General features: G+C 37.9%; 103 protein-coding genes, 1 tRNA gene, 2 rRNA genes and 2 pseudogenes (2 of these 108 running past the window's edge). 10 read left to right on the top strand and 98 right to left on the bottom strand.

Translation table 11 applies throughout. The annotated features are described in order from the left end of the window. The 15 genes from smc to B1A77_RS06665 form a co-directional block, all read right to left on the bottom strand. A protein-coding gene (smc, locus tag B1A77_RS06735) for a chromosome segregation protein SMC (RefSeq protein ID WP_077708323.1) crosses the window boundary here: on the bottom strand, positions 1-141 show its start. It extends 3,414 nt beyond the left edge of the window; the window shows 141 of its 3,555 coding nt (coding positions 1-141); it begins with the start codon at positions 139-141; its stop codon lies beyond the left edge, outside the window. A gap of 45 nt (positions 142-186) precedes the next feature. Beyond that, a complete protein-coding gene (locus B1A77_RS06730; protein WP_038125330.1) occupies positions 187-1,386 on the bottom strand; it encodes an elongator complex protein 3 in 1,200 nt (399 codons plus the stop codon). Between the two features lie 170 nt (positions 1,387-1,556). Beyond that, positions 1,557-2,297, bottom strand: coding sequence for a ribonuclease III (gene rnc / locus B1A77_RS06725; protein WP_004693448.1), 741 nt, complete (start codon positions 2,295-2,297; stop codon positions 1,557-1,559). Further along, positions 2,297-3,541, bottom strand: coding sequence for a beta-ketoacyl-ACP synthase II (gene fabF, locus B1A77_RS06720; RefSeq protein ID WP_004693446.1), 1,245 nt, complete (start codon positions 3,539-3,541; stop codon positions 2,297-2,299). Before fabF ends, rnc begins: the two co-directional genes overlap by 1 nt. 35 nt (positions 3,542-3,576) lie before the next feature. After that, entirely contained in the window at positions 3,577-4,533 is a 957-nt protein-coding gene (locus B1A77_RS06715) for an NAD(P)H-dependent flavin oxidoreductase (protein WP_004693443.1), read from the bottom strand. Between the two features lie 77 nt (positions 4,534-4,610). Continuing rightward, on the bottom strand, positions 4,611-4,841 hold the full coding sequence (locus B1A77_RS06710; RefSeq protein ID WP_004693441.1) for an acyl carrier protein: 231 nt from the start codon (positions 4,839-4,841) through the stop codon (positions 4,611-4,613). Positions 4,842-4,892: 51 nt separating this feature from the next. Then, entirely contained in the window at positions 4,893-5,636 is a 744-nt protein-coding gene (gene fabG, locus B1A77_RS06705) for a 3-oxoacyl-[acyl-carrier-protein] reductase (protein WP_008713711.1), read from the bottom strand. A 1-nt stretch (position 5,637) separates the two neighbouring features. Continuing rightward, positions 5,638-6,579, bottom strand: a complete 942-nt coding sequence (gene fabD, locus B1A77_RS06700; protein WP_008713710.1) for an ACP S-malonyltransferase — start codon at positions 6,577-6,579, stop codon at positions 5,638-5,640. Positions 6,580-6,590: 11 nt separating this feature from the next. After that, the gene (gene fabK / locus B1A77_RS06695; RefSeq protein WP_008600662.1) at positions 6,591-7,535 is read right to left on the bottom strand and encodes an enoyl-[acyl-carrier-protein] reductase FabK; all 945 of its coding nucleotides are present in this window, start codon (positions 7,533-7,535) and stop codon (positions 6,591-6,593) included. A 15-nt stretch (positions 7,536-7,550) separates the two neighbouring features. Next, positions 7,551-8,546 carry a beta-ketoacyl-ACP synthase III gene (locus B1A77_RS06690; protein ID WP_008713708.1) on the bottom strand — a complete coding sequence of 332 codons (996 nt, stop codon included), beginning with the start codon at positions 8,544-8,546 and terminating at the stop codon, positions 7,551-7,553. Further along, positions 8,530-9,558 carry a phosphate acyltransferase PlsX gene (plsX, locus tag B1A77_RS06685; RefSeq protein WP_004693432.1) on the bottom strand — a complete coding sequence of 343 codons (1,029 nt, stop codon included), beginning with the start codon at positions 9,556-9,558 and terminating at the stop codon, positions 8,530-8,532. The genes B1A77_RS06690 and plsX overlap by 17 nt, the downstream gene beginning before the upstream one ends. A gap of 3 nt (positions 9,559-9,561) precedes the next feature. Then, positions 9,562-10,122 (bottom strand): transcription factor FapR, encoded by a 561-nt coding sequence (gene fapR, locus B1A77_RS06680; RefSeq protein WP_004693429.1) that lies wholly within the window; start codon positions 10,120-10,122, stop codon positions 9,562-9,564. Positions 10,123-10,427: 305 nt separating this feature from the next. Then, positions 10,428-10,604, bottom strand: coding sequence for a 50S ribosomal protein L32 (gene rpmF / locus B1A77_RS06675; RefSeq protein WP_004693428.1), 177 nt, complete (start codon positions 10,602-10,604; stop codon positions 10,428-10,430). Between the two features lie 25 nt (positions 10,605-10,629). Continuing rightward, positions 10,630-11,142 carry a YceD family protein gene (locus B1A77_RS06670; protein WP_004697400.1) on the bottom strand — a complete coding sequence of 171 codons (513 nt, stop codon included), beginning with the start codon at positions 11,140-11,142 and terminating at the stop codon, positions 10,630-10,632. Between the two features lie 100 nt (positions 11,143-11,242). Next, the gene (locus B1A77_RS06665) at positions 11,243-11,377 is read right to left on the bottom strand and encodes a rubredoxin (RefSeq protein ID WP_004693422.1); all 135 of its coding nucleotides are present in this window, start codon (positions 11,375-11,377) and stop codon (positions 11,243-11,245) included. Positions 11,378-11,925: 548 nt separating this feature from the next. Here B1A77_RS06665 and B1A77_RS06655 point away from each other — a divergent pair. Then, positions 11,926-12,879 carry a nitronate monooxygenase gene (locus B1A77_RS06655; protein ID WP_012864188.1) on the top strand — a complete coding sequence of 318 codons (954 nt, stop codon included), beginning with the start codon at positions 11,926-11,928 and terminating at the stop codon, positions 12,877-12,879. 21 nt (positions 12,880-12,900) lie between these two features. After that, complete coding sequence (locus tag B1A77_RS06650) at positions 12,901-13,449, top strand: gamma carbonic anhydrase family protein (RefSeq protein WP_004693416.1); 549 nt, start codon at positions 12,901-12,903, stop codon at positions 13,447-13,449. A 93-nt stretch (positions 13,450-13,542) separates the two neighbouring features. Here the strand turns inward: B1A77_RS06650 and B1A77_RS06645 are convergent, their stop codons facing one another. The 58 genes and pseudogenes from B1A77_RS06645 to B1A77_RS06360 form a co-directional block, all read right to left on the bottom strand. Next, positions 13,543-14,781, bottom strand: coding sequence for a chloride channel protein (locus B1A77_RS06645; RefSeq protein WP_077708321.1), 1,239 nt, complete (start codon positions 14,779-14,781; stop codon positions 13,543-13,545). A gap of 2 nt (positions 14,782-14,783) precedes the next feature. Next, positions 14,784-15,281, bottom strand: coding sequence for an anaerobic ribonucleoside-triphosphate reductase activating protein (gene nrdG, locus B1A77_RS06640; RefSeq protein ID WP_004697282.1), 498 nt, complete (start codon positions 15,279-15,281; stop codon positions 14,784-14,786). Between the two features lie 244 nt (positions 15,282-15,525). Further along, positions 15,526-17,676 (bottom strand): anaerobic ribonucleoside-triphosphate reductase, encoded by a 2,151-nt coding sequence (nrdD, locus tag B1A77_RS06635; RefSeq protein ID WP_004693410.1) that lies wholly within the window; start codon positions 17,674-17,676, stop codon positions 15,526-15,528. 244 nt (positions 17,677-17,920) lie between these two features. Continuing rightward, positions 17,921-18,724, bottom strand: coding sequence for a tyrosine-protein phosphatase (locus tag B1A77_RS06630; RefSeq protein WP_008600644.1), 804 nt, complete (start codon positions 18,722-18,724; stop codon positions 17,921-17,923). Between the two features lie 288 nt (positions 18,725-19,012). Then, complete coding sequence (locus tag B1A77_RS06625; protein ID WP_008600642.1) at positions 19,013-19,447, bottom strand: VanZ family protein; 435 nt, start codon at positions 19,445-19,447, stop codon at positions 19,013-19,015. A gap of 36 nt (positions 19,448-19,483) precedes the next feature. Beyond that, positions 19,484-20,650 carry a nucleotide sugar dehydrogenase gene (locus B1A77_RS06620; RefSeq protein ID WP_004696963.1) on the bottom strand — a complete coding sequence of 389 codons (1,167 nt, stop codon included), beginning with the start codon at positions 20,648-20,650 and terminating at the stop codon, positions 19,484-19,486. Next, on the bottom strand, positions 20,651-21,748 hold the full coding sequence (locus B1A77_RS06615; protein ID WP_077708320.1) for an NAD-dependent epimerase/dehydratase family protein: 1,098 nt from the start codon (positions 21,746-21,748) through the stop codon (positions 20,651-20,653). A 22-nt stretch (positions 21,749-21,770) separates the two neighbouring features. Next, positions 21,771-23,225, bottom strand: a complete 1,455-nt coding sequence (locus B1A77_RS06610) for a lipopolysaccharide biosynthesis protein (protein ID WP_077708319.1) — start codon at positions 23,223-23,225, stop codon at positions 21,771-21,773. Next, positions 23,225-24,358, bottom strand: coding sequence for a CapA family protein (locus tag B1A77_RS06605; protein WP_232192000.1), 1,134 nt, complete (start codon positions 24,356-24,358; stop codon positions 23,225-23,227). Before B1A77_RS06605 ends, B1A77_RS06610 begins: the two co-directional genes overlap by 1 nt. Continuing rightward, on the bottom strand, positions 24,342-25,274 hold the full coding sequence (locus B1A77_RS06600) for an ATP-grasp fold amidoligase family protein (RefSeq protein WP_077708318.1): 933 nt from the start codon (positions 25,272-25,274) through the stop codon (positions 24,342-24,344). The genes B1A77_RS06605 and B1A77_RS06600 overlap by 17 nt, the downstream gene beginning before the upstream one ends. Then, positions 25,252-26,492 (bottom strand): annotated as a pseudogene (locus B1A77_RS06595) (O-antigen ligase family protein). The gene B1A77_RS06600 and the pseudogene B1A77_RS06595 overlap by 23 nt, the downstream one beginning before the upstream one ends. A 19-nt stretch (positions 26,493-26,511) precedes the next feature. After that, on the bottom strand, positions 26,512-27,579 hold the full coding sequence (locus tag B1A77_RS06590; protein ID WP_077708317.1) for a glycosyltransferase: 1,068 nt from the start codon (positions 27,577-27,579) through the stop codon (positions 26,512-26,514). Beyond that, positions 27,576-28,625 (bottom strand): NAD-dependent epimerase/dehydratase family protein, encoded by a 1,050-nt coding sequence (locus tag B1A77_RS06585; protein ID WP_077708316.1) that lies wholly within the window; start codon positions 28,623-28,625, stop codon positions 27,576-27,578. Before B1A77_RS06585 ends, B1A77_RS06590 begins: the two co-directional genes overlap by 4 nt. Beyond that, positions 28,618-29,340, bottom strand: coding sequence for an IspD/TarI family cytidylyltransferase (locus tag B1A77_RS06580; protein ID WP_004693390.1), 723 nt, complete (start codon positions 29,338-29,340; stop codon positions 28,618-28,620). The genes B1A77_RS06585 and B1A77_RS06580 overlap by 8 nt, the downstream gene beginning before the upstream one ends. Positions 29,341-29,349: 9 nt before the next feature. Continuing rightward, a complete protein-coding gene (locus tag B1A77_RS06575) occupies positions 29,350-30,216 on the bottom strand; it encodes a LicD family protein (protein ID WP_077708315.1) in 867 nt (288 codons plus the stop codon). 11 nt (positions 30,217-30,227) lie between these two features. After that, entirely contained in the window at positions 30,228-30,914 is a 687-nt protein-coding gene (locus B1A77_RS06570; RefSeq protein ID WP_077708314.1) for a sugar transferase, read from the bottom strand. Next, positions 30,908-32,107, bottom strand: coding sequence for a DegT/DnrJ/EryC1/StrS family aminotransferase (locus B1A77_RS06565; protein ID WP_077708313.1), 1,200 nt, complete (start codon positions 32,105-32,107; stop codon positions 30,908-30,910). The genes B1A77_RS06570 and B1A77_RS06565 overlap by 7 nt, the downstream gene beginning before the upstream one ends. Positions 32,108-32,184: 77 nt before the next feature. Further along, positions 32,185-32,796 (bottom strand): CpsD/CapB family tyrosine-protein kinase, encoded by a 612-nt coding sequence (locus B1A77_RS06560; RefSeq protein WP_077708312.1) that lies wholly within the window; start codon positions 32,794-32,796, stop codon positions 32,185-32,187. A gap of 1 nt (position 32,797) precedes the next feature. Continuing rightward, entirely contained in the window at positions 32,798-34,243 is a 1,446-nt protein-coding gene (locus B1A77_RS06555; RefSeq protein ID WP_077708311.1) for a GumC family protein, read from the bottom strand. 149 nt (positions 34,244-34,392) lie between these two features. Beyond that, a complete protein-coding gene (locus B1A77_RS06550) occupies positions 34,393-36,219 on the bottom strand; it encodes a polysaccharide biosynthesis protein (RefSeq protein ID WP_077708310.1) in 1,827 nt (608 codons plus the stop codon). Between the two features lie 37 nt (positions 36,220-36,256). After that, positions 36,257-37,000: a polysaccharide biosynthesis/export family protein gene (locus B1A77_RS06545; protein ID WP_004697402.1), complete on the bottom strand. Its 744-nt coding sequence runs from the start codon at positions 36,998-37,000 to the stop codon at positions 36,257-36,259. Between the two features lie 408 nt (positions 37,001-37,408). After that, positions 37,409-38,119: an ABC transporter ATP-binding protein gene (locus B1A77_RS06540; protein ID WP_004697319.1), complete on the bottom strand. Its 711-nt coding sequence runs from the start codon at positions 38,117-38,119 to the stop codon at positions 37,409-37,411. Between the two features lies 1 nt (position 38,120). Then, positions 38,121-38,882, bottom strand: coding sequence for an ABC transporter ATP-binding protein (locus tag B1A77_RS06535; protein WP_008713656.1), 762 nt, complete (start codon positions 38,880-38,882; stop codon positions 38,121-38,123). Positions 38,883-38,893: 11 nt separating this feature from the next. Next, the gene (locus B1A77_RS06530) at positions 38,894-39,904 is read right to left on the bottom strand and encodes a branched-chain amino acid ABC transporter permease (protein ID WP_077708309.1); all 1,011 of its coding nucleotides are present in this window, start codon (positions 39,902-39,904) and stop codon (positions 38,894-38,896) included. Further along, entirely contained in the window at positions 39,904-40,785 is an 882-nt protein-coding gene (locus tag B1A77_RS06525) for a branched-chain amino acid ABC transporter permease (protein WP_004697158.1), read from the bottom strand. The genes B1A77_RS06530 and B1A77_RS06525 overlap by 1 nt, the downstream gene beginning before the upstream one ends. 16 nt (positions 40,786-40,801) lie before the next feature. After that, the gene (locus tag B1A77_RS06520; protein ID WP_008713654.1) at positions 40,802-41,950 is read right to left on the bottom strand and encodes an ABC transporter substrate-binding protein; all 1,149 of its coding nucleotides are present in this window, start codon (positions 41,948-41,950) and stop codon (positions 40,802-40,804) included. Between the two features lie 120 nt (positions 41,951-42,070). Continuing rightward, positions 42,071-43,990, bottom strand: coding sequence for an ABC-F family ATP-binding cassette domain-containing protein (locus tag B1A77_RS06515; protein ID WP_077708308.1), 1,920 nt, complete (start codon positions 43,988-43,990; stop codon positions 42,071-42,073). 28 nt (positions 43,991-44,018) lie between these two features. Next, complete coding sequence (locus B1A77_RS06510) at positions 44,019-45,341, bottom strand: type II secretion system protein GspD (RefSeq protein WP_038125307.1); 1,323 nt, start codon at positions 45,339-45,341, stop codon at positions 44,019-44,021. Beyond that, positions 45,323-46,171, bottom strand: a complete 849-nt coding sequence (locus B1A77_RS06505) for a hypothetical protein (protein WP_077708307.1) — start codon at positions 46,169-46,171, stop codon at positions 45,323-45,325. The genes B1A77_RS06510 and B1A77_RS06505 overlap by 19 nt, the downstream gene beginning before the upstream one ends. Positions 46,172-46,296: 125 nt before the next feature. After that, positions 46,297-47,286, bottom strand: a complete 990-nt coding sequence (gene galE / locus B1A77_RS06500) for a UDP-glucose 4-epimerase GalE (RefSeq protein ID WP_077708306.1) — start codon at positions 47,284-47,286, stop codon at positions 46,297-46,299. 9 nt (positions 47,287-47,295) lie between these two features. Next, positions 47,296-48,732 (bottom strand): glucose-6-phosphate isomerase, encoded by a 1,437-nt coding sequence (locus B1A77_RS06495; RefSeq protein WP_024061211.1) that lies wholly within the window; start codon positions 48,730-48,732, stop codon positions 47,296-47,298. 83 nt (positions 48,733-48,815) lie between these two features. Next, positions 48,816-49,094 carry a DUF1294 domain-containing protein gene (locus tag B1A77_RS06490; RefSeq protein ID WP_077708305.1) on the bottom strand — a complete coding sequence of 93 codons (279 nt, stop codon included), beginning with the start codon at positions 49,092-49,094 and terminating at the stop codon, positions 48,816-48,818. A 20-nt stretch (positions 49,095-49,114) separates the two neighbouring features. After that, entirely contained in the window at positions 49,115-50,038 is a 924-nt protein-coding gene (locus B1A77_RS06485) for an NAD-dependent epimerase/dehydratase family protein (RefSeq protein ID WP_077708304.1), read from the bottom strand. Between the two features lie 22 nt (positions 50,039-50,060). Then, positions 50,061-50,786: a ribonuclease H1 domain-containing protein gene (locus tag B1A77_RS06480; RefSeq protein ID WP_004697169.1), complete on the bottom strand. Its 726-nt coding sequence runs from the start codon at positions 50,784-50,786 to the stop codon at positions 50,061-50,063. Between the two features lie 9 nt (positions 50,787-50,795). Next, a complete protein-coding gene (gene ybaK, locus B1A77_RS06475) occupies positions 50,796-51,287 on the bottom strand; it encodes a Cys-tRNA(Pro) deacylase (RefSeq protein WP_004697210.1) in 492 nt (163 codons plus the stop codon). 81 nt (positions 51,288-51,368) lie between these two features. Next, the gene (locus B1A77_RS06470) at positions 51,369-52,367 is read right to left on the bottom strand and encodes a nucleoid-associated protein (RefSeq protein WP_004696999.1); all 999 of its coding nucleotides are present in this window, start codon (positions 52,365-52,367) and stop codon (positions 51,369-51,371) included. A gap of 27 nt (positions 52,368-52,394) precedes the next feature. Next, positions 52,395-53,690, bottom strand: a complete 1,296-nt coding sequence (locus B1A77_RS06465) for an AMP-binding protein (RefSeq protein WP_004697325.1) — start codon at positions 53,688-53,690, stop codon at positions 52,395-52,397. Position 53,691: 1 nt separating this feature from the next. After that, a complete protein-coding gene (locus B1A77_RS06460) occupies positions 53,692-54,798 on the bottom strand; it encodes an acetyl-CoA C-acyltransferase (protein WP_077708303.1) in 1,107 nt (368 codons plus the stop codon). A 62-nt stretch (positions 54,799-54,860) separates the two neighbouring features. Next, positions 54,861-55,373, bottom strand: a complete 513-nt coding sequence (locus tag B1A77_RS06455; RefSeq protein ID WP_004693338.1) for a biotin transporter BioY — start codon at positions 55,371-55,373, stop codon at positions 54,861-54,863. A gap of 8 nt (positions 55,374-55,381) precedes the next feature. Then, positions 55,382-55,948 (bottom strand): hypothetical protein, encoded by a 567-nt coding sequence (locus B1A77_RS06450; protein WP_008600605.1) that lies wholly within the window; start codon positions 55,946-55,948, stop codon positions 55,382-55,384. Positions 55,949-56,125: 177 nt separating this feature from the next. After that, on the bottom strand, positions 56,126-56,989 hold the full coding sequence (gene galU / locus B1A77_RS06445) for a UTP--glucose-1-phosphate uridylyltransferase GalU (RefSeq protein WP_004693334.1): 864 nt from the start codon (positions 56,987-56,989) through the stop codon (positions 56,126-56,128). Positions 56,990-57,002: 13 nt separating this feature from the next. Beyond that, complete coding sequence (locus B1A77_RS06440; protein WP_077708301.1) at positions 57,003-58,556, bottom strand: LPS-assembly protein LptD; 1,554 nt, start codon at positions 58,554-58,556, stop codon at positions 57,003-57,005. Between the two features lie 37 nt (positions 58,557-58,593). After that, positions 58,594-59,706 (bottom strand): hypothetical protein, encoded by a 1,113-nt coding sequence (locus tag B1A77_RS06435; protein WP_004693331.1) that lies wholly within the window; start codon positions 59,704-59,706, stop codon positions 58,594-58,596. Between the two features lie 108 nt (positions 59,707-59,814). Beyond that, the gene (locus B1A77_RS06430) at positions 59,815-60,261 is read right to left on the bottom strand and encodes a hypothetical protein (RefSeq protein WP_004693328.1); all 447 of its coding nucleotides are present in this window, start codon (positions 60,259-60,261) and stop codon (positions 59,815-59,817) included. A 261-nt stretch (positions 60,262-60,522) separates the two neighbouring features. After that, positions 60,523-61,530: a hydrogenase expression/formation protein HypE gene (gene hypE / locus B1A77_RS06425; protein WP_077708299.1), complete on the bottom strand. Its 1,008-nt coding sequence runs from the start codon at positions 61,528-61,530 to the stop codon at positions 60,523-60,525. Position 61,531: 1 nt separating this feature from the next. Then, positions 61,532-62,650 (bottom strand): hydrogenase formation protein HypD, encoded by a 1,119-nt coding sequence (gene hypD, locus B1A77_RS06420; protein WP_077708297.1) that lies wholly within the window; start codon positions 62,648-62,650, stop codon positions 61,532-61,534. Continuing rightward, complete coding sequence (locus B1A77_RS06415) at positions 62,610-62,861, bottom strand: HypC/HybG/HupF family hydrogenase formation chaperone (RefSeq protein ID WP_004693324.1); 252 nt, start codon at positions 62,859-62,861, stop codon at positions 62,610-62,612. Before B1A77_RS06415 ends, hypD begins: the two co-directional genes overlap by 41 nt. A gap of 233 nt (positions 62,862-63,094) precedes the next feature. Further along, a pseudogene (gene hypF, locus B1A77_RS06410) lies at positions 63,095-65,373 on the bottom strand (carbamoyltransferase HypF). A gap of 35 nt (positions 65,374-65,408) precedes the next feature. Beyond that, positions 65,409-66,818 (bottom strand): thioether cross-link-forming SCIFF peptide maturase, encoded by a 1,410-nt coding sequence (gene scfB / locus B1A77_RS06405; protein ID WP_004693319.1) that lies wholly within the window; start codon positions 66,816-66,818, stop codon positions 65,409-65,411. 166 nt (positions 66,819-66,984) lie between these two features. After that, positions 66,985-67,128, bottom strand: coding sequence for a six-cysteine ranthipeptide SCIFF (gene scfA / locus B1A77_RS06400; protein ID WP_004693318.1), 144 nt, complete (start codon positions 67,126-67,128; stop codon positions 66,985-66,987). 100 nt (positions 67,129-67,228) lie between these two features. Next, complete coding sequence (locus tag B1A77_RS06395; protein WP_004697341.1) at positions 67,229-67,990, bottom strand: ECF transporter S component; 762 nt, start codon at positions 67,988-67,990, stop codon at positions 67,229-67,231. Between the two features lie 49 nt (positions 67,991-68,039). Then, positions 68,040-68,882 (bottom strand): hypothetical protein, encoded by an 843-nt coding sequence (locus B1A77_RS06390; protein WP_004697021.1) that lies wholly within the window; start codon positions 68,880-68,882, stop codon positions 68,040-68,042. Then, entirely contained in the window at positions 68,875-69,279 is a 405-nt protein-coding gene (locus B1A77_RS06385) for a hypothetical protein (protein WP_004697236.1), read from the bottom strand. The genes B1A77_RS06390 and B1A77_RS06385 overlap by 8 nt, the downstream gene beginning before the upstream one ends. A 115-nt stretch (positions 69,280-69,394) precedes the next feature. Beyond that, on the bottom strand, positions 69,395-71,533 hold the full coding sequence (locus B1A77_RS06380) for a heavy metal translocating P-type ATPase (protein WP_004697375.1): 2,139 nt from the start codon (positions 71,531-71,533) through the stop codon (positions 69,395-69,397). Between the two features lie 16 nt (positions 71,534-71,549). Next, positions 71,550-71,810 carry a DUF6110 family protein gene (locus tag B1A77_RS06375; protein WP_004697111.1) on the bottom strand — a complete coding sequence of 87 codons (261 nt, stop codon included), beginning with the start codon at positions 71,808-71,810 and terminating at the stop codon, positions 71,550-71,552. 104 nt (positions 71,811-71,914) lie between these two features. Next, positions 71,915-72,121: a FeoB-associated Cys-rich membrane protein gene (locus B1A77_RS06370; RefSeq protein WP_004697259.1), complete on the bottom strand. Its 207-nt coding sequence runs from the start codon at positions 72,119-72,121 to the stop codon at positions 71,915-71,917. A gap of 231 nt (positions 72,122-72,352) precedes the next feature. Then, positions 72,353-74,725 (bottom strand): ferrous iron transport protein B, encoded by a 2,373-nt coding sequence (gene feoB, locus B1A77_RS06365; RefSeq protein WP_004696974.1) that lies wholly within the window; start codon positions 74,723-74,725, stop codon positions 72,353-72,355. Positions 74,726-74,734: 9 nt separating this feature from the next. After that, positions 74,735-74,968 carry a FeoA family protein gene (locus tag B1A77_RS06360; protein WP_004697076.1) on the bottom strand — a complete coding sequence of 78 codons (234 nt, stop codon included), beginning with the start codon at positions 74,966-74,968 and terminating at the stop codon, positions 74,735-74,737. Positions 74,969-75,505: 537 nt separating this feature from the next. Here B1A77_RS06360 and B1A77_RS06355 point away from each other — a divergent pair. Next, on the top strand, positions 75,506-76,804 hold the full coding sequence (locus B1A77_RS06355; RefSeq protein ID WP_004697119.1) for a DEAD/DEAH box helicase: 1,299 nt from the start codon (positions 75,506-75,508) through the stop codon (positions 76,802-76,804). 212 nt (positions 76,805-77,016) lie between these two features. Here B1A77_RS06355 and B1A77_RS06350 read toward each other — a convergent pair whose 3' ends face one another. Then, on the bottom strand, positions 77,017-79,326 hold the full coding sequence (locus tag B1A77_RS06350; RefSeq protein WP_004697350.1) for a DNA topoisomerase 3: 2,310 nt from the start codon (positions 79,324-79,326) through the stop codon (positions 77,017-77,019). A gap of 178 nt (positions 79,327-79,504) precedes the next feature. Between B1A77_RS06350 and B1A77_RS06345 the strand changes: the two genes are divergently transcribed. Together B1A77_RS06345 and B1A77_RS06340 are read left to right on the top strand one after the other, a co-directional pair. Beyond that, on the top strand, positions 79,505-81,100 hold the full coding sequence (locus B1A77_RS06345; RefSeq protein WP_004697298.1) for a peptide chain release factor 3: 1,596 nt from the start codon (positions 79,505-79,507) through the stop codon (positions 81,098-81,100). 446 nt (positions 81,101-81,546) lie between these two features. Beyond that, complete coding sequence (locus tag B1A77_RS06340; RefSeq protein WP_004697267.1) at positions 81,547-82,794, top strand: sodium/glutamate symporter; 1,248 nt, start codon at positions 81,547-81,549, stop codon at positions 82,792-82,794. Positions 82,795-82,884: 90 nt separating this feature from the next. Here B1A77_RS06340 and rsmA read toward each other — a convergent pair whose 3' ends face one another. Further along, the gene (rsmA, locus tag B1A77_RS06335; protein WP_004697159.1) at positions 82,885-83,739 is read right to left on the bottom strand and encodes a 16S rRNA (adenine(1518)-N(6)/adenine(1519)-N(6))-dimethyltransferase RsmA; all 855 of its coding nucleotides are present in this window, start codon (positions 83,737-83,739) and stop codon (positions 82,885-82,887) included. Between the two features lie 13 nt (positions 83,740-83,752). After that, positions 83,753-84,280 (bottom strand): ribonuclease M5, encoded by a 528-nt coding sequence (rnmV, locus tag B1A77_RS06330; protein ID WP_004697202.1) that lies wholly within the window; start codon positions 84,278-84,280, stop codon positions 83,753-83,755. A gap of 106 nt (positions 84,281-84,386) precedes the next feature. On the opposite strand from rnmV, the gene B1A77_RS06325 reads away from it, so the two are divergent. The 3 genes from B1A77_RS06325 (at position 84,387) to msrB (ending at position 87,639) form a co-directional block, all read left to right on the top strand. After that, entirely contained in the window at positions 84,387-85,325 is a 939-nt protein-coding gene (locus tag B1A77_RS06325; protein ID WP_004697127.1) for a LysR family transcriptional regulator, read from the top strand. 253 nt (positions 85,326-85,578) lie between these two features. Beyond that, the gene (locus B1A77_RS06320) at positions 85,579-86,700 is read left to right on the top strand and encodes a 5-methyltetrahydropteroyltriglutamate--homocysteine S-methyltransferase (RefSeq protein ID WP_004693284.1); all 1,122 of its coding nucleotides are present in this window, start codon (positions 85,579-85,581) and stop codon (positions 86,698-86,700) included. Then, positions 86,701-87,639 carry a peptide-methionine (R)-S-oxide reductase MsrB gene (msrB, locus tag B1A77_RS06315; protein WP_004697196.1) on the top strand — a complete coding sequence of 313 codons (939 nt, stop codon included), beginning with the start codon at positions 86,701-86,703 and terminating at the stop codon, positions 87,637-87,639. It abuts the gene before it with no gap. A 122-nt stretch (positions 87,640-87,761) separates the two neighbouring features. Here the strand turns inward: msrB and B1A77_RS06310 are convergent, their stop codons facing one another. The 20 genes from B1A77_RS06310 to B1A77_RS06215 form a co-directional block, all read right to left on the bottom strand. After that, positions 87,762-88,739, bottom strand: coding sequence for a 3D domain-containing protein (locus B1A77_RS06310; protein ID WP_004693280.1), 978 nt, complete (start codon positions 88,737-88,739; stop codon positions 87,762-87,764). 425 nt (positions 88,740-89,164) lie between these two features. Further along, positions 89,165-91,282, bottom strand: coding sequence for a polyphosphate kinase 1 (gene ppk1, locus B1A77_RS06305; protein WP_004697370.1), 2,118 nt, complete (start codon positions 91,280-91,282; stop codon positions 89,165-89,167). Then, a complete protein-coding gene (locus tag B1A77_RS06300) occupies positions 91,272-92,837 on the bottom strand; it encodes a Ppx/GppA phosphatase family protein (protein WP_004697172.1) in 1,566 nt (521 codons plus the stop codon). The genes ppk1 and B1A77_RS06300 overlap by 11 nt, the downstream gene beginning before the upstream one ends. Next, on the bottom strand, positions 92,837-94,384 hold the full coding sequence (gene ppx / locus B1A77_RS06295) for an exopolyphosphatase (RefSeq protein WP_004696994.1): 1,548 nt from the start codon (positions 94,382-94,384) through the stop codon (positions 92,837-92,839). The genes B1A77_RS06300 and ppx overlap by 1 nt, the downstream gene beginning before the upstream one ends. 214 nt (positions 94,385-94,598) lie before the next feature. After that, positions 94,599-95,369: a TatD family hydrolase gene (locus B1A77_RS06290; protein WP_004697131.1), complete on the bottom strand. Its 771-nt coding sequence runs from the start codon at positions 95,367-95,369 to the stop codon at positions 94,599-94,601. Beyond that, entirely contained in the window at positions 95,369-97,315 is a 1,947-nt protein-coding gene (metG, locus tag B1A77_RS06285) for a methionine--tRNA ligase (RefSeq protein ID WP_004697381.1), read from the bottom strand. The genes B1A77_RS06290 and metG overlap by 1 nt, the downstream gene beginning before the upstream one ends. Before the next feature lie 34 nt (positions 97,316-97,349). Next, positions 97,350-98,198, bottom strand: a complete 849-nt coding sequence (gene rsmI / locus B1A77_RS06280) for a 16S rRNA (cytidine(1402)-2'-O)-methyltransferase (protein WP_077708295.1) — start codon at positions 98,196-98,198, stop codon at positions 97,350-97,352. Further along, complete coding sequence (locus B1A77_RS06275) at positions 98,188-98,913, bottom strand: tRNA1(Val) (adenine(37)-N6)-methyltransferase (protein ID WP_008713596.1); 726 nt, start codon at positions 98,911-98,913, stop codon at positions 98,188-98,190. Before B1A77_RS06275 ends, rsmI begins: the two co-directional genes overlap by 11 nt. Next, positions 98,906-99,751 (bottom strand): PSP1 domain-containing protein, encoded by an 846-nt coding sequence (locus tag B1A77_RS06270; RefSeq protein ID WP_077708292.1) that lies wholly within the window; start codon positions 99,749-99,751, stop codon positions 98,906-98,908. Before B1A77_RS06270 ends, B1A77_RS06275 begins: the two co-directional genes overlap by 8 nt. After that, positions 99,752-100,792 (bottom strand): DNA polymerase III subunit, encoded by a 1,041-nt coding sequence (locus B1A77_RS06265; RefSeq protein ID WP_077708290.1) that lies wholly within the window; start codon positions 100,790-100,792, stop codon positions 99,752-99,754. A gap of 75 nt (positions 100,793-100,867) precedes the next feature. Next, complete coding sequence (locus tag B1A77_RS06260) at positions 100,868-101,554, bottom strand: dTMP kinase (protein ID WP_004693261.1); 687 nt, start codon at positions 101,552-101,554, stop codon at positions 100,868-100,870. Between the two features lie 2 nt (positions 101,555-101,556). Continuing rightward, positions 101,557-103,038: an aminotransferase class I/II-fold pyridoxal phosphate-dependent enzyme gene (locus B1A77_RS06255; protein WP_077708288.1), complete on the bottom strand. Its 1,482-nt coding sequence runs from the start codon at positions 103,036-103,038 to the stop codon at positions 101,557-101,559. Positions 103,039-103,095: 57 nt separating this feature from the next. Next, positions 103,096-103,674 (bottom strand): aminoacyl-tRNA hydrolase, encoded by a 579-nt coding sequence (pth, locus tag B1A77_RS06250; RefSeq protein WP_077708286.1) that lies wholly within the window; start codon positions 103,672-103,674, stop codon positions 103,096-103,098. Positions 103,675-103,684: 10 nt separating this feature from the next. Then, positions 103,685-104,638 carry a ribose-phosphate diphosphokinase gene (locus B1A77_RS06245; RefSeq protein ID WP_004693255.1) on the bottom strand — a complete coding sequence of 318 codons (954 nt, stop codon included), beginning with the start codon at positions 104,636-104,638 and terminating at the stop codon, positions 103,685-103,687. 127 nt (positions 104,639-104,765) lie between these two features. After that, positions 104,766-106,139, bottom strand: coding sequence for a bifunctional UDP-N-acetylglucosamine diphosphorylase/glucosamine-1-phosphate N-acetyltransferase GlmU (gene glmU / locus B1A77_RS06240; protein ID WP_077708284.1), 1,374 nt, complete (start codon positions 106,137-106,139; stop codon positions 104,766-104,768). A gap of 131 nt (positions 106,140-106,270) precedes the next feature. Then, on the bottom strand, positions 106,271-107,089 hold the full coding sequence (purR, locus tag B1A77_RS06235; RefSeq protein WP_004697116.1) for a pur operon repressor: 819 nt from the start codon (positions 107,087-107,089) through the stop codon (positions 106,271-106,273). 226 nt (positions 107,090-107,315) lie between these two features. Next, entirely contained in the window at positions 107,316-107,924 is a 609-nt protein-coding gene (locus B1A77_RS06230) for a peptidoglycan-binding protein (protein WP_077708282.1), read from the bottom strand. A 262-nt stretch (positions 107,925-108,186) separates the two neighbouring features. Then, positions 108,187-109,359 (bottom strand): Na+/H+ antiporter NhaA, encoded by a 1,173-nt coding sequence (gene nhaA, locus B1A77_RS06225; protein WP_024060197.1) that lies wholly within the window; start codon positions 109,357-109,359, stop codon positions 108,187-108,189. 35 nt (positions 109,360-109,394) lie between these two features. Further along, entirely contained in the window at positions 109,395-110,552 is a 1,158-nt protein-coding gene (gene nhaA, locus B1A77_RS06220; protein WP_004693243.1) for a Na+/H+ antiporter NhaA, read from the bottom strand. A gap of 97 nt (positions 110,553-110,649) precedes the next feature. Further along, positions 110,650-111,981: a PepSY-associated TM helix domain-containing protein gene (locus tag B1A77_RS06215; RefSeq protein ID WP_004693241.1), complete on the bottom strand. Its 1,332-nt coding sequence runs from the start codon at positions 111,979-111,981 to the stop codon at positions 110,650-110,652. A 138-nt stretch (positions 111,982-112,119) separates the two neighbouring features. On the opposite strand from B1A77_RS06215, the gene B1A77_RS06210 reads away from it, so the two are divergent. Next, a tRNA-Gly gene (locus B1A77_RS06210) sits at positions 112,120-112,193 on the top strand. 88 nt (positions 112,194-112,281) lie between these two features. After that, the gene (locus B1A77_RS06205; protein WP_004693239.1) at positions 112,282-112,491 is read left to right on the top strand and encodes a TOBE domain-containing protein; all 210 of its coding nucleotides are present in this window, start codon (positions 112,282-112,284) and stop codon (positions 112,489-112,491) included. A gap of 800 nt (positions 112,492-113,291) precedes the next feature. Here the strand turns inward: B1A77_RS06205 and rrf are convergent. Both rrf and B1A77_RS06195 read right to left on the bottom strand, forming a co-directional pair. Next, a 5S ribosomal RNA gene (gene rrf / locus B1A77_RS06200) occupies positions 113,292-113,408 on the bottom strand. Between the two features lie 219 nt (positions 113,409-113,627). Then, a 23S ribosomal RNA gene (locus B1A77_RS06195) occupies positions 113,628-115,343 on the bottom strand; it runs 1,219 nt beyond the window's last position.

Here is a 115,343-nt window from a genome sequence, read left to right as displayed (position 1 = left end):
TACCCATTTCATAGCATCCGTAATATTACTTTTACCACTTCCGTTAGGACCAATAACGGCAGTCATTCCTGGTGAGAATTTTACAATCGTTTTATCCGCAAACGATTTAAAGCCCTTTAATTCCAACCGAAGTAATTGCATGACTGCCTCCTTTCTACCAACAACCCTAAATAATCATATCTTTTATTATAACACATATTGCAGGCCATCAATACAGCAACGAACGGTATTTCTCGTGCGTTCTTCACACCATTCAAATGCATACTGCGGATACTGAATCTGAAAGTATTTAACGTTTCGATTATTAAGGCCTCGCACCTTAGATGTTAAGCATCTCGGATAAGAAATAACAATATTATGCTGTACTGCAATACCATTATTCCTAATATAATTTGTTCTATCATTATTAGTGTTATCTATATATCCACTATTATCAGCATTATAAGCACTAACTCCACTAAATCCTAGCTTTTCATAAGTAGCGTAGTCAGTTAGATTAAAACAATCGTTACTTAGTGCGTACGTATACTGAGATGCATGCTCATCAATACAACGTTCAATTCGCTGCTTATACTGTTCGTTCACAACCAGCTCCCCCATAGCGGGCTCATATGGCCCCGCTACTAAGCTATTCCTAGAATCTAATTCTTCTGTACTTTGTAAACCCGTGCGAATGACTTCAATGCCATGCTGTTCAAACCAATCTTTTAAAAATGAACAATACTGTATAGCTAGCTCAGTACTTAGTGGTTTATATTCTCCAGCTCTATACTGTTCGGCTAGCTCTGTATTTTCTATAACTAGTACGGGATAGATACGTACAAAATCAGGTCGTAATGCGGCTACTGCAATGGCCGTTTCTATTATGGTTTGCCATGTCTCTCCTTTTAGTCCCGGTAAAAGTTGAACCCCAACGGTCATATCACGATGTTTTAATCGTGTAACAGCCTCTACTACCTCTTGTGCCGTGTGCCCCCTCTTAGCATCGACTAAAATACCATCATTCATAGACTGCACACCAAGTTCCACAGTTTTTACTCCATAAGACTGTAATAATGTAATCGCTTCATCTCCTACAGCATCGGGCCTTGTAGAACAGCGTATGCCATCAATGAGGCCCTGTTGAAGCATTTCATAGGCAGGCATTAATAATTTATGTTGTAAATCTTTAATAATAGCCGTAAATGATCCACCATAAAAGGCAACCTCCCAAAACTTTTCATTCCGCTTTGTTCCTACATAGTCTTTGATTGTTTGTTGTATATATTCTGGAGTTAGGTGACTAATACCAGATTGGCCTGTAATACGAGATTGATTACAAAATGTACACACATAGGGACAACCTACGTGAGGTATAAAAAAGGGAATCATACCAAATGGTTTCATAGACACCTCCTCTTCTTATGTAAAAATTATTATTCATCTATTATTATATAGATTATTGTTCATCTATCATTATATAGATCATTATTCATCTACCATTATATAGATTATTACTCACATACTATATATTACTCACATACTATTATACAAAAAAAGCGCCATTCGGCGCTTTTCTATTTATCAGCCATCAACTTTTCTAAAGTCAATTGAGCCGCATGTTGTTCTGCAATTTTTTTACTTTTACCAGAGCCGGCCTCGTAAGTAACACCATTAATTTCAACCTCCATATGGAAGGTTTTAGCATGATCGGGACCACTTTCACTGAGCAAATGATAGACAATATGTTTATCCCCATCACGTTGCACATATTCTTGTAATAATGTCTTATAATCTTTGCCCCGCTTACCTTCTAAGGCTTGCATGATATAGGTAGTTAAATGCTTTAAAACAAAGGCCATAGCCGTTTGATAATCTGTAGAAATATAAATGGCACCGATGAGAGACTCAAAGGTATCCGCTAATATAGAGTTTCTATCGTTACCACCGGAAGCGCGTTCTCCATGACCGAGCAATAAATATTGTCCTAGTTGCAAAGAACGACTCACAGATGCTAAAGAATCCTCACACACTGTAGCGGCCTTAATTTTCGTTAAATTACCTTCAGCCATATCTGGATATGTCTTAAATAGGTATTCCCCAATAATAAGATCCAAAACAGCATCGCCTAAAAACTCTAATCGCTGATTGTGATGAATATGCTTTGATTTATGTTCATTCGCATAAGAAGTATGTGTAAAAGCACAATCTATAATGGATATATCTGACACAGGTATGTCTAAACGAGCAACAAGCTCATGAAGAGATTCTTCACGAGCTTGTGTTATCTTACTCTTATGCGTTTCGATAGTAACCATTAAGCTTCATAACGGCGAATGCAAAGTGTACCGTTATGACCACCAAAACCGAAAGAGTTAGAAAGTGCACATTTTACTTGAAGTTCACGTGCGCCTTCACGAACATAGTCCAGATCCAAACCTTCATCAGGATTGTCACAGTTAATTGTAGGGTGAACTTTACCAGTTTCAATCGCCATTGCCATTACGATAGTTTCAATAGCACCAGCAGCCCCCAATAAGTGACCTGTCATGGATTTAGTAGAGTTAACAGCGATATTTTTAGCGTGATCGCCGAACAATTCTTTAATAGCCAATGTTTCATTTTGGTCATTAAGGCCAGTAGATGTACCATGAGCATTGATGTAGTTAACGTCTTTAGGATCAATACCTGCATCTTTAATTGCTAATTCCATACATTTACGAGCTTGAACACCACCTGGAGCTGGTGCAGTGATATGGTAAGCATCACCATTGCTACCATAGCCCACAACTTCAGCATAGATATGCGCACCGCGTGCTTTTGCGTGTTCTAATTCTTCAAGAACTACGATACCAGCACCTTCACCCATTACGAAACCATCACGGTCACGGTCAAATGGACGGGACGCCTTTGTTGGCTCATCATTGCGTGTAGACATAGCTTTCATAGCCGCAAAACCAGCTACAGCAGCCGGAGATACCGCAGCCTCAGTACCACCAGCAAACATCACATCAGCATCTCCACGTTGGATGATACGGAATGCATCGCCAATCGCATTTGTACCAGAAGTACAAGCAGTTACGTCTGTAATAACTGGACCTTTAAGACCAAGGCGAATAGATACGCGTGCAGATGTCATATTTGCAATCATCATAGGTACTGCAAATGGACTTACACGGCCAGGACCTTTTTCGAATAATGTTTCATACACCTCATGGATAGAGTCAATGCCGCCTATACCTGTACCAACTACAGTACCACAGCGATCTAAATCTGCTTTATCTAAATCAAGATCAGCATCTTCACAAGCAAGAACAGCTGCACCGATAGCAAATTCTACAGAACGGTCCATACGACGAGCTTCTTTCTTGTCTACCCCATAGTTTGTAATATCAAAGTCTTTTACTTCACCCGCAATGCGTGTTGCATAGTCAGATGCGTCAAAGCGTGTAATCGGCCCAATACCAGATTGACCTGCCAATAACGCATTGTAGAAGTTCTCTTTACCGATACCTACAGGAGTCACTGCCCCTAAGCCAGTAATTACTACACGTTTTTCCAATTATTCCACCTCTTATAGCTATACAGCCCTTTAAATTAATCAATCTCTGCTACTTGCTGTTTTAATTGAGCAAAGATATCTTTAACTGGCATAATCCTATCGACTTTTCTCATATTATTGCCAGAGAACACCAACCCCGTTTCCACATCACCTTGTTGTGCGCGAGAAAGAGCACGGATAATGCAGAATTTATGGGAACAATGTTTTAAACAGTTATCACACACCGTTGGAGGCGCTACAGTACCATCTAAAACAGATTCAGCAAATTTGTTTTTTATTGCTTGACCAGGCAAACCAACAGGACTTTGAATCAATACTATATCCTCAGGGTTTGTAGCTCGTACATACATTTTTTTCAATTCATCAGATGCATTACATTCATCAGAAGCAGCAAAACGGCTACCCATTTGAACACCACTAGCGCCGATTTTTAACATTTCAACGATATCATGGCCATCTAGAACACCACCAGCAGCAATTACTGGAATGTTTTTTACCGCTGCTACAACTTCGGGAACGATTTCTCGAGCGGAACGATCCGTCCCCAAGTGTCCACCAGCTTCACAGCCTTCTACGATTACAGCTGCAGCACCTAAACCTTCAGAAATGCGAGCTAATTTTGCGGACGAAACAATTGGTACAATAGGAGTACCAGACTCTTTGCCCATTGCGAACATATCTCTTGAAAAACCAGCACCTGCTACTACAAGATCAATGCCTTCTTCGATGGCAGTCTTTACTAAGCCAGCAAATTGAGTTGCTGCTACCATCGCATTTATACCAATAATACCCGTAGGTGATAATTTTCTAGCTAATTGTATTTCGTATCGTAATTCATCGAAAGGCAAGCCCGATGCCGCAATAAGGCCGATACCACCTTCATTTGCAACGGCTGCTGCCAAGCGAGCTGTAGACAATCTAATCGCCATACCACCTTGAATAATAGGTACTTTGGCCACTAGATTCCCAATGCGAAGTTCAGGGAGCTTCACTATCAAATCCTCCTGTAAATAAAACCGGTTGGGAGGCCACTCGGCCTCCCGTTCGGTTGAATTGTTAGCTTTACAGCTTATTTAGCAGAATCAATATATTCTACTGTATCCTTAACGGTTTTAATTTTTTCTGCAACGTCGTCAGGGATTTCAACATTGAATTCTTCTTCAAATGCCATGATCAATTCAACGATATCTAAGGAGTCAGCGCCTAAGTCGTCGATGAATGTAGAATCAATGGTAACTTCAGCTTCATCAACGCCTAATTGTTCCACAACGATTGCTTTAACTTTATCGAAAGTGTTCATTAGTGGTTCACCTCCTTTCAAAGTGTATTTATATATAGTCTAATTTTACAACTACATTACCATGCCACCATCAACATTGATGACTTGACCCGTAATATAATTAGCAAAATCGCTAGCAAGGAATGTTGCTACTGTTGCTACTTCTTCGGCATCAGCCATACGGCCCAACGGAATTTGAGTAACCATAGCTTCTTTAACTTTTTCTGGTAATACATCAGTCATATCTGTATTGATAAAGCCTGGTGCAATAGCATTAACTGTAATACCACGGCTAGCCAATTCTTTAGCACAGGACTTAGTAAAACCAATTACGCCCGCTTTAGAAGCAGCGTAGTTAGTTTGACCAGCATTACCAATAACACCTACAACAGATGTCATGTTGATAATATGACCAGAACGTTGTTTCATCATGATTTTAGATACTGCTTTAGTTACCAAGTATACACCTTTAAGGTTGATATCAATTACAGCATCAAAATCTTCGTCTTTCATTCTCATCAACAAACCGTCGCGCGTAATACCCGCATTATTTACGAGAATGTCAATGTGACCAAATTCTTTATGAGCTTCTTCCACCATGGAAGCAACTTCATCAGCATTTGCTACATTAGCTTTAAATTTAATGGCTTTTCGGCCTAACGCTTGTACAGCTTCAACCGTTTCTTGTGCTGCACCTTCGCTACCGCTATAGTTTACTACAATATCAGCACCAGATTGTGCTAGATTGATAGCTACAGCGCGACCAATGCCACGGGATGCGCCAGTTACAATGGCTACTTTACCCTCTAAATGCATTTTATCGAACCCCCTTCAAAAATTCAAGCGTTTTCTCTAAGGATGCAATGTCTTCAACATTAGCTAATTCCATATCTTTGTTAATCTTTTTAGTAAAACCTGTGAGTACTTTCCCAGGCCCCACTTCAACAAAGCGAGTAACACCAAAGTTTACCATTTCAGTTACACAATCTTCCCACAAGACAGGGTTAGCGGCTTGAGTAACTAAGGACTCTTTAATATCATTTGCATTAGTCAAAATCTTGCCAGTAACATTTGCAACTACAGGAATTTGTGCATCACACACTTGGATCTTATCCAACTCTTCCTTTAACCGAAGAGCTGCGGGTTCCATCAAACGGCTATGGAATGGAGCACTTACCGGAAGCATTACTGCGCGTTTTGCTCCTGCTTCTTTCATTTTTTCAGCTGCTGTTTCCACCGCTGCAGTTTCACCGGCAATAACGATTTGTCCAGGGCAATTGAAGTTAACTGCTTGTACAGAACCTACAGAAGCATTTACTTCTTCACAGATTTCTACAACTTGCTCACGAGGTAATGCCAAAATTGCTGCCATAGCGCCTTTACCCAATGGCACAGCTTCTTGCATATATTCACCGCGTTTATGAACTACATATACTGCGTCTTTAAAGTTCAATACACCGGCTGCTACTAGAGCACTATACTCACCAAGACTATGCCCGCCTACGATGTCAGGCGTAAAGCCTTGTTCTTTTAGAATTTCATAACAAGCTACGGATGCAGTCAAAATAGCTGGTTGTGTATTTGCTGTTTTAACGAGCTCTGTATCAGGACCTTCGAAGCATAATTTACTGATAGAATAACCAAGTGCCTCGTCAGCTTCTTCAAAACGTTGTTTCACAATAGGGTACGCATTATACAAATCTTGTAACATGCCTACTTTTTGAGAACCTTGACCAGGAAAAACAAATGCCGTTTTCATTAGGGGCCTCCTTATTTACTAAGACCTTGAAGATTCTTAATCACAGTTTCAGCTTCAGTCATAATATCTTTAATGATAGTTTCACATGGTTTAACATCTGTTAACATACCAGAAATTTGACCGATCATTACAGAACCTTCTTTTACATTACCCTCAATAGCAGCTAAACGAAGTGTACCAGCACCTAATGCTTCCAATTCCTCTTTAGATCCACCACTGAATTCAAGGGATTTATATTTATGAGCTAACGCATTATCTATAATACGTACAGGATGACCTGTTGTTAAACCAGTCATAACTGTAGCACGATCTTTTGCTTTCAATACAGCATTTTTATAATTTTCATGGGCAATACATTCTTCGGATAATACGAATCGTGTCCCCATTTGTACCGCTTTAGCACCTAATGCAAATGCCGCGGCCATACCACGACCATCTGCGATACCTCCGGCAGCAATAACTGGTACATCTACAGCATCAACTACTTGAGGAATTAATGCCATAGTTGTAATATCACCTACGTGACCACCAGACTCTGTACCTTCAGCAATAATTGCATCAATACCACCACGTAATAAGCGCTTTGCTAGTAATACTGATGCAACTACAGGAATAACTTTTGTACCAATTTCTTTCAAAGCGGGAACATAAACACCAGGATTACCTGCACCTGTAGTGATAACAGGAACACGTTCTTCCACGACTACTTCCATAACCTCTTTTACAAATGGAGACATGAGCATGATATTACAGCCAAAAGGCTTACTAGTGCGCTCTTTTAATTTATGGATTTCATTACGGAAAATATCAGGAGGCATATGACCAGCACCAATAATCCCAAGTCCACCAGCTTCAGAAACGGCTGCCGCTAATTCTGCAGTACCGAGCCAAGCCATGCCACCTTGAAAGATTGGATACTCAATCTGCAATAAATCACAAATGTCAGTCTTAATCATCTTGATGTGTCCTCCTTAATACCATTTCAAGACCAGGCTTGCCCATGTTAGGCCTGCACCAAATCCTGCAAACGCAACATTATCACCGCGTTTGAAACGTCCCTCGCGATTAGCTTCATCAAGTGCAATCGCTACAGACGCGGCAGATGTATTACCATACTTATGTAAATTAACAAAAACTTTTTCCATCGGCAGATGTAAACGTTTGGCTGCCGAATCAATAATACGAATATTCGCTTGATGAGGAATGAAGTAATCTAATTCATTTAACTCCATATCAGCACGTTCTAAGGATTTTAAAACCGTACGTCCCATCGTTTTAACGGCAAATTTATATACTTCAGGGCCATCCATATGAATAAATGTTAAGCCCTCTTCTACGCGTTGATCATTTGCTACTACAGCAGTGCCACCTGCAGGAATGCAAAGCGCTGATCCTCCAGTGCCATCGGCGCCCATATCAATACCTTTAATGCCATAGCCTTCAGGTACTTCAGATACTACTGCAGCCCCAGCACCATCACCAAAGAGGATACATGTACCACGATCATTCCAGTTTACTCGACGAGAAAGAATTTCTGCCCCCACAACGAGTACTTTTTTATAAATACCAGAGCTAATATAACTAGCGGCAGTAATCAATCCATATACAAACCCAGAGCATGCCGCTTGTAAATCATAGGCTGCAGCGTTTTTAGCTCCTAAGTTTGCTTGCAATACACAAGCTGCCGAAGGAATAATCATATCTGGTGTTAGAGTAGCAAAGATAATCATGTCGATATCCTCTGCAGAGACATTAGCCATTTGCATAGCTTTTTTTGCTGCCTCGGTCGCCATATAGGATGTATTCATACCTTCCGGTGCAATGCGTCGTTCTTCTATACCCGTACGCTCTCTAATCCATTGATCATTGGTATCAACCATTTTTTCAAGATCAAAGTTTGTTACTACATTGTCAGGAAGGAAGCTCCCAGTACCAATGATTCCTACAGGTTTATTCATCATAGTCATACTTTAAGGCTCCTTCAATATCCATCGTTTCTCTTATGTGTTGAATAATTTTACGCTCTACTAAATCACTAGCAATTTCAATAGCAGTTTTTATTTCTTTTGCTTTAGAACTACCATGAGCAATCATGAATACCCCATTAACTCCCAAGAGCGGAGCACCACCATTTTCTGTGTGATCCAAACGTTTTGCCATCTTTTTCAAAGCTGGCTTTACAAGCATAGCTCCTATCTTGGCGAAAATACTTCCTGCCATGATACTATCCTTTACTAATTGCGTAAGACCTGTTACTAAACCTTCCGCAAATTTAAGTACCACATTGCCTACGAAGCCATCACATACGACAACATCAACGGCACCTTTAGGAATATCACGACCTTCAATATTTCCTTTAAAATTGATAGTCTTCATACCCTCCAAAATCGGATATGTCGCCAATACGACATCGTTCCCCTTTGTGGCCTCTTCACCAATATTTAACAATCCTACAGTAGGATTTTCTTTTCCTAATAAAAGCTTAGCGTATTCAGACCCCATTAAAGCACCTTGTACAAGATGTTTAGGTTTACTATTAGAATTTGCACCAGAGTCTAACATAACTGTTATACCACTTACCGTTGGCATTGGAGTTGCAATGACAGGGCGATCAATGCCCTTAATGCGACCGAGACCAAACAAAGCCGCTGCAACAGCAGCTCCCGTACTCCCCGGAGCAATTACAGCATCACAACGATTATCGCGAACCAACGAAGTAGCGACCACAACAGATGCATCTTTTTTCTTGCGCAATGCTTGACCTGGATGTTCATCCATGCCGATTACCTGGCTAGCATGATGTACAGAAATACGTGGATTCTTAGCTTCATTATTAGCTTCTAATATATCAAAAATTTGCTGCTCATCGCCGACGAGCACCACTTCAATGTGTTGATTTGCTCGTACGGCTTCAATGGATCCAAGTACAGTCTCCATTGGAGCAAAGTCGCCACCCATGGCGTCTATTGCAATTTTCATAATTTACACCCTATTCTCTACGGATTCCATAATAAATTTTGCGCGAAACACTTCTTTTATTTTATCTCTTATTATAACCCAAATAAAGAACTTATTACCTCGGCGACGAACAATTTCTGCTTTCGCTACCAAATTAGTACCAGATCCTACCGGGTTCTTATATTTTATATTTCCAACTTCCGCAGAGCAAACAGTCGTCCCCATAACCACTTTTGCAAGGGAATTTGCTTGAGCATATAAATACTGCGGTTCTACATATCCAAATTGATCTTCCATATCAGCCGTAGTACGCAACATAGATAATGCTTGGTGCCCCTCGGTGACATCAATCAATTCGCCAACCACTTCATATGATACATGTTCTGCCATTTCATGTGATTGACCTGTAGCCATAACACGAATGCGTTCACGCAATTCAGGAATACCCAATTCTAGTCGATCGAGACGAATTGTTGGCACACTTACACCAAAGTGTGTTGCCAATTCTTCATCAGTAAGAAATGGCGTAATATTCAGTTTTTCTTGTAACTGCTTCTGGCGCTCTTGCTTCTTTAACCGACTCATGGGACCACCTTTTATGACCTAGTATTAATATTACATCCTAAGTATATACAATAATTCCCTTATTGGCAAGACTTTTCATACATATAGTAAGATTTTTTCATAGCATATACAAAATATAGTTGTTTTTTTATATTTTAGTATTATTATTTATAAAAAATAAAAATGTGTCACCATCTTATAGAATAATCTTACTATAAAATAGTGACACTTGCTATTGATAACGAAACATATAAAAATATGAGTGTATATTTTGAAAGCATATAAAAAAGACGCCTACAAAGTAGGCGTCTCTCTCTGCTCACATATTAAGCATTAGCTACTACTTGTTCACCTTTATAGTGACCACATGTAGGGCAAACACGATGAGGCATCTTAGGTTCGTGGCATTGTGGACATGCTACATAACCAGGAGCTTCTAATTTCCAATTAGCACGACGACGATCGCGACGGCATTTAGACAATCTACGTTTAGGTACTGCCATTATCTGCACCTCCTTAGTACAATCATTAGGATAATCTATCATCTTTCTCATCAAGCAAAGCACGTAACTCTGCAAATCGAGGATCCACCACAAAGGATTCACAAGAACAAGGTGAAACATTTAAATTTGCTCCGCAATGAACGCACAATCCTTTGCAATCATCCTGACATAACACTTGAGAGGGCTCATTGATGATTAATGTATCCCTAATTAGTTCAGTTAAGTCAATTTCTTCTCCATCAAAAGAATTCACATCATCTGCAGCATCTCGACAATCACTAAAGATTTCCTGAAAGAAATCTTTTCGATAATGTTCTGTGGTATTTAAACAACGGGAACAATCATAATCGCCTTTAGACTGAATCGAACCTTGAACGATGTAATTTTGACCATCAAACCAAAACTCACCACTAATGGTTATATCATGACGGCTCCAAGGAAAAGCAGTTACGTCACCAAGCTCAGAGGCTGATATCGTATAGCTATAAGGAAATTTCTTTCCTATATGTTCTTTTGCTTGCTCTACTTGCAGTTTCATAATCTTACCTCGACTCATAATATTATAAACATGACATGGTGCTTTGTCAAATAAAAAAGACTATCTCAAGTGGACTCAAGATAGCCTTTTGGTAAGTCAATTACATTTTTTCGAATTGGTCTTTACCAACACCGCAAATTGGGCAAACATAATCAGCTGGTTGATCTTCGAATTTTACGCCTTCAACAGCTTCGTCATAAACCCAACCACATACTACGCATACATATTTTTCCATGTGTATTTCCTCCTTCACTTGAAAATTATTGTTTAATGTTTATCTTTAATTAATTCAGATACTCTATCTGTAATGTAGTATATCAAAGACATCGAAACTTTTCAATACTCATTTTCTTATTTTCTCATTTTTTATAATATTTAATAATCATAGATACTATGCGGTTTTCTACTACTTAACTCATTTGAAATATATTATCATTTAGTTTTTTTATCTTTAGACTACTGCTAAATATTTTATTTTAATCCAATAATTGGAAATTAATTTTGAAAGCATATTGTTTAAATAAATAACTATAATAACCTTATCTAAGGTATACATAATTACTATATTATACTATTATATAGAGAAGAGATTATGTGATTACATATAATCTCCAAATAATATTATGCTTAATCTCTTTAGTATATAAGTATATACTGATGAATATTCTTGACTTTATTAATACTCTATTTTTATATAAGAAAATAAAATCATTCTTATATAAAATTCTCCTATAAAGGTATAATAAAGTTTCAGTAAATTTAATTGTTATCATAGGAGGCTTTATGAGAACAGCATTAACACAACTTTTACAAATCGAATACCCTATCATCCAAGGTGCTATGGCTTGGGTATCTGAACACAAACTAGTTGCTGCCGTAGCTAATGCAGGTGCTACAGGTGTAATTGCTCTTGGTGGTCGTGATGCAGAATGGACGCGCAACGAGATTCGTGCTTGTAAAGACTTAACGGATAAGCCTTTCGGAGTCAATCTCATGTTAATGGCTCCCAATAAAGACGAATTAGTGGATATTATCATTGAAGAAAAGCCTGCATTTGTAACACTTGGAGCAGGCAATCCTGTACCATATATTAAACCATTGCAAGATGCAGGCATTAAAGTTATCCCTGTTGTTCCATCTCTAAAACTTGCTAAACGTATTGAAGAAGCTGGTGCTGATGCAATTATTATTGAGGGTATGGAAGCTGGTGGACATATTGGTAGCCAAACAACCATGTCCTTGATGGAAAATATTTTACCTGAGATTTCCATTCCTGTTGTTGTAGCAGGCGCTATCGTAGATGGTCGTGGTATTGCAGCAGCATTGTTGATGGGTGCTGAGGGTGTACAAATGGGTTCCCGTTTTTTGTTAGCTGAAGAATGCCAAGCCCACATAAATATGAAAGAAGCAATTATCAAAGCCACAGATACAGACTCTGTTGTAACGGGTCTCCTCTCCGGTCACGGTGGAGTACGTAGCTTGAAAAACGAATTCACTACACGTTACTTAGCTGCCGAAACAGATGGTGTTACTACCCCTGAAGAACGCACCAAAATGTCCCAAGGCACTAACAAACGTGCTGCTATCGATGGTGATGTTATAAATGGTGCTGTACAAGTTGGACAAGGTTTAAACCGACTTACTACTATTGAACCTGCTCACACTATAGTACAAACAGTAATGAACGAAGCTATCATGTCTATTCGTAAAGCACAACGTCTTATTGAAATCGTATAGTTAATAAATTAGGAGTTCCTTATGTTACCATTTCACGGAAAATACCCCAAATTAGATCCCAAAAGTTGTGTTATGCCTGGTGCAGAACTTGCAGGTGATGTTGAACTAAAAGAATATGCTTCCATTTGGCAAAACTGCGCACTTCGCGGTGATGTAAATAAAATTGTAGTAGGTCGCTATTCCAATGTACAGGATAACTCTGTATTACACGTTGATGACGACAGGGCTTGCATTCTTGGAGATTATGTAACAATTGGCCATGGTGCAATAGTACACGCTAGTACCATTGAAGATAATGTATTAGTTGGAATGGGCGCTATTGTATTGAGCGGTTGTCATATTGGCTCTGGCTCTATTATTGCTGCTGGTGCAGTCATAAAGGAGAACACTGTAATCCCACCTAATTCTTTAGTTGTTGGAATCCCAGCTCGCATAGCTCGTACAGATGAAACGCAAATCGAACGTATTCACAATCAAGCACTAAAATATAAACACTTGTGGACTGTAGAATATGGCATGCTTCCTGATGCGGGTGGCGAGGAATACGATAAGAACGCCAAAATCGTATAATTACATATACATTAAAAGCGGATAGTTGATTAACTCAACTATCCGCTTCTTTTCTATATAATATATTTAACTTTTATTAACTGTTATTTATTGCTACTTAGCGCTATTTAATTTTGATTGAATAATTTGCTCTACCATAAGGGCTGTCCCCATTGTTAAAGCTATAGGAAACAACATCTCTACAGAGAAACGAGATAATTCAAGCATAAATACACAAGATGTAATAGGCATTTTTTGTGCAAGGCCTAAGAATACTACGGCCCCCACAAAAGCAGACATTCCCAAAGATACTGGCGCTATAGCAATAGCCCATACGGTACCAAATACGATCCCCAAAGTACTACCTAACATCATAGATGGTGTAATACGACCACCATATGCACCAGCGGCCAAAGCAAGTAAAACAGCTACCCATTTGGATCCAAATAAACCCAATGCATATGTCCATGTGATATCGTTCGTAAAAGTCAACTCATTGCCTGCTTTACCATTTCCAAGAATTTCAGGAAAATACATAGCTAAAACACCAATTAGTGTAAATGCTACGATAGAAATGGGAATCATTACAGGACTACTACGATGAATGGCGGGTAGCTTACTTTGTGTAATATTAAATAAAACAACACCAATTGCAATAATAGCGCCTAAAACGATAGAAAACTCTACATAATGACTCCCCAAACTGGGTTGTGCCATTGTATATTGTATAACATCTCCTACACCAGCTTGTCGCGTCACAAATGTAGCCAAACCACAACATAAGAGGGCTGCACTCATAGCCCGTATATTCCAAGTAAGAAGCAAAGTTTCTAATGTGAAAATTGCCGCAGATAATGGTGAATTATAAACTGCAGCTAAACCAGCGCCTGCAGCACATGCAATTAATAATTGACGGTCTTCTTGTTTTATATCAAAATGTTTAACTAAAAAGGTAGTAATACCAGCGCTAGCCTCACGTGGTGCAACTTCTCGACCTAATGGAGAACCAATACCTACCGTAATTATTTGCAGTGTTGCATGTAAAACAGTAGTAATTGGATTCATATCCATTTTACCAGAAACTGCCGTTTTTATATCTACAACGCCTTTACCATATCTGTGAATCAAAACCCAACCTACGCCACCTATCACGCCACAGACGATTAAGGGTATTAATCGTTCTATCGGTGATACTCGGGCCACAGCTGCACCAAAGCTCAGATGATCAGCAGAGGAGTAATTATATGCGAAATGTTGGATTCCATGTAATAAATGCGTATAGGAAGCCCCTACTAGCCCTGCTATAAAGCCAACTATAATAATGAGTCCTATAAATCGTTTATCATATATCATATTTACTCCATCGCTAATACAATTTCCCCAGCCGCTAATGTCTTTTTAACATCAATGATACGCTGATTTGAAGAACCTCTGAAGCGCAAAGCAGGATCCTTAAGTTCATCTACAAAGCGGCCATCTACGAGAATGTCGATTTCTTGTAATAAAGCACTTCGCAACTCATCTTCTAAGATATCATCTATTTCATAGCCGGAATAGGCCCAAATCTTCTTTTCTGGCGCCGCTGCTCGAACAGCTCTCACCACCGGTAATAAGCCTTGTACATTTTGAAATGGCTCCCCACCTAATAATGTTAAACCTGAACATGTAGGATTCTTCACATAGGAAACCACTAAATCTGTCTCAGCTTGCGTCCACACCTTACCAGCATTAAAATCTTGGTATTCTTCGTTAAAACAATTATAACAACAATGTGTACAACCTGTTACAAATATAGATGTACGAATCCCTTCTCCATTGGCAATATCATATTGTCTTATTTGCCCATATCTCATCATAACCTCCATAGTAGTGCCTATCAACTTTGATTAACACTATATAGATATATTTCAATTTCTCATATATACAGTAAAAGCTGTGCCTTAGGCACAGCTTTTACCATTTAAAACTATCGTATTTAGAACTAAAATCGTATCCCACATCATTAGATGTCTATGATAATTATATTAATCTATATAACAGTTTATCTTAATATGCTTAATATACAGAATAATTATTAAAACTATAACTCTAATAATCTTAAATGTGCATTACACGATCTTTAATTTCCTTTGTGCGCCCTTCATTCCAGAAGTTTTCGCCAAGGTATCCACAAGTACGACGGATAACAGTTAATTTATCGCGATTTGTATTGTGGCAACGAGGGCATTCCCACTCGTTATGTTCATTTACCTTAATTTCTCCATCAAAGCCACATTCGTGACAATAGTCAGACTTGGTATTAAATTCAGCATAAGAAATATGATCATAAATATATTGAATCATAGTCAAAACAGCTGGAATATTATTAGTCATATTAGGAATTTCTGCATAGGAAATACAGCCACCTGTAGATTTCTTTTGGAACTCAGATTCAAAGGAGAACTTATCAAATACATTAATCTCTTCTCGTACGCTTACATGATAACTATTAGTATAATAACCCTTATCCGTAATGTCCTCAATAATACCAAAACGAGCGCGATCCAAAGAAGAGAATCGATGGGTTAAACTTTCAGCAGGTGTACCATATAATGCAAAGCCCATGTTATGTTTAACTCGCCATTCATCAACAGCTGCATTTAAGCGATCCATAATCTTCATCGCAAAAACGCGACCTTTCTCGCCTGTATTCGATTCACCGGTAATTAAACGAGTTGCTTCATAAATACCAATATATCCCAAGGAAATAGTCGCATAACCGCCAGTCAAGAATTTGGCAATTTTCTCGCCTTTTTTAAGTCTTGCAATAGCACCGTGTTGCCAATGGATTGGTGACACATCACTCACTACGTCCTTAAGTAATTCATAACGAAGCATTAGTGCTTTTTCTGCCAACTCAAGTCGTTTATCTAAGATTTCAAAATATCGTTCTTCACTACCGCGGGCTAGAATGCCAATTTGAGGTAAGTTTAAACTTACTACACCAATGTTAAAACGTCCATCAAACTTGTATTCACCATTTTCATCCTTCCAAGGAGATAAGAAGGATCGACAGCCCATAGGACTAAAGACATTACCTGAGTAGTTTTCCTTCATTTTTTTTGCAGAAATATAGTCAGGGTACATGCGCTTAGCCGTACATTGTGCTGCCAATTCAGTTAAGTAATAGTATGGACTATCTGGTGTTACATTATGCTCATCAAGAACATAAATCAACTTAGGAAAGGCTGGTGTAATATATACATCGGCTTCGTTTTTTACACCTTTAATACGTTGGCGCAAAATTTCTTCTGTAATAAGAGCCGCTTCCTTCGCGTATTCATAGTCTGGTTGGAAATACATAAATAATGTAACAAATGGAGATTGACCATTTGTAGTCATCAATGTATTGATTTGGTATTGAATAGTTTGGATACCATCTTTAACCTCTTTACGCGTACGTTTCCACGCTATTTCGCGAGCCTTTTCCATATTAGGCTCCATGCCATAAATCTCAACTTGCTCTTCGATAACATTATTGAGGATTTTTTCATAAGATTTACGTACAAATGGTGCCAAAATACGGTCAATACCATTAATACTTTGACCACCATATTGACCAGATGCTACTTGTGCAATGATTTGTGTTGTTACAGTACAAGCAACTTGGAAAGACTTAGGTGTATCGATTTTCTTACCATTGATCACTGTGCCATTTGTAAGCATATCTTCCAAATTAATCAAGCAACAGTTAAACATAGGTTGAATAATATAATCCATATCATGGAAGTGGATAGCTCCACTATCATGGGCTTCCAAAATATCGGTAGGAATCAATTTACGACGAGCAATATCCTTAGATACTTCACCAGCAATTAAATCCCGTTGGGTAGATACAATAGCAGCATCCTTATTAGAATTTTCATCAAGAACACTGATATTACTACGATCTAATAAACCAATTACATCATCATCAGTTGTATTTTGACGGCGTTTAAAAGCTTGAACAGCTTTGTAACCTTCATAGGCACGTGCCGTTGCAGGATTATGATACTCAATCAACTTATAATACACTTGATCTTCAATAGCATAAATTGTCATGTCTTTTTGAAGCTTAGTAGCATATTCCTCAATTTCATTTGCAATACGCTGTGCCAAGCCCTCTTCGTACAACCCAGTACTACTATGTTCAGCTTTTTCAATAGCCAAAGCAATCTTGTTTTTGTCGAATGGTACCTTCGTGCCATCACGCTTAATGACCTGCAACATATTGGCAACCTCCCCATCTTGTTACTGCCAAAATATATGTTAAGAAGTATAAAAAGTATGTCTAATCACACTTTTTATAAATTTATATGTAAAAATGTAAAGAATTATTAGAAACCCCCTCTATTTTTACCGCCTTCTCAGTATACTATATATGGTGGTTGTTTTCAACCCTAAATACAATATAAAGTAAAAATAGGTCCCTTTATCTATGCCAATATGACATGGATAAAAGAACCTATATAAATTATAATGCAAAGCCAAATAGACGAGTTAAGAAATTACCCTTTTTCCCCACCCAACTAGATGGGACAGAAGGATAAAATGTGCGATTAGCTAAGAGGTCGCGTTCATTAAGATGGATATTTGGCAACAAATCTTTTTTATACGTATTGTCTAATTCAGAAATTGCTTCCACATAACCTTGGTACGTCTCAACATCACAGCCATCGCTGTAACCAGTACCAAAGAAATGAATTAAGCCATTTCGATATAATTCAATGGCCCTATCATAGTTAGCGTTACCATGATCAAAAGATGCCATATTACATTGAATCAAAATACCTCTATCAACCCATGCTAGTAATTGTTCAGGTTTAGTAAATAATTGTCCATAAGTTTCTACTTCACTAATAATAGGTACAAGCCCCATATCTAGTAGACTTAATAACCACGCATTAATATGATGCACTTTGCTATTTTGTGGAAGAGCAACTAATATAAAATGGCTATCTCCCAACGTATATTGATTGCGATGAGAAGCTATATATGCAACCATTTCATCACAAAGCATTACGCGAGCTCCACTGTGAATAGTTATATCTACTTGTTGCTCCTTAACCATAACTTTTACTTTATTAACTAAAGAGTTTATAGCATTCCATGTGTTCAGATCCATAGATACTGTTACATCAGGCGTACTAAAAATATCTGTAATACCTTGTTCAGACAAGGACTTAATCATTTTTACTGATTCTGCCATTGTTTGAGGCCCTTGTGGGCCTAACACAGCTGGCAAAATGCAACCATGTAAATCAACCACGCGACTCATAATCTTTCCCTTCTACTTTCGATTTTCTTTTCAAAATCGACCTCTTTTATAAAGTTCATGTTCTTCTCATTTAAGTTTATAATTCATTTTACATTCACGATTATAACAAGGGACCGGTCGCTTGTATAGTGGTTTTTCTATAAAAATAAATAAATTATTATATGTTCATTTAATACAATTTTTATATATTCATTTATCCTTCATAAAATATGACCCATAATTTCTACAATTATGAGTCATATTTTACACATTATTATATTAATAATTATTTAATTTTTAAATGTACTTTTATCTTTTATCATGACTAATATAATAAGTTAATTTCACTACCGATATACCGATGATTATACCAACTGTATCAATCAGTACATCAGACAGTTGAGAGCTGCGTCCTAGAGAAAATAATTGTATAAATTCATCTAGACTAGCTATTACTATACCCACTACTATTGTTTTTACTACTGTGCCATATTCAATATAGCGGCGTAGAACTACATATAAAACACCACCAAGGATTGTGAACTCTGTAAGGTGGGCTAATTTTCGAATAATCCTATTTAAGGCCCATATATTTCCGTAAAAGCCTAATTTATTAGCTATAGGGGCAATCCACTTTGCAAAAATAAGACTAAACCCATCAGAGGTTCCTCCATTTTGCAAGGAATTATCCCATATAAAAAACACAATTAGACATAACACAATATATAGTATCCAACGTTTCATACTACTCTCCTAAACGCCACAATACATATAGCTGTATTAATCTCTATCAAAAATATCTCTTGTATAAACTTTATCTTTTACACCTTCTAAGCTACTATCCCAGCGATTAGCTACAATAACATCACTGACACGCTTAAAGTCTTCAAAATTACGAATAACTGGCGAATTAAAGAAATCTTCTGCATCTAGTGTAGGTTCATATACTACCACAGCAATCCCTTTCGCCTTAATACGTTTCATAACACCTTGAATGGCTGATGCTCTAAAATTATCAGAGTTCATCTTCATGGTCAAGCGATAGATACCAACAATTTTCGGATTTTTAGCAATAATAGTATCTGCCACATGATCTTTACGTGTTCTATTCGCATCAACAATGGCAGAAATTAAGTTTTGTGGTACATCATTATAGTTAGCTAATAATTGCTTTGTATCTTTTGGCAAGCAATAACCACCATAACCAAAGGAAGGATTATTATAAAAATCTCCAATACGAGGATCTAAACAAACCCCCTTGATGATTTGACTTGTGCTAAGGCCACGTACTTCAGCATAGGAGTCTAACTCATTGAAATACGCTACACGTAATGCTAAATACGTATTAGCAAACAATTTAATTGCTTCCGCTTCCGTAGAATCAGTATATAATTGTGGAATATTTTCTTTAATAGCACCTTCCGCTAATAATTGTCCAAAACGACGTGCTCTGTCAGAATCCTCGCCCACAACAATACGGGATGGATGTAAATTATCGTATAAGGCTTTACCTTCCCGCAAGAATTCTGGCGAAAAAATTAAATTCTCCGTATTAAATTCTTTACGCATTTGTACCGTATAGCCTACCGGTACAGTTGATTTAATAATCATTACTGCATCAGGATTAATCTCTAGCACAGTTTTAATGACTTGTTCAACAGAAGATGTATCGAAAAAGTTTTTTTGAGGATCATAATTTGTAGGTGTCGAAATGATAACATAATCTGCACTGTTAAAAGCTTCTACTGGGTCAAGTGTAGCTTTGAAGTTTAACTCCTTAGTAGCTAAATACTCTTGCAATTCAGCATCTACAATAGGTGTCTCTTTGCGATTTAACATATCTACTTTTTCTGGGATGATATCGAGGGCCACCACTTCATTGTGTTGAGCTAACAACACACCATTGGAAAGGCCTACATAGCCTGTACCAGCAATTGCAATTTTCATTTATTTGCTCTCCATCATATAGAAATCTTTATACCATATGGCAAAACGCTTTAACCCTTCTCGTAAGGTTGTATTAGGTTTAAAGCCAAAATCTGCTTCTAACGCACTTGTATCAGCATATGTAACAGGCACATCCCCTGGTTGCATGGGTACTAATTCTTTATGCTCCTCAAAATTATAATCTTCTGACAATACGCCAGCAGAAACCAATTCCTCTGAAAGAATGCGCACAAAATCAAGTAAATTTTCTGGGTTGCTATTGCCGATATTATAAATAGCGTACGGTGGAACCGGCAAGCCATCCGCACCATTGCGACGCTCTGGTGCAGTGGACATAACCTTAGAAACGCCTTCTACGATATCATCGATATAGGTGAAATCACGCTTACAATTGCCGTAGTTAAAAATTTTAATTGTCCCACCATTACGTAATGTATTTGTAAAACCAAAGTATGCCATATCTGGACGACCTGCAGGGCCGTATACAGTGAAGAAACGAAGCCCTGTGCTAGGGATGTTATATAATTTAGCATACGAATAAGCCAATAACTCATTTGACTTTTTTGTAGCTGCATAAAGAGATACAGGATTATCTACTTTATCATCTGTAGAGTATGGGATTTGTTTATTTGCACCATATACAGAAGAAGATGATGCATACACTAAATGCTCTACACCTCTTTCACCATCGTCATAAGAATGACGACAAGCTTCTAGAATATTATAAAATCCAATAATATTAGACTCGATATAGGCGTCGGGGTTAGTAATAGAGTAACGAACCCCTGCTTGAGCTGCTAGATTCACTACAACTCGTGGTTTATAGATAGCAAAAATTTCATCAACAAAGGACTTATCTGCAATATTCCCTTTTTTAAAAATCCATATATTCTTATTATCTTTGCTAAGTTCATCAATCTGTTGCAATCGATACTCTTTCAATGCTACATCATAGTAATCATTAACAGAATCTATGCCAATAATTTGAGTCCCTTCTGCTTCAGATAGTAAGGACATGACTAGATTAGCCCCCACAAATCCAGCGGCACCCGTTACAAGGATTACCGTGTTGTTTAAATCTACATTTTTTGAAAGCATATGTACTCCTTTCATAGTTCTGTTAATTATGTCGTTTTACTTTACTTAAGACTTTTTTATAGCCAGAAGCAATAATTATGCGCTCAGATGGAATGACGTATAAAATAGCCACATATAATACAACACATAAAAGCATACAGACGACGGTCCACCATACTGCATCATAGAGATGTAAAATACTATAGGCAATTAACCCAACTATAGATGCTGTAATGAGATATACACTGATATTAGATATTATGCGAAATGCACTCATATTGACAAATAAAGCCAGTAGCAACATAGAAGCTGCTAGCATTTCCATTCTTACTAACGATCGAGCATATACAAAGGTACTGAAATCATATTGAATACAAATATAAATAACTGGTATTAAAACTACTAGATGTAATATTTGAGTCCAAAATGATAGATTAGGCATCCCTTTTGCACGAAATATTTCGGAAATCAAATTAGCTGTTACAGTCATAATAGCCGAACTCAATGCCCAGGAACCTAATACAATGCCCGCTAACGTCCATTGTGGCCCTAGTAAAAGCTGAACAACAAAGTCTTGAAATACAAATAAGCCTACACCTAAAGGTACCAAAAATAGAGCCATATAGCGTTGGAATGTAAAGAATGTATTCGAAAAGGCCTGTTGATTATTTTGCACACGACTTAAAGCCGCGAATAATACAGGAGCCAAAGATGCTGTAGCCATAGCCATTACAGTCGTAACAATAGCCATTGGCATCTTATATATCCCCAAATAATAAGCATCTAAAAAACGGCTAATAATGAATGTATCCACCCAAGCAGTGAGCCATATAGAAAATGCTTCAGCTAAAGACCATGCACTATAGTTAAACATATTCATAAAGACGCGACTACTAAAAAACAGATGAATTTGATTCTTCCGACTCTTTAATAATGCCAACGCCGTAAATAGCTGAGCCCCTAGCATACCAGCAATTAAAGACCAATAATCGTGCCCCATAAGTGCCATTGGTATAGATATCAATATAGGTGTAAGAATTGTTATGAGCCTAATATTTAAAAGAAACTTAAAATTAAAATCCCTTCGATACAATGCCATTTGGACACTACTAAAAGCAGATAAAGGAATCATAGCGCCCATCACGGCTAAAGGTATCCCTAAGCCATCATTACCTACTAATACGGCCAATTCATCACGACCGATTATGATAGCGCCCCATAAAACTAGAGAAAACACTAGGTTGGCAATAAAGGCCACATCTGTGGCCTCTTGCTTATCTTGGGTACTTTCAAACTCATGCTGAACAAGAAATTTTTGAAAACCCGCATCAGCAAGCATTTCCGCAAAAGATATAACCATCATAATCGTCGCCAATATGCCGAATGCAGTCGGTGCTAACATATGAGCCAATATTATATTTGTCAGTGGTGTGATAAGCTTTGCCAAAACCTCTGTAATAACAGACCATTTAACAGCAGCTACGATTTTAGTATCCATTATTTCTTATTGATATTCTTAATGCCTCTCAAGAATAGTTCATGATGAGCTTCACATTCCAAATAATTTTGTATTGCTAAATAACTCGTTTTGCCCAAAATAAGTTCTACCAATTTTCGGCCCAATAAAGCATTAATAGCGCGTACAATAAATGATCTACCTAAAAACTCACGCAAATAACGTTTTACATGTGTATCAGCAAAGGCCTTATAAGCTTGAGTCACAAAGTGAGGGTCTTTAATTTCTTCACTACGTTTTCTATAAGCCTCTAATGTTTCTGTAGCTTCAACTTCTGTGGCTAGTCGTGTACCATTATCGGTTCTACGAATAGGCAATTCAGACACCACAAAATCATCCTTAGTTACGTCTATAGTAACTAGTATTGCATCTTTCACAAATTCCTGATGATTTACATAAAAGTCAGAGTTAAAAATAAAGTTTCCCTGTCCATAAATGATAGTGCCCCCCTGGTAATCTTCGCGAGACCCTACACAATGATTATGTTGACAGATAACGAGATTCGCTCCACTATCGACAAATTTATGGCAATATTTCTGTAGCATAGGAGATGGATAGCGATAGAATTCCTTGCCGCCGTGATATAGAACGATGACGTAGTCGCATTGTGCCTTTAAAACTTTCACTTCGTCAAAGCTTTCTAGCACATCAAAAGGATTAGCCCCCATTGTATGACAAGTAGCCATAGTAAACTCGTTCTCTGTACAAAGATAGAATCCAATACGTATATCATCTTTTTCAAAGATAAATGGCTTCTTAGCCTCTTTCAAATTAGCTCCAGCTCCAGCATGAGCAATCTTATGCTGCTTCAACAAATTTAATGTTGTCGTCAACCCTTCCACCCCTTGATCTAAGGAGTGGTTATTAGCCAGTGTTAAAAATAACGGCTCTAACGCCTTATATCCATTAATTGTTTTTGTAGGCGCAATTAAATTATTACCAAATTTTACAATGGGTGTCTCTATATCAGTAAGAGGAACCTCTAAATTGAAAACATTTAAATCCGATTGCTTCAAAATTTCATAAAGCTCTTTTCCTACAAAAGCTTCTCCATTACCGTTTTCAAATAATGTTTTATTAATATCCGTAGGAACTAAATCAGCCCCGATGTACATTCTCAAGATGTAACCACTCTCCTAATTCATAATCCTTTGACATAGGACGAAATCTTTCAAATCCAGCACCAGGGAAAAATGTTAATTCTCCAATAAATAGATGCCCTTTAATTTCATAAAAATCAACACGCAAAAATGGACACCCTTTGCTAAGCTCCATCGCAACCTGTTGCATTTCACCATATGTATCTGGCTTTGGAAACTCTGTAGGTAACGGTGGATAATGTCCAAAATGAATTCCCATAGGATTCCAATCGATATCATAGAAGTTCATACGCGTTCCTGTTTTAGAAAAACGATTAGAACATACTACTGTTAACTTTGGTTCACCATGAAAGCAATACATCTTATAATCTAATATGTCATTGCTACCTAACTCCGACAAATATTCCTCTCCGATAATACGTCGAGGAACATTCTTATAAGGCCACTCTCTAGCAATACGTGAATAATCCCGTTTTAAGAATGTTCTTAATTTAGCTTTTGCTGCTTCCCAATCAAGTGTTGATTTATCTTTACAAATAACGATGCCTCCACTATCATGTGTACATTTCAAAACGAATTGATTAGGCAATCTATCAAAATCAATATCATCTACAGAGTTCCATACGGAAATCGTAGGTATTATATACTGATTACCTACACGTTGAGCAATAAAATGTTTAGCTTCATGTTTATCAACCATCACTGTTTGTATTGGGTCTCTAAAATTAACCTTAAGCCATTGTAACTTTTCGCTGAAAGTTTTTGGATTTTCTAGATCTAAAGGGTATCCCATATACTTAGGAAATACCTTCTTCAAAAAGTCTTCATCAGACAAAGAGTCATAATAACCCGATTTAATTAATATCCTCGTACGATAGTAAGGTTTTGTTAGAAAGGACATGCCAACATTACACAATTTTCTGAACTTCATGTTTTCGTCCTTTCCGAAGCAGTTGCACTTCTAAATAAAACAACATCATATAAAAATAAGTGCTCTTACTTTCATAAGAAACCATACCCATATCCATAACAATCTGTGAAAGGAATAGAATGAGTACCATTATATATTCATTACTATGGATATCACGATAGCGAATTAAATTATAAGCCACATAGAGATACATTGAATAATAGGCTAGTAACCCAATGACACCCGTGCCAGCTAATAACTCAATATAATTGTTATGCAAGTAGTAATTATCTTTGCCATACACGAAAAAAGTATATACAGATGGATTATTGATACCTACACCAGTTATGGGAGATTGATAAAATAAGTCCCATCCAATATCTACCAAAGCTAACCGAATAATAGTGGATGAGTCCCCCCTGTGCCTGTAAAGGCTTCTACCATGTTAGACATTCGGTCTAATACTTCAGAGAACATCGGCAATTGCAAGACCGCAATACCTATAATGGTAAGACCTAATAAGGAACCAATAACTTTTACAATAGAATTGACCGCATTAGCACTACGAAAACTTTTAAAAATAAAGAGTAATACTGTACCAACACCGACAAAAACTAAGGCCTTACGACTACCTGTAGCCGCTAAAATTCCAAGTGTTGGTAATGCAATAATATGCCACCAACGAGGACGGTCGTATAGCATATAATATAAGGTCATAACAATAGCATTGGCACCCAATAGCCCTACCGTATTCGCATTCAATGCATCATTAGCAATACGTGCTGAGGATGATAAAACAGTAATAAAATAATCTAAACCGTAGAAATAAACAGTATAGAAACAAACTATATAGCCTGTCCACATGCCAATCTTTAATAATGTATCCACCGATTTCTTATCTTGATAACACATGTATAAAATGATGAGCATAAAGAATATCTTGACCATATCAAAACTTCGGCTCATAGCTACGGAAACATCTGTGGCATTAATCGCACTTAGATAACAAGCACCAATAAAAATCAACATATAAGCATGCATCCAATTAAACCGCAGTTTTATAACACCCTGTTCTCGTATAAGATAAAAAATGATGAGACCAAATAAGCATACAAATAATACATACGCACCATAGTTCGCTTCGCCAAGGGCAAAGGAAATGGTCAACGACAACACTAAAAAGATTAGAGTTATGAACCATATCATGCGATCAGCAAGAGCCGTAATATTTAACTTCAATGGTTCTCCTCCTTACAACTCATAAAACTTCTAACCAACGTTTTGCGATTTTCCATAATGGAAATTCATCGCGTACTTTGATGGCATTCTGTGAAAGTTTAGCCGCTAGTGCAGGGTCCTTTAATACACTGCGCATGGCTTCATACATAGCCTGCGTATCACCTACAGGTACGAGAATGCCATTCTCTCCACTTTTAATTACCATGCGAGCACCGCCTACAGGACAATCTGTAACTACTACAGGTAAGCCCATACCCAATGCTTCTAGCATGGAATTTGAAATACCTTCAAAATCAGAGGATGATACAAACATAGAACAAGGGGCTACCTTTTCTAAAATATTACTAGCAAAACCAGGCAATAAAATGCGATTTTCTAAATTAAGAGACTTAATTTGAGCTCGTAATTCATCCTCTAATACACCTTGACCATAAATGACGAGTTTATATTCTGGAAACTCATCTGCCAACATACTGAAGGCATTGATCATCATAGGCAAGTTCTTTTGCGGATGCAAACGACAAGCTGTAACAATTGTCTTTTCTCGTTCCCCTTCTATTGGTGGAGGCAATTTACCATTAATAGGATTTGGTATGATGACACCGCGATTTTGCACAGATTTTGGGAAATAAGAACGAGCATCTTCCGTTTGAAATACTAGTGCATTTGCGAATCTAAAAGCAAAGTTACGCAACGCTTGTTGATGCCAACCAATAGGAACTTTGCGTGGATTATTGCGCTCAGAAAACACAATGCGATTTTTTATAAACCAAGAGCTAATCGCTAAGATAAAACTAGATGCAGACAAGAAAGATAAACATGTCGCATTTGGTCTAGTCTTTAAGATTTTGATTAGTTCCTTTATTTCTTGCATAAAGCGAATGACTTTATTAGAGCTTGTAGTATGAATTTCAATTTGTTCAATACCTTCCTCTAATGCATATTCATTACCATATCGATTAGGGCTTGTTTGGATAACCTTAATATGATGACCATCATGTACCCACTGACGAGCCAACTCTGTTAATATTCGTTCAGCCCCATCATTACCAAGGGAGATGGTGACAATTATTATTTCCTTTTTCATAAGCCTTCCTCTTGGATATATTCAGCTAGTCTTATATAAGCTTGTGCCATTGATACCTTAGGTTTCCAACCTAAAGACTTTAACTTCTTAGAACTTAAAAACATATGCACTATCGGCGCATAGCCGAACCCTTGTACATCTTCTGGAATATCAAAAACAACTTTACTCTTATTATTACTCACATGAGTTGCCACTAATTGAGCAATGCTTGCGATAGAACGAGTCTCTTCATCATGACATACATTATAGGCCTCGCCAGCTTCGCCCGCCTTCATAAGGGCTAAAATACCAGTTAATGCATCGGTAATGTAGCAATAGTTCGACATAGAATCGCCTTTTGTGTGAAGAACAATATTTTCATGTTTAAGAGCACTCTTGGTAAACTGCATGAATACACGGTTATCTGATACCGGAACACCAGGTCCAAAGGTTTGAGCTAGTCTAGCTATTACAGCAGGCACGCCATATTCCACAGTATAGGACTTGCAATAACATTCACATAGTCTCTTACTTTCGGAATAAGAACTACGAACATTTAGGTGATCAAGATATCCTAATCGGTCTTCAGTCATAACTTGACCAGATTCATAAGGTACACCATATTGCTCCATACTGGATAAGTAAACTAGTTTCTTTACCTTTTGACGGCGACCTAACTCAAGCATAGCCTCCGTACCATAAATAGAGGTACGGATAGTTTCTACTGGATGTTCTACAAAAAACTTAGACTGTGTCGGTGCAGCACCATGCAAAATATAATCACATGGCACATCAATAGATTCTAATGAGCCATCTAATAGGGTTAACGACTTATTGTCTAAATACTCACCAAGAATATTTTTTGCCTTTTCATGGCTTCGCACATGACCAATCACTTTTAAATCCAGGTCATGAGTCTCATTGGCAAGTATAAGTAATTTTATAAACATAGATCCAATAAGACCCGTTGCACCTGTTATAAGAATGCGTTGATGACAGAGGAAATGAAAGTAATTTTTTTCCTGTACTAAAGCCGTTAACTCGCGTTGAATAACGGAATTACTCATCTTTTAATCCTCCTAGCTCACGATTTTTAATAATCCCTGTGAACATATAATAATCAGATGGAGTTGTAATCTTTATATTTTCAGTTTCCCCTAATACAGGATATAGAGTATATCCATAGTGCATCATCATCGATGCGGAATCAATAAAGTCATGAATGCCCTCATCTTTTGCACGATTATGAACTGATATAATATCATCTAATCTAAAACTCTGAGGAGCTTTAGCCATGAGACATTCATTACGATTTAAAATATGCTTAATAGAACCATTTTGGGTAACCATAACCGTTTCTATAGCTGGAGTAACAGTAATGGCAGACCCCTTTGATTCAACAGATTCTATGTTTCTCTCTATAGTAGAATTATCTACAAGTGGACGAACCCCATCATGAATCAATACAGTCACCGCATCATCAGGAAATAAACGCTTAGCCTCTACGAGTCCATTATATTGGGATTCTAGAGCGCTTTCACCACCAGGCACAATGGATAATACCTTTTGTAGCCCCACCTTTTTGATGAGCTGTTTTGTATGATCAATCCATTCTGCTTTGCAGGCAAGAACAATCCCATCAATTGTCTCCGTTTGTTCAAACACATCTAAGGTTTGAATCAAAATTGGTCTACCGTTCCATTCTAAAAATTGTTTTGGCGTCTTGCTATTTTTCATACGAGCACCTACGCCACCCGCAAAGATTACTGCTATTCGTTTCATAGGCCCTCCTTATGGTTGAGCTTCTTTTTTGGCATAATATATGCCTTTATACTCCTTGTAAGGTGTATTTAGATCAGCAAATACTGCATCATGTTTTGCCACACGTTGTTCTATAGGTGGTAATTGCATATAGTCGCCCCAAATAAGACGCAAATATCTCTCATACCCTTTCATAACAGGTATTTGATGACCTTCAAAGTCTTTATATACAACAGAAGCAAAGTCCTCTCTAGGATGACGTAGCTTCATACCTTTTAAGCTGCCGATTAACTCCGTACATTCATCACTGGTATCAAAGTCGTATTGAGTCATTCTCTTTTCTGCAAATCGCCAAATATGATAGCGTATAGACTGGCTGGAAAAGATTTTATAAATATACCCAGCTAAAGCACGATATGTAGGCCCTTTGTTATCTGGTAAACGCTGTGCATTAAAGAGTGCAAACGTCATGGCCCACACCAACTGCAATGCACGACTAATTTTGCCGGGTGCACAGCCATCAATAGGCATAATTTCAAGTGCTAAACCATGACAAACATCTTCATGCATACTATGACGATTGATAAAGGTCGTATTATTATCTCTTATAGATGCACCTGCATCATGATAGATGTGATTGCGATCAGTACGACAATACGTAAATCGCTCAGTGTCAGCATATTCCGGCCATAATTCAGCTAGCTTTTCATAATCTGGACGAGGCATAAATAAATCTAAATCATCATCCCAAGGGATAAAGCCATTATGCCGTATAGCCCCAATGAGACCACCGCCGCAAAGATAAAAGCGCAAATTATGTTTATCACAGAACTCTTTAAAGTACAGCAACATATTTAGCTCTTTTTCTTGTATTTCCTTTGTCATAGATGTACTCATAGGGACCTCTTTCAACGTAATACAGCTAATACTGTATCAATCATCGTTTTTATATCTTGTAAAAAAGAAAACTCCTTAATACTCTTTAAATTCCAAGCCATCTTGCCCGGTAAAACCTCATTTATATAGACTTCATCAACATTTTGAGCATTTTGTAAAAGTTGATCTTCATCCTTATAAGTAATACTGGCAATACTGGTAACTCCAGCTGGCAATAATAAGGTAGCTTTCATTTCATCTGTATAAGCAGACACGTAACGTGGAACCTCAGGTCTTGTACCAACAAAACTCATATCACCTAAAAGGATATTGATAAGCTGAGGCAATTCATCGAGGCGACAGCTGCGAAGCATATTTCCGACTCTAGTGACACGCATATCATTTTGCGACGTCACTTGTGCTCCTAAAGATTCTGCATTCTTTACCATAGTACGGAACTTGTAGATGCCAAAGGTACGACCGTACTGTGTCACTCGAGTTTGACGGAAAAAAACCTCTCCCGCACTATCTCGTTTAATCATGATGGCTAGTATCAAAAATACAGGACTTAATGTAATAAGCAGTCCCGCTGCCATTACGCGGTCAAAAATGCTTTTACAAAGAAGGCTTGTACGTCTTTGATTTAATATTTCAAAATAGGGACGAACCGCTTCACACTGTAGCTCTTGTGGTAGATCATGAAAGTTTTTTACTAGCATTCGGTAATAATCCTTTTAAACTGCTCAATGATATATTGCACTTCTTCATCTGTAAGGAGCGTATGAAGTGGCAATGTAATTTCATTCTTAAATTGGTCATAAGCATTTGGATAGTCATCGATTGTAAAGCCTAAGTTTTTGTAAGCCGTATGCATTGGAATTGGCTTATAGTGAACATTCGTTGCAATGCCAGCCTCAGCCATAGCTTCTATAACCTTATTGCGATATTCCGCATCACGGCCATCTAAACGGACTAAATACAAGTGACCACTACTCTCATACTCATCTGTATAATGGTTCAACAATGTAACAGGTAAATCCTTAAATGCTGTATCATAAGCTTCGATAATTTCTTTACGACGTGCCAAAAGTTTTGGGTATCTTTCAAATTGAGCTAGCCCAATAGCCGCCATGATATCCGTCATATTACATTTATAATAGGTACCTTTAATATCATATTCCCAAGCACCTGCTTTTGTTTTTGCAAGAGCATCCTTATCTTGACCATGCAAAGATAGCAATTGGAATTGCTTGTAAATAGTTTCATCATCAATACCATCTATATGACGCCATGTAGCACAGCCGCCTTCAGCAGTAGTAAAATTTTTTACTGCATGGAAGGAAAAGCTACTAAAGTCTGCAACATTACCTGTTCGTACCCCTTTATATGAAGCCCCAAAGGAATGAGCACAATCAGCCACAATAGGAATATGACCTAATGCTTTTTGAATATCATTAGATGGTGTAAAGAGAGATTTTTTTTCATCCACAATGGAGCGTAGTCGATCATAATCGCAAGGTACACCTGCAACATCAACAGGGATGATTGCTTTTGTTTTTGGTGTAATAGCGCGAGCGACTGCATCGTAATCCATTTCATAAGCATCTTTCTGTGTATCAACGAGTACTAAGGTAGCACCTACATGAACTACAGGACTCGCACTAGCTGTATAAGAATAAGCACTAGTTATGACTTCGTCTCCAGGTCCAATCCCCAATACGCGAAGAGACATTTCAAGCGCTGCCGTAGCAGAGTTTAAACAAACGGATTTAGGTGTACCTAACTGATGAGCTATCTTTTTTTCTAATTCTTTAGTACGAGGACCCGTCGTAATCCACCCACTTTTTAAGGCTTCAACGACTTCATTGATTTCTAACTCTGTAATATCTGGAGGAGAAAAATTAATTCTCATATAAATCACCTCAATACTTTCTGTACCATATTGATACATTTGATTTATCACATAGAAGACTGATTAAAACAGTTATATTAAGCATCAATTACGATAGATCCTAAAAGAGAAATACCTACTTGTGAAAGCCGTTTCTTAGCTTCAATCAAATCTTTTGGACTAGCTACTTCATTTTTAACAACTAACACTACACCATCTGATTTTTCTGCCAATACAACCGCATCTGTAACAGACAATACGGGTGGTGTATCTATGATAACCACATCATATTCATCACGTACATACTCAAAAATCGCAGGTAATTTGCTAGAATCTACAATATCAGATGGATATTCAACAACTTCACCCGCCGTAAGAACATCCAAATGAGGCACTACATTACGATGAATCGTCAAATCTTCATCCATCACCACCGCATTTGTAAGGCCCTTATTTTGTACATTAAAGGCTATATGTTGTGTTGGATTACGTAGATTACCATCTACTAGAAGGACTTTATTATTATTTTTAGATAAAGCTAATGCAGTATTAGAAGCCACCTCAGAAGTGCCTTCACCACTAGTGGCTGCAGTAATACAAATAAGCTTACACTTATATTGGTTACATACATATTGAAGATTGCTACGCAATGTACGGTATGCTTCCACAAGTGGTGTATCACCACGTTCATTAGAAATTAGTCTAATCATATTAACCTCTCACTTTGCGCAACAATGCTACGAAACGATTACTAGGCTCTTCGTATTCTACTTCTTTATGATTTGGAATCACGCCCAAGTTTTGAATGCCAAGGATGTCATTAATCTCTTGTTCAGATTCGACTTTGCGATTACCAAAAAATTGTCCCAATGTATAGAGGCAACCAAAGAGGACCCCTAAAATGGCAGCGCCTAATAAAATAAGTACTTTACGCGGCGCAATTGCTTTTTCTGGTAATGTTGGAGCATCTACGATTTGAACTTCATTTGGTACCATAACCTCTGCTACCTTCGCTTCTTCTAAGCGAGTGGATAGCATTTGATAGATATCTTGTGCCACATCTACATCACGTTTTGCTTGGATATAACCGCGTTCTTTTTCAGGTAATCCCTTTATAGCTTCTTCGTTTGCTTTATCTAACTCAGCTAATGTAGATTGTTTACCTTGAGCTACAGCTAACGCAGCTTCATTTTTGAACTTATCCACTAGCAATCCTTGTTGTGCAGAGTTGCTTGAAGGTGCTTGTTGAGAGGCAATAGCATTGATTTCAGCATTTAGACCACTTTTAGCTTCTTCAATTTGTTGATTAATTTCTTTCATCGCAGGATGTTCATCAGTATATTTACCAATATAAGAAGCTTTACGAGATTCTAAATCTGCTAACTGACCCTTGTAGGCTTGAACCGTAGCACTATCAGCGATGCTTTTACCTGCAGAACCTAATTGCTCATTGATACTGCCAAGTGCAGCTTGTGCCGTTTCTAAATCGAGTTGATTTTGAGCCTTCTCACGATCAATTAGAGTAATCTTATCAGTTAAGCCTTTCATCTGATCAGCTGTAGAGTACACCTTATTATCTACTTGGAATTGTTGCAATTTATTTTCTGCTTGCTCTAATTCAGATTTCGCAGTAACAACGCGTTTTTGTAAGAATTCACGAGTAGTTCGTTGTTCAACATGAGAAATTTCGGCAAGACGTTTTAAGAAGGTATCAATAAGTAATTGATTAGCTTCTTGTGCTTGCTCAGGACTCTTACCAGTTACGCTTACTTGTAATAACTCGGTTTCTTTATACGGTTTAGTTTCAATGCGAGTTTTAACAAAATCTTCATATGTTGGCGCATTACCAGTACCTTCAGGATCTTCTATAGCAGTAATTACTGGCTCTACTACATTACGACTTTTTAAAATTTCTGCATCTGTGTTCATCAATTGACGAGACATAGAATCAGAATAGGCATTAGCACTAGATAATACAGAATTGCTCAAACCTTGAGCTTGTTTAATGCGCAACATCGATGTAGATTGATATGTAGATGGTGCAAGAAAGGCATACGCAACACCTAAAACCATACATGCTACCGTAATATTAATAATTTTACGGCGTTTTTTAATGAGGACTCTGCCCACCTCTTTTAAATCAATAATTTGTTCCACCCATATACCCCTTTCTGTAAAAGTATACAAACAACAGGGTCTCTCCCACTTAGAATATTAACTGTACCTAACCCTCTCAATAAAGGCACAATGTATCAAAATAAAATAGTCTTATACATATATCGGGTAATAAATGTATCGTCCACGACCTATACATTATGATTTGGATCGTATGTAGGAATGATATCCTGCAATACATTAATTACATCTATATCGGTTTTACACGTATCAAAGCGCTCTATTTCACGACTCAGCCATTCTTGATCAACATCTTCTAGAGCTGCTTCAAAAATTTTCTTATGCGTAGTAGTATTCGTACCTTCTCCGGCAGTTAATAGTTCTTCATATAACTTTTCACCTGGACGTAAGCCAGTAAATTCAATACGAATATCCTTATTAGGCTCAAAGCCAGAAAGGCGAATCATATTCTTAGCCAAATCGACAATTTTAACCGGTTCACCCATATCCAAAAGGAACACTTCTCCTCCATTCCCCATGGCACCAGCTTGAAGTACTAATTGACTGGCTTCAGGAATAGTCATGAAATAACGTGTCATTTCTGGATCTGTAACGGTTACAGGACCACCTGCTTCAATTTGTTTACGGAATAAAGGAATAACCGAACCACGGCTACCAAGTACATTACCAAAACGAACTGTTATAAACTTAGTATCATATGTGTGATTCATACCAAGTACAACTTTTTCAGCAACCCGTTTTGTAGCGCCCATAACGCTAGTTGGATTCACCGCTTTATCCGTGGAAATCATAACAAATCGATCTACCCCATGACCTCCGGCTACATCCGCAACATTACGAGTACCATAAATATTATTTAATACCGCAGCAATTGGCTGGATTTCCATAAGAGGCACATGTTTGTGAGCTGCCGCATGAAATACTACATCAGGATTATAGTTTTTGAAAATTTGTTCTAATTGATTCTTATCGCGAATATCTGCAATGATTGGAACCAAGGTATCTTGGGGCGCAATATTGCGCAATTCTTGATGAATAAGATAAATACTATTTTCACCATGACCTAGAAGCAATAGCTTTTTAGGCTTTACACGTAAAACTTGACGACAAATTTCAGAACCAATAGAGCCCCCTGCACCAGTAACTAAAACCACTTTATCCTTAAGATATGTTTCAACCTTGGACGTGTCGAGCTGAATCTCATCACGCTCCAACAAGTCCTCGATTGAAACAGGATGTAAATGAGATACAAGAACTTCATCATCAAGTAATTGATACATCCCCGGTAAAATATTGATTTTACATTTTAAGGGAGAACAGATTTCCATGATTTCTTGAATAATATCTCGCTTCACGGAAGGCATGGCAATAATAATTTCTTCTACCTTATATTTAGCAACTAATGCTGGAATATCTTCACGATTACCGAGAATTCTAAAACCATTCATAAGACGATTATGTTTAAACATGTCATCATCAACATAACCAATCACTCGACGAGAACGCTTATGATATCGTTCAATTTCACGAGCTATAGTTGCACCTGCATCACCGGCGCCTATGATCAATGTATTCACTTGGCCACTTTCACCATCATCCCCACTGCTATAGTGAAGTGCCACATAATGAAGCAACATACGTCCCATACCTACAGCACCTGTAGTGAGGAACCATGTAATAAAATAGACAGAACGTGGTAATGACTTACCAAATACAAACATAGAGGAATAGAATAAAGCCGTACCAATTGTAGTCGCTACAAATACTGCTAATACCTCTCGCATCCCTGCATAGCGCCAAATACGTGTATATAAATGCATTATCAAGAACATCAACATATACGAAATAAGTAATAACGGAAGTGCATCCACCATTTGATTAATATATTGAGGTTCTATGTGTCCATCAAATCGAATAAAAAGACTGATAAAAGCAACGATTACAATCGTCACAATATCGGTAATAAACAATATGGATGGTAATAAATATGAACGCAAAAAAACGCCCCCTTATATGATAGATATCGCCTTATCTTTAATCCTTACCTATTCGTGATACCATATAAGCCCCTGTTAAGATTGGAGCAATATCACGAGCAAAGTTGATACGACTATTCTTAGTTAAGTAAAGAATATCACCTTCACGCATGATGTAGTTTTCAGACATATCTCCAGTTTGTAAAATACGATTCAAATTGATAGGAATCGGTTTCTCTGGATTATCTTGATGAATCAAGTAAATTTTCTTCTTTGCTGTATCCCAGTTAAAACTACCTGCAGCCCCAATCGCATCAATAACTGTACTAGATTTAGTCAACGTATAGGCGCCAGGCTTATTAATTTCACCAAATACATATACGCGAACACCGCCCAATTTCGATACATTTACTGTGATATCAGGATTAATGATATAACGAGACAAACCTTGCTGTAATTCAGCTGTAAATTCATCTACAGTTAAGCCATCTGCTTTTACAGCACCAACCATAGGAAACGATACATATCCATCTGGTCTGACGGTATACACAATGTCATTACCATTACGCGTACCAAGCTCTGCCTGCTGAACCACTTGAATATTCAGTTCATCGCCTTGACGCAGACGATATTCTTTATCAGAGCTAATTACAGATGCACTATTTTCCAATGGTGCATGGCCTTCCATTTGTACATTCTTAGCATTATAAGGCTGATTAGTATTTATATTAACTGGTGCAGCCATAGCCATTGTTGTAGTATATAAGAATGTAGCCATCATCATATACTGTTTCTTCTTCATACTTACCTCTTTTTTATTCAACTTATTTAATTCATCACTTAATTATTGATGTATCTTATATCTAAAAAATCAGTCATGCTATTTTATCATTTTTTTAAATATACTTCTACAAATCTAGTATCTTCCAGGCGAACTTCATAAAATCTTCAACAACAATTCCCTAAAAATATAGTATTTTCAATATATGTTCATTAATAATTATTTGCTTTTTTCATTCCTAATTCACTAGATTTATTATTGATTTTCTTAAAAATAATAAAAAATTTATAAACTCACTTCATTATCAGCTCACATAGTGCTCCTATTTCTATCAGAATTAGTGATAAAAAATAAGGTGTATATACTAGAAATCTAGTATATACACCTTATTCAAAGTTTTTGACACTAATGATCGCTTTATATAATTACTTATTCAACACGACCACCTAAATAAGCTTCCATAACACGAGGATTATGGCGAACTTCATCAGCAGATCCAGATAATACCATTTTACCAGTCTCCAAAACATACGCATAATCAGCAATCTTTAATGCTTGGCGTACATTTTGTTCTACTAAAAGAACTGTTGTTCCATCGGCACTGATTTCTTTAATGGTTTCAAAGATCTCATTTACTACTAAAGGCGCAAGCCCCATAGATGGTTCGTCTAGTAATAACAACTTTGGACGAGCCATAAGTGCACGGCCAATAGCTAGCATTTGCTGTTGACCACCAGATAAAGTACCACCCAATTGATAGCTTCGTTCATCAAGAATAGGGAATCGTTTAAATACCTTTTTGATATCTGCTTCGATTTCTTTATCTTTACGTGTATAAGCACCCATTTCAAGGTTCTCATAAACACTCATATCTTGTAGTATTTGACGCCCTTCAGGAACTAAAGAGATACCATTCTGTACAACTTGATGAGTTTGACGACTCGTAATATCTTGACCTTCAAAAATCACTCGACCAGATGTGGGTTTTACAAGTCCCATAATAGTCTTCATCGTAGTAGTCTTACCAGCACCATTAGCACCAATAAGAGATACAATCGAACCTTGTGGAACCTCTAGGCTTATATCTTTTAGGGCTGTAATATGTCCATAACCAGCCACAATATTTTCTAGTTTTAACATATTACACCTCTTCTTTACCTAAGTATGCTTCAATTACAGCTTCATTATTTTGAATTTCTTGAGGTGTACCTTCGGCAATTTTCTTGCCAAAGTTAAGTACTACCAAACGATCACAGATATTCATCATCAATTCCATGGCATGTTCGATAACCACAACGGTAATACCTAGGTCACGAATCTTGCCAATCAATTGACGCAGAACTTCAGTTTCACTATCATTCATACCTGCTGCCGGTTCATCAAGCAAGATTAACTGAGGGTGTGTCGCTAAGGCACGAGCGATTTCAAGACGACGTTGCTTACCATACGGTAATGATGTGGCAACCTCTTCTGCATCTGCTTCAAGACCTACAAGCTTTAAGAACTCATAAGCAATACCACGACAACGCTCTTCTTCAATGCGTTGACGTTTTGTTTTCAAAAAACTAGATAAGAAGCCAGAGCCAGTACGACAATGCATACCGGTTAAAACAGTTTCAAGAGCTGTCATATTGCCAAAGAGACGAATATTTTGGAATGTACGAGCAATCCCCATTTCAACAGTTCTATGAGGCTTGATGCCTACAACAGACATACCATCAAATACAATTTCACCAGAACTTGCAGGGAATACACCAGTAATCAAGTTGAAGAGTGTAGTCTTACCAGCACCATTTGGGCCGATAACACCAAATACCTCACCTTGTTTAACACCAAAGGATACACCTGTGAGAGCTGCAACGCCACCAAAGCTTTTACTTACTTCATTTAATTCTAATAGCATTCAGTTCCCTCCTATCCTTGTTTTTCCTGTTGTTTACGCTTATATGCTTCAAAGCGTTCTGTTAATACTTGTGATTCTGGAATATATGGAGCTTTCTTAAAGCCTAATTTACGGCTAATTTTATCCACCATGGATTCTGTTAAAATACCATCTGGACGAACAGCCATCAAGATTACTAGCAAAGCACCATAAATAATATCGCGATAGTCGGATAAGAAACGCAATACTTCTGGTAGTAATGTAAGAATAAAGGAACCTAGTACGGAACCCCATACTACATTGGAACCACCAAATACAGGGAATAACAAAATTTGTACTACTTTATGGTAGCTGAAATCTGTAGGATTAATAAAGTTTGTAATATGCGCATACAAACCACCACCAATACCAGCGATGAAAGCGCCGATAATAAAGGCCATCATCTTGTAGTATACAACGTTGATTCCCATCAATTCAGCTGCATGATCATCAGCCTTAATCGCTGCAAAGGCACGACCCACACGGCTATTATTAATCCGTACACAAAAGGCGATAATCAATACTAAAATAGCTAACAAAATAATAATAGCCATTAGATTGCCCCATGTAACAGCATCAATGCCCATTAAACCATCGAGATCAAATTCATAGGCATAATTTGTCAATTCTTGAGGAATGGATGGAATACCAGAAAGGCCTAATGCACCATTTGTAATATCCAAATTCAAGAAAATAACACGCACAACTTCGCCAAATCCAAGTGTAGCAATGGCAAGATACAAACCTTTAAGACGTGTTGTTGGCAAACCGATAATAACAGCCACAAGACTAGCAACTAAGCCACCAATAATAATGCCTACAACGATAGGCAAATCAGCTTTCAAAGAAAGAATAGCGCCTACGTATGCACCAACACTCATAAAGCCAGCAGCCCCTAAAGAAAGCTGTCCACTTGCCAGTGTGAAATAAATTGAAATACCCATGATGGCATTAATGATGAAAAACATCACGATCTGTAGATAATACGGGTTTAATAATTCCATTACGGTCTACCCCCTTTATCTTTAGATCCAAACAAGCCTTGTGGGCGCCAGAATAATAATAGGATAATGAGACCAAAGGCAACAGCATCACGGAATGTAGATGCACCATAAGCAACAGAGAAGATTTCTGCTACACCTAAAATAAAGCCGCCAACCATGGCGCCTGTAATATTACCAAGACCACCTAAGATAAGTACTGCCAGACCTTTAAAGCCTATAATAACACCCATAGTAGGCTCAATAGCATTAAAGGACAAGCCTACCAATACACCTGCCGCTGCACCTAAAGCAGATGCAATCATAACAGTAATAGATATAATCATTGTTGGATTGATACCCAAGAGAGCTGCTGTTTCCGTACTCATGGATACAGCGCGAATAGCCTTACCAATCTTAGTTTTCTTAATAACTACATTTAAAATCAGCATTAGCACAACAGAAACGCCTAAACCAATAATTTGTACCATAGAAATTTTGAAAGCTCCAAAGTCGATTAGGCCACCAATATAGTCTGGTGGGAATGATCTAGTTTGAGGGCCCCAAAGCAATAATGCCAAACTTTCAAGGAAAATAGAAACACCAATGGTACTAATAAGTGGTGCCAAGTGAGACACCTTTTTCTTGCGTAGTGGACGAAGCGCCACAAATTCTAAAATATAACCAAGGATAGCACCGACAGCCATAGCTACGATAAGGGCTACAAAAATGTTAACGTCAAAAACAGTTACCATAAAAAGACCAACGAAGGCACCTATCATAAAGATGCCTCCGTGTGCCATGTTGATGATATTTAAAACGCCAAACACAAGTGTTAAGCCAATAGCGAGTACAGCATATAAGCTACCGAGGGTTAACCCGTTAACTAATTGTTGTAAAAACACTATACTACCTCAACTTTTATTTTTTTAATGCGTCAAATTGACCGTTTTTAATTTGTAAAACTTGAACTTCCATGGAAGGGTCGCGTTTTTCGTTGAACTTGAATTGACCAGTTACACCAACAAAGTCAGCAATATTTTTCAAAGCTTCTCGGAATTTTTCACGATCTGTAGTGGAACCTGCTTTTTTCAAAGCTGCTTCATAGAGGTATACCGCATCATAAGCTTGAGCTGCGAATTGGTCTGGTTCTTTACCGTATTTATCTTTATAAGCTTTACGGAAATCTTTTACCTTTTGATCGTCTTTGTTAGGGAACCAAGGTGTACCTACGATAACGCCATCAGCTGCAGCACCTGCAATTTTAATGAATTCAGGGCTGTTAAAGCCATTGGAACCAACTACAGGTTGATTCATACCCATTTCACGCATTTTTTTCATGATTAATGCGCCTTCTTGGTAAAGAGAAGCAACTACGATAACATCAGGTTTTGCTTGTTGAATCTTAGTTAATTGTGCAGAGAAATCAGTATCTTTATCTGCAAATGTTTCAGTATCAACGATTTGTACGCCTACAGCTTCCAATGCTTTACGAGCTGTATTATTTACAGATACCATTTGGTCATTATTGTTGGAGTACATAATAGCTGCAGTTTTGAAGCCTAAAGTTTTATGTGCTTCTTTAATTGCAGTATCTACTGCCAAGGATTCAGGTACAGCATTACGGAAAATGTAATCGCCGATATCTGTAATACCTTCAGCAGTTGTAGATGTACCAAGAGCTACGATTTTACTTTTGTTTGCTACAGGACCAGCTGCCATCATTTCACCAGATAACATTGGGCCGATAACAGCTACAACTTTATCCTTAGAAATTACTTTATTCATTGCATTAATTGCTTCGTTTTTATCACCTTTAGTATCTTCTACTAATAAGTTAATTTTTACAGCATTTGCATCAGCGTTAATTTCGCTTACTGCCAATTCTGCACCAGCTTTAATGGACTCACCATATGCGGCTGCACCACCAGTTGTTGTTGTCAACAATGCGATTTTAGCTTCATTGCTATTTGCATTACCTGCATCTTTATTACTGCCACAACCAGCAGCAACTGCCATTACACCAGCAAGGCCAAAAATGACTGCTTTTTTTAACATGGATTTATTCATGTTACACCCTTCCTTTAAAACATAAAACTTTGATTCTATACCTATATTATGAGAAATTTCAATCTTTTGTCAATTAAAAGAAAATGATTTTAATTCCTTAATAATATATACATTAAAAAGCTATTCACATAGCCGTTCCCACTTCTCATATAATGAATCCAACTCAGTTTGAGTCTCTTCAATTTGTATGGAAATTTTAGACATTTCATCTAAATCTTGTTGTACTACAGGATTCGCTAATTGCACTTCATACATCTTCATCGTCGCCTCTAAACGAGCAATTTCAGCTTCTACCTCAGCTAATTGTTTTTCTACCATATAAGCATTTGGCTTCTTCTGATTTTCCTCTATAGTTTCTGATGCTGAAAGCATTGACTCATTAGTAGGAGTAGCTTTACTATCACGCTTACTGCTCTCAGAGTTTTTCTCATTAGCTAATGCTAATAAGTCTTCTTTCTCTTTCAGCTTTTCCTTATAGTATGAATAATTACCGAGGTACTCTGTAAATTTACCTTCATCTAGAATTACTGTTTTTGTAGAAACTTGATCTAAGAAGTATCTATCATGAGAAATAATAAAGCAAGTCCCTTCAAATTGTTGTAATGCTCTTTCTACGATTTCTCGTGTAGGAATATCTAAATGGTTTGTCGGTTCATCTAAAATTAGGAAATTATCGCCTTGAAGAAATAACTTAAGCAAAGCTAAACGAGCGCGCTCACCACCCGATAATTCACCTACTAACTTAAATACATCATCCCCCTTAAATAAGAACGACCCAAGCACATTACGCGCCTTATCCTCACTATAGTTAAAGTGATTCATAATCTCTTCTACTACCTGCCAAGAATCGTGCAGCTCTTCGTGCTCTTGTGAGAAGTAACCCACTTGTACCCGATTGCCAATATCTACATGACCATTTTCAGGGAATAATTCTCCTACAATAGTTTTCACCAGTGTAGACTTACCAGCTCCATTAGGCCCGATAAGTGCTACGGATTCACCACGTCGAACAACAAGAGAGATATCATCAATAATACGACTTTCACCATATCCTACAGATAAGCGATCTAGTACTAAAACCTTATCGGCACTCATTGCTGCAGGAGGGAACGAAAATTGTAAATGATGTGAAGTAACAGGTGCCTCTAGACGTTCTAATCGATTAAGTTGGGACTGACGACCACGAGCCATTTTAGACTTGATACCAGCACGGTATTTATCTATATAAGCCTCTGTTTTCTTAATGTACTCCTGTTGTTTTTCATAAGCCACCATATCTGCCTTTAAGCGTTCATCCCGTTGTTGAATATACCGACTATAGTTACCGCGATAGGTTGTAGCCTTATGATTATCTAACTCTACAACACCTGTGACAATACGGTCTAAAAAATACCGGTCATGACTTACAATGAGAATTCCACCCTGATAGGCAGATAGGTACCCCTCTAACCACTCCAGCATATCCATATCTAAATGGTTAGTTGGTTCGTCTAAGAATAAAAAATCGGGACTACGTACTAATGCTTTAGCTAAGTTAATACGTGTTTTTTGACCACCTGAAAATGCATTAGCCGGCTTATCTAAGTCATCGTCAGTAAAACCAAGACCATAGACTATGCGCTTTGTCTTTTGCTCGTAGTCATACCCGCCTAACCATTCTAGACGATTCTGTAAATAATCTAAGCGTTGTAAATCCGATTCGCTAGCCTCTTCAGATTCCAATCGACTAGTGAGTTCTTTTAATTGTTTTTCCAATGCATGAACATCGGCCCAAGCCTTTTCTATTTCCGTAGCAAGGCTATCATCCCCCAGATTTACATCTTGTTGTAAATAGCCAATACTAGCAACAGGCGACTTGACTACATTACCTTCATCCAGCTCTTCATAGCCTAATATGCACTTTAACAAGGTAGATTTTCCAGCCCCATTAGGGCCTACCAAGGCGAGTCGATCACCTTCTTTTAACTCAAAGGACACATTGGAAAATACTTGGCGCACTCCAAACGATTTTCCAAGGCCTATCATTCGAATGCGTTCCATTCACAACCTCCTAATCATTTACTCTTCATTATACCACAGTTGCCCTCACTAACATTAGCATTTCTATAGAATCTTTTGTTTTTCGACTATGACGGAATAATTTTCCTAACAAAGGGATATCTCCTAAAATAGGTATCTTTTGTATTTGATGTTGATCTCGATTGTCCATGAGTCCACCAATAACCAGCACTTCTCCTGGTTGTAATCGTACTCTTGTATGTGCTTGACGTGTGCTTATTTTATAGGCTTTCATTTCAGATACCATAATAGGTGTACTCACCTCTGCATGTATTTTAGCATCTACACCATCATCAGCAGTAATAATAGGAGTATAATTCAACTTAATGCCCACCTCTTCATAACGAGTAGAACGCTTTCGTTCTCCATTCACTTCCGATTCTTCTATAACTGGTATTCTTTCACCTATCAAGATATGTGCAGTCTCACCATTGAGAGCCATGATAGATGGCTTTGCAATTAGAACGGCTTTACCTGAGCTTTCCATAAGACTTAGCTCTGGTTTTACAAAAAACTTATAGGCTTCTCCAGTCGGAGTTTTGCCAAAGGTAACGGCACCATAGGAATGTGTTTTATCTTCTCCATGGCCGGTCAAGCTAAGCCAAGACCATCTAAATCCTTGTTCCTTAGCATAGGATTGTTCCATAGCAATGATGGTAGCTTCTAATTGCACTTGTTTTGGTTCCTTGTCGATAGCACGTACTAAGGTTTCTACACGTCGCTTTTCTCCACTCGTCAAATGCATAATTACTTCGTTTTGTTCTGAAAGCACTGCCATTTTATCGTTTTTTACCACTGTGCCTACCACATTTTTCAAAGACTCAGCCGGCAAATGTTCAGGTGATATAACATATAGCTCTCTTTTTTCAAGTGTTTCATCATCAGAATCAATAAGAAGGGTATTATGCTCCTTCGATACGGAAAAATGATATAACTTACCTAATTCATTAATAATTGCTTCTGGTGATTCTCCCTTTACAGTGGCCGTAATACTCCCTTTTAACGACTCTACACCAATTACGGATATACCATAACTACGACAAATGCCTAAGACGGTCTCCTTTAAGGATGCATTGCGTACAGAAATCGTTATGAGTTCGTTCCCAACCTTTTTTTCATTTTTATCTACTTCACTACTATTTACGATAGTTTCAGAACTACTAGCAGTTATTCTATCATTTCTATTAGTACCTATCCTATCAGTACTATTAGCAAATACCATGAACGGAGTTACAAGCATGACGACCATCCATAAGCTTATTCGCAATATAACTATCACTATAATCTTATCTATATATTTTAGACCTAGAAAGTTTACTCGATTCTTAGCCACCGTGATGAACCTCCTTCAATAATTTCTACACCACTTGCAGTTATCTTAGATACTGATATTTCTTTCCACACACTTCCTATACTAACCATTTGTTCCTCTGTACCTTTTCGTAAAATGGCAATATTCTGTTGGCCCTCAATAATACCTATAAGCTCTATGGGATGTTGTTTGATAGGATTACTTATAGTAGGTTGTATACTAGATTCAACTCGTCTAGCACTAGTATCTTTAGATTTTAATTCAATATAATTACCACTATGCTTTTTATTATTTCTTATTTGTTGATATTTTCCATTTCTACGACTTTTATCTTCCGTTTTTCCAAAAGTACTTATTTCATCATCGGACTCATATAAATCATTATTTATATCAACGAAATTGCCATTACTATCTTTAGTTATCTTATTCTGACCAAGTAAATCATCTATAGGAATATCTTTAAAAACCTCTCGCCAAGGATTTGCTCGTTCAACACCGGTAATATCATATAATAATCGTCCATGAACATTGCTTTTTACCTCTCTATCCTTTACATTTTTTATATCACTTTCATCTTTAAAATAGTTCTTTCCTTTCCCTGTTCTATTACCATGTGTTGTTTCTTTTGATAATTTCTCTGAGCCTCGTTCATTTTGATTACCATCTCTACCATTAGATTGATCTAAACTAATATGAACATTTTCCTCCTCATGAGGATAAAAAATACCAATACCTAAAAGGGCCACCGCAATGATAAGGAAAATACCAAGTGCAAACTTATAGTGGCGCATAATAAAATGCTGCTTATCAATCCACATTTTCATACGTTCTATATAGTCTCGTAAATTCATAATCCACCTCCTGCTGACATATTCTAGGAGGCTCTTTTAAAATCCTACAAAAAAATGACTCTACCAGTCACCACGGTGACTAATAGAGTCATTCATTATATTGACAAATCAAAACTATTTGTTCTTTATTTACTACTAAACCCATCTGGATGAGATGTATGCCAATGCCATGCATCTTTGATAACATCAGCAACATTACTAAATTTAGGATCCCAACCAAGTAAATTTTTAATTTTTTCAGAGGATGCAATTAATGTTCCTGGATCACCAGCACGGCGATCACCATATTGAACAGGAATATCGATACCTGTAACCTCTTTTGCAGTCTCGATGATTTCCTTTACAGAGAATCCATTGCCACTACCAAGATTAAATACTTGAGATTCTCCGCCTTTACGTAAGTAGTCCATAGCCAATACGTGAGCAGTTGCTAAATCATTGACATGAATATAGTCGCGTACACATGTGCCATCAGCCGTATCATAATCAGTACCAAATACAGTTATATGCTCTCTTTTACCGCGAGCCGCATCTAACACAAGTGGAATCAAATGAGTTTCAGGATGATGGTCTTCTCCAATCATACCAGACGGATCTGCACCGGCCGCATTGAAATAACGCAACGCAACATATGTAGAACCATAGATAGAACTATAATCAGACATCATTTCTTCTATCATCAATTTAGTGCGACCATATACATTTGTTGGTTGCAGTTGAGCATCCTCACGAATAGGCACTACCTTTGGCTCACCATACACAGCAGCCGTACTAGAAAATACAAAATGCTTTATACCTGCGGTACGAGCAGACTCAATAAGGTGATAGGAACCAACTACATTATTTTCATAATAAATAGCTGGATTTTGCATGGATTCACCAACTTGTGAGTGAGCAGCAAAATGCATTACACCTAGGATGTTATGTTCTTTCATAATGCCTACTAGTTTAGGATCTGCAATATCCATATTGTAGAACTTTACCCCTTCAGGAATAGATTCTACATGCCCTCGAGATAAATTATCTACAATGATTGGTGTATATCCTGCTTGTTGTAAAGCACGTACAGTATGACTCCCAATATAACCAACACCACCTGTTACTAAAATATTCATAGTTCCCCCTCATGAATTATGTACATCCTTTGCTCGAGCCAATTTGGGCCCAATGAGACGCTTATAAACCTCTACCCCTGGTTGATCAAAAGCATCAACGCCCGCAAAAATGGACTCAAAATAAACGGCCCAACAATGCATAAACATAATTTCCCCTAAATGGAATGCGTTTAATGTTGGTACAGTTATAGTCATGTTAAAACGATTGTCACTAGACAAGGCTTCTCTATTAGCATCTAAAGCAATGTTTAAAATATCACAAATGCCTACATCAGATAGAGAGTGTAAACGTTCATATTGACTATAAGAATCTGGAACAATGAGATTATGTTTCCAGTCCTTAACCTTAATAAATTGAACTACCTTATTTAGGCGCCCCTCTTGATGCTCTTGAACTTGAGCATGCATATCCATAGTACCTACTGCAGCTACTGGCGTGCGGCCATATGGTAGACAAGTATTACTCATTTTTCCAAGAGATTCGGATAGGAGCTGTACATACCAATCAGATAATGAGTGGAGTGCTTCACTATAAGGCATAAACACCTCTATAATACGACCATATCGTTCAGATGCAATATATTTCAATAATGCACTTAAAAGGCCTGGATTTTTAAAAATGTCTTCTTCTTGACATGCTACATCCATAGATGCAGCACCAGCTAAAAATCCTTCAATATCAAATCCTACAAGAGCGGCCGTTACAAAACCAACTTCTGTAAATACAGAGAAACGACCACCTACGCCATAAGGAATACTATAGGTCTTCCAATTATTTTCTATCGCCATAGATCGTAAAATCGTAGGATGTTCATCATCAGATACATCTGTAACAGCTATCACTTCGTAGTTAATATTACGATCTTGTAAAGCCTTCTCCAAAATCATGAAGTTAGCCATAGGTTCAATGGTAGATCCAGACTTAGAATTAATAACGAGCATCACCTTATAATCAGGACCTTTTTTCTGAGCTTGACACTCTAACGTACGAATTAGCCCTACTAAGTAATCACCATCCACATTAAAGCCTGCAAAGTACATTCTAGGATAGCCGTCGCGTTCCTCTGCACTGTAGTTATTCCAAAATGCTCCACATTGCACATCAAAAATAACTTTGCTTCCCAAATAGGAGCCCCCAATACCTAGAGATACAACCGTATCAATATTATGGCGTGCATAGTCACGTAATTCGTAGAGCCGCTCTAACATATCTGGTGTATTGATACCATCTTCTGAAATATATGGAAGTTGGTAAAACAACACAGGTTCAGGTAAACCATCTTTAGAAACATGACCTTCTTCGAAGCCTGTAGAACGCAAAATATTTGTATGACGCCATACATTTTGTATAGCTCGTTCAAAATTATTCACATCGCGTTCTTGTATGCAACTTTCATTATATATATTAGCATAATCTAACTCAAAACCTGATTGTAATCGCAACATCAAATATCTCCTTCACTGACATTTTATGTACAATATTTTTTTATTATACCATAAAAGAATGAATAAAATATTAGTTTATACAATCATTTTACCCACAAGCCATAACCGAATCCAACTGCATATACAGACCAAAGTAATGCAAAAGGAATGGCTAATTTAAATTTAAGCTTTAACGTCTTATGACGCCATAGGACCATGCCTAATAAAGCACCAACACCCCCAAAGGCAAACGCTAAAAATAATAATGTAAACTCTGAAATTCGATCATATCCATTAATGGCACATAATTTATCATATCCATACAGACTAAATACGATAAGATTCCAAATACCTACGGTCACCCAAAATTGCGTATCACTCATATCCCCAAACCTTATTTTTCTTACTTATGATGAGCTTTAAAATATTCCAATGTCTTTTGTAAACCAGCTTCTAATGTTGTAGTGGCAATAAAACCAAAATCACGTTCAGCTTTCACATTACTTAAGCGCGAATGTTTAATATCCCCTATACGTTCATTTTCATAATAAACCATAAAATCTGTCCCACTAATAGCCCGGAATCGCGTAATCAACTCATTCACAGATGTTCCCATATTGGTAGATACATTATAAATACCTGTGCATTGACCATTCTCCATAGCCTTAATATTAGCATCTACCACATCATCTACATAAATGAAATCTCTAGTTTGCTCACCATCACCAAATACAGTTAATGCTTGCCCTTTGACAATCAAGCGGTTGAAAATACTGATAACACCACCTTCACCGCCATCACCTTGACGTGGTCCATATACATTTGCATATCTAAAGCATACTGTATTTAATCCAAAAGCTTCATGATAAATTCGCAAATAACCTTCTGCAGTAAGCTTTGTCAAGCCGTAAAAAGACGAAGGCATACCACTCAAGTCTTCAGTCAATGGCAATACTGCCAAGTCACCATATACAGCAGCTGATGAAGGCATTAAAAATTGTTCAACTTTCACTTTACGACAAGCATCGAGAACATTAATAAGCCCTATTAGATTTACATCACAGTCATAACTTGGGTTCTCCATGGAGGATTGAACCATTGTTTGCGCCGCTTCATGAAATACGATAGACGGCTTAAACTCTTCAAATACAGATAGTAATTTTGGATCTCGTACATCCATCTCAATAAATCGAGCATCTTCATGTACAAAGGAGCGCATACCTGTAGATAAATCATCTATAACGAGTACATCGTGCCCTAATTCAATTAATCTATCAACTAAATGGGACCCAATAAATCCGGCCCCACCAGTAACACATATATTCATAGCGCCCTCCCTTCTAATATCTTTAAATACCTGCACCTTGTTTTGCTAGTGCATCAGCCATTTCATTATATGTATCGCCTGTATGAGCAGCCACCTTGTGAAAGTATACTCGCACATGATTTTTTATAGAATCATAAAATGCTGAATACTCTTTGGTTAGCTCATTATTACGTTTCCATCTCTTAGTAGCCCACATTTCTATGCCCATATAATCATAGTAAAGTGAGCATTCAGAAATTCCATTATCAACAGCATATTTCATAACATGCATAGCAGCCAACAACTCACCAGCTACATTCCAAAACGATGTATATCGTTCATCAGTAGAGGAAAAAGAAAAAGTTTTCCTCTTGCCATTCAAAAAGATAACCCCACCTGCCCCAACAGTATTAGTCTCTTTATTATAACTACCATCGATATACCCAACCATATAGTTTGGAATAGTAAAATCTGGTTTCACAACACTTGCTGATACTTTACTTTGAATACTAGAACTAGAACCTATAGGCCTAGAATTTTTAGATTTAAACTTCACTTCTTGTGGCGATTTAAGTTCACTCTTTTTAGCGCTCATAAAATCACTTAAAGACAAACCTGAATTCTCTACAAAAGCACGTGCTTCTACTTCTGTGGAAAATGATTTGTAGATAGCACCACCATAGCCCTTTACTTGTTTCTCACAGTCAGACCATGTAGTGTAAACTCCTGGCACACGACCCTGACGAACAGCATAAAACTTTTTTGCCATACGCCCCCCTTAATGGTCCATTGTCAGTTCAACAAATTCAGCATTTACGACAGATGCCAAATCCTTTGGATTTACCTTCATTTGCATCCCGCGTAAACCTGCGCTTACATATACAAACTTTTGGGGTTCCATAGTAGCATCAAAATAGGTAGGAAATGCTTTTTTCATGCCTACTGGAGAACATCCACCGCGCAAATAACCTGTAATACTTAACAAATCCTTAACATGAACAAGCTCTACAGACTTATTATGACTAACACGTGCTGCCTGTTTCATATCTAACTCTTCAGCCACAGGAATACAGAATACTACATATCCAGTTTTGTCACCTTTGCCAACTAATGTTTTAAAGACTTGTTTCTCATCGAGTTTTAATGCTTCTACTACATGAAGGCCAGCAGCACGCTCTTCAGACCACTCATATTCGCTAATACTATAAGGTATCTTATGAGTATCTAAAATACGTAATGCATTTGTTTTTTTATGTTTCTCTTTACTCATCATAACCTCCATATACTAGCATAGCAAATAAATTTAATCATTACATAATATATTTCTATAGACAAATATAATTTTTCATTACTATTTATTTATGATTTTATTAATATTTTTTAATTCAATACGCAAAGTACCATCATCATTAGTTTTTATCTCAATAAACTCACGATTTTTCATATATTCTACAGGAAATGAAATCTCAATACCTGTATCTGTTTTAATCTTATGATGCTCTCCAACCTTCGTGGCGAACTCACGATTTACTGGCAAAGGACGCAGCATATCCGCATCAGCTAATTCTTTCTTTGCCGCCTCTTGTTGAATAGGATTCGCTTTAAATACCTCTTCTACAATACGAACAGGATCAACGGTATCTGATACTTCTGCATTTTTAGCAATCATAGATTTAGCGGTTGTCAACTCAACAACGCCATCAGACTCATGAGCTTGAGCCACCTTATCTACGATAGTCTTTACCTTTCTCACCGTATCTCGCGAGGATTGATTAGTCCCTAATTGCAAGACCTTATCTGCTAGGATATAGGATACCTCACCATCAAATTCACCTTTAGGTTCAAAAATACGAACACTAAAATTAGAGAGATTAATAGATGCAAAGGCCCGTAATTTTTGTGATGGCATAGGTAGTACTGCCTTATGAGAAACGAGTTCTGTAGCCAATGTACCATCATCTTCACTGAATAATTGATGGGTAAAAGCATCATGAGCTTGACACAAAAGAATACAAACATAAGGCATATCCGTAACGGCTTCACAGATAATTGTATCAATAACAACAAAATCAGTAGCTTGTTTCATGTATGTAAACAAGCTTTCACCTAAATTCTTACATAAATCAATAAACTTAAGCGCTCCATTTTTATAGTCTACTAATTGTTTGCCTACAGGACTCGCATCATGTAGGGTTCCGGTTCTAGCCCCTGGATCTTTAAAAGCCTTAACTACATGATTTGCTATATAATCTTGTATAGCTTGATCCCCAACCTTTAATTCATGTTCAGAATATACAGCTAACGAGGATGTAAAGTCGAAAATCTCTAGCGCCGCCTTATTAATCTGCATGATGCCTCCTTGTAGTACAAAAAATGTTTACCCTTTATTATACCACTCTTTTAACTTTCGTTTATCAACTTTTGAGCATTCCGTAAGGGGTAACATAGGAATTTCTATTATAGCTTTTGGCCACTCTACAGGAGGTCTTTTATTATGAATAAGTTCTATAACTTCACTCAATCTAGCCTCACCATCTAGCACCATATAAACTACGTAGTCTTCTCCTCGTATCTCATCAGCAATATCGATAATAGCAACCTCGGAAACCCCTTGTAAGGATTGTAAATACAATTCCATCTCTGGGATAGAAATTTTATATCCCCCTTTATTGATTACGTCACCTGCTCTCCCATTAAACATAAGATACCCGTCACTATCAATGTATCCACAATCATTTACAGTATACGTATTGGGAATCCCTTCAATACGATAATTTGTTGTCACATAAATGACATTATCATTCTCTGCGATTTTCACGGTTGGAAATGGTCTCCCTACCGTACCTTCTCGCGCTAACCATTCTTTACCAGTGCAATACGTTATATAGTTAAGCTCTGATGCACCATAGTACAAGATAAACTCCATATCAGGGCATATATGTTGTAACTGTTCCATTAATTGTCGATCCAGAACTTGAGATCCTGCAATGATGTATTTAATGGATGATAATTTACTTTTACAATGTCGAACCAATAATCGTAGTTTCGTTGGTAATGCATATATATGGTCTACATTGTATTCCTCTATAAGCTGCATCCATCTACTAGGACGCAAGGAACTCGTTGTAACAACAGTCCCTCCAGCCCATAAAGAGGCAATGACCATATTGCTAACACCTGTGAAACTAAAGTTTCCCTGTAAAAAGATTTTAGTATCTTTGTTTATATGAAAAATATCATTTTGAATATCAAAAAAATCGCGCCAAGACATTTCTCGTCTCCACAAAGGTTTTGGTTGTCCCGTAGTCCCCGATGTAAGTACCCCAAAATCAGCTAATGGCGGTACACCTTCATAGGCTATAACACGAGCTAGCTCATCTACATAAGCCGTATCCATCTCATTGTGACATACCATAGGAATATTACCTTTATGTAATGCCCCAAGCCACTGTGTAAGTTGTTCAACAAACGACAGTTCCTGAATTAAAAGAATCTTAGTATTTAATGTCTTTTTAGACTGAGTAAGATTTACAATGCGACTTGTATTATTAATATCTACCGATAGAATAGCATCATATAGTTCACCATATGTATATTGTATGTCATCTACGATTAAAGCCATTTTATGGGGCTCTAAATCTTTATGCTGTTGTAAGCGTTCAATAATTGTCATATTACATGCGTTCCATAATTAAAGCCGTACCTGTGCCCCCTGCACCAGCAATAGCACATAAACCATAGCGACCACCACAAGATTCTAAAGCAGCCATACAGTGAAGCACTAATATGGCACCAGAACATCCATAGGGATGTCCATAAGCTAAGGCACCTCCAAGCATGTTATATTTTTTAATGTGATTAGGGTACGCCTTGTTAAAAAGAACATCAATGATGGCAAAAGCTTCATTCCATTCCACCACATCAATATCATCCATAGTTAAACCTGTACGTTTTAAAATGCCTTCTGTGCTTTCAAGAGCACCCTCCGGACTAAACTGAGGATTTCCTGCCCAAGGTTTAACGCTATGAATTTTAAAAGGACCTTTTTTATTAGATAAATATACAAAGGCCGCTCCATCATGAGTTAAACACGCATTGCCTGCATTTGTAATAGAGTCAGCTCCCAACAAAGGTTTCATCCTAGACAAGAGTTTTTCGTTCATCGTAGGTCGAATACATTCATCTATACATCTTTTACCATCTATAGTAATAGGCATAATATATGACTGTAAATATGGGTTATCTAAAGCTGCTGATGCTCTTTGATGACTGCCAATAATATGCGGATATAAATCTTCCTTTGTTACATTGTATTTATGAATAGTCCGCTCGGCCCCTTTGAGCATAGCTAAAGGCGATTGATCTTGGGGCGTAAATTGAGCTACCTTATAGGGACCTTCTCGGTCATCCCCAGATGCATACACCCGCTCTGGCTGTAACGACGAACTTTCAATACCGCCTGCAATAGCAGAATCCATAATACCAGACACAATATGTGCATATGCTATCTCAATACTCATCAAAGCTGAGGCACATTGCATATCAACGGTGATAGCAGGCACAGAATTTGGTAAATTACACATAAGACCCATGAGACGGCCAAGGTTACCACCAGTACCAACTGCATTACCACAGAAGATTCCATCTATATGTGAAATAGTATAACGATTAATTATTTCATCAATTACTTGAGAGCCCAAAATCTCGGGTCTCATATGTTTATATTGTCCATTTAAAACGCCGATAGGACTTCTAAGCCCACCATGAATATATACTGACATATATACTCCTTCTATTAAAAGCAAAAAAGAGGCATCCCGCAGAATGCCACTTTAATTGTATTCTAAATTTTAACTTTAGTTGCTAACCAAGAAGCAACCAGACATTTTACGATATCTCCAGGAATAAATGGGAACATGACTACAGGCAAGGCCGCCCAAAGTTCTGTTTTTGTAACAATCATAAAACCTGCTACACCAAAGAGGTACACTACAGGAATGGTAATCACAAGAGATCGCCAGGCATAAGAGAAAAAGCTTTTTTTAGAACCTTTAAATATACTTAGTAATGTATATGCAACTGGCCAAGAAAAAATAAAGCCACCTGTTGGTCCCAACAATTTGCCAAGACCAGCCGTACCGCCAACAAATACTGGTAACCCAACTGCACCAAGCAAAATATAAATGATAAATACGATAAGTGCATCCTTAGGCTGTAACAATAGGCCGATTAATGTGGCTACCAAAGTCAAAGCCGTTACCATAGCGGGACTAAATGGCAATGGGAAAGAAATATATGCTGAAATACATAATAAGGCTGTTAATAAAGCCATTTTTGTTAAACGTCTTGTTTCCATAATTACCTCTAACTAATACATCTTTGTTTCAAAGATGATGAATCTTCATTTTCACCAAAAAACGTAGCCGAAAATGCCAATGTATCGCCAATGTAACCTTCTACATGAGCATCTTCAGGATATTCCACCAAAGTTACCTTGTCATCTGCAATAACTGGTGCATGAAAATAAATCGCCATTTGCAGAGCAGATTTACTAATATTCCAAAAATCCCACATCGTTTCTAAAATCATGCAGCCAGGAACAACATAAGGATTCTCACGATGGATGGGGTTCGTATCATTAATATCATTTACAAATCGTATGACCTCTTCCTTAGAGAAAGATATAGCACCATCTGTTCCCTGTTGGTTTATAGTAGAACGAATGTTAAATTGTTTTGGCACTGGTCGTAAATCGACCATTAAGAAGCCAGTCGTATCCATAATACCAATTGTGGTGGTTTTAGCTACTTTCGATACAATTTCACATACGGTTCTATCACTACCTGAGGAATCATAATGCATATGTTTAATAACGCTATGTCCTGGCAGGTTCAAATCATTATTACATAATGCTTTAAATAATGTTCTCATATAATCACAGTCCTTTTATTTATTCAATATCTTGATTATAATCAACATTATTTCATTCGTCAACAAAATGCATTGTTCATATGTTAACAAATAAATATCAAATGAGTTTGAAACTATAAATAAAAAGAGCCTATGACATATATCATAGGCCCCTCACATGGAAGTCTCATAGATTATCTATTTTAGATCTAATTCCTTTAGGTAAGCTTTAAAGCTTTCACCCAATTCTTCGTTGCGCAATGCATACTCAACAGTGGCTTTTAAATAGCCCAATTTATCCCCTGTATCGTAGCGAATACCTTCATATGCTAATGCATACGTATCCGTTTTAGAGGCTGCCAATGCATCAGTTAATTGGACTTCATTACCTACACCAGGCTTAGTAGCTTCTAAGATATTGAAAATATCTGGTGTTAAAATATAACGACCTAATACAGCGAGTCGAGATGGAGCATCCTCTTTCTTAGGTTTTTCCACCAAGTTATCAACGCGATATAAATTATCAGCCAATGCTTCACCAGATACAATACCATAAGAACTAACTTTATCTTCCGGTACAAATTGAGCGCCTAAAATAATACCAGGATGCTCATTATAGCAATCAATCAACTGTTTTAAGCATGGATTTTCTGGATTGTAAACAATATCATCACCAAGTAATACTGCAAATGGCTCATCACCAATAAATGCTTTTGCACACAATACAGCATCACCAAGTCCACGAGGTGCTTTTTGACGAATAAAGTGAACTTTAATGTCCGCCAAATCCTTAATCATAGCCAATGGTTTATTTTTACCTTGACTTTGTAATAACAATTCTAATTCAACACTACTATCAAAATGGTCCTCAATAGCACGTTTATTACGACCTGTAATAATTAGAATTTCTTCAATCCCAGAATCTAAAGCTTCTTTTACAATGTATTGGATAGCAGGTGTATCGACAATAGGAAGCATTTCTTTTGGTTGTGCCTTGGTAGCTGGTAAGAAACGTGTACCAAAACCAGCTGCTGGAATTACAGCTTTTCTAATGCGTTGCATAGTATTCTCCTAACTAAAAGTCTTTACCTACAAATTTAATTTTCCATTGATCATTTTTATTTTTATGTCCATCTTTATATGTTAAGTACATATCGAAGGAGTGTAAATCACGATGCCATGTATAATAGACCGAATCAATATCCCCACTCATCATGTTATTCTTAACACTTACAGAAATATCATCAAGGCGAGTCAATTTATAGGTACCACCATAAATAAGCTCTTTTGGAAGCTCTGTCGTATCAAAACGATAAGGTGAATTATTGTAGGTAATATTTCGTTGATTATAGCTAACCCATACATTAGCACGATTACCAACTTTAGATTGGAATCTAGCCCCCCAATAAGGCATGCTACGGATACTACCATCATAGCCATAGTAGTCACGTTGGTAACCACCTAAGAAGCGCAAATCAGCATTTTTGCCAAGCTTAATAGGATTATGAGAAACTTCTGCATAATATTCTTTATGAGAACCTTTTACAGAACCCTCTTTCCAATAACCAGCATTAATACCACCACGTACAGTAATTGGAGAATTCCCTACATGATATGTATGAGTATCCAAACGAGCTTCACCTATTTTTTCTACCCATACTGTTTCATCATTATATTCATTAGACTCCTTGCTATACCCAACAGAAGCAGTCCCCCAAGGTAAATAATGACGATATCCCACCTGAGGTTTAAAACCAGATTTAGAATACCAACGATAGTCAATATAAGCTTCACCGTTTTTACCGATAGGATATTCTGTACTACCATGTAAGCCAATACCATCATCGTTACTATACGTAGGTTTTGGTATTAAGGAAAAAATACTAAATTTGCCTTCTTTGTCATGACGCAATGAAGTCGTATAAGATGGCAAGGATAATACTTTAAAGTTTTTAATATAAAAGGATGGTTTTTTAATAACGACTTTATCACCAGGATATACCTGAATATCTTGACCCTCCACACGATAATCTGGAGTATGAACAAAAGCCATTGCATGTTTTGTAGTTACCATGCCCTTTTCCATATGGCCTATTTGTCCATCAAAAGTAGCGTTATTGCCTTTTACATAATAGGGATCGCTCCATCCCATGGCTTGGTCCGCCTCAAAGTGACGATCGCTAGTGCGATACGTCATATTTTGACCTGTAATATCTTTTGTTTTACCGCCATCTTCCAAATAGCGATAGCCCCCAACAGTACGATACTCTGTAGTTTTAGTATTACCTTCAATACGTGGAGCCATCAAAGTTTGATTACCTTGAGACACCACAACATCGCCTTGAGCATATACATCACCTGTAGAGCCAGTATAAGACATTTTGTTAGCATCGATACGTGTAGGCAACTGTTCAGCAGGAGTAGCAGATTTCGCTTTTTCACCACGACGTACAACACGGATATTACTATATTCAGGTGTAGATGCTTTAGAAATTTCTCCTGCATAGGATTGACCTACGCTATCCAATGTATCTTGATATACAATAGTTGACTCAGTAGCGGCCCATACAGGTTGTGCTAAACAAACAACACATGCCGCTGCCAGCCATTGTACTTTACGTTTCCTCATGGTTACTAGAACTCCTATTACTTTAAGAATTTGTTAATTATTGATTACGCTTTACAACAACGATAGGTTGAGAAACATTTTCTACAGGTTCTTCTGGCTCCTCAACTGCTGTAGCATCTTCAGCTACAGCTGCATTTTCATCAGTATCATTATTTTCTACATATTCTTCAGATTCACCTGTTGTATTAGGTACAGTTACAGCATCAGCTAATTCATCATCACTATGAGCTAAACCATCACCACCAATAACAAGACCTTGAATTGTTACGGAATCTTGAGGTTGTACATATACAGTAGCACCAGCTGGGTACTCAATATTTTTACCTTTGATGAAAGCGCCCCCTACAAGCCCAACAGGACCGAGTAGAACTGCGCCCGCCACAGATGCACCTGCTGCTTTAACTTCACTACGAGTTTTATCCTTAGCCTCTTTACCTTGTACAGCAGTAAATTCTGTACCATCAATAGCTGGGATTGTATCAAATGTAATATCTAACGCACCATTACGACCAAAGGAACGAGCCTTTTTCAAAGAAGTAATTGTTCCGGAACCTACAGTGCCCGCAGGTACTAATAAGACATTGCCATCCATTACATTTTCTGCAACAGTAAAGGATACAGTATCACCTTCACGACTAGTTTTAGAAGAAACCGCTTCATTTAAAGTCACTTTGAACACTTGGTTACCAGACAATGTGCCTACTTGGTTAGTAAGAGACACATTGCTACCATATACCTTTGTCTTCAAAGAAATAATACGTTTTTGTAAGGAACCGCTACCAATGCGACCATTAACACTACGTTCCATCTTTTCTACACGGTCTACAAGAGATCCTGCGTTAATGCTATTTTGATATGTATATTCCAATGCATCCATTTCTTCGCGCAAAGAAATATTAGTACCACTGCCTTCTACGGAATTGTAGAGGGAGTCAACACGTTTGCTCAATGTTGCGGAATTACCATTGAAACCAGTACCATACACGGTTTCATCAAGTTGATTAATGCGGTCCACAACAGCACCATCTTGTACAGTTCCATATACAGTAGTTTCTAAAACATTTGTTTTTTCAGTTACTGTACCAGGAGCGGCAAATGCAGTGCCTGAAATTAGGGATGCCATTAAAAGTGTAAGTACTTGTTTCTTCATAAATTCCTCCACAATGTATCTAATGTATAACTGTTATACAACAGAATAAGCACGGGCCTAAGACCGTGCTTATTCCCTGAGTCTATCAATTTATATGCTCAGTGGCCATTAAATTTTCAAATCAATAATAGCAGATACACCTACGCCTTGAACACGAGATGCACCAACTGGGTTTGTGCTATCAACAGGAACTAAGCCTTTGACACGAACCATACCATTAAAGCTACCTTCTACTTGAGCAACAGCTTTAACTTCTTCAATGCTAGAAGCAGGCCCAGTAACTTGAGCAGCACCGATATAACCTTTTGTACCAATACTGATAATAGGAACTACTTTAGTTGTATATTCAGTACTCAAGTTATTTTGTTTCAATAATTTATTTAGGAAAGAGTCAATTTGTGGACCAAATTTGTTAACAACAATGCCGATACCACCAATTTTAGCTGCACCACCAAGAATGCTACTAAGTCCACCAGCTTGAGTTGTCAAGATACCACCAAATGCAGTTGTAGTTAAACAAATCCCTAGAACAGCTGTAATAATCTTCTTTTTCATAATAAGCCTCCTATAGATACTTATATTTTAACAAATTCTATACATAGATTCTAGTGAAAGTATAAGAACTTACACATAAAGATACTAACATAATATAGATTTTCGATGAATTCTTAATGAATTTTACGCAACTTAATTTAATGCTATCATCAACGATAAATCGTGTCAATATCTAATACGAGCTACATCTAGAAAGCTCAAAAATTGAAATAAAAAGATTAACAAAATGATATAGTTTAATTACTTTTATTAATTATAAATTTAACAAATTCGTGGAACCTGATCTTCGCCTAATAAATCAATCAAACGAACACCTCCAATAGCCGTTTGTAGACCAACCTTACCAATATTTTTATCTAAAGTTTTACCAATTAAAACTGCTTCGCTTCCCTCTTCAAAACTATGAAGAATCTTGAGAACTTCGTCCGTAACAGATGGTTCAACGATAAGAACTACTTTCCCTTCATTCGCTAAATATAAAGGGTCATACCCCAATATATTACATACTGACTGCACTTCTTCATGAATAGGTATGGCCGTTTCTTCAACTTTAATGCCTACTTGACTCTGATCAGCGATCTCTTTTAAAACGGTACCTAGGCCACCACGAGTGGGATCTCTCAACAAAGCAACTTGAGTTCCTACTTTATCTAATACTGCTTGAACCATCTTATTTAGTGGTGCACAGTCAGTTGTTAAGGAGTCAGATAAATCTAACCCAAACCGTTGCCCCATAACGGCAATGGAGTGATCTCCAATAGCACCTGACAAAATGATATCTAGCCCTGCTTTCACACGATGTGGACCAATATCTATTCCATCTGGAATCATGCCAATACCAGCAGTATTAATGTAGATTTTATCTACTTCGCCCTTTTTAACGACCTTTGTATCACCTGTAACAATTTGAACATTTGCGGCTTTTGCCATTTCTGACATAGTGCGAAGAATTTCATCTAGCTCTTCAAAGGCCAAACCTTCTTCTAAAATAAGACCACAACTTAAATATTGAGGTATCGCGCCATTCATGGCTAAATCATTCACAGTTCCACAAACAGCCAACTTGCCAATATTACCACCAGGAAAGAACGCAGGTTGCACCACATAAGAATCTGTAGAGAAGGCCATGCGCCCGGCTGTAACAGGAAACTGGGCACCATCGTGTAGGGGCGCCAATAAATCATTTGTAAAATATTTCAAAATAAAACGGTCCGTCAACTCATGACTAAATCGTCCACCATTACCATGGACTAAGCGAACTCGTTCCATATTAATCCTCCCACGTCGATCCACCACTAGAATAACCATATTTATACCATGCAGCACAGCTACCCTCTACAGATACCATACAGGCACCCACCGGATGATCTGCGGTACAGCTTTTACCAAATAACGGACATTCACTCGGTTTAATAAGGCCTTGCAAAACACGTCCACATTGACAGCCTTTAGGATCAAGAGATGGTTTATCCAAGTTAATAGGAAGGACAAGCTCTACATCATAAGCTGCATACTCACCCTTTAATGCTAAACCAGAGTTAGGAATCACACCAATACCACGCCATACATCATCGCATACTTCATATACTTCCTCGATCATAGCTTGGGCTACAGGGTTTCCCTTCTGCATAACTACAGAATGATACGTATTGCCCACCACAATATTACCAGACTCACGTTGCTCTAAAATATTAGCTATGGCAGACAATATTTCTAAGCCATCAAAGCCAGCGATACAAGATGGAATACCGTATTCTTTGGGCAAAAATCGGTATGGTTCTTCACCAATAATAACACTCACATGGCCAGGTAAAATAAATCCATCGATATGACCTTCTTGTTTATCTAATAGTGCACGCAATGCTGGAGGCACTAATTTATGAGATACTAAAAAGAATACATTCTTAAGTCCTGCTGCGTGAACGGCTTTCACAGTAGCACATATAATCGCAATAGTCGTTTCAAAGCCAATAGCTAAGAATACTATTTTCTTTTCTGAATATTTTTTGCTAAGTTCTATTACCTCTAAAGGCGTATAAATAACATGGATATGAGCTCCTTTTGTTTGAGCTTCATTGAGACTACTATAGCTACCTGGAACCTTTAACATATCCCCAAAGGTAGCAATAATAACATCCTCACGTTCTGCATAGGCTAAAGCCTTATCCATATAGGTTTGATCAGTTACACATACTGGACATCCTGGTCCACTAACAAGTTCTATGCCACTTGGCAATAATTGACGAAGACCTTCTCGGAAAATCGATACTGTATGCGTACCACAAACCTCCATAAGCCGCACAGTTTCACCGGGCTTATGAAGCGCATTGATGCGCCTTAACAAAGCATCAGCTGTGTGCTGCTTTTCCTGCAAAGTAAGCTTCTTCAAGTTCTTCTAACTCCTTAAAGGCCTCTAATGTTTTTTGAGCCTCTTCTTCATCAACAATTTGTACAGCAAAACCTGCATGAACTAACAACCAGTCCCCGACCTTTGCATCTGGTACGAGGAGCAAGCTGCAGTCACGGGTAGCACCTGTCAATTCAACGGTACCAATAGCATCATTCACAGCAATCAATTGCGCTGGTACAGCTAAGCACATATTATCTCCTTATCTATATCATTTATAACAAGTTTTATATACATTTACTTCAATAAAACAGCTCCGAAATATATGAATAAAATTAATATTATTGTATCACAGTTACACTCATTATTTAGTGATAGTGTGCACAAACAACTAGAACTTAAACTAGCTATGGCACTCACATAGATTAAACAATATTCAGGACATTACTAAATAAATTTATCTAAGAATAAGAGCTATATGACAATTTATAATTGATTTCCTAACCACAGTTGTCCTAAAGCAAGTCCACCATCATTAGAGGGAACCGCTTCATTCATATATAAATTACCTATATGCCACGTCTTATATATAAATTCTAATAGTTTACGATTTTGAAATACACCACCAGACATAGCCACATCACTAATATTATATCGCTCCATCAAGTCTGCAGCCGTTTCGCATAGTGCGATTGCCATTGTTTTATGAAATGAAGCGGCTAAATGAGCTCGACATTCACCACGAACAACGCCATCCATAATAGATTGAACTGTAGGTGTAAAATCAAGAATATGTCCGTCATAATTGTAAGCAAGTAGTGATCCTTTTTCATCACCACATAGAGTTTCTAAGGAAATGGCAATTTGTGCATCATAACTATGGACCATACCAAGACCTAATAAAGCACCTACAGTATCAAATAATCGCCCACAGCTTGTAGCTTGAATCATGGGCATCGTAGATTGTAATGCTTTATCTAAAATTTCCCATCCCTTTGGAAGTTCTTTCATCCACTCTTTATATACAAAAGGGATATCATCGCCATAATAATTACGAATATACCATAAGGCTTGTCGCCAGGGTTCAGAAACAGCCTTTTCTCCACCAGGCAATGGAGCCGCATGAATATGTGCCAATCTCTGATATTGATTGCCTTTACAAAGGAGAAATTCCCCCCCCATATAGTCCCATCTGGTCCATAGCCAGTACCATCCATAGCAATTCCTAGTACCAGCCCCCTTAAATTGTGTTCTGCCATAACAGACGCTATATGAGCATGATGATGCTGAACAGGTATAACAGAAAGATGGAAACTTTCACCTATTCTTTCACCTAACCGAGAAGAGAAAAACTGGGGATGACTATCTATAATAATCTTTTCTGGTTGTATAGAAAATAAATTTTTATATCGCTCAATGGTCCATTCTAAGGTTTTATGAGTAGATGCATTCTCTAAATCTCCAATATGGGGTCCTACAAGAGCTTCACTACCTTTATTCACAGCAAACGCATTTTTCAAATCACTGCCCATAGCTAATATCGAAGTTTGTTCTAAACAGTCACAATGAATTGGCTCAGGTACATAGCCACGACTGCGACGAATAAATCGAGGTTTATTATTGATGACCACCACCACAGAATCATCAAGAGGAGCATAGATTTCACGATTATGAACGAGGAAATAGTCTGCTACCTCACCTAGTTCATTAAACGCTTGGTCGTCATTATATAATACGGAATCACCACTTCTGTTACCACTGGTCATAACCCAGGCTGCATCAGAGGGCAATAACACCTCATGCATTGGTGAATAAGGCAACATCACACCCAACATATGATTGTCAGGTGCAACGTGAGGACTTAACCGAACAGAACTATTATGATTTCTTTCTAATAACACAATAGGACGTTCCATCCCCGTTAATACATCTAGTTCTACATCGTTAATATGTACTAACTCAATCGCCATATCTAGAGATCCCACCATTATTGCTAATGGTTTATGCGGTCTATTCTTCCGCTTACGTAATCGTTGTACAGCAGCGTCATTTCTAGCATCGCAAACAAGATGATACCCTCCTACACCTTTTATGGCGATAATATTACCTTCATTGATCAATTCCCGCGTAGTATTCCATACATTTACCGTATCTACAGCCGTGCGATTTGGCTTGTATAAAGTATACCAAGGCCCACAATAAGTGCATGCATTTGGTTCAGCTCTATAACGACGCCCCTCTATATCTTCATATTCAGCCTTACAATCTTCACACATGGGGAACTCATTCATCGTCGTCCGTTCTCGATCATAGGGCAAAGATTTGATTATCGTATACCTTGGTCCGCAATTTGTACAATTGATGAAAGGATATTCCTTTCTACGTTTATCTTGTTGTAACTCTTTAAGGCAATCATTACAAGGCGCAGTATCAGCACTAATAAAGGTACTCACGGATTCACCTAAAGGGGATGCCTGCACAACAAAATCACTTTCATGCATATTAAGTGTAAGATGCTGTACAGTTTGACTAGTAATGCGACATAAACGAGGTTGCTCCTCTTGAACAGCATCTAAGAATAACTGCAATTCACCTAGAAAACCTTGAATTTCAACATACACACCTTGACTATCATTATATACAAAACCTGTTAATCCTAGGGAATGGGCCAACATAGAAACAAGGGGCCGGAATCCGACCCCTTGAACTATACCGGTATAGCGAATTCCCCAGCGTTCTGTAGTTTGATTACTATTTTGTTTCATATAAACTCCTACTATACTCGGAGAATCAAGTGTAATTAACCTAATGCAACAGGAATACTTCCATCAATACCAGCTTGTTCTAATTCGGCTTGAATCATAATAGCACATTCGATGCGTTTCTTCTGTAAACGACAACCAAATTCATAAGGTGTTTCTAGATCGCCACCCAATGTAATGTTGTTAGCATGACAACCACCGGAACAGAAGAATTTCGCCCAACATTCAGCACAAGTTGGTTTGGAGAATACATGTGTATTGCGGAAATCTTTAGGAATTTCTGTATTTTGTAAACCATCATACACATTACCAAGCACATATCCATCTTTACCTACAAATTGGTGACATGGGTAAATATCGCCATTAGGTACGACTGCCATATATTCATGACCTGCCCCACAACCGCGAAGGCGTTTCGCCATACATGGCCCACGATATAAATCCATGCGGAAGTGGAAGAAGTTAAACTTCTCACCCCAGCCTTCTAACTGGCGTTGTAAATAAATATCTGCTAATTTTTCATATTCTTTCTCTAAAGCTGGCCAATCTTCTTCACGAAGCACATAGTCCCCTTCTTCACCGACAACAGGCTCCATGGACAAATGCTCAAAGCCAAGATCAGACATTGCCATAACGTCTTTAGTAAAGTCTAAGTTTTTATGAGTATATGTACCACGTACATAATATTCAAGACCGTGACGTTGTTTTACTGCGTTGATAAGATTTTTAGCAATATATTTATAAGACTCTGCACCACTACCTGCTACTGGACGCATTGCATTATGTACGGATTCACGACCATCCAAAGACAAAACTAAACTCATCTTGTGTTTGTTTACATAGTCGATTTTATCTTGTGTTAAAAGCATACCATTCGTAGTCAACGTAAGCTTAAATATCTTATTGTGCTTTTCTTGAATGGATTCAATGTATTCAACCGTTTGCTTAACAACATCCCAGTTCAACAATGGCTCACCACCGAAAAAGTCAATTTCACAATGTTGGCGAGGTCCACTCATTTTAATAAGAAAGTCCACAGCTCGTTTTGCTACATCAAAGCTCATCAATTCTCGTTTAACACCGCCGTAATCACCTTGACTAGCAAAGCAATATTTGCATGCTAAGTTACAATCATGAGCAATATTTAAGCATAATGCCTTAACAATAGGTTTCTCACCTACTACAAGTTTAAACTCTTTACTCATCGGTGCAAATAATTGCTCCGCTTTGATGAGCTCATCTAACTCGTCCATAATCTCATCTAGTTCTACTGCATCTTCTTTAGCATCTAACGCAGCATGTACAGCATCGCGATTAGTGCCATCATATATGTCAAGAACTCTATCGATGAGTTCGTCGATAACATGGATAATACCGCTATTTACGTCTAAGCAGTAATAGTTATCCTTCATCCGAAACTTATGGATCATTGGTTTTAATTCTAACATGGTACCTCCAATTGATTTGTATGGTAAAAGCTCTAGTATATAGAACTTTCTAGATAATTGTACCACATTTCCACACTAAACGTTATAAAAAGAGTCATAAAGATATACTATACAATGTATGTCTTTAAAACATAAATAAAAAAGGCCCGCTAAGCGAGCCTCTTCATTATTTTTGTTTGCAAACTTGGTTACCAACTGTGCAGCTTGTTTTACAAGCGGATTGGCAAGATGTTTGACATTCCCCACAACCGCCAGTTTTAGCAGTTTTTTGTAAGGATTCAGTGTTGATAGTACGAATACGTTTAGCCATGATTATCCTCCTCAATACTTATCGAATGATATTTATTTTATCATATTTATAAAAAGCCTGTAAAATACTATTTCGTTATATTTTCGTCTACAACTTCAGCTTATTTGGTTTCTACCACTTCAGTTTCTCCTAATTGATGGTCTGTAACTTTTGCGTCTCGCATAGCTTCACCTTTAGTTTTCTTAGGAGCATCCTTACGCAATACTTTTCGTAAAGCCATTGCCACTGGTGTTACAATTACAGCAGCAAAAACTGCTTCTGGAATACCATGTGTAACAGACAAGAATACAATAGAGCCTAATACTTGATCTGGACTAAGATTCATTTTAAGAGCAAACATATCTGCATAGAGTAAGAAGATTAATCCCATAACCATGATCGTATGAAATACAGTCCCCATAAAAGCAGAAACAATAATACGCGGACCTTGCGGTGCTTTCCACAATAATAGATATACCAAATATGCTAATACTGGGAAAAGTATACGCGGTAATACGGAAATGATTGGATTAATAAATAGTGGGGATAAAATATTAGGAGCTGTAATATTTTGCCACAAACTATAGCAACCAAAGATAAAGCCAACAAAGGCCCCCACTTTTGGTCCTTCTACAATAGCACCAATTAGAGTTGGTACATGTAAAGTTGTTACATTTAGCGGTCCTAATGGAATAATACCATAACCAGAAAGCCCTAATGCAATAGTGATACCTGCTAGTAGACCAATAATTGTCAATTCTCGAATCGTAATGCCACTTTTCTTCTCTTTTTTGGCCTCTTTACGTTCAACTTGCTTCAGTTTTTCATTGTCGTGGATTGATACAGTTGAGTTATCATCCACTGGACGTTCAATGTTGTTCATAGATCCTCCTTCGTTCTCATTCCTTACGGATATAAGTCGAAACTAGAAATTAAATACGTTCACGGCGTCGTGAAATTATACCACGTTCTACCAATGCGCCTATAATCACCGCTATACCTGTCATACCAGCTTCTAATAAAGTGGGAGTAACAAACACGAGCGGATTACCTTGATACGTTGGGAAAACGGTGGGAACTAAAGATACAATAAATTCTGGAATATAACCACCGTATAAAATATGGGCATTCATAGCAAGCCATAAAGCAGCGGTTAAAACAATGCGAAATAATCGTATACCTCTATATGCTATATCTCTTGGATATAAATAAAATACAAATACCAACAAAGAAACTAGTAATAATACAAGTTCAGCAAATAATATATTCACATTCATTGATGATGCATACATGAAGTATACCATCGGATCCTGTAAATCAATATACAAAAGCGAACCAATGTATAAAAATGGGATTGGTATAGTATACCCGATTATATCAAGGGCTTCATCTACCATGCCCCATCGATGTTTTCGATCAAAAAACTTAGTTGCTAACAGACCACAAAGTTCAATGAGCACTTGAACGATAAAATACACCACGAATAGAAGCAATGCTGTTACAATTCCATTCTCTGTTGTAAAGCTAAATGGCGTATGAAGAAATGAAAATACTGTCCACCAAGCCCAACTATATGCATGATAGCCCATACTCAATGGTAGGTCGTCGTTAAATTTAGCATTCTTAAGTCTACGCACCATGAGTGGTATTACAAGAGACAATACAGGGAATACTAATATAGGTAACGCTAATGCTCCACTCAAGGAAAGAACTGTTGTTACAGCACTTACAAATAAAGCGCAAACAACGGTAAATAACCAGAAACTCTTATTCATTACGGCCTCCCACTAAGCGAGTAAGACCATACGCTAGAATCAAGCTAATAGTGACACCGATATACATAGCTACTAAGAAAGCTACATCTCGGCCTGCTGTAGGCCAGCCCCATAACATCGATAAATCTACACCGAGAAAAATACCTTTATAGCTAATGCCGTGGATTATAATCCAACTTACAACATAAGCAATACGGCTAATCGATTTACCATCTCCAAAGGTACTACTTTTAAATGATAAATATGCCCAAGGCATAATTAGGGATAAAAGCAAATACCATACAAGTGCTACCATCGCACTCGATCCATTATGAATCATATACGCAATAATAGGAATGACTACAATAAATAGATTCAAGTAGATGGATCTTTTACAAATATCCATTAATGTGTTCATAAAGATCTCCTATGATATGTAATCTCTTTGTATTTTACAATAATCATAGATAAATGTCATCAAAAAAGAAAAACCTCCATATAGGTAAATGAATACCTTATATGGAGGTTTCTAATTAAGCTACTACAGAGTCAGCTGTTACATCAATTGTAGGAACAGCGTCCTTTGGTTCTTCTTTTTTCAACAATGGAGTCATGCTTTCTAAGCCGATACCCAATGTGAATAGATTATGCAACCATGCTGTTTGGCTTGGCGGCATAATACCGAGTACGCCACCACCTACAAGAGCACCGTTGAAACCAACGATACCATTGTAATTAGCTTTGATACGTTTCATCAATGCCATAGAAATGCGGCGTAAATCTACAAGAGCTTGTAGATGATCGGAAGAAATAGTAACATTTGCAATTTTTTGAGCGATTGGTGCGCCTTCATTCATAGCGATACCAACATGTGCTTCAGAAATTGCTGGGGAATCGTTAATACCATCCCCTACCATCATAACAGTATAGCCTTCAGCTTTTGCTTGTTTTACATAAGCTGCTTTATCTTCTGGCAATACTTCAGCATGCAATTCATCGATGCCGAGTTCGTCAGCTACACGTTGTGCATTACGTTTGGAGTCGCCAGTCATCATGACAACCTTTTTAATACCCAATGTGTGTAAATCAGCTATAACTTGTTTTGCTTCCTCACGAACAGGGTCTTTAATACAAATAACCGCTGCTAGTGTACCTCCAATAGCGAGGTAAATATGTGAAGATGAATTTGGTAAATTGTTGAATTTTTCTTGTTCATCTGCAGGAATTTTTGTCTTTTCATCATCAAAGATGTAGTGAGCACTACCAATGCGTACACGGTAGCGACCAACTTTAGATGCAATACCATGAGCTACAACGTATTCTACGTCGGAGTGCATTTCCTTGTGAGGCAAGTCATGATCCTTAGCAGCGCGTACAATTGCTTTTGCCATGGAGTGAGGGAAATGTTCCTCAATACATGCAGCTAATTTCAACATTTCATCTGCATCATGACCGTTGAACGGGATGATTTGTTCAAACTCAGGTTCTGCTTTTGTAAGAGTACCAGTTTTATCGAACACAATCATATCTGCTTGTGCAATTTGTTCTAAGAACTTACCACCTTTAACAGTGATACCGCGTTTAGATGCTTCTTGCATAGCGGAAAGTACTGCTAATGGAATGGATAATTTTAGAGCACAAGAGAAGTCAACCATAACGAAAGACAATGCTTTCATTACATTTCGAGTCAACAAATATGTTAAACCAGCACCAATAAAGCTAATTGGAACTAATTTATCTGCCATGCGGTATGCTTGTTGTTCCATACCGGATTTCATTTGTTCAGACTCTTCAATGAGGTTAACGATTTTTTCGTAACGAGATGTTTTGGATGTACTACGTACTTCTACAATAGCTTTACCGTCTTCAACAACAGTACCTGCATATACAGAACTGTCTTGATCGCGACGAACCGCTTCTGGTTCACCAGTCATGGAGCTTTCATTAACAAGAACAACACCATCGATAACGACGCCATCCAAAGGAATCACTTCGCCTTGGCGAATAATAATTTGATCACCTGCCACAACTTCGTTAACTGGCTTGCTCACTTCAATGTCATCAACTAAAACCCATACTTTATCTACGTTCAAGGACATGCTTTGAGCGAGATTTAATACAGATTTACGGTGAGTCCATTCTTCTAAGATATCACCAATACCTAATAGGTACATAACAGCGCCAGCTGTAGGGTAATCCTTTTGAAGTAATGCAGCACCAATAGCTACACCATCAAGTACTTCGACAGTTAACTTACGTTGCCACAATGTTTTAATAGCCTTACCAATAAATTTAATACCATCAAACCAAGCCCATGCAGCTGCAATAGGCGCAGGAAGCACTGCTTTTTTACCTAAGTAAAGTGCAGTACGGTTGATCATCATTTCACGGTATTTTTTATTTACCAAGCGAGGAGAATATTCGTTTAAAGCAGGAGCTTCAGACAAATCTAAATCGCGTAGACCTAGCACTGCATCACGCACAGCATCAACATCGCCAGTATGTTTAATGGCGATTTGACTGCTACGAGTGTAGAAGGTTACATCTACAATTGCATCATTAAGGAGTAATGTATCCTCTACATAAGCTGCTTCAGCCTCTGTAAAGTGATGACCAGTTACCTTAACATGCAAGCGATTTCTGAGTTTTTTTACTACAGAAAATTGTAACATATGTGCAATCCTCTAATTATTTGTTTTCTTCAAAGATTTCTTCGTTGCGTGCTTCGTTGATTTCTTGAGCTTCTGCCAATACATCAGATGCGGATGCTTGTACTTTTTCAGCTGTTTCTAATACAGTTTCTTTAGCGCGAAGACCAGCTGCTACGATACCAGCATATACTTTTTTAGCATCTTTAGAAGTTAATACTTTAAGACCTACAGTACCCAATGCAAGACCTGCTGCGAATAAGTTAGCGTTTTTAAGATTTTTTTGATCGATGTTGAACATGATAATATTCCTTTCTACTAAATATGATAAAAAATTTAATTACTATATTTGAAAAGAGGAGCCATTATAGAGACCCCTCATTCAAATTCAGAATTCGTATTAGCTTACTTAGCAGTACGTTTAATGCCTAGTGCTTTATTGGAACCATCACAGCTGCAGTTACCACCGCAACCAGAAGATTTTTTAGAGCCAGACTTGGAGCTACCGCCACCACAGCCGCAGCCACCTTTACCAGACATTTGTTTGTAAAATTTATTACCGATATAAGCTAATGCTAATACAACTATGAGTCCTATAACAAGATTATCCATTATTATGCCTCTTTCTCAATATCTACTAAATTATAATATGTGTATTAGTGATAAACAAGATAAAAGCAATATCTAAAGGATATTTCCCTTTTCTCATTATCATTTAACCACGAATATTGATAATTATCAAGTATTATTTTTAAATTACTTATAACAAAATCGCAATTTTTAAATTCATTTTTGTTTAAAGAATCTAAAAGTGGCTAAACTCTCCTATTTAGCGATTTTAGATTAGAAACCTAATGCGCGACCTATGTTATAGAAGATGAAACATGCAATCCATGCAAATGTATTTTCATAGCAGAACATGAATGCAACCCATTTCCAAGAACCTGTTTCACGTTTGATAACAGCTAATGTTGCCAAACAAGGTGGGTAAATTAATACGAACAACATCATTGTTAATGCAATCAATGGTGAGAAGTTTGGATCATTTTGTAAGTAATCAGTCAATGGAGCTGGATTTTTATCATCACCACCTACTGCATATACTGTACCCAATGTAGAAATTACTACCTCTTTAGCCGCTAAACCAGCTACGAGAGATAAGCCCATTTTCCAGTCGAAGCCCAATGGTTCAAGTACTGGGTTGATTGCTTTACCAAAGGATGCTGCATAGGATTGTTCAATTTTTTCAGCAGCTTGTTCTTTATCAAGTTTGTCATTTTCAGCATCTAAGTTAGCACTGTTTTTATACATTGCCCATGCTGCTGGGAACAAGTCTTTATTTTCATCTTTAATATCATTGAATAATTCAGGTGCTTCAGAATCATCCTCTACTGCTACTTCAGGTTCATCTTCTCCTGCTTGCTTAGCAGCATCAGTAGCATCTTGTACAGTAGATTTCATATCTTCAACAATTTTATCAACTGCATCTTTTTGGTCATCTGTAGCAATACCGAATTGAGATAATGTAGCTGCATCTTTTACTTCATACTCTTGAGCAACTTGTTCTTTCACTGCATCATAATCTTTGGAGTATTCTACATCCATTGGATATGCAGTGATGAACCAAATCAAGATGGAAGCAGCCATAATGAAAGTACCGGCTTTAATGATGTACAATTTAGCACGTTCATACATGTGCATCCATGTAGCTTTCAATGTAGGCAAATGATATGGAGGTAATTCCATTACAAATGGTTCTGCTTCACCAGCAAATAAGAACTTACGGAAAATTTTTGCAAAGATAATACCGAAGATGATACCCAAGAAGTATACAGAGAATACAACTAAAGTACTATCCCAACCATTTGGGAAGAACGCATTTGCAAATAAGATATACACTGGCAAACGTGCAGAACAACTCATGAATGGTGTAATCAAAATCGTAACCATTCGATCCTTGTAGTTGTCGAGGATACGGGCACCCATTACGGATGGTACGGAACAACCGAAACCCAATAATAAAGGAATAAAGGATTTACCATGTAAGCCACATGCGCGCATTACACGGTCAATAACGAAGGCTGCACGAGCCATATAACCTGTATCTTCCAAGAAAGAAATGCCAAGGAAGAGTAATAAAATTAATGGTAAGAATGAAAGTACCGCACCTACGCCGGCAATAATACCATCAGATACGAGTGACTGTAATTGGCCCTCTGGAATAGTCTGAACCGCATAAGCTTGTAATGCAGCGAAACCATCCTCGATCCAACCTTGAGGAATACCACCAACGAAGTTAACGAACGCAAACAATAAGTACATAACAACCATGAAGATTGGTAAGCCCCAAATTCGATGCGTTAAGATTTTGTCATAACGGTCAGAGCGTGTTTCCAATTGAGTTGGCGCTTGTGTTAAACATGTATTATATACTTCTACTGCAAAGCGGTGACGATATTCTTGGAAGACAATATCAAGATCAACTTGATCCTTAATTTCTTCACGAATAGCTTCAGCCTTTTGAATAACAGCTTCCGTATTATCAAAGCGCATAACTTTGCCAATAACGTCAGCATCTTTTTCTAACAACTTAACAGCAATCCAACGAAGTGGATATGTAACAGTGCCCGCTTGTTTTAGCAATTCTACAAGCTCACTAATTTTACCTTCTAACAAATCACCATAGTTAATTGTTACACCAGGAGCTTTTTGAGAAGCAGCTACACTAATTGTTGCTTCTAACAAGTCTTTTGTACCAATGTTTGTACGACCTACTGTGCTAACAATTGTAGCCCCTGTCATTTCTGCCATTTTTTTTAGGTCGTATTTGATGCCCATTTCTTCAGCAACGTCAGCCATGTTTAGAGCAATAACCATTGGCTTTTCAAGTTCCAATAATTGTGCAGCTAAATATAAGTTACGTTCCAAGTTAGATGCATCAAGAACATTAACAATAACATCTGGGTTATCATTTACGATAACATTACGCGCTACTAACTCATCCAAGGAACGTGCAGTTAAGCTATATGTACCTGGTAAGTCAATAAACAATAACTCATGGCCATCAAAGTTCGTATGGCCTTCCTTTTTTTCTACTGTAACGCCGGCATAGTTACCAACGTGTTGCTTCGCCCCTGTGATATTGTTAAACATTGTAGTTTTACCACAGTTAGGGTTACCTGCTAAGGCAATGCGAATTTGCCCATTCTCTGCCATGTGAACCTCCTATTGAACCTCTACATCAATCATGCCAGCTTCGCTTGTACGAAGTGCTAATTCAAAGTTTTTTACTTTGATTTCCACCGGATCCCCCAAAGGGGCAAACTTCATAACATGGATTTTTGTACCATTTACAAGACCCATGTCAATTAGACGATGCTTAACATTGCCACTGCCATGTAGTGCAACAATAAGACCAGACTCACCTGGTTTCATGTCTTTTAACTTTTTGATAGCCATACGACACCTCCTAATTATTGTACCTAACAACCTCATATTAAACACACCAAATAATAATGCGTATTAATATCTTAAATTATTATATCAAATCAAGCATTAATTTCAACAATTATTATCATTTTTATGGTTATTTTTTATCTCATATCTATATTTTATTATCATATTTAATATGAGATTATCTATATAATTATCTAATAAAATACTGAATACTAGCTGAAATTTAATATTTTATAGCTATATATTTAGATACTGTAATCAATAAACTCTATTAAGATTATCATTTACAAATACTCTCACATTCTCAATTAATAGTTTATAAACAGTTTAAATGTAGCTATTTTAATATTTTCATTTCTCATTTTACTTAGTTATATCAGTATTTTTCCATATATTATCAAAAAAATATACCCAAAATACTATAATATTTATTGAGCCTAGAGTATGTTAAGACTATACATCTTCCAAGTTCAATTCATTTGCCCCTAATATGTGCATACGTTATAATTAATATAATATGTATTATAGAAAGGACGATTCATGAAATCTTTTAAATCTTTAGGTGTTTGTGATGAACTTATCCAAGCCCTACAAAAACAAGGTATAAAGGAGCCTACGCCAATTCAAGAACAATCCATTCCTGTCGTCTTTAAAGGGAATGATGTCATAGCCAAAGCTCAAACCGGCACGGGGAAAACACTAGCATTCTTACTGCCAATTCTACAACGTGTACATACTGATGTTCATCAAGAACAAGTGCTTATCATTGCGCCTACACGAGAACTAATTAAACAAATTTCCGATGAAGCGAAGGAAATAGGTTCTATTTTAAATGTAGATATCCTCCCTCTTATCGGCGGCAAAACAATCGAGGCACAGTTACAACAGTTAGGCCGCCGACCTCAAGTCATCTTAGGTACACCTGGTCGTCTATTGGATCATGCAAAGCGCGGTTCTCTCCATCTAGACTGTATTCGTCGTGTTGTACTAGATGAAGCAGACCAAATGCTTCACATGGGCTTCTTACCAGATATCGAAAATCTCATCGGCCAAACAGATGCCAATAGACAACTATTACTATTCTCCGCTACAATTCCAGATAAAATCCGAAATCTCGCAAAGGCATATATGTCTAAACCCGTTTCAGTAACGGCAGAAGGAAAACACATCACTCTCGAATCAATTGATCAACGAGTGTATATGATGAATCCTGAAGAAAAAACACAACGGCTCATCAAAATGATTGAAGATGATAATCCGTTTTTAGCTATAGTTTTCTGTAATAAACGGGAAGGTGCCATTCGTTTATCCTACGAATTAACTGCAGCGGGGCTCAATATAGCAGAAATGCACGGTGACTTGACACAAGGTCGTCGCACACAAATTCTGCGAGACTTTGCAAAAGCTAAAACACAAATCTTAGTGGCTACCGATATTGCGGCTCGCGGTATCGACATCGAAGGTATCACACATGTATATAATTACGACGTACCTCGCGATGTAGATTACTACATCCACCGCATTGGCCGTACAGGTCGTGCTGGTAACTCTGGCGTGGCTGTAACCTTTGCGACACCACAAGACGAATCATGGTTACGACGCATCGAACGAGCTATCCAAGCTACACTTACAAAATATACTAAGGATGGTCAGATCAAAACTAAGGGCAATGCTAGCACTGCTCCAAAACGCACAAAATTAGCTAGTAAACCTAAGATTACAAGCACTTACCAATCCACTAAGGCTAAAGCTCACAAAGCACGAGGCCATAAAGGCTCCAATACACGCCAACGCCGTGCTTCTACCTCCCAAACTGGTCGTCGTGGCAAACGCAGATAAAATTCAGCTTAATATCCTAAACTAAATGAAGCAATTTTTCTTCTACAAGAACAGTTTCAAAAAAAGACGCGCACAGCTAAGCTGTACGCGTCTTTTTATTATCACTGTAAAAATAGTTGTTTCTTGGTAATCTTAGATAACTAAAAACTTTACAATAATCTATATTCGATTATATATATTTACCGATAATAAGTTACCTTTTATTGGTTACTTTATTTGTTGGCATAAATGCTCGGTACCCCATCTACATCAGAACATTGGGTCTTACATTGAGATCGATTGCTACAAATCCAGTTTGTTCGACCTCTCACCTCTTGTTTCACAAAGTAACCTACGTTACATCTAGGGCATTTATATTGTTTATCTTCATCAGATACTTCAATATTACCTTCAACACTAGAAGTATCCCCTTCTACTGGCTGAGTATGTTTACACGTAGGATAATTCGTGCACCCTAAAAAGGCACCAAATTTACCATTCCGCTGTTGCAAACGTCCTTTTTTACATTTAGGACATACAGGTAAGGAAGACAAGTCTACGCTTTCACTATCCATAGGGCGCTTACGATTTTGACTCGTTATAGTTCGCACCACATTGGGCATCATTTGATCAGAGCTTACTACTTTATCAAAACCAAGTTTATCAATTAATAATTTTAAAAACTTAATTTGATCCGCTAAGAAGGAATCTAATGTATCCTCTCCTTCGCTCATAAGTGCTAAGCGTTCTTCCCAAACAGCTGTTTCATCAGGATAAAGCAGCTCTTCTGGCAGAGCATCTACTAAGAGATAGCCCGTTTCCGTTGGAGATAAGACTTGCTTCTTCCCTGACGTTTTCATAAAGTCTCGACTGATAAGCTCATCAATAATGTTTGCCCGAGTTGCTTCTGTACCAATACCAGATACAGCCTTTAATTGCTTTTTCAAGTCTTCATTTTTTACGAATTTATGAATTTCCTTCATCGCTTGTAGTAATGTGGACGGCGTAAAACGGGATGGTGGTTTCGTTTGTTTAGACTCTATAGAAGAATCCGTATATAAAACAGTATCGTTCTTTTTAACCGCTGGCAAGTGGTCCGTTTCTTCAATAACCTCTTTTTTAGGGTCTGATTCAGCCCCACGCTCATCGGTTAGATCGGGCTCGTCATTGTCCGTCGTAGATTTAGACTTATGTCGTTTATAAAGCAATTTCCATCCTTCTTCGATAACTACACGACCATTAGCTACAAACTCTTCCTTACTTTGTTCTACTACAATTTTAGTTTGCTCGTAAATATGCTCCCCATAAAATTGCGCAATATAAGCTTGACTGATGAGGAAATAAATATTTCGCTCCTCTTGGGACAAACTATTTATATTGCAAGCCACCGTTGTAGGAATAATAGCATGATGGGCGGTAATTTTCTTTTCATTCCAAGCACGGCTCTTAATAGAACGATCTGCATCGGCAGCCCACTGTGCTAATCTCTCATCACCTGCATTTTGTAGATTGTTGAGGATTGCATTGCGATCATCATATTGATTGGGTGGTAAATATTCACAATCAGAACGTGGATAGGTAGTTAATTTCTTTTCGTATAATTTTTGCGCTGTATCAAGTACAGTCTGTGGATCATAAGAAAAGGCTTTACCTGCCAATACTTGTAAGGATGATAAGGATAAAGGCAATCGTTGTACATCTTTTTTCTTAGACTTTGTAACACCTTTAATAAAACCGTCTGGTCCAGCTTGTAAACATTCTACTAATTCATCAGCAATAGCTTTATTAATGAGTCGTCCATCTGGGTCAAGCCCCTTTTGTTCGTCTGTAGGCTGCCAAGTCGCCCAAAACACCCCATTAGGATGGTTATATAATACCTTTACAGTAAAATAGTCTACTGGTTTAAATGCAGCTAACTCTCGTTCTCTACGTACAACAAGAGCTAACGTTGGCGTCTTTACACGACCAATTGGCAATGTTACCTTATGACCTTTATAACGTTCAGATAATGTATAGGCCCGAGATAAATTCATCCCAATGAGCCAGTCTGCCCGTGCTCTTGCCAATGCAGATTGATATAGATTGTGAAAGTCCTTGTTATCTCTCAAATCATCAAGAGCGGAACGAATGGATTTTTCATCGAGGGCATTTAATAGAATACGCTGTACTGGTTTTGTATTACCTACATAGTACAAAACTTCATCAACTAAGAGTTGCCCTTCCCGATCCGGGTCACCTGCGTTGACGATGACATCAGCTTTGTCGATAAGGTCTTTTACAATCTCAAACTGTTGACGGCTGCTATCTGTGACAAGCAATTTCCACTCAGCTGGCACGATAGGCAAATCTTGAGGACGCCAACGGATATATTTATCATCGTAATCTCCGGGCTCAGCCTGATGCAGTACATGACCTACTACCCAAGTCACCACATCATCCCCTTGGATAAAATAACCATTCCGTTTTTGGATATTCTTATTTTCTGGTAAGCATTTACTGATTTCGCGAGCCATGGATGGCTTTTCTGCAATAAATAACCGCATGGATCCCCTCCTTAACCTGAAGATAACGGCTAACCCCAAGCCGTTCTATGAAATCTCATTATACTACAATTTAGTGGTCATAACTAGAAAAATCATGTATAATTTTTACGATATATAGACTGTGAAAGTAGAGCCTAAAGATTTATCTGCTTTCACAACATATTAATAGAGGTGAATCATGACATTTTTAGAAGAGGTACAACGTCGTCGTACGTTTGCAATCATATCTCACCCGGATGCGGGTAAAACAACATTAACGGAAAAATTACTATTATATGGTGGTGCTATTCACTTAGCAGGCTCCGTAAAGTCTCGTAAAACTGCAAAACACGCCGTATCCGACTGGATGGAAATCGAGAAACAACGTGGTATCTCTGTAACGAGTTCCGTATTGCAATTTGACTACGATGGTTGTCGCGTAAACATCCTTGATACTCCTGGTCACCAAGACTTCTCTGAAGATACATACCGTACATTGATGGCTGCTGATAGTGCTGTCATGCTTATTGACGTAGCAAAAGGCGTAGAGGCCCAAACAAAGAAGCTATTTGCTGTATCAAAAGAACGCGGTATTCCTATTTTTACATTTGTAAACAAAATTGACCATTTCGGTCGCAGCCCATTCGATCTAATGGAAGAAATCGAAAATGTTCTCGGTATTCGTACGTGTCCTATGAACTGGCCTATCGGTATTAATGGCGAATACAAAGGCGTATACGATAGAGAACACGAAACTATAGAGCTCTTTGCAAAAGACGAAACACATGGTCAAGAAAAGTTAGCTTCCGAAAAAGGGGCGTTAACGGATCCTCGTATGAAAGAGTTATTAGGTGACGATGTATACCAAGCATTGCTTGACGATATTGAGTTGCTCGATGTTGCTGGCGATCCATTCGATTTTGATAAGGTTCGTGCTGGTGAATTAACGCCTATGTTTTTCGGTTCTGCTATGACGAACTTTGGGGTAAAACCATTCTTAGAAAAATTCTTAGAACTAGCTCCATCCCCTGCTCCACGACAAGCGGTAGAGGAAATGGTACAGCCTACTAGCGAAGACTTCTCTGCTCTAGTATTCAAAATTCAAGCAAATATGGATCCTAATCATCATGACCGTATCGTATTTATGCGTATCTGCTCTGGTAAATTCGAAAAAGGTATGTCTGTATTACATCGCCAATCTAATAAAACAATCCGCCTATCTCAGCCTCAACAATTTTTGGCTACGGAACGTACCATCGTAGAAGATGCATACCCTGGCGATATTATTGGTGTCTTTGATGCCGGTACTATGGGCGTAGGAGATACGCTTTGTGCACAAAAGCATAAAGTAACCTTTGGCGACTTCCCTGTCTTCCCTCCTGAGTTTTTTGCTCGTGTATCCCCAAAAGATACTATGAAACGTAAGCAATTCCAAAAGGGTATGACTCAATTGGCTCAAGAAGGGGCTGTTCAAATCTTTGAACAACCAGTTGCCCTTGATTCCTTCGTGGTCGGTGCCGTAGGTATGCTTCAATTTGAAGTTCTTGAGTACCGCCTCAAAAATGAATATGGTGTAGATTTATTAAATCATACTTTGCCATATGGTGTTGCTCGTTGGATTGACGGCGAAGTTGATATTGCATCCTTGAAAGGTATAGATAATGCGATGATTGTAAAAGATAATCGCGATCGCACCGTTGTTCTTATTTCCAATGAATGGCAAATGGGTTGGGTTCAAGAGCGTAATCCGGATGTAACATTCTTAACGACCCCTAAATTACACCATGAGTTATAACTTCTAATTAACTTATTGCTAGGTCTATACATTTTAGTTATATCTTAACATGCATTTATAGAGCGAATTTATCGCCATATATAATTTAGAGTCTTACTAAATCAACATAAAAATATTAAGTTTTAGAACTGGAGTATATTTTATATGATTATAAATATAAAAAATATATTCCAGTTTATTTTTTTATAACAAGAAGGAAAATCACAGATTTAAGTCGAATATATATAGTATGATTATGTACATAAGTAATATATACTATTACTTTTCTATATTTATATGTATAATCATAAAAATAGCTTTATTAATATTATTGTTTTTTTGTGTTGTTATGAGTGTTTAAAGATAAAAATGTAAACTTTTTATACGTTATATATTCTATAGTATTTTTTGACCATTCATGATACCATAAAATTCAGATTTATTTTTTATTTTAAAGGAGTGATTTTATGCCACTTATTGACTTAGCCTTAGTCAACAATGTATGGACCTTAAAACTGTCCATGATTCAAACTGTAGGTCTTGCTGTAATTACCTTATTCATCGGTACTTGGATCAATAAGCATTCCAAGTTCTTACAACGTATGTGTATGCCTGCACCAGCCGTAGGCGCTCTTCCATTTGCATTTTTAACTGCTATTTTGTCTTATTATAAAATCTTAAACATTACCTTTGAAGGTTCCTTACAAACATTTCTAATGCTTGCCTTCTTTACCACTATCGGTTTAATGGCATCTTTAAAAGTCCTCAAAAAGGGTGGTATTTTTATTATCTTCTTCTTCCTTGCTTGTGCGGTGTGGATTGTAGTACAAAATACTGCAGGTATTATGATTGCCAAAACATTAGGAATTGAGCCAATTATTGGCATCATGGCTGGTTCTGTATCTATGATTGGTGGCCTTGGTACAGCTGGTGCCTTCGGTCCATATTACGAACAATTACTTGGTATCCCTGGTACCGCTTCCGCAGCAGTTGCAGCTGCAACATTTGGCATGGTAGCTGGTACAATCCTCGGCGCGCCTGTAGGTGAACGCATTATTAAAATGCATAAAGTTAAAACACCTTATGAAAATCCTGAATTAATGGAGGATGAAGGCATCGATATGATCGAAGATCACGTTGAGAGCGGCGGCAAACAATTTAACTCTCAAGATCTTTTAACAATTTGTATGTGGATTGGCCTTGCATTAGGTATCGGTACCATCGTAAGTGCTGGATTGTCTGTTCTTACTCCACTACCTGCATATATTGGCGCTATGATTTGTGCAGCAGTAATTCGTAACTTTGGTGACTTTACTAAAGCATACAAAATCAACGATGCAGCTCTTGATGCAGTATCTAATGTAGCATTATCCTTATTCGTAACAATGGCTATCAACAGCTTGAAATTAGTTCAATTAATTGATCTTGCTTTACCGCTTATTACAATCTTAGTTGTACAAATGGCACTTATCTGTGTATTTGCATACCTTATTTACTTCCTCTTTGGTCGCAACTACGATGCAGTTATGCTTGGTGCCGGAGCTATCGGTTTCGGATTGGGTGCTACACCAAACGCATTAGTTAACATGTTATCCTTAGCAAGTAAACACGGCCCATCTCCTCGTGCTTGGCTCGTAGTTTCCTTAGTAGGTGCATTCTTAATTGACTTTGCGAATGCTTTCCTCATTACAACCATGGCTGGCATTCTTTACTAACTAAAAAGGACCCATTCGGGTCCTTTTTTCATGAAAAAGAGCTTACTGGAATGATATTTTATCAGTCCAATAAGCTCTTTATGTATTATACTATTTGATTAATGCTGCCCATGCGTTGGCTACATCAGCAAATTCTTGAAGGGTAAAGGTCTCACCTCTTCGTTGACCATCAATATTTGCTTTTGCTAATAACTCTTCAATTCTATCTCTTGTTAAACCCGTTGTCTTCATCGTATTAGAGAATGTTTTACGGCGTTGCGCAAAACCAGCTTTCACAACGCGAAAAAATAGTTTCTCATCAATCACATCTACAGGTGGTTTATCACGCAATACGCAACGGATAACAGAACTTGTCACCGCTGGAGCTGGCAAAAAAGATTTAGGCGGTACATCAAGAACAATATCTGGTTCCGTATAATACTGAACAGCAACAGATAATGCGCCATAGTCCTTTGTACCGGGCTTTGCTATCATCCGTAAGGCCACCTCTTTTTGCACCATCACAACTAGACGTTCAATAGGTAGTTTACTTTCCAACAAAGACATAATAATAGGTGTTGTAATATAGTATGGCAAATTGGCAACCACTTTAAATGGTTTATGATTCATAATCGTTGGCACATCAAGCTTTAACACATCACCATGAATGATACGTACATTGTCATAAGATGCCAATGTCGTATCTAGTACCTCCAATAAGCGACGATCTAGCTCGATAGCCGTTACATCTGCCCCACTTTGAGCTAAACCTTGTGTCAACGTACCAATACCAGGGCCGACCTCTAGAACAGGTTCTCCCACGGTTAATTCCGCAGCATGTACAATTTCATCGACTATACCTCGCTTAATAAGGAAGTTTTGTCCTAGCTTTTTGCTCATTTTAATATCAAAGCGCTTACATATATAATGCACAACCTCTGGGCTTGCAATTACTGATTCTAACATCTTAACTCCTATTTTAACAATTTACTGCCTCTTCATAAGCATCTCGGGTTATACCATAATGATTTAAACGGTATAAAAATTGCTTTCCATTACCGTATCCAATACCTAATTTAGCACCAATAACCGCTCGACGAGCTGCACTATCAGGCATACCAGACAATCCGTGACGCACTAAGTCCACCATAGTAAATTCGTTAGATGATTCTAGAGATTCTACGTGTAATGTAGATAGAGCCTTTCTAATTGACTCTGGAGATGCTTGTTCTATGCCAATATCATCATTTGCAAACGCTTCGTCACGAGGCACAAAAGCATGTTGTGCATTAGGGAATTTTTTAGTTAAAACGCGTCGGATTCGCTCCCCTGCTGTATCAGGATCAGTTAATATAATAATGCCACGTTTCTCATAGGCAACACGAATCATATCGATAACACCTCTTCTGAGGGTAAATCCTTCTGTAGCAATGCAATCAGCGTCTACAGCTTGAGCGATACGTTGTATATCAGATTTTCCTTCTACGACAATGACTTGTTTTAACATATATCCCCCTTTTATTCTATTAATACATTGTAACATATATATAACATTGCTTAAATACTTATAATCGAGTAGTATTAATAGTGTAATATATAAAAGGAGGCCAATTATGACCTTACAACAATTAAAGTATGTCACAACAATTGCCAATATAGGCAGTATTAGTGAGGCAGCCAAGAGATTATTTGTGTCTCAACCGAGTCTCACCAAGGCTATTAAAGAACTAGAGAAAGAAATGGGTATTACCATTTTCGATCGTACAAATAAAGGAATTACCGTATCTAAAGAAGGGGAACGCTTCCTCGGCTATGCGCGCCAAGTGTTAGAACAAGCAGCCCTTTTAGAGGAGCAATATAAGAGCCAAAGCGGTGGTAAAAAACAATTTTCTGTGTCTACTCAACATTACTCCTTTGCAGTCAATGCCTTTGTAGAGCTTTTAAAAGGCGCTGAAATCGATCAATATGATGTATCCTTACGAGAAACACAAACCTATGAAATTATCGATGACGTGGCTCATATGAAGAGTGAAATTGGTTTGCTCTATTATAATGATTTCAACCGTCCTGTATTAGAAAAATTAATTCACACTAACGAATTAACCTTTACTGAATTATTTACGGCCCATCCTCATATCTTTATTGGTAAAACGCATCCATTAGCCCATAAAGAGGTAGTCTCTATGGACGAATTAGAGGAATATCCATATATTTCCTTTGAGCAAGGCGATCACAACTCCTTCTACTTCTCTGAAGAAATCTTCAGTACCGTAGTGCGCCCAAAACATATCCGTGTTCGCGATAGAGCATCTTTATTTAGCCTATTACTTGGCCTTGATGGATACACTGTATCTAGTGGTGTAATCGATAAAGAGGTAAATGGTGAAAATATCATTTCCGTTCCACTTGCCGAAGAAGGTTTAATGCACATTGGCTACATTACTAATAATAAAATGCAACGCAGCCGTTTAGGTCAAGAATATATCCACGCTCTAGAACAATACGTTAGTAATTACGGTAGACATATTCAATTACCAGAAAACAAAAAATAATTATATATCATATTATTTATAGAGCGATACAACACTATTGTTCAATTTAGATGTATCAGATAATCCATAAAGAAGGCACTCTCTATTTTAGAGAGTGCCTTCTTGGGTATAACTTAAAGCATAAAATCACTCATAGACATAACTTTAAACTATATACAACTCAAATATATTGATATTTTTATATATAATCATACTTAGCTATAATTAACCTATCAAAATTATCGGTTTAATCGTTTATATAAGGAGGATTATTATGTCCAAACATACAGCACCATTCCACTTTGATATCGTAGGTTCCTTCCTACGCCCAGCAGAATTAAAAGAAGCACGCGAAGCTTTTAATAAGGGAAATATTACTCGAGAAGAATTAACAGCCGTTGAAGATCGTCTTATTACAGACCTCATTCAAAAACAGAAAGCAGCTGGCCTACCAGTGATTACAGATGGCGAATTCCGTCGTGCCTATTGGCATCTAGACTTCATGTGGGGCTTTAACGGCGTAAAAGAAATTGAACTGGAACACGGTTACAAATTCGTCGGTCAAGAAACAGCGCCAGGTTCCCTCGCCCTTACTGGCAAAATTACGGGAACAAACCACCCATTCGTTGAACATTTCAAATTTGTAAAACAATTTGAAGACGAAAATACTACGGCGCGTCAAACGATTCCTGCTCCCTCTCAGTTTTTGGCAGAGTTATTCCGTGAAGACAATGGCATTACAACGCGCTCCTTCTATCCAGATTTAGAAGAATTGATTCAAGATATTGCTGCCGCCTATCGCCAAGTAATTAAAGACCTTTACGATGCAGGTTGCCGCAATATTCAATTTGATGATTGTACTTGGGGTATGTGTTGTGACCATGCTTACTGGACAGGTCGTCAAAAGGATAAAAGTGTAACCATTGAAGGTGAAACCGCTAAATATTTACGTTTGAATAACTTAGCTCTTGAAGGTCGCCCTCACGACTTAGCATTTACTACACATGTATGTCGTGGTAACTATAACTCTACATGGGCCGCTAGTGGTGGGTACGAACCTATTGCCCCTATCCTATTTGCCAAGGAAAATGTAGACGCTTATTACCTAGAATTTGATGATGATCGCTCTGGAGGTTTTGAGCCATTGCGTGAAGTTTCTCCTAATAAAAAAGTTGTATTAGGTCTTATCACATCTAAACGCCCAGAGTTAGAAGATAAAGAAATCATCAAAGAACGTATCAAAGAAGCTACAAAATATATTCCACTTGAAAGACTTTGTTTATCTCCTCAATGTGGCTTTGCTTCTTGTGAAATCGGCAATCAATTGACCGAAGAAGAACAATGGGCTAAACTCGCATTAGTCAAAGAAATAGCTCATGAAGTTTGGGGTGATTAAATGAATGAACATACTATATATTTAGGCGGTGGTTGCTTCTGGGGCCTTCAAGGGTATATCAAAAAGATCTCCGGTGTCCTTTCTACCGAAGTAGGTTATGCCAATGGTCCTACAGAAAATCCAAGTTATGAAGATGTATGCCACAATAGCGGGCACGTAGAAGCTCTCAAGGTCATTTACGATGCTGATATACTATCTTTAGATCACTTAATTCAATATTTTCTACGTGCTATTGATCCCTTTAGTGTCAATAAACAAGGTGGTGACGTAGGCATTCAATATCGTACGGGTATTTATTATACTGATCCAACCGATAAAGCCGTTATTGAAAGTACCTTAGCACGTGCTCAAGCCTTTGAAGGTAAACCATTTGCTATTGAAGTATTGCCTTTAGAGAATTACTACTCTGCTGAGGAATACCATCAAGATTACTTAGACAAAAATCCTAATGGCTATTGTCACATTCCATTGGGGTTATCTGATGAACCACTCATCGATGATAATACATATGCTAAACCTTCCCAGGAAGATTTAGAGGCATTAACGCCACAAGAGTTTGAAGTAACTCAAAACTCTGCTACAGATGCACCTTTCAGCCATGAACTAACAGATGAGTTCAAAGCAGGTCTCTACGTAGATATTACAACTGGAGAACCCCTTTTTGTATCAGCCCATAAATTCGATTCTCATTGTGGCTGGCCTAGCTTTACTAAACCAATAGCTAAAGATGTTATCAAGTATTACCAAGATAACTCACATGGTATGAATCGCATAGAAGTTCGTAGCCGCATCGGTAATGCTCATTTAGGTCATGTATTTGAAGATGGTCCTAATGGCTCTCTTCGCTACTGTATCAATGGATCATCTTTACGATTTATCCCTAAAGATGAATTAAAAGGTACAAAGTACGAATATCTAATTCCATATATTGAAGACTAAAAAAGGACGCCTTAATCATAAGGCGTCCTTCTACTATATCTATTATAATTGAATATTACTGAGCTAAGTAGGTCCAATAAAAAGAGAATATATCTTATAGATATACCCTCTAAATCATCATATTAGTCCAAAACGTACACTGTAACGTCTTGGCGACCAAAGTCCATAGCCTCCCCATAAGAGTCCATTACAAGGTCGATTTTGTTACCTACTATAGCACCACCTGTATCGGCAGCAATAGCTTCACCGTAACCAGGAATAAATAAACGTGTACCCAATGGAATAACATCTGGGTCTACTGCGGCAATGCCACGTACTGCAGGTAGACCCGTAGCGGTAATACCAGCACCATCACCATCGCCAGCAAGATAAGCAGATGCTTCCATTACGATAGCGCGAGATGCACGTCCTGCTACATTACGAGATGTAGTCACCTCACGAGTGCCCTCTTTAATAATTGTAGGTACCATTGCACGTTGTGTTACTTTAGATACATCATTAGTTTTAATAACTGTACCATTACTATATAGTGTTTCACGTTGTACTCGTTCTAAGCCAGGTTGACCAACTTGAACAACCTCTTCTTCGCCCTTAGCCATAGTATCATCTTTTTGACGAACCACTTCAACAGCAACTTCTTGATCTACTGTAGATAGAGAGCGGCTTGTTACTTGAGCAATTGTTATACGTGTACCACTTAAAACAGATCCATTTTCATCGCCCACTACTACATAGTTAGGTGCTTTGAAACCAAGCTCATTAGCAACACCTTGAGCAGTTGTTTCTGTAGTGAATACAGCTCTTGTTTTACCATTTACAGTTACATAAACTGGAATAGCACGAACAACCGTTAAGGTTGTTCCATTTTGAACTGTAGATGAACTAGAAATAACTTTATCATTTGGATTTAACTTAACCCCAGCATCGCGTACAATGCCTTCGTTAGAATTTAAATGCGTTCTAACAGTGTGTGCTGCACCATCTACCATAACGGTAACGGTTTTATCATTATAAGAAAAACCGGTCATGGTTACAGCTGTTACAATCAATCCGGCAACAACAGACGAAATATATCGCTTGTGTGTCTTATGAATTCTCATGTTGTAATCCCTCCTGTAATGGTATTATTCTACTACAGATAGATACAACCTGTCAAACACCATAAGTTAACAATAAGACGAAACCCTTTATAAATACTGAATTCGTAATAGATTGTATTTTGTATTTTTTAATAAAAGTCCACTGTATGCGTACATATCTATATTTTTAAATACTATACAATATATTCCGAATTGTGTACATATATACAACACTAATACCACATATAGTATATACAGATTTTTTATTACTAAATTTGTATTTTTATGTGTTTTTCAATTGTTACCAATATTTTCTAGAACACTCAAAACTTCACTTTCTCCTCATTTTTAAATGTATAAGAAAGTAAAAAAGCCCATATAATGGGCTTTTTATATGTTATGTAATTGTATTAAAATTCATTACCTAATATATTAAGGTTTTTTCATCATCTATTCATTTTTAACATCGGTTGTAACCGTTCAATGACCGTCATTGACTCTCTGTGTTCATGCTCAATAGCAGTTTTCATTAGCTCCTCTTGAGCAGATATAGGATTCTCTCGATCATTGATTTTATGATACGAACCATCTGCTCTCATAAAATGAGCTTTTAATGTATCATCTAAATATAAATCTAAAATACTTTTTACCCGTTCTTTATGGCGTTTATCTTCAATCGGAATCATAAGCTCTACACGTTCATTCAAATTTCGAGGCATCCAATCTGCACTAGATAGGTACAGACTTTCATTCCCTCCATTACGGAAGTAGAACAAACGATGATGTTCAAGAAAACGCCCCACAATAGAGCGTACTGTGATATTATCACTAACACCGGCAATGCCAGGACGAAGCGTACAAATACCACGCACGATAAGATCGATACGAACTCCAGCAGAAGAAGCTTCATACAACTTAGCAATGACCTTTTTATCGAGCAGAGAATTCATCTTACCAATGATATAGGCTTCTTCCCCATTCTTAGCAAACTCGATTTCACGGTCAATAAGTTCCATAATTTTTTCACGTAAATTTAAAGGCGCTACAATAAACTTATTCCAAATCGGTGGGTCAGAATATCCAGAAATCAAGTTAAAAAAACGTGACGCATCATCACCATACTCATCATTACAAGTAAATATACCACAATCAGTATACATCCGAGCTGTTTTACCATTATAGTTTCCCGTTGCTAGATGGACATACCGCCTAATACCATCCGTTTCCCGGCGTACCACCATAGTAATTTTAGAGTGTGTCTTAAGACCTTTTAAACCATAAATAACATGACATCCCGCTTTTTCGAGTCGACGAGCCATATGAATATTGTTTTCTTCATCAAACCGCGCCTTAACCTCCATAAGGACGGTTACTTGTTTCCCATTATCTGCCGCTTTTATTAAGGACGCAATAATCGGAGAATCCCCACTAACGCGATATAATGTTTGTTTAATAGCCAATACATCAGGATCTATCGCTGCTTGTGCAATAAATTGCTCAACCACTGAAAAAGATTCAAAGGGATGATGAACAAAAAGATCTTGCTTCCCAATAATAGAAAATAAGCTATCACCTTCATAATCAACTAATTCACTAGGAATCTTAGGATCAAACGGTTCATATCGGAGCTTATCATAACCTGGATAATTACAGAAATCAAAATACATACGGCAATCCAAATGTCCATCAATGCGATATACGTCCTTTTGCTCTAATTCTACACTTGTAAGGACAAAATCTAATAAGTGATCCTTTATCTCTCCACAAACTTCAAGACGTACCGCATCACCACGACGGCGACGCCGCAAGGATGCCTCTACTTCAGATAGCAAATCTGTTGCTTCTTCCTCATCTATTTCAAGATCTGCATCACGAGTAATACGGAAAACCATATAATCTTCAATACCATAACCTTGGAAAAATTGATTTGCATAATAAGTAATGACATCTTCTAGATAAACAAATCGATGTTCCTTATTGCCACGGCTTGGAACTTCAATGATTCGATCTAATACAGATGGTATTGGCAAGATAGCAATCTTGTAATCCTTAGTCCCATCCTCTTGTATTTGAAAGATACGTACAATTGCATTAATGGTATGATTTGTTAAAAATGGAAATGGGTGCCCCGAGTCAACAGCCAATGGTGTTACTACGGGGTATATATGTTCCTCAAAATAATGGCGTAGCCAGGCTTTTGTTTTTACATCTAGCTCATCAGGATGTGTAAAGAAAAAACCATAACTTTCTAGTTCAGTCAAAACATTATTTAAATACATACTTTGCATAGCAACAAGGCGTTGTACAGATTCATCTATCGCCTTTAATTGTGCCTTTGCATCCATATGAGCCGCATCATATTTAACAATGCCATTCACAACTTGATGACGTAAACCAGCCACTCGAATCATAAAAAACTCATCTAAATTAGAACTAGCAATAGCAATAAAACGCAACCGCTCCAACAGCGGAGTATTTGTATCTATGGACTCTAATAGTACACGCTGATTAAATTTTAGCCAAGATAATTCACGATTAAAATAATATTTAGCATTACTGAACATGGCGGTCACCTCCTCTTACAAGCATAAGTTCCATACCAAATACTTCTGTAAAATATTCAGCATCTCGATTAAACGTCCACCATTCTAAAGAAATATCCTCATTAGTGCGACAGAATACATACAATACATTATCGCGCTCTTCCAATATAACATCTGAGATTTTTTGGTTACTCCCTGCATCGAGAGCACAGGCCACACGAATGATAGCTACTAACTTTGTAACTTGAATCTTTTGTAATTCTGTCAAAGAATTAAAATATGTATCATCATCTGATGGAGTTCCCTTATAGTGATAAAATACGACATTTGCCACTACTTGTTTTTCTTCTTCTGAAAGCCCGAAAATATCTGTGCCCATCACAATATGATACGCATGCTCTCCATGGTTTCGTAAATTAACAAACTTACCTACAGAACACAATATAGCTGCAATGCGGCATAAGTAACCCCACCGCTCCGGTAAACCTTTATGGCGTAATGTTTTACAAAACAAAGAACTGAAACGTTCCACCTCAGCATCATGAATGCTGTCAGTATGATATCTAGCGGCAACAGCACGAGCTAGCTGAGCATTTTGCTCACGCAATTGGTACATAAAGGGATTATTTTCAGCTTCAACTCCATAGAACCAGCTTATTCCTTGTGAAAAGGAGAAGCTACTAAAAATCAACGATTTAGGCTCTATAGCCGTTATAATTTCATTAAATAAAATCATAGTAGGCATCAAAATATTCGCCTTATATTCAGGTAGTTTATATCGATTGATCAACTTAGTGGCTGTTACACCATCAAAGGATTTGATGAAGCCCTTAAAACGTTCTGGTTCAATGGTAATAATATCGTCCTTATTACTGCCATCTCCCATGAGACGCGCCATATATTGAGCTTCATCGCCAGATAAAATGACACTATTAATATTAAAAGTTTTAAGCTCCTCCCGCAATGGGCCTATCATGCGATGTAAATACTCAGTAATAGCCATTGGAAACGATGTAGAGGAACGTTGGTTGCGATTAAAAGATTCCATAACACGTAATGACCCGCTATGCATATTGCGCTGGAATAATAAGCTTTCACCACGCCAAACAGTCAAGCCTACACCACCAGAAGTAATATCAAGGAATAATGTTGCCTTTGTAGGATCCGTCAAGCGGTACTGATTAGTCATCTTGTAGTATAGTAAGGCATATTTGTAATACACCTCTTTAGGCATGTCGATAACCTCAACACGCATACCTGTTTGAATATAAATTTGATCGAGAATACTACGACGATTAGCGGCTTCACGTATTACAGTAGTGCCATATAATCTAGAGCGACTCACACCGTAATCGGCCATTAATTGTTTATATCCCTTTAGGATATGACAAATTTCCTCAATTGTTTCAAAACTCAAACGAGAGGTTTGGAATAATTCTTCCCCAAAGGTTACCTCCCTAGCTGCATAATCTATAACGCGTACATCATCGATGCCCTTGTATTCTAAAATAGTAATACTCATGCTACTGGAGCCTACATGTAGCACTGCATATCGTAATGCTTTTGGTAATGCCATTATGCCTCCTTACGAGCTTCCTTCCACTCTATTTCTAATGTTTTCTTAAATTCTTTTTTGAAAGATTTTCCTAATTTCTCTACAGCCGCTTTTGTTACACTTATATCGCGACCGTTCAAATAGGTTACTACTAATAGTACACTAGTATATTTTAGATTCACGGATAAATGGCGAATAAATTGTTCATGACTTTCATCAAGAGCTTCAGCTAAAGCCAGAATAATAGATATTTTTTGACCCAACAAACGCTGCTCTTGATCTAATAATTTACCGTATAAGAAGTTTTTATACTCTTTTGGTGTCAAACCATGAGAGTTCATAACAAGGAACGCGCTAAAAGCTTGTTCAACATGAGAAAGCCCATATAAATTACTATTGACAAGCATATAGCAGCCATGTCGGGCATGACTATAATAGTTAATCCGTTTACCAATATCATGTAATAAACTAGCAGCAATCAAACAACGTCTTGTTTTTTTATCAGCTCTATGAAGTGGCTCTAATACATCATACAGTTTAATAGCTAAACCTGTAATATATTTAGCATGAACTAACTCATGTTTAGTCATACCTAACAAGACATTCTCTGCAGAATGTACTAAAATATCATCAATAATAGAGTTACCACCTAAGTAGTGCTCTCCATAATAGTCGTAAAATAAGCCTTCACGCAGACCACAACCACCAACAACGAGTGTTTTAGTATTTACGTAGTTAAATAATTCTTCTACGATAGTGAGGCCTGCAATAATGATATCAGCGCGCTCCGATGATAAACCACTAATCTTTTTGCGTTCCTCTAGAGATTTACCTTTTACTTCTTCCAAAATCTCATGGAATCTATGATATGGAATTTCATAATTATGTAGCTTTGTAATAGGATAAGATAACTTGCGTTGATCCATTTTAGCAATATTACGAGCAGTGCCGCCGATACCAAGGAGCGGTAATTTCACATTGCGAAGCCATGTATGTTCCTTAATCGTTTTCTTCACAACCTTCGTCAGTTTATCAAGTTCTTTAGGAGTATATTCATCCCCCTTCTGATAGGTGCCTGTTAAGGTAAGGGCCCCTATCGGCAAGCTCACCGATTTTGTAATATGACGATTTCGTACAAGGGTTATCTCGGTACTGGCACCACCTAAATCAAAAATAATAAAATCCTTAAGTCCAATGGTATTGATAACGCCAAGAAACCCTAGGCGAGCCTCTTCTTCACCAGCAATACATTCTAAATCCAAACCCGTTCGTTCTTTTACAGATTTAATAAAAGCATCCCCATTTTTAGCCAAACGTACTGCTGCGGTAGCAACAGCTTTAATCGTATTTGCCTCCATTGCATCAGCCATGTGTACAAAACCTTTTAGAGCACGCAAAGAGCGTTCCATAGCTTCTTTGGTCAGTTCGTGAGTTCCCCACATATTCTCACTGAGACGTACACTTTCTTTCTCTTGATATATCAGTCGATAACTACCAGTCTTAGAAATTTCATATATGACAAAACGAACTGAGTTCGAGCCTAAATCTATAAATGCAATACGTTTCATGTTGCTATCCTCATCTTACTTCTGTTCAGTATGAATATACTTTAGTATACCATAGAAAAACGCGATTCTCACCGATAAGGGAGAACCGCGTTTTATAATTTATAATTCTAATTTAGTTTTATCATGTATTCTAATACTTTGTACGCAAAAACTTAGTAATTAAAGCCAAACAGATATTTTATTCGCTAATTATCTTATGAACTAGTTTCTACATTTACTCGATACCAAATACTCGTTTACCATTATTAAAAGCAATTTCACAAAACTCATCTACATCGAGCCCTTTAAGGCTTGCAATTTCTTCTGCCACAAACTGAGTTTTACTTGGATCATTACGACGGCCTCTAAATGGTGGTGGTGTCAAATACGGTGAATCGGTTTCAATGAGGATTCGTTCTAATGGCACTTGTCTTGCCACTTCCTTAAGATTTGTAGACTTAGGAAATACTACAGGACCTGCAAAGGAAATATAAAAGCCCATTTTAATGGCTTCTTTTGCCATCTCCCAGCTACCAGAATAGCAATGGAAAATGCCCCAGTTATCCTTCCCTTCATTGCGCAAGATATTCATAATATCACCATGTGCATCGCGGTCATGGATAATAATCGGGAGTTCTACTTCACGAGCAAGCTCTAACTGACGAATAAATACGCGTTTTTGTGTTTCACGGTCAGAAAAATCATAGTAATAATCTAGTCCAATTTCACCAATAGCACGTACCTTATCATTGTTAAGAGCTTGTTCCTTATAAAACTCGTAGTCTTCTTCTGTAAAGTCCTTTGATTCATGGGGATGAGTCCCTACAGCAGCATATAATTGATCGTACTGTTTAGCCAAAGCTAAACCAGACTCAACGGTACCTCTATCAACACCAGGAATCATAATATATTCTACACCTGTATCAAAGCAGGCTTGTAACATCTCATTACGATCATTATCAAAACGCCCATCATTTACATGAGCATGTGTATCAAAAAGTTTCATTATTTAACCACACTTCCTGCCGGTAATGATTCGATATTTGTTACCTCTAAATGTTCTTCCCAATCAGAGGCGGACAAAATCATACCATAAGACTCAATGCCCATCATCTTTTTAGGAGCCAAGTTAGACAAATAGATTACCTTTTTACCAACCATAGTCTCCGGTTCATAATATTGGGAAATACCACTTAATACGGTGCGTTCTTCAATACCGATATCCAATACAAATTTCAACAACTTCTTGGACTTAGGCACCTTTTCACAGCTTATAACTTTAGCTACACGAAGATCGAGTTTCTCAAAGTCATCATAGGTAATATTTTCTTTTAATGGTGGAATATTAGATGTATCTACAGCTTCTTCAACTTCTTCTGTAACAACTACATCTACCATTTCAGGAACTTCAAAACGTGGATAGATAGGCTCACCTTTTACAACCTTAGTACCTGTTGCCAATAATCCCCAAGTTTTAGCATCTTCCAACGTAGCCGCTTCAAAACCTGTAAGCCCTAATTGTTCCCAGATTTTTGGAGCTCCTACAGGAATTACAGGGCTTACCAAGATGGCAATGATACGCAATGCCTCTGCCAAGTGATACATAGCAGATTGCAAGCGCGCTTTATCATGCGCATCTTCAGATTTAGCCAATACCCAAGGCATTGTTTCATCAATGTATTTATTCATGCGACCAATAAAAGCCCATACAGTTTTGATAGCTTTATTAAGCTCCATATTTTCCATCGCCGCTTCAAAATCTTTTGCAGTTTGAACGGCTAATGTAGATACATCACGGTCCAAATCGTCTATATCATCGCATTTTGTAATCACACCACCATGGTATTTTTCAATCATCGCAATAGTACGGTTTAATAAATTACCTAAATCATTAGATAAATCTGCATTAATTTTTGTAACGAAGTTAGGTAACGTAAAGTTGCCGTCATTACCTAGCGTAATCTCGCTTAATAAGTAATAACGCAAAGAATCTGCACCATATGTATCAATCAATGGGATTGGATCGATTACGTTCCCCAAGGATTTACTCATCTTTGTACCATCTACAATCATCCAACCGTGTCCAAATACCTTTTTTGGTAATGGCAACTCAAGGCTCATGAGCATCATAGGCCAAATAATTGTATGGAAACGTACGATTTCCTTACCTACTAAATGAAGATCTGCAGGCCAGTATTTTTTATATAGTTCACCATCACCATCAAATGGAGAAAGGGCACTAATATAGTTCACTAATGCATCGAACCAAACATATACTACATGTTTAGGATCAAATGGAACCTTGATTCCCCAATCAAAGGATGTACGAGACACCGCCAAGTCTTCTAGACCTTGCTTTACAAATTGAATCATCTCATTGCGACGAGATTCAGGCTGAATAAAGTCAGGATTCTCTTCAATAAACTTAAGCCATTGATCCGTATATTTACCGAGTTTGAAGAAATAACTTTCCTCTTTAACACGCTCTACAGGGCGACCGCAATCCGGACAAGTATGATTAGGTCCTAGCTTCTGCTCTGTCCAAAAAGTTTCGTCCGGTGTACAATACCAGCCTTCATATTCGGCTTTGTAAATATCGCCCTTCTCATAAGCTTTTGTAAATAACGCTTGAACAACCTTTTCATGACGTTCATCGGTAGTCCGAATAAAATCGTCATTGGAAATATGCATTTTTTCCCACAATGCTTTAAAACCATTTACAATATTTGTAGTATATTCAAGAGGAGTAATGCCTTGTGCTTCTGCAGCACGTTGGATTTTTTGGCCATGTTCATCTGAACCAGTCAAAAAACGTACATCATATCCTGCTAATCGTTTAAAACGTGCGATTGTATCGGCTACAGATGTACAATACGTATGACCAATGTGCAACTTAGCACTTGGATAATAAATAGGTGTCGTAATATAATACGTTTTCTTTGTGTCTCCCATGATGAGCCTCCTTCTAACCTTCGAATGGGAAGGTTTAACGTTCTACAATATTATATACATCCCGGCGGGAAACGTTAAAACGCTTTGCCACCTGGCGAATAGCTTCTTTTTTAGGTACCCCAGTATCTACAAGGGCTTGCACAGCATCTTCATAAGATACTGGTTCATCCAACACTTCACTAGTATCGGACTCCACTGTATCAGCACCGCTTACGATGAGGACGAATTCACCTTTATAGGTGAGCTGTTCTAAATTCTTTACAAGGTTTTCCAGATCCGTGCGTACAAAGGTTTCAAACTTCTTCGTCAGTTCCCTTGCCACCGTTATGGAGCGATTACCAAAGACTTCATACATATCTTGTAAAACCTCTTGTAGTCGATGCGGGGCTTCGTAAAATAGCAAGGTTCCCATCACTTGTGAAAGTCTTTTTAATTCTTCAATACGATGTTTCCCTCGTTTAGGCAAGAACCCTGCAAAGGTAAAGGATTTAGTATCTAAACCTGATGCAATAAGTGCTGTTAACGCCGCATTGGCTCCTGGTAATGGAACTACAGCTATGCCTTCTTCAATGGCCTTTGTTACAAGGTCTGCCCCTGGATCAGAAATAGCAGGCATACCCGCATCACTAACGCAAGCAATCGACTGTCCTTCTAACAAAAGTTCCAAAATATAAGCACCTTTTTCCTCCTTATTATGTTCATGATAAGAAATCAAAGGCTTTTTAATATCAAAATGTTTTAACAATATGCCCGTATGACGTGTATCCTCAGCCGCGATAGCATCTACCTCACCCAAAATACGAACAGATCGATACGTCATATCTTCTAAATTACCAATCGGTGTAGGCACCAAGTATAATGTGCCCCATTCATTATCGTTCATACCAAGAGGACACCTCCTTCGTGTACACATTCGTTTTTTTGTAAACGATGAGTGGTGGCTCAAGTACAAGACCTGCCTGACCTTGAAAAATAGACTCTATCAAAACTAATTTTGCTGGTTTATCTAGCATACCATGAACAAACCGAATTCGTTTTGCTTGAAAGTTAAACCTTTCTAGTTCATGTAATACATATTGCAAGCGACTAGCACTATAAATCATCCACAAGCGACCTTTACATTTAATAAAAGACTGTACCGCTTTCAGAACATCACATAAAGTTGTATGTCCATCATGAAGTGCTAAAGTACGCTCTTCAGATGTAGGCTTTGCACCGCTTTCACAATCATAAAAAGGGGGATTAACAATAACACCATCAAAAGGCTTATCTTGTATATCTCGATATGTCATATGCCGATAATCACCACATAACATATTTACCACATCTTGTTTACGATTATGTTCTACGCTACGCTTAGCCAACTCAACGAGAGTTTCATTAATTTCTATACCTGTAATATGACCTGCCCCTAATGACGTACCTATAAGCGGCATAACCCCTGACCCCGTTCCAAGATCAACATAGGTATGACGACCATTAAAACGACAAAAATGAATGAGTGCTATGGCGTCAAAGGAAAAGCGAAACATATCAGAACGCTGATAAATCTGTAAGCCATCGATAATTAAATCATCAAGTCGTTCTTGATCATTCATCAGGCAATGCCACCTCGGACCATTTCAAATCGATAGTACGGCCCGCTTCGAGCTGTACCTTTACAGTATGCTTATGATGATTTACCTTTAAAACTTTACCAATACCTTCATCGGTAACAACCTCCTTACCAATGCCAGGAGGTGCTATATCTTGAGGAGATTGAGTGCGTTCCTTCTTCACATATAGGTCGCCACCTTTTTTATATAAATCATCTTCATAGTTAAGACAACACATCAATCGACCACATACACCAGAAATCTTCGTAGGATTTAAGCTCAAATTTTGATCCTTTGCCATGCGAATCGATACAGGCGTAAAGTCACCTAAGAAATTTGAACAACACAAAGGTCGACCACAAGCACCAATACCATTTAGTACTTTAGCCTCATCACGGACACCCACTTGGCGTAACTCGATGCGCGTTCTAAATATAGTTGCCAAATCTTTAACGAGCTCACGGAAGTCAATACGGCCATCTGCAGTAAAGAAGAATATAATCTTATTCATATCAAATGTGTATTCCACATTGATAAGTTTCATCGGTAACTTGCGTTTTTCAATTTTTTCTAGACAAATTTCAAAGGCCTTTTCTTCGCGCTCTTTATTCTTCTCGATTTGTTTCAAATCCTTTGACGTCGCCTGTCTAATAACAGGCTTAACAGGGGCAACAACAGAATCTTCAAAGACCTCTTTTGGTCCAATCACAACCGTGCCGTATTCTACACCACGAGCTGTTTCAACGATAACTCCATCCCCAACAGATAGTTCTAATTGTTCAGGCTGAAAATAATAAATCTTTCCCGCCTTTTTAAAGCGTACGCCAACTATGGTTAGCATTTAATCCTCCTCCCGAGCATCATGAAGGGCGATACAGAGACCGTCCACCACGAGAGCGGTTTTTATATGTAAGCGCAAAGCCCGTTCTGCTTGCAATGTTTCGGTAATAACCTCTGACAATGCTTGCATGGACCAGCGCGGTAATAATCGTAATAATTGAGTCTTGTACATAGGTACTTGTAATTGCGTGTCTTGAGCCCCCATTTTAAGAGCCATCATATCTCTACTTATAAGGCGTAACCAGTGCATCAATTCTGTTAAATTTTCACGAGATAAGCTTTCACAAGCTAAGGAAATCATAGAAAACCATCGTGTTTCAAAAGCTAATATGTCCATCACCTTAACGGCTAACTCTAGCATTTCAATGCGACCTTGTGTCGCCAGTTTTTCCACCAATTGTGGATTACCATGACCAGCTAACAAAGCCTGTTCTATATCACCGGTAATTCCACGCGCTACAAAAGCGGTGCGAATCGTATCTACATCAACACTGTTAAAACCAACGCCCATACATCTAGAAATGATGGTAGGCAATACGGTGTTAATCTTGTTCGTAATAATGATGAAGTACACCTGTTCGGGCGGTTCCTCAATGGTTTTTAGCATAGAATTTGCCATGACTGCATTGGCTGTGTGAAAGTCCTCCACAATGACAACGCGGTTCCCATTGCCCGCCACAGACAGATGATCTTGTAATAATGAATACCACTGCTCTACCTTTAAGGTTGTTTTCATAGGGCGAATCCAAAAGGCATCACCCTTATCCATATAGATAGGTAATCCTTCGGCTTCGATACGTTTTTCCGTATCCCCATTTGCTAAACGGGCTTCCTTAACCTCTGCTAAATAAGATTCCCCCTTAGGTTGAGAGAATACTTGACGCCCTAGTAATAAAGATGCTAGGCCTATGGCCATATCTAGCTTGCCAAGACCAGATTCGCCATAAAACAAGAGACTATGAGGTAATGCATTACGACTTACAAGTTCAGATAGGTGTGCCTTAATCGAATCTTGACCAATTATAGAATCAAAATATGTCATAGCGCCTCCTATCAATACATGCTCAATATTAATATTATATAGGAAAAAGGCGACTTTTAAAAGAGTCGCCTTTTTCTAAGGTAGTAGATTTTCTACTACACTATATACATCATTATGAATTTCTTCAATAGTACGCAACGTATACTGACTAGACTTAGCTTTATAAGCACAAGGTATGCGGTGCCATTGATAACGCTTTACTAATTCTTCATACGCACCGTGAACGGCTACTAAATATGCATGATTTCCTTCGTGAATATCACCAGTATTGCCTCCTGTTTTACCAGTGCGCTCCGCCATAAGGGCTTCGCTCACTTCAAGGGGCATATCTAAAAGGCATACCGCATCAGGTTTAGGCAAGCCAAATTTTTGGAACTCAAAATCTTCAAGCCAATCTAAAAATGCAGTGCGTTCCTTCGGATTATCGTATTTTACCATTTGGTGCACCATGTTAGACGTTGTATAACGATCTGCAATGATGATTCCCCCATTTTTGTAAAACTGTTCCCAATCAGTTCTAAAGGAAGCAAATCGATCGATAGCGTACATGGAGCTTGCCACATAAGGATTTACATCATGTACATTCTTACCAAATTCACCAGCTAAATACATTTTAATAGGCATAGCGGCGCCGCTATCATAGTTTGGAAAGCTCACAGACTTAACGGCATGCCCTTCTTTGGTCAAGCGTTCTACTAAGAGTTTAGTTTGTGTAGCCTTACCGCTGCCGTCTCCGCCTTCTAATATAATCAAAGTCCCCATAATTACTCCTGTAACACCCAAATTGTTTCCAATGTCATATCATCAGACCCATTAGGTACATAACCTAGAGCCTTTCGATTCTCTATATATTGTAACACAGAGGCACTAATCTCTTCACCTACTGCTACACAGGGAATCCCCGGTGGATAATAAGCAATTGTCTCCCCTGCAATACGATGAAGTGCTTCTTTTAACGGTATTTGCTCACGATTTGCATACATAGCATTACGAGGGGTTATTCGCACAATAGGCGCTGGCAGCAGCGCAGAATCTTTACTAATGTCTTGCAATTGCTCTTCCTCTGTATTATTAAATTCTTTAAATGTACGTAACACCTTTTCACTTACAGCTTGTACAGCCTTAATAAGAGCAGTTACAGACTCGTTTGTATCACCTATGGTAATAAGCACTAACACATGATTTGCCTGTACTAACTCCACTTCGATACGATGATTGCGCAATAAATGTTCAAATTCTACACCTGTTAAACCTAAGCCTTTTGCATCAATCAGCACCTTAGTACAATCATAATTTATTACCCGCTCTTGAATATCTGTATATTCCATAGTAGCAATACCAGAAATTTTATTGAGTTCCTCACGTAAGTACATACTCAACTCTACTGCACGACTTACTAAATCATTACCTGCTGTGGCTAATTGATGGCGCGCCATATCTAAGGAAGCAAGGAAAATATAGTTTGGACTCGTACTTTGTAACATTTGATGCATTTGCGTAATACGCCGCTTATCAATTTTTTTACCTTGCCCTAATAGCCAAGATGTTTGTGTCAAAGAGCCAACAGATTTATGTGTACTTTGAGCCACCAAATCTGCTCCAGCCTCTGTAGCTTCTATAGGTAAACTTTCAGAAAACGGCAAATGAGGCCCATGAGCTTCATCAACAAGTACAATAAGTTCCCGCTTATGAGCCTCTTGTATGATATTAACAATATCTATGCCCACGCCATAATAGTTTGGATAAACTAAAAGAATCGCCTTTGCCTCTGGATGTGCATCCATTGATTTGATAGCATTTTCTAATGATACACCTAGTGGAATTCCCCAGCGTTCATCAAAATCACAGTCCATATATACTGGTTTGGCTCCTGAGAGGACAAGCCCACTAATAACGGAACGATGTGCTTCTCGAGGAATGATAATGATTTCATCAGGCCCTACAGTCCCCATAATCATGGCTTCAATCAAAGCTGTAGTACCATTAATAGAAAACCAACAACAATCAGCTCCATATAACTCTGCTGTTAAGTCTTGCGCTTCTTTTAATTCCCGTTCAGGTTCATGTAAATCATCTAAAGCATACATAACACCTAAGTCATAGGGTAACGCTGGCCCCATCCAATTCTTTAATAGTTGAGGTGCTTCAACGCCTATCTTATGACCTGGTGTATGAAAGGGCACGAAATGTTGTTCTTTATATGATTCTAAAGCCTCTACAAAAGGCATTTTTTCTTGATTACTCATATGTACCTCGTAAAAAGGGCATGAATCTCAATGAGACTCATGCCCTTATGCATGTATTTATCGCTGTGAACGACGTTTAGGATTGAATTGATTCATGCCTTTATCAATGCCTACCTCTAAGGTACCTAATACGGCTTTTACCGTATCCTTAATACCTTTTTGCACCTTCTCTTGCGACTCTTCACTAAATGGTGCTAAAACGTGATCAATGACAGTCCATTGTGGCAATGGACGTCCAATTCCTACGCGGAATCGAGGAAAATTTTCTGTTCCTATATGGGAAATTAAGGATTTAATCCCATTATGTCCACCCGAACTACCGTTTGGTCGAATACGCAACTTACCTATAGGTAAATCCATGTCATCATAAATACAATACACATCAGATGGATCAATTTTGTAGTACCGCATTAACGGTCCTACAGACTCACCACTTAGATTCATAAATGTTTGCGGCTTTACAAGTAATACTTTCTCACCATCTACGGTAATACTGCATACCTCAGCACGTTGCTCCTCTCTCCAAGGCGTATGAGGGACACTATCGGCAATGGCATCAATAACCATAAATCCAATATTATGTTTTGTCTTTTCGTATTGCTTGCCGGGGTTACCGAGGCCTACTACTAATTTCAAAAATCACCTATTATTTATCAAATAAATTACTTACAGACACTTCATGGAAGATACGCATAATTGCTTCACCCAACAATGGAGCTACGGATAATTGCGTAATATTTGGTAAGTTGCAATTTTCCGGCAATGGAATAGTATTAGTAACGATAAGTTCCTTAATATTGGAATTTGCAATTCGTTCACTTGCCGGATCTGTCAACACTGCATGTGTAACAGCGGCGGTAACGGATTTAGCACCGAATTCTTCCAATGCTTTAGCACCTTCAACCAAGGATCCAGCCGTATCTACGATATCATCGATAATAATACAGTTTTTACCTGCCACATCACCGATGAGATTCATAACTTTAGCCACACCTGGTTCAGGGCGTTTTTTCTCAATGATTGCAATCGGTGCACCAATGCGGTCAGCCAAATCACGAGCTCTTGTAACACCGCCAAGGTCAGGAGATACAACGATAACATCTTCCATATTTTTTTCATTAATGTATTTAGCCAAAATAGATGCGCCAAACAAATGATCTACAGGCACATCAAAGAAACCTTGAATTTGGCCTGCATGCAAATCAATTGTTACAAGACGTGTAATACCTGCCGTTTGCATCAAATTAGCTACTAATTTAGCTGTAATCGGCTCACGACCACGAGTCTTACGGTCTTGGCGAGCATAGCCATAGTAAGGTACTACTGCAGTGATATGACGTGCAGAAGCGCGTTTTAACGCGTCAGCCATAACCATGAGTTCCATTAAATTATCATTTACAGGATAGCTAGTTGGTTGAATGATAAATACATCTTTGCCACGTACGCTTTCATCAATCATTATTTGTACTTCGCCATTGTTAAAACGACCTACAAATGCTTCACCTAAAGGCAACCCTAAATAATCACAAATTTCCTTTGCCAATGCAGGATTTGCATTACCTGTGAAAATCTTGAGTTTTTTGCCGTCTTCAAATGCCATTTTGTTACCCTTTCATTTGCTCCTATACTGGTTACTTATCCATAATCTATACATTACAGATACACACTATTGCCTTTTTATTGTATACTATTTTGACCTAATTGTGTTAAAAAATATGAGATTTTTTTTATTTCTTTTTGAAAGTATCCTCTGTTACCCAATTTTCTTTCACAATTTGCTTACTGCGCCCTACAGCCAAGGCCTTATCTGGTACATTTTTAGTAATAGTAGAGCCCGCACCTACATAGCTATAATTACCTACTGTTACAGGGGCAACTAAGTTACTATTACAACCAACAAATGCACCATCACCAATAGTCGTACGATGCTTAACTTTCCCATCATAATTCACGGTAATAGTGCCACAGCCAATATTAACACCGGCCCCAACATCACTATCACCGATATAGGAGAGATGTGGGAACTTAGTACCTTCCCCAACATTAGAGTTTTTAACTTCTACAAAGTTACCTACATGAACCTTGTTACCTAAAACTGTATTTGGACGCAAATGGACATATGGACCTACATCTACACCGTCTTTTACTTCACAGTCATGACCATAAGTAAAGTGGATAATCGTATCATTGCCGACTTTTACATTCGTCAAACGAGTGTGTGGTCCAATTTCACAACGCTCACCAATCACGGTATCACCTTCAAGAATTGTACCAGGATGCAAAATTGTATCTGCACCTACTGTTACCTCAGGAGCCACATAGGTATTTTCAGGATCAATAATTGTTACGCCAGCAGTCATTAACTCAACATTTTTACGATGTTTTAATATAGCTTCAGCCTCTGCTAATTGCAAACGTGAGTTTACACCTAAAGATTCTTCAAAATCCTTAGTCATGTATGCACTTACCTTGTCGCCACCATTTACGAGAATACCAACTACATCAGTAATATACAATTCACCTTGGGCATTATCATCAGATAATTGATCTAAGCAAGGCCATAATTTTTTACTATCAAAAGCGTACATACCTGTATTTACTTCTTGAACCGCTAATTCTTCAGGTTTACCATCTTTCTGTTCTACGATACGAACTACAGAACCCGCTTCATTACGAATGATACGTCCATAACCAGTTGGATTCGGCATATGAGCAGTTAAGATTGTAGCTGCTGCACCGGAATTTTTATGTTCTTCTAAAAGTGCTTCTAAACTTTCTTTTGTAACCAGGGGAGTATCACCGCATAACAATAAGATTGTACCATCATAATCACCAAGTACTGGTTGAGCCATCTTAACTGCATGACCTGTACCATTTTGTTCTTCTTGACGAACAAATTCAGCACGCTCTCCCAAGTAATTTTGTACTGCATCGCCACCAAAACCAACGATAACAACATCGCGATTGGTACCAATGGATTGAACCGTTTCAAGAACGCGTTCTACCATCGCCTTACCGCCGACCTTGTGTAACACTTTTGGCAATTTAGACTTCATACGCGTGCCCTTACCAGCAGCTAAAATAAGGCTTGCAATATTCATAGTAATCTCCTATCTGTTATCTCTTATATCTCTAAACCATTTTAAATATTATTTACGTCATTATTTAGCCCATAGGTCAATACTCAATATAAACCATTATATCAGCCTATAATCTTCCTAATATTAATGATTTACTCTGCATCTAACACAGGCTCTATACTAATTTTCTTTGTATTTTCATCGATACCATAAAAAGTAAATAGTGATTCATAATCATCGATCAACTTCGGACTTGGTTCAGCTGTAGCTACAAGAACACCTGTGCCAACAACGACGCCACTCATTTCAAGAACTAATTCTTTAAGCCCCTTAGCGGTACCGCCAGCTTTCATAAAGTCATCGATAATTAACACTTTCGCATTTGGAGGAATTGCCCGTTTAGTTAGAGTCATAGTTTGAATGCGCCCAGAGGAACCTGTTACATAATTGATACTAATAGCAGAACCTTCTGTTACCTTACTATCACGTCTAGCAATAACAAGTGGTTTATTGAAAGCTCTCGCTACCATTACAGCCAAAGGAATCCCCTTTGTTTCTACAGTCAAAATATAGTCTGGTTCACGGTCCACAAAACGAGTCATAATAATCTCACCCAGACGTGTCATTACATGCCAATCATATAAGATATCAGACATATAAATAAAACCACCTGGAATGATGCGATCTGGCTCCATTAAACGAGCTTGCACATCGCGTAGAATATCGTTCGCTTGTATTCCCTTGCGATGCGGAATAAATCGTACCCCACCAGCTACACCGGCCACCGTTTCTAAGGTCCCCAGTTGAAAGTGTTCCATAGACTGCCTTACACATGTTAAATCTTCACTAACCGTTGATTTAGCCATGCCAAAAAAGTCGCAAAAGTAATTTAAAGGAATCAATTTTTGCGGTGAATCAACTAACAGTTTTGTCATTGCCACCATTCGTTCTACGCGCCGTACTTTATCCATAGGATTATCCTTTACCATTCATCATATAACTATTAAGTATGCTTATTAATTTAACATCATGAGTCATCATCATATATCTATTATTTATTATACCATATTTTCCGAATATTCGAGGTTTTGAATACATTATAATTCGGTAAAAGAAAAACTCTCTAGCATGTTATACAAGAATATGATTGTAGTCTATACATCTATCATATAATCATATAAAACTAGAGAGTTATCATTATAAAATATAAACCTTTACAGATTGACGTCCAAACTGCAATGCTTCTGCACGAGAATCAAAGGCTAAATCAATGCGATGCCCTTTAATAGCACCACCTACATCGTCAGCTACAGCATAGCCATAACCTTCAATATATAATCGCGTTCCCAAAGGAATTAATTTAGGGTCTACAGATACAAGTCCCTTCCGTAGACGACTGCCTGTAGCTGTATATTTTCCGTTGCCAGGATCTTGAGATGAATAGCCACTAGCCTCCATCGTTAAAACTTTAGAGTATTTATTAGGCACTCCATTATGATCGCGTTCTGTGCCATGTCCACCATAACGAGTCTCCATCTTTTCTAAAGCATTCATCGTAGCAGGACCAACACGACCATCTACAGGGAGCCCTTTAGATTTTTGAAATTTTCGAACAGCTTGTTCTGTATTATGACCGTAAATGCCATCTATAGAATCATGTAAAAAACCTTGATGCTTTAACATGGTTTGCACCTTACTAACGTGATGCCCTCGTTGCCCCCGATCAATAGTTTTTGCTAATGATACAGAGGATACCATTACAATCATACAAACAAGCGTACATGCAATAATTATTTTTTTTATCATATACACCTCACCTTACATTAAGTAGTATACTATACAGTTTTAAATAATCTATAAACCATAAAAGTTCTATTAATATCAATAATTCATATATATTAAATTATAGTTATAGTATAGTTTTAAGGGTGTATTACATATATATCATAAAATTATAAGATACCAATGAAAATCTCCATTATATCCTGCAAGAATATTCGCTTAGATTACTTCTAAAGTCGGAAATACTCTTCAGTCTATAATGGAGATTTAATAGTTTTATTCAATTTTAGCAGTTATGGTATACACCAATATGACATTCTTTTCGGTTTGCACCAACAAGTCTTAAGAAGATGTAGCCGAATAATGCAGAGATTAATGAGCCAAGTATAACGCCACCTTTTGCCATTTCTTGAGCGTGACCGGGTTCAAATGCCAAGATAGATACGAAGATACTCATTGTAAAGCCTATACCACATACAATCGCAGTACCATATACATGCTTCCAATTAGCTTCTGTCGGCATTGGTACAAGGCCACATTTCACCATCGCAAATACTGCACCAAAAATACCTATTTGTTTCCCTATAATAAGGCCTAATGCAACACCAAGCACTACAGGATGTGTTAAGTCATTAACAGATACATTACGTAAATCTACACCAGCATTAAAGAATGCAAATATTGGTACAATTAAAAAACTAACCCAATTGGACAATAAATGTTCCCAATGTTGCATTGGGCGAACATACTTACGGCCTCGTTTGCCTTTTGAAGGAATTGTCATAGCTAAGATTACACCAGCCATAGTTGCATGTAAACCAGATTTTAATACACAATACCAAAGGATAAACCCTAGAATGATATATGGTAAAGGTCGTACATATCCTTGCTTATTACAATAGATTAAAGCAGCTACAACTACGACAGCTGCACCTAAATACATCATGTGAATACTTGACGCATAGAAGATTGCAATTACGATGATAGCAATCAAATCATCTATAACGGCAAGAGCTGTTAGAAATACTTTCATTGAATTCGGTACTCTAGAGCCTAATGCAGATATAATACCGATGGAAAATGCAATATCCGTAGCAGTTGGTATTGCCCAACCATGTATATATTCAGAATGAAAACCTGCAATTAAGTAGTAGATAAAAGCGGGCGTTAGAACACCAAATAATGCGGCAATGCCTGGCATCACACGCTTAGCATTAGTATTAAGCTCACCTGATACTAATTCACGCTTAACTTCGAGACCTACAAAAAGGAAGAAGATTGCCATCAATGCATCATTAACCCATTCTAAAATTGTTAGATTACCTATATGGTGATTAACGATTTGAAAGTATTGTTCAGATGATGGAGAGTTCGCTAAAATTAAAGCGAGTACTGTTGCTCCTAGGAGTACAGATGTAGCTGCACCTGGAGAACGTAAGAAAACAAAAATGCGTTCCATTTGAATCCTTTCTATACTTACAAAAGATTATTTTATTAAATTTTACCACGCATCTTGCGTATTTGATAAGCTAAAATTAGGACAATCGCACCTAGCAAGCCTGCCGTGATTGATCCTATAAAGATACCTACCTTAGCCATTTCTTGTGTTATACCTGGTGGGAAAGCCAGTGTAGCAACAAAAAGGCTCATAGTAAAGCCAATACCACACAAAATAGCTGTCCCATAAATTTCAGGCCACGTCGTTTTTGTAGGCATCTTAATTGCCTTAGATTGAACCAAAATGTAGACGGCAGAGAATATACCTAATTGTTTTCCTAAGATTAAACCGAATGAAACACCTATGATTACAGGATGGAATAAATTATCTATGGAAAAATCAGCAAAGGATACACCAGCATTTAAAAAACTAAATAATGGTATAATTAAGAAGTTTACCCAATTGCGTAAAGCATGGGCCCATTCTTCCATAGGATATACTACCTTATCTATAACTTTACCTTTAAAAGGAATTGTCATAGCCAGTACAACACCAGCAATGGTAGCATGCACACCAGATTTTAAAACTAAATACCAAAGAACTAATCCTAGAACACAATACGGAAGTGGTCTTAAATAGCCTTGCTTATTAGTATAAATCAGTAAACCAGTTACAGCCGCAGCAGCTATTAAATCCATAAAATTAACGCCTGCCCCATAAAAGAGAGCAATAACGACTATGGCAATCAAGTCGTCAATAATAGCTAATGCAGCTAGAAAGGCTTTCATCGCTGTAGATACCTTATTACCAAGCATTGTAATAACGCCTATAGCAAAAGCGATATCTGTAGCGGTAGGAATCCCCCAACCATGTCTATATTCTGGCATATATCCAGCCGCAAAATAATACACAATAGCTGGCGTAATAACACCTGCAAATGCGGCTAATACGGGAAGCACACGTTTCGCCTTCGTATCAAGCTCCCCAGAAATCATTTCCTTCTTGATCTCTATACCAACATAAAGGAAAAAAAGAGCCATTAAGGCATCATTTACCCACTCCAGTATAGTCATTGGACCAAGGTGTATTTGCATGACTGCAAAATACTGTGCTGCAATCGGTGAGTTCGCCACAAGAACGCCTAAAATAGCAGCGGACAGCAAGGATATCCCACCAGCAGACTCTGACTGGAAAAATGCTTTTATAAAATTCATAATAACTACCACTTTCTGAGTCATAAATAATAATACGTATTTTTATGTATATAAAAACAACTATATTTATTATTATATCATTTCAGTTCGAAAATAATCAATATTGTTTACTTTCTTTAAGTAAAGAGATAAAAAATACAATAAGTGATACAGTTAAACAAATAGCAGCAATCGTATTCATAACAGGATTTTGCCAAAGTGGTAGAAGCAATCCTATAAGAACAGATATACTACAAAATAATGGTGTACGCCAAATATGCTTTTCCTCTACCGATACTTTAGATAGAATTACATCTGATTTTTTATACTTTCTAATAATAGTCATCATAAGTCCAGTCACGATACCAATAATGAGAACAATATCCCATATAGCCCACAATATCTTCAGAGCCATCGTATTATGATTATGAATATGTAGGTTAATCATAGTCGTCATACCTGTAAAATACCATGGAACTGCTTTAGTAGAAAATCTATCATTACTAGAATCGACATACAAGTTAGCATATACAGGCTGTCCAAGAAACATAGCTGGATCATCATCATTTTCTGCACCTAAATAAAATGCATAATGGTAATTGTTAAACTTAGATGGATAATCCATAGAAATAACTTGTCGATCTGGATATACTTTCATTATACGAGAAATTGCTTCTGATGGTTGCAATATTTCAGATTGTCCAATCGAAAGTTCCTGTTTAGCATTATGAAGTACATCGGCATTATAGTTATCATTTGCAATAAAAAAGCCCCCAATCCATACACCTGTTATACATAATATAAATCCCCAGACCGTTGCAACTATTGAGAATTCACGATGTAATGCACCTATTTTCATTTTCTTAGATAAAACAGAGGCTTTAGAATAACTTTTACGAAATGGACCATATAAAAAAATCCCTGAAATAATAGTGAGACTACATAAAAATGATAAGAATGTTACAATATATATGCCAATTTTACCTAAATCTAATCGTGTATGTAATTGATGAAGAGTATGTAACATACTACGAATCCAAGGATGTACAGGAGGCTCATTATGTGAAGTAATCAGTTCTTTAGATATAGGATTATATAAAACATAATCCCCACCCATTCCCATGCGAGCTGGAGGTGCTACCGTAGCCGTAGATTCAATAATACGATACCGTAAAATATGTGTAGCCCCCATAGCAGGGGATATATTCAAAATATCTTTTGATGGATATTTCTGTTTAACAAGTAGTGCCCCCTGATCAGCATACTTAAATATAGATTCTTCATGTTCATTCATCGACATTATAGCTGATGAATGATGTGTTGTTCCACCTTGAGCCCATGCATTTAACTCAGTTCGAAACATGAGTACTAATCCTGTAATACAAAACATTAAGAAGAAAATTAAGGAAATGATAGATAACCATTTATGAACTTTATATACTTTTGACATACGAATTCCTCCTTTTCTATTATTTTATACATCTAGATTGAAAGTAATTCAATACATTTACTACTATAGGTATAATCATAGATATATCTATGATTACTTGAATGTATATGTAAATATATGATACAATATTTACATCGTGCGGGCGTAGTTCATCGGTAGAATGCGAGCTTCCCAAGCTTGAGAGGAGGGTTCGATTCCCTTCGCCCGCTCCATATAATTTGTGATGTAATGTATATCACAAATTATATGCAAAATATTATAATATATATACTTTTTGTATTGTTTTTTAAGGAGATATCCATGAAATTAAGTGCAAGAAATCAATTAAAAGGTACTATCGTTGAGATCCAAGAAGGCGCTGTAAATGCAATCGTAAAAATCAACGTAGGTAATAATAATATTGTTACTGCTGACATTACTATTCAATCCGTTAAAGAATTAGGCTTAGCAGTTGGCAAAGAAGTTGTCGCTGTTATCAAATCCACTAGCGTAATGGTTGGTGTAGAATAATAAAGAATTAGAGCTGCTTAGGCAGCTCTTTTTTTGTATATATATTAAATTCCTAATAAGTTGTTATTAATATATAGGCTCTATGATTTTGTGATCATGGGGCTTGTTATTTACATAAATATGGAGTTGCTCAACTAGTTTACGGTTCGATACCATTGGTGCTGCGCACCGCGGTATCGATTAGATAAAGTTTATTTACATATATTTAAAGTAGCTCAACTGCTTTACGGTTCGGTAACATTGGCACGTTGTGCCTCGTTACCGTATGGATTAGTTAGATACTACCATTAGCCGCGGCTTCCTATCAATCCTCACTGTGGATTTCCCTTCTCTGCTTCGCAGCTCGGTAAATCTTACGTTCGGAAGCACTCATATGGTTCGGCTGCGTCGCTTAGCTCTAAGACCTCTTCGGTTGCCCTACTTGCTTCCTCACTGTGGATTTTCCTTCTCTGCTTCGCAGCTCGGTAAATCTTACGTTCGGAAGCACTCATATGGTTCGGCTGCGTCGCTTAGCTCTAAGACCTCTTCGGTTGCCCTACTTGCTTCCTCACTGTGGATTTCCCTTCTCTGCTTCGCAGCTCGGTAAATCTTACGTTCGGAAGAAAGCGATGCAGTGAATCTGTCGTCGTTTCACTCCTCCATCTTCTACTGCCCTGCTTTTCCCAGGGCCGTCTTACACGGACACGTACATAGATACAACCTCTACAACCTTGGCTGGAGGCTGCTCTAGTAGGGTTAGCTAGTCGAAGACTAGCAAAAAGAAAAAGGCCTACCTTTAGGTAGACCTTTTTCTTTTCGTTAATCAGCGGCTTCCTATCCTCCCAGGCCGTCTCCAGCCAAGTACTTTCGGCGTTTATGAGCTTAACTACTGTGTTCGAGATGGGAACAGGTGGATCCTCATAGCCATCGCCACTGAATCTGTCAGAGTTTGTACTCTGAAAACCACATAGAAGTATATATATTTGTTGCACATTCTGCTTAATGTTTTATTATATGTTGCGTCCCATACTCAAAGTACACGTCTGGAGGATTGCGTCGAAGCCTGTGGATTTCACATCGTGAAATCTTACGTTTCGACGTAAGCGACTCCACGCAACTTGTGCGTCGCGTTGCTCCTTCAAGTTGGTTACGCTGCTTAAGTAAAGCCCTCGATCGATTAGTACCAGTCAGCTCCAAACCTCACGGCTCTTCCACACCTGGCCTATCTACCATGTCGTCTACATGGGATCTTACTAGCTTATGCTATGAGAAACCTCATCTCAAGGCTGGTTTCACGCTTAGATGCTTTCAGCGTTTATCCGTCCCGAACGTAGCTACCCAACTGTACCCTTGGCAGGATAATTGGTACACCAGCGGTTCGTCCACTCCGGTCCTCTCGTACTAGGAGCAGCCCCCTTCAAGTTTCTTGCGCCCGCGATGGATAGGGACCGAACTGTCTCACGACGTTCTGAACCCAGCTCACGTACCACTTTAATCGGCGAACAGCCGAACCCTTGGGACCTACTTCAGCCCCAGGATGTGATGAGCCGACATCGAGGTGCCAAACCTCCCCGTCGATATGGACTCTTGGGAGAGATTAGCCTGTTATCCCCAGGGTAGCTTTTATCCGTTGAGCGATGGCCCTTCCACTCGGCACCACCGGATCACTAAGCCCGACTTTCGTCCCTGCTCGACCTGTCCGTCTCGCAGTCAAGCTCCCTTCTGCCTTTACACTCTTCGAGCGATTTCCGTCCGCTCTGAGGGAACCTTTGGGCGCCTCCGTTACTCTTTTGGAGGCGACCGCCCCAGTCAAACTGCCCGCCTAAGACTGTCCGGCCGGTCGTTACTCGGCCCGTTAGAAATCAATTAATGAAAGGGTGGTATCCCAACAGCGACTCCCCTAAAACTGGCGTCCTAGGTTCTAAGTCTCCCACCTATCCTGTACATTCATTAACTAAGTTCAATCTTAGGTTGCAGTAAAGCTCCATGGGGTCTTTCTGTCCAGTCGCGGGTAACCTGCATCTTCACAGGTACTTCAATTTCACCGGGTCCCTCGTTGAGACAGTGCGCAAGTCGTTACACCTTTCGTGCGGGTCGGAACTTACCCGACAAGGAATTTCGCTACCTTAGGACCGTTATAGTTACGGCCGCCGTTTACTGGGGCTTCAATTCAGAGCTTCGACCGAAGTCTAACCCCTCCTCTTAACCTTCCAGCACCGGGCAGGTGTCAGCACCTATACATCAGCTTTCGCTTTAGCAGGCACCTGTGTTTGTGGTAAACAGTCGCTTGCGCCTCTCTTGTGCCACTCATTCATGCTCCAAGCGCTTCTGCTCTTCACACTACATGAGTCCTCCTTTTCCCGAAGTTACGGAGGCATTTTGCCGAGTTCCTTAACGAGGGTTTTCCCGCGCACCTTAGGATTCTCTCCCCGCCTACCTGTGTCGGTTTTGGTACGGGCGATGTGTCTCTACCTAGAAGCTTTTCTCGACAGTGTAGGATCAATCACTTCGCGACTATTGCTAGTCACTCGTCATCACATCTCAGCTTTTAGAGCTACGGATTTGCCTATAGCTCAACCTACCTGCTTAAACACGCTCTTCCAATCGCGTGCTGACCTACCTTACTGTGTCACTCCATCGATCAAACGATTCACACCGGTACAGGAATTTCAACCTGTTGTCCATCGCCTACGCTATTCCGCCTCGGCTTAGGTCCCGACTTACCCTGAGACGACGATCGTTGCTCAGGAACCCTTAGGCTTTCGGTGGAATGGATTCTCACCATTCTTTTCGCTACTCATACCGACATTCTCACTTCTCATCAGTCCACAACTCCTTACGGTACTGCTTCAGCCCGATGAGAACGCTCCCCT

It is taken from the genome of Veillonella parvula, from assembly GCF_002005185.1.
Taxonomy (GTDB): domain Bacteria; phylum Bacillota; class Negativicutes; order Veillonellales; family Veillonellaceae; genus Veillonella; species Veillonella parvula_M.
Note: the sequence above shows the minus strand (reverse complement) of the source record. Positions and strands in the feature narration are given on the sequence as shown.

Excerpts from the sequence above, each read along its gene's own strand:
- B1A77_RS06320 (WP_004693284.1), top strand. The coding sequence starts at position 85,579 with ATGTCCAAACATACAGCACCATTCCACTTTGATATCGTAGGTTCCTTC.
- rsmI (WP_077708295.1), bottom strand. The coding sequence starts at position 98,198 with ATGAACGATAATGAATGGGGCACATTATACTTGGTGCCTACACCGATT.
- B1A77_RS06275 (WP_008713596.1), bottom strand. The coding sequence starts at position 98,913 with ATGAATGATCAAGAACGACTTGATGATTTAATTATCGATGGCTTACAG.
- B1A77_RS06690 (WP_008713708.1), bottom strand. The coding sequence starts at position 8,546 with ATGACTATGATGAATAAACCTGTAGGAATCATTGGTACTGGGAGCTTC.
- B1A77_RS06465 (WP_004697325.1), bottom strand. The coding sequence starts at position 53,690 with ATGACAATTATTGAACGCTTACAACAGCATAAAGATTTAGAGCCCCAT.
- B1A77_RS06290 (WP_004697131.1), bottom strand. The coding sequence starts at position 95,369 with ATGAAACTTTTTGATACACATGCTCATGTAAATGATGGGCGTTTTGAT.
- B1A77_RS06345 (WP_004697298.1), top strand. The coding sequence starts at position 79,505 with ATGACATTTTTAGAAGAGGTACAACGTCGTCGTACGTTTGCAATCATA.
- B1A77_RS06570 (WP_077708314.1), bottom strand. The coding sequence starts at position 30,914 with ATGCTAGTAAAAAACTTTCATGATCTACCACAAGAGCTACAGTGTGAA.
- B1A77_RS06355 (WP_004697119.1), top strand. The coding sequence starts at position 75,506 with ATGAAATCTTTTAAATCTTTAGGTGTTTGTGATGAACTTATCCAAGCC.
- B1A77_RS06485 (WP_077708304.1), bottom strand. The coding sequence starts at position 50,038 with ATGAATATATGTGTTACTGGTGGGGCCGGATTTATTGGGTCCCATTTA.
- B1A77_RS06515 (WP_077708308.1), bottom strand. The coding sequence starts at position 43,990 with ATGGAACGCATTCGAATGATAGGCCTTGGAAAATCGTTTGGAGTGCGC.
- B1A77_RS06730 (WP_038125330.1), bottom strand. The coding sequence starts at position 1,386 with ATGAAACCATTTGGTATGATTCCCTTTTTTATACCTCACGTAGGTTGT.
- B1A77_RS06470 (WP_004696999.1), bottom strand. The coding sequence starts at position 52,367 with ATGCAGATTAATAAGGCGGCGCTAGAGATTTTCGACTTTACATCCTCG.
- B1A77_RS06430 (WP_004693328.1), bottom strand. The coding sequence starts at position 60,261 with ATGAAAAAGAAGATTATTACAGCTGTTCTAGGGATTTGTTTAACTACA.
- B1A77_RS06615 (WP_077708320.1), bottom strand. The coding sequence starts at position 21,748 with ATGCTTTCAAAAAATGTAGATTTAAACAACACGGTAATCCTTGTAACG.
- B1A77_RS06415 (WP_004693324.1), bottom strand. The coding sequence starts at position 62,861 with ATGTGCTTAGCTGTACCAGCGCAATTGATTGCTGTGAATGATGCTATT.
- feoB (WP_004696974.1), bottom strand. The coding sequence starts at position 74,725 with ATGGCAGAGAATGGGCAAATTCGCATTGCCTTAGCAGGTAACCCTAAC.
- B1A77_RS06540 (WP_004697319.1), bottom strand. The coding sequence starts at position 38,119 with ATGTTAAAACTAGAAAATATTGTGGCTGGTTATGGACATATTACAGCC.
- B1A77_RS06340 (WP_004697267.1), top strand. The coding sequence starts at position 81,547 with ATGCCACTTATTGACTTAGCCTTAGTCAACAATGTATGGACCTTAAAA.
- B1A77_RS06710 (WP_004693441.1), bottom strand. The coding sequence starts at position 4,841 with ATGAACACTTTCGATAAAGTTAAAGCAATCGTTGTGGAACAATTAGGC.
- B1A77_RS06545 (WP_004697402.1), bottom strand. The coding sequence starts at position 37,000 with ATGAAGAAGAAACAGTATATGATGATGGCTACATTCTTATATACTACA.
- B1A77_RS06495 (WP_024061211.1), bottom strand. The coding sequence starts at position 48,732 with ATGTTGCGATTACAATCAGGTTTTGAGTTAGATTATGCTAATATATAT.
- B1A77_RS06450 (WP_008600605.1), bottom strand. The coding sequence starts at position 55,948 with ATGAGAACATTATTTAAAGCATTATGTAATAATGATTTGAACCTGCCA.
- nhaA (WP_024060197.1), bottom strand. The coding sequence starts at position 109,359 with ATGGAACGCATTTTTGTTTTCTTACGTTCTCCAGGTGCAGCTACATCT.
- hypE (WP_077708299.1), bottom strand. The coding sequence starts at position 61,530 with ATGGAACGAGTTCGCTTAGTCCATGGTAATGGTGGACGATTTAGTCAT.
- ybaK (WP_004697210.1), bottom strand. The coding sequence starts at position 51,287 with ATGAGTAAAGAGAAACATAAAAAAACAAATGCATTACGTATTTTAGAT.
- B1A77_RS06575 (WP_077708315.1), bottom strand. The coding sequence starts at position 30,216 with ATGAGTACATCTATGACAAAGGAAATACAAGAAAAAGAGCTAAATATG.
- B1A77_RS06390 (WP_004697021.1), bottom strand. The coding sequence starts at position 68,882 with ATGAATAAGAGTTTCTGGTTATTTACCGTTGTTTGCGCTTTATTTGTA.
- B1A77_RS06630 (WP_008600644.1), bottom strand. The coding sequence starts at position 18,724 with ATGAGTCGCGTGGTTGATTTACATGGTTGCATTTTGCCAGCTGTGTTA.
- fabG (WP_008713711.1), bottom strand. The coding sequence starts at position 5,636 with ATGCATTTAGAGGGTAAAGTAGCCATTGTAACTGGCGCATCCCGTGGC.
- B1A77_RS06380 (WP_004697375.1), bottom strand. The coding sequence starts at position 71,533 with ATGTTACAATTTTCTGTAGTAAAAAAACTCAGAAATCGCTTGCATGTT.
- B1A77_RS06535 (WP_008713656.1), bottom strand. The coding sequence starts at position 38,882 with ATGCTATTAGAATTAAATGAAGTAAGTAAAAGCTTTGGTGGCGTTGCA.
- rnc (WP_004693448.1), bottom strand. The coding sequence starts at position 2,297 with ATGGTTACTATCGAAACGCATAAGAGTAAGATAACACAAGCTCGTGAA.
- B1A77_RS06625 (WP_008600642.1), bottom strand. The coding sequence starts at position 19,447 with ATGAAACGTTGGATACTATATATTGTGTTATGTCTAATTGTGTTTTTT.
- B1A77_RS06440 (WP_077708301.1), bottom strand. The coding sequence starts at position 58,556 with ATGAGGAAACGTAAAGTACAATGGCTGGCAGCGGCATGTGTTGTTTGT.
- rsmA (WP_004697159.1), bottom strand. The coding sequence starts at position 83,739 with ATGTTAGAATCAGTAATTGCAAGCCCAGAGGTTGTGCATTATATATGT.
- B1A77_RS06455 (WP_004693338.1), bottom strand. The coding sequence starts at position 55,373 with ATGGAAACAAGACGTTTAACAAAAATGGCTTTATTAACAGCCTTATTA.
- rpmF (WP_004693428.1), bottom strand. The coding sequence starts at position 10,604 with ATGGCAGTACCTAAACGTAGATTGTCTAAATGCCGTCGCGATCGTCGT.
- B1A77_RS06650 (WP_004693416.1), top strand. The coding sequence starts at position 12,901 with ATGTTACCATTTCACGGAAAATACCCCAAATTAGATCCCAAAAGTTGT.
- B1A77_RS06565 (WP_077708313.1), bottom strand. The coding sequence starts at position 32,107 with ATGAGAATTAATTTTTCTCCTCCAGATATTACAGAGTTAGAAATCAAT.
- B1A77_RS06350 (WP_004697350.1), bottom strand. The coding sequence starts at position 79,326 with ATGCGGTTATTTATTGCAGAAAAGCCATCCATGGCTCGCGAAATCAGT.
- glmU (WP_077708284.1), bottom strand. The coding sequence starts at position 106,139 with ATGAATATTGCAAGCCTTATTTTAGCTGCTGGTAAGGGCACGCGTATG.
- B1A77_RS06460 (WP_077708303.1), bottom strand. The coding sequence starts at position 54,798 with ATGTCAGTATATATTCATGGTGGGCTTAGAAGTCCTATCGGCGTTTTA.
- B1A77_RS06590 (WP_077708317.1), bottom strand. The coding sequence starts at position 27,579 with ATGAAAAAGGAAATAATAATTGTCACCATCTCCCTTGGTAATGATGGG.
- galU (WP_004693334.1), bottom strand. The coding sequence starts at position 56,989 with ATGCAACGCATTAGAAAAGCTGTAATTCCAGCAGCTGGTTTTGGTACA.
- B1A77_RS06560 (WP_077708312.1), bottom strand. The coding sequence starts at position 32,796 with ATGATTAGACTAATTTCTAATGAACGTGGTGATACACCACTTGTGGAA.
- B1A77_RS06370 (WP_004697259.1), bottom strand. The coding sequence starts at position 72,121 with ATGGATAATCTTGTTATAGGACTCATAGTTGTATTAGCATTAGCTTAT.
- nrdG (WP_004697282.1), bottom strand. The coding sequence starts at position 15,281 with ATGAGATATGGGCAAATAAGACAATATGATATTGCCAATGGAGAAGGG.
- B1A77_RS06395 (WP_004697341.1), bottom strand. The coding sequence starts at position 67,990 with ATGAACAACATTGAACGTCCAGTGGATGATAACTCAACTGTATCAATC.
- B1A77_RS06245 (WP_004693255.1), bottom strand. The coding sequence starts at position 104,638 with ATGGCATTTGAAGACGGCAAAAAACTCAAGATTTTCACAGGTAATGCA.
- B1A77_RS06375 (WP_004697111.1), bottom strand. The coding sequence starts at position 71,810 with ATGTTCAACATCGATCAAAAAAATCTTAAAAACGCTAACTTATTCGCA.
- B1A77_RS06435 (WP_004693331.1), bottom strand. The coding sequence starts at position 59,706 with ATGAAGAAACAAGTACTTACACTTTTAATGGCATCCCTAATTTCAGGC.
- ppx (WP_004696994.1), bottom strand. The coding sequence starts at position 94,384 with ATGAAACGTATTGCATTTATAGATTTAGGCTCGAACTCAGTTCGTTTT.
- B1A77_RS06215 (WP_004693241.1), bottom strand. The coding sequence starts at position 111,981 with ATGTCAAAAGTATATAAAGTTCATAAATGGTTATCTATCATTTCCTTA.
- B1A77_RS06520 (WP_008713654.1), bottom strand. The coding sequence starts at position 41,950 with ATGAATAAATCCATGTTAAAAAAAGCAGTCATTTTTGGCCTTGCTGGT.
- fapR (WP_004693429.1), bottom strand. The coding sequence starts at position 10,122 with ATGAGTCGGTTAAAGAAGCAAGAGCGCCAGAAGCAGTTACAAGAAAAA.
- B1A77_RS06230 (WP_077708282.1), bottom strand. The coding sequence starts at position 107,924 with ATGATAAAAAAAATAATTATTGCATGTACGCTTGTTTGTATGATTGTA.
- B1A77_RS06530 (WP_077708309.1), bottom strand. The coding sequence starts at position 39,904 with ATGGAATTATTAAACCCGTATTATCTACAGATCGTGATGTTTTTCATC.
- B1A77_RS06360 (WP_004697076.1), bottom strand. The coding sequence starts at position 74,968 with ATGGCTATCAAAAAGTTAAAAGACATGAAACCAGGTGAGTCTGGTCTT.
- purR (WP_004697116.1), bottom strand. The coding sequence starts at position 107,089 with ATGGATAAAGTACGGCGCGTAGAACGAATGGTGGCAATGACAAAACTG.
- fabK (WP_008600662.1), bottom strand. The coding sequence starts at position 7,535 with ATGATTAAGACTGACATTTGTGATTTATTGCAGATTGAGTATCCAATC.
- B1A77_RS06490 (WP_077708305.1), bottom strand. The coding sequence starts at position 49,094 with ATGAGTGATACGCAATTTTGGGTGACCGTAGGTATTTGGAATCTTATC.
- B1A77_RS06325 (WP_004697127.1), top strand. The coding sequence starts at position 84,387 with ATGACCTTACAACAATTAAAGTATGTCACAACAATTGCCAATATAGGC.
- nrdD (WP_004693410.1), bottom strand. The coding sequence starts at position 17,676 with ATGTTGCAGGTCATTAAGCGTGATGGCACGAAGGTACCATTCGACAAA.
- plsX (WP_004693432.1), bottom strand. The coding sequence starts at position 9,558 with ATGAAAATTGCAATAGACGCCATGGGTGGCGACTTTGCTCCAATGGAG.
- B1A77_RS06605 (WP_232192000.1), bottom strand. The coding sequence starts at position 24,358 with ATGTACATCGGGGCTGATTTAGTTCCTACGGATATTAATAAAACATTA.
- B1A77_RS06265 (WP_077708290.1), bottom strand. The coding sequence starts at position 100,792 with ATGACATATTTTGATTCTATAATTGGTCAAGATTCGATTAAGGCACAC.
- B1A77_RS06505 (WP_077708307.1), bottom strand. The coding sequence starts at position 46,171 with ATGAATTTACGAGACTATATAGAACGTATGAAAATGTGGATTGATAAG.
- B1A77_RS06300 (WP_004697172.1), bottom strand. The coding sequence starts at position 92,837 with ATGGCATTACCAAAAGCATTACGATATGCAGTGCTACATGTAGGCTCC.
- scfA (WP_004693318.1), bottom strand. The coding sequence starts at position 67,128 with ATGGCTAAACGTATTCGTACTATCAACACTGAATCCTTACAAAAAACT.
- galE (WP_077708306.1), bottom strand. The coding sequence starts at position 47,286 with ATGAATATTTTAGTAACAGGTGGTGTTGGTTATATTGGGAGTCATACT.
- B1A77_RS06655 (WP_012864188.1), top strand. The coding sequence starts at position 11,926 with ATGAGAACAGCATTAACACAACTTTTACAAATCGAATACCCTATCATC.
- scfB (WP_004693319.1), bottom strand. The coding sequence starts at position 66,818 with ATGTTAGAATTAAAACCAATGATCCATAAGTTTCGGATGAAGGATAAC.
- B1A77_RS06580 (WP_004693390.1), bottom strand. The coding sequence starts at position 29,340 with ATGAAACGAATAGCAGTAATCTTTGCGGGTGGCGTAGGTGCTCGTATG.
- rnmV (WP_004697202.1), bottom strand. The coding sequence starts at position 84,280 with ATGTTAAAACAAGTCATTGTCGTAGAAGGAAAATCTGATATACAACGT.
- B1A77_RS06645 (WP_077708321.1), bottom strand. The coding sequence starts at position 14,781 with ATGATATATGATAAACGATTTATAGGACTCATTATTATAGTTGGCTTT.
- B1A77_RS06310 (WP_004693280.1), bottom strand. The coding sequence starts at position 88,739 with ATGAGAATTCATAAGACACACAAGCGATATATTTCGTCTGTTGTTGCC.
- B1A77_RS06610 (WP_077708319.1), bottom strand. The coding sequence starts at position 23,225 with ATGGATACTAAAATCGTAGCTGCTGTTAAATGGTCTGTTATTACAGAG.
- msrB (WP_004697196.1), top strand. The coding sequence starts at position 86,701 with ATGAATGAACATACTATATATTTAGGCGGTGGTTGCTTCTGGGGCCTT.
- B1A77_RS06260 (WP_004693261.1), bottom strand. The coding sequence starts at position 101,554 with ATGGGGACTTTGATTATATTAGAAGGCGGAGACGGCAGCGGTAAGGCT.
- B1A77_RS06670 (WP_004697400.1), bottom strand. The coding sequence starts at position 11,142 with ATGAAACTGCAAGTAGAGCAAGCAAAAGAACATATAGGAAAGAAATTT.
- fabD (WP_008713710.1), bottom strand. The coding sequence starts at position 6,579 with ATGAAAACGGCATTTGTTTTTCCTGGTCAAGGTTCTCAAAAAGTAGGC.
- B1A77_RS06585 (WP_077708316.1), bottom strand. The coding sequence starts at position 28,625 with ATGAGTAATTCCGTTATTCAACGCGAGTTAACGGCTTTAGTACAGGAA.
- nhaA (WP_004693243.1), bottom strand. The coding sequence starts at position 110,552 with ATGAATTTTATAAAAGCATTTTTCCAGTCAGAGTCTGCTGGTGGGATA.
- B1A77_RS06600 (WP_077708318.1), bottom strand. The coding sequence starts at position 25,274 with ATGAAGTTCAGAAAATTGTGTAATGTTGGCATGTCCTTTCTAACAAAA.
- B1A77_RS06205 (WP_004693239.1), top strand. The coding sequence starts at position 112,282 with ATGAAATTAAGTGCAAGAAATCAATTAAAAGGTACTATCGTTGAGATC.
- B1A77_RS06665 (WP_004693422.1), bottom strand. The coding sequence starts at position 11,377 with ATGGAAAAATATGTATGCGTAGTATGTGGTTGGGTTTATGACGAAGCT.
- metG (WP_004697381.1), bottom strand. The coding sequence starts at position 97,315 with ATGGGAGACACAAAGAAAACGTATTATATTACGACACCTATTTATTAT.
- ppk1 (WP_004697370.1), bottom strand. The coding sequence starts at position 91,282 with ATGTTCAGTAATGCTAAATATTATTTTAATCGTGAATTATCTTGGCTA.
- B1A77_RS06480 (WP_004697169.1), bottom strand. The coding sequence starts at position 50,786 with ATGGCAAAAAAGTTTTATGCTGTTCGTCAGGGTCGTGTGCCAGGAGTT.
- B1A77_RS06385 (WP_004697236.1), bottom strand. The coding sequence starts at position 69,279 with ATGAACACATTAATGGATATTTGTAAAAGATCCATCTACTTGAATCTA.
- B1A77_RS06620 (WP_004696963.1), bottom strand. The coding sequence starts at position 20,650 with ATGAAAATTGCAATTGCTGGTACAGGCTATGTAGGCCTTTCCAATGGT.
- B1A77_RS06255 (WP_077708288.1), bottom strand. The coding sequence starts at position 103,038 with ATGAGTAATCAAGAAAAAATGCCTTTTGTAGAGGCTTTAGAATCATAT.
- B1A77_RS06270 (WP_077708292.1), bottom strand. The coding sequence starts at position 99,751 with ATGCTAACCATAGTTGGCGTACGCTTTAAAAAGGCGGGAAAGATTTAT.